This is a genomic window from Pseudomonas putida (genome assembly GCF_001636055.1).
GTDB lineage: Bacteria > Pseudomonadota > Gammaproteobacteria > Pseudomonadales > Pseudomonadaceae > Aquipseudomonas > Aquipseudomonas machongensis.
Genome location: NZ_CP011789.1, coordinates 2,568,677 through 2,684,019, shown reverse-complemented (window position 1 = coordinate 2,684,019; position 115,343 = coordinate 2,568,677). Strand labels below are relative to the sequence as shown.

Annotated in this window: 80 protein-coding genes, 1 tRNA gene and 2 pseudogenes (2 of these 83 running past the window's edge); 56 read left to right on the top strand and 27 right to left on the bottom strand. The window is 62.6% G+C overall.

Features of this window, described 5'->3' with window-relative positions; translation table 11 throughout:
• A protein-coding gene (locus tag AB688_RS12030; RefSeq protein WP_063544299.1) for a PLP-dependent aminotransferase family protein crosses the window boundary here: on the top strand, positions 1-798 show its 3' portion. The gene continues 615 nt to the left of window position 1, outside the view; 798 of the gene's 1,413 nt are visible here — the last part of the coding sequence; the start codon falls outside the window, past its left edge; the stop codon is at positions 796-798.
• 115 nt (positions 799-913) lie between these two features.
• Complete coding sequence (locus AB688_RS27155) at positions 914-1,150, top strand: hypothetical protein (RefSeq protein WP_081255224.1); 237 nt, start codon at positions 914-916, stop codon at positions 1,148-1,150.
• Positions 1,151-1,773: 623 nt separating this feature from the next.
• On the opposite strand, the gene AB688_RS12025 is transcribed toward AB688_RS27155, so the two are convergent.
• Positions 1,774-2,715 carry a helix-turn-helix domain-containing protein gene (locus AB688_RS12025; RefSeq protein WP_063544297.1) on the bottom strand — a complete coding sequence of 314 codons (942 nt, stop codon included), beginning with the start codon at positions 2,713-2,715 and terminating at the stop codon, positions 1,774-1,776.
• A 339-nt stretch (positions 2,716-3,054) separates the two neighbouring features.
• Here AB688_RS12025 and AB688_RS12020 point away from each other — a divergent pair, with 339 nt between their 5' ends.
• From AB688_RS12020 to AB688_RS27505, 10 genes and pseudogenes are all read left to right on the top strand, one after another.
• Positions 3,055-3,237: a hypothetical protein gene (locus AB688_RS12020; RefSeq protein ID WP_063544295.1), complete on the top strand. Its 183-nt coding sequence runs from the start codon at positions 3,055-3,057 to the stop codon at positions 3,235-3,237.
• Positions 3,237-4,295, top strand: a complete 1,059-nt coding sequence (locus AB688_RS12015) for a phenylacetaldoxime dehydratase family protein (RefSeq protein ID WP_063544293.1) — start codon at positions 3,237-3,239, stop codon at positions 4,293-4,295. Before AB688_RS12020 ends, AB688_RS12015 begins: the two co-directional genes overlap by 1 nt.
• A 92-nt stretch (positions 4,296-4,387) precedes the next feature.
• Positions 4,388-5,254, top strand: coding sequence for a transporter (locus tag AB688_RS12010; RefSeq protein WP_063544291.1), 867 nt, complete (start codon positions 4,388-4,390; stop codon positions 5,252-5,254).
• 36 nt (positions 5,255-5,290) lie between these two features.
• Positions 5,291-5,815 (top strand): group I truncated hemoglobin, encoded by a 525-nt coding sequence (locus AB688_RS12005; protein ID WP_063544289.1) that lies wholly within the window; start codon positions 5,291-5,293, stop codon positions 5,813-5,815.
• 189 nt (positions 5,816-6,004) lie between these two features.
• Complete coding sequence (locus AB688_RS12000) at positions 6,005-7,519, top strand: amidase (protein ID WP_063544287.1); 1,515 nt, start codon at positions 6,005-6,007, stop codon at positions 7,517-7,519.
• 87 nt (positions 7,520-7,606) lie between these two features.
• Complete coding sequence (gene nthA, locus AB688_RS11995; RefSeq protein WP_063544285.1) at positions 7,607-8,188, top strand: nitrile hydratase subunit alpha; 582 nt, start codon at positions 7,607-7,609, stop codon at positions 8,186-8,188.
• A 39-nt stretch (positions 8,189-8,227) separates the two neighbouring features.
• On the top strand, positions 8,228-8,890 hold the full coding sequence (gene nthB, locus AB688_RS11990; protein ID WP_063544283.1) for a nitrile hydratase subunit beta: 663 nt from the start codon (positions 8,228-8,230) through the stop codon (positions 8,888-8,890).
• Positions 8,887-10,143: a GTP-binding protein gene (locus tag AB688_RS11985; RefSeq protein ID WP_063544281.1), complete on the top strand. Its 1,257-nt coding sequence runs from the start codon at positions 8,887-8,889 to the stop codon at positions 10,141-10,143. The genes nthB and AB688_RS11985 overlap by 4 nt, the downstream gene beginning before the upstream one ends.
• 14 nt (positions 10,144-10,157) lie before the next feature.
• A pseudogene (locus AB688_RS27330) lies at positions 10,158-11,123 on the top strand (PAS domain-containing protein); the annotation flags it as partial.
• Positions 11,124-11,219: 96 nt separating this feature from the next.
• Positions 11,220-11,441: pseudogene (locus AB688_RS27505) on the top strand (methyl-accepting chemotaxis protein); the annotation flags it as partial.
• Positions 11,442-11,933: 492 nt separating this feature from the next.
• On the opposite strand, the gene AB688_RS11975 reads toward AB688_RS27505, so the two are convergent.
• A tRNA-Ser gene (locus AB688_RS11975) sits at positions 11,934-12,021 on the bottom strand.
• Between the two features lie 124 nt (positions 12,022-12,145).
• Here AB688_RS11975 and AB688_RS11970 point away from each other — a divergent pair.
• From AB688_RS11970 to AB688_RS11935, 8 genes are all read left to right on the top strand, one after another.
• On the top strand, positions 12,146-12,817 hold the full coding sequence (locus AB688_RS11970) for a Bax inhibitor-1/YccA family protein (RefSeq protein ID WP_063544277.1): 672 nt from the start codon (positions 12,146-12,148) through the stop codon (positions 12,815-12,817).
• A 184-nt stretch (positions 12,818-13,001) separates the two neighbouring features.
• Positions 13,002-14,381, top strand: coding sequence for a nucleobase:cation symporter-2 family protein (locus tag AB688_RS11965; RefSeq protein WP_063544275.1), 1,380 nt, complete (start codon positions 13,002-13,004; stop codon positions 14,379-14,381).
• An 86-nt stretch (positions 14,382-14,467) separates the two neighbouring features.
• Positions 14,468-14,860 carry a sulfurtransferase complex subunit TusD gene (gene tusD, locus AB688_RS11960; RefSeq protein ID WP_054892318.1) on the top strand — a complete coding sequence of 131 codons (393 nt, stop codon included), beginning with the start codon at positions 14,468-14,470 and terminating at the stop codon, positions 14,858-14,860.
• Position 14,861: 1 nt separating this feature from the next.
• Positions 14,862-15,221: a sulfurtransferase complex subunit TusC gene (gene tusC / locus AB688_RS11955; RefSeq protein WP_063544273.1), complete on the top strand. Its 360-nt coding sequence runs from the start codon at positions 14,862-14,864 to the stop codon at positions 15,219-15,221.
• The gene (tusB, locus tag AB688_RS11950; RefSeq protein WP_063544271.1) at positions 15,221-15,517 is read left to right on the top strand and encodes a sulfurtransferase complex subunit TusB; all 297 of its coding nucleotides are present in this window, start codon (positions 15,221-15,223) and stop codon (positions 15,515-15,517) included. Before tusC ends, tusB begins: the two co-directional genes overlap by 1 nt.
• Positions 15,514-15,849, top strand: a complete 336-nt coding sequence (locus AB688_RS11945; RefSeq protein WP_054892321.1) for a TusE/DsrC/DsvC family sulfur relay protein — start codon at positions 15,514-15,516, stop codon at positions 15,847-15,849. The genes tusB and AB688_RS11945 overlap by 4 nt, the downstream gene beginning before the upstream one ends.
• An 8-nt stretch (positions 15,850-15,857) precedes the next feature.
• On the top strand, positions 15,858-16,856 hold the full coding sequence (locus AB688_RS11940; protein WP_063544270.1) for a glycosyl transferase family protein: 999 nt from the start codon (positions 15,858-15,860) through the stop codon (positions 16,854-16,856).
• Between the two features lie 98 nt (positions 16,857-16,954).
• Positions 16,955-17,914 (top strand): glutathione S-transferase family protein, encoded by a 960-nt coding sequence (locus tag AB688_RS11935; RefSeq protein ID WP_063544269.1) that lies wholly within the window; start codon positions 16,955-16,957, stop codon positions 17,912-17,914.
• Between the two features lie 119 nt (positions 17,915-18,033).
• On the opposite strand, the gene cysG is transcribed toward AB688_RS11935, so the two are convergent.
• From cysG to ftsK, 6 genes are all read right to left on the bottom strand, one after another.
• Positions 18,034-19,425, bottom strand: a complete 1,392-nt coding sequence (gene cysG / locus AB688_RS11930) for a siroheme synthase CysG (RefSeq protein ID WP_063544267.1) — start codon at positions 19,423-19,425, stop codon at positions 18,034-18,036.
• On the bottom strand, positions 19,426-20,706 hold the full coding sequence (gene serS, locus AB688_RS11925) for a serine--tRNA ligase (protein WP_063544265.1): 1,281 nt from the start codon (positions 20,704-20,706) through the stop codon (positions 19,426-19,428).
• 30 nt (positions 20,707-20,736) lie between these two features.
• Positions 20,737-21,111, bottom strand: coding sequence for a fluoride efflux transporter CrcB (gene crcB / locus AB688_RS11920; protein WP_054892326.1), 375 nt, complete (start codon positions 21,109-21,111; stop codon positions 20,737-20,739).
• Entirely contained in the window at positions 21,108-22,433 is a 1,326-nt protein-coding gene (locus AB688_RS11915; protein ID WP_054892327.1) for a replication-associated recombination protein A, read from the bottom strand. Before AB688_RS11915 ends, crcB begins: the two co-directional genes overlap by 4 nt.
• Positions 22,434-22,444: 11 nt before the next feature.
• Positions 22,445-23,068, bottom strand: a complete 624-nt coding sequence (lolA, locus tag AB688_RS11910; protein ID WP_054892328.1) for an outer membrane lipoprotein chaperone LolA — start codon at positions 23,066-23,068, stop codon at positions 22,445-22,447.
• 62 nt (positions 23,069-23,130) lie between these two features.
• The gene (gene ftsK, locus AB688_RS11905) at positions 23,131-25,548 is read right to left on the bottom strand and encodes a DNA translocase FtsK (protein ID WP_063544263.1); all 2,418 of its coding nucleotides are present in this window, start codon (positions 25,546-25,548) and stop codon (positions 23,131-23,133) included.
• A 407-nt stretch (positions 25,549-25,955) separates the two neighbouring features.
• On the opposite strand from ftsK, the gene aat reads away from it, so the two are divergent.
• The 3 genes from aat (at position 25,956) to infA (ending at position 27,721) form a co-directional block, all read left to right on the top strand.
• On the top strand, positions 25,956-26,636 hold the full coding sequence (gene aat, locus AB688_RS11900; protein WP_063544261.1) for a leucyl/phenylalanyl-tRNA--protein transferase: 681 nt from the start codon (positions 25,956-25,958) through the stop codon (positions 26,634-26,636).
• Positions 26,637-26,691: 55 nt separating this feature from the next.
• Positions 26,692-27,399, top strand: a complete 708-nt coding sequence (locus AB688_RS11895) for an arginyltransferase (RefSeq protein WP_054892331.1) — start codon at positions 26,692-26,694, stop codon at positions 27,397-27,399.
• Positions 27,400-27,502: 103 nt separating this feature from the next.
• Positions 27,503-27,721 carry a translation initiation factor IF-1 gene (gene infA, locus AB688_RS11890; protein ID WP_002553999.1) on the top strand — a complete coding sequence of 73 codons (219 nt, stop codon included), beginning with the start codon at positions 27,503-27,505 and terminating at the stop codon, positions 27,719-27,721.
• Positions 27,722-27,842: 121 nt separating this feature from the next.
• On the opposite strand, the gene clpA is transcribed toward infA, so the two are convergent.
• Together clpA and clpS are read right to left on the bottom strand one after the other, a co-directional pair.
• Entirely contained in the window at positions 27,843-30,113 is a 2,271-nt protein-coding gene (gene clpA, locus AB688_RS11885; protein ID WP_054892332.1) for an ATP-dependent Clp protease ATP-binding subunit ClpA, read from the bottom strand.
• A 30-nt stretch (positions 30,114-30,143) separates the two neighbouring features.
• Positions 30,144-30,506 carry an ATP-dependent Clp protease adapter ClpS gene (gene clpS, locus AB688_RS11880; RefSeq protein ID WP_054892333.1) on the bottom strand — a complete coding sequence of 121 codons (363 nt, stop codon included), beginning with the start codon at positions 30,504-30,506 and terminating at the stop codon, positions 30,144-30,146.
• A 228-nt stretch (positions 30,507-30,734) separates the two neighbouring features.
• Between clpS and cspD the strand changes: the two genes are divergently transcribed.
• A complete protein-coding gene (gene cspD / locus AB688_RS11875) occupies positions 30,735-30,983 on the top strand; it encodes a cold shock domain-containing protein CspD (RefSeq protein WP_063544259.1) in 249 nt (82 codons plus the stop codon).
• Between the two features lie 73 nt (positions 30,984-31,056).
• Here cspD and icd read toward each other — a convergent pair whose 3' ends face one another.
• A complete protein-coding gene (gene icd, locus AB688_RS11870) occupies positions 31,057-32,313 on the bottom strand; it encodes an NADP-dependent isocitrate dehydrogenase (RefSeq protein WP_063544257.1) in 1,257 nt (418 codons plus the stop codon).
• 430 nt (positions 32,314-32,743) lie between these two features.
• On the opposite strand from icd, the gene AB688_RS11865 reads away from it, so the two are divergent.
• The 7 genes from AB688_RS11865 (at position 32,744) to AB688_RS11835 (ending at position 40,654) form a co-directional block, all read left to right on the top strand.
• A complete protein-coding gene (locus AB688_RS11865) occupies positions 32,744-34,969 on the top strand; it encodes an NADP-dependent isocitrate dehydrogenase (protein ID WP_063544255.1) in 2,226 nt (741 codons plus the stop codon).
• Positions 34,970-35,175: 206 nt separating this feature from the next.
• Positions 35,176-35,616: an NUDIX hydrolase gene (locus tag AB688_RS11860; RefSeq protein WP_054892337.1), complete on the top strand. Its 441-nt coding sequence runs from the start codon at positions 35,176-35,178 to the stop codon at positions 35,614-35,616.
• A 58-nt stretch (positions 35,617-35,674) separates the two neighbouring features.
• Complete coding sequence (gene mnmA, locus AB688_RS11855; protein ID WP_054892338.1) at positions 35,675-36,799, top strand: tRNA 2-thiouridine(34) synthase MnmA; 1,125 nt, start codon at positions 35,675-35,677, stop codon at positions 36,797-36,799.
• On the top strand, positions 36,796-37,422 hold the full coding sequence (gene hflD / locus AB688_RS11850; RefSeq protein WP_054892339.1) for a high frequency lysogenization protein HflD: 627 nt from the start codon (positions 36,796-36,798) through the stop codon (positions 37,420-37,422). Before mnmA ends, hflD begins: the two co-directional genes overlap by 4 nt.
• Before the next feature lie 186 nt (positions 37,423-37,608).
• Complete coding sequence (purB, locus tag AB688_RS11845) at positions 37,609-38,979, top strand: adenylosuccinate lyase (RefSeq protein ID WP_063544253.1); 1,371 nt, start codon at positions 37,609-37,611, stop codon at positions 38,977-38,979.
• A gap of 81 nt (positions 38,980-39,060) precedes the next feature.
• A complete protein-coding gene (locus tag AB688_RS11840) occupies positions 39,061-40,227 on the top strand; it encodes a cupin domain-containing protein (RefSeq protein ID WP_063544251.1) in 1,167 nt (388 codons plus the stop codon).
• Complete coding sequence (locus AB688_RS11835; RefSeq protein WP_054892342.1) at positions 40,220-40,654, top strand: GNAT family N-acetyltransferase; 435 nt, start codon at positions 40,220-40,222, stop codon at positions 40,652-40,654. The genes AB688_RS11840 and AB688_RS11835 overlap by 8 nt, the downstream gene beginning before the upstream one ends.
• Positions 40,655-40,689: 35 nt before the next feature.
• Here the strand turns inward: AB688_RS11835 and AB688_RS11830 are convergent, their stop codons facing one another.
• Entirely contained in the window at positions 40,690-42,540 is a 1,851-nt protein-coding gene (locus AB688_RS11830) for a polyurethanase (protein ID WP_063544249.1), read from the bottom strand.
• A 249-nt stretch (positions 42,541-42,789) separates the two neighbouring features.
• Between AB688_RS11830 and AB688_RS11825 the strand changes: the two genes are divergently transcribed.
• Positions 42,790-44,763 (top strand): DNA topoisomerase III, encoded by a 1,974-nt coding sequence (locus AB688_RS11825; protein ID WP_063546699.1) that lies wholly within the window; start codon positions 42,790-42,792, stop codon positions 44,761-44,763.
• A 115-nt stretch (positions 44,764-44,878) separates the two neighbouring features.
• Entirely contained in the window at positions 44,879-45,799 is a 921-nt protein-coding gene (glsB, locus tag AB688_RS11820; protein ID WP_054892344.1) for a glutaminase B, read from the top strand.
• 105 nt (positions 45,800-45,904) lie between these two features.
• On the opposite strand, the gene AB688_RS11815 is transcribed toward glsB, so the two are convergent.
• The gene (locus AB688_RS11815) at positions 45,905-47,239 is read right to left on the bottom strand and encodes an OprD family porin (protein WP_063544244.1); all 1,335 of its coding nucleotides are present in this window, start codon (positions 47,237-47,239) and stop codon (positions 45,905-45,907) included.
• A 266-nt stretch (positions 47,240-47,505) separates the two neighbouring features.
• Here AB688_RS11815 and AB688_RS11810 point away from each other — a divergent pair, with 266 nt between their 5' ends.
• From AB688_RS11810 to AB688_RS11800, 3 genes are all read left to right on the top strand, one after another.
• On the top strand, positions 47,506-48,132 hold the full coding sequence (locus tag AB688_RS11810) for a glutathione S-transferase family protein (RefSeq protein WP_063544242.1): 627 nt from the start codon (positions 47,506-47,508) through the stop codon (positions 48,130-48,132).
• 177 nt (positions 48,133-48,309) lie between these two features.
• Positions 48,310-49,374 carry an LLM class flavin-dependent oxidoreductase gene (locus AB688_RS11805; RefSeq protein WP_112899554.1) on the top strand — a complete coding sequence of 355 codons (1,065 nt, stop codon included), beginning with the start codon at positions 48,310-48,312 and terminating at the stop codon, positions 49,372-49,374.
• Between the two features lie 9 nt (positions 49,375-49,383).
• Positions 49,384-50,337 carry an ABC transporter substrate-binding protein gene (locus AB688_RS11800; protein ID WP_063544238.1) on the top strand — a complete coding sequence of 318 codons (954 nt, stop codon included), beginning with the start codon at positions 49,384-49,386 and terminating at the stop codon, positions 50,335-50,337.
• A 20-nt stretch (positions 50,338-50,357) separates the two neighbouring features.
• Here AB688_RS11800 and AB688_RS11795 read toward each other — a convergent pair whose 3' ends face one another.
• Positions 50,358-51,503: a GGDEF domain-containing protein gene (locus tag AB688_RS11795; protein ID WP_063544236.1), complete on the bottom strand. Its 1,146-nt coding sequence runs from the start codon at positions 51,501-51,503 to the stop codon at positions 50,358-50,360.
• A gap of 224 nt (positions 51,504-51,727) precedes the next feature.
• Between AB688_RS11795 and AB688_RS11790 the strand changes: the two genes are divergently transcribed.
• On the top strand, positions 51,728-51,907 hold the full coding sequence (locus AB688_RS11790; RefSeq protein ID WP_054892350.1) for a hypothetical protein: 180 nt from the start codon (positions 51,728-51,730) through the stop codon (positions 51,905-51,907).
• Positions 51,908-51,982: 75 nt separating this feature from the next.
• Positions 51,983-52,360 (top strand): glycine zipper domain-containing protein, encoded by a 378-nt coding sequence (locus tag AB688_RS11785; RefSeq protein ID WP_054892351.1) that lies wholly within the window; start codon positions 51,983-51,985, stop codon positions 52,358-52,360.
• A gap of 126 nt (positions 52,361-52,486) precedes the next feature.
• Here AB688_RS11785 and zwf read toward each other — a convergent pair whose 3' ends face one another.
• Together zwf and gnd are read right to left on the bottom strand one after the other, a co-directional pair.
• On the bottom strand, positions 52,487-53,992 hold the full coding sequence (zwf, locus tag AB688_RS11780; RefSeq protein ID WP_063544234.1) for a glucose-6-phosphate dehydrogenase: 1,506 nt from the start codon (positions 53,990-53,992) through the stop codon (positions 52,487-52,489).
• Positions 53,989-55,017, bottom strand: coding sequence for a phosphogluconate dehydrogenase (NAD(+)-dependent, decarboxylating) (gene gnd / locus AB688_RS11775; protein WP_269204109.1), 1,029 nt, complete (start codon positions 55,015-55,017; stop codon positions 53,989-53,991). The genes zwf and gnd overlap by 4 nt, the downstream gene beginning before the upstream one ends.
• 160 nt (positions 55,018-55,177) lie before the next feature.
• Here gnd and AB688_RS27010 point away from each other — a divergent pair, with 160 nt between their 5' ends.
• From AB688_RS27010 to glgX, 7 genes are all read left to right on the top strand, one after another.
• Entirely contained in the window at positions 55,178-55,345 is a 168-nt protein-coding gene (locus tag AB688_RS27010) for a DUF6026 family protein (RefSeq protein ID WP_226938273.1), read from the top strand.
• A 536-nt stretch (positions 55,346-55,881) separates the two neighbouring features.
• Entirely contained in the window at positions 55,882-57,441 is a 1,560-nt protein-coding gene (gene glgA / locus AB688_RS11770; RefSeq protein WP_063544230.1) for a glycogen synthase GlgA, read from the top strand.
• Positions 57,442-57,456: 15 nt separating this feature from the next.
• On the top strand, positions 57,457-59,199 hold the full coding sequence (gene treZ / locus AB688_RS11765; protein WP_063544228.1) for a malto-oligosyltrehalose trehalohydrolase: 1,743 nt from the start codon (positions 57,457-57,459) through the stop codon (positions 59,197-59,199).
• A complete protein-coding gene (gene malQ, locus AB688_RS11760) occupies positions 59,196-61,265 on the top strand; it encodes a 4-alpha-glucanotransferase (RefSeq protein WP_063544226.1) in 2,070 nt (689 codons plus the stop codon). The genes treZ and malQ overlap by 4 nt, the downstream gene beginning before the upstream one ends.
• Positions 61,262-64,036 carry a malto-oligosyltrehalose synthase gene (locus AB688_RS11755; RefSeq protein ID WP_063544224.1) on the top strand — a complete coding sequence of 925 codons (2,775 nt, stop codon included), beginning with the start codon at positions 61,262-61,264 and terminating at the stop codon, positions 64,034-64,036. Before malQ ends, AB688_RS11755 begins: the two co-directional genes overlap by 4 nt.
• A gap of 17 nt (positions 64,037-64,053) precedes the next feature.
• Positions 64,054-64,317 carry a DUF2934 domain-containing protein gene (locus AB688_RS11750; RefSeq protein ID WP_063544221.1) on the top strand — a complete coding sequence of 88 codons (264 nt, stop codon included), beginning with the start codon at positions 64,054-64,056 and terminating at the stop codon, positions 64,315-64,317.
• A gap of 254 nt (positions 64,318-64,571) precedes the next feature.
• Positions 64,572-66,725 (top strand): glycogen debranching protein GlgX, encoded by a 2,154-nt coding sequence (gene glgX, locus AB688_RS11745; protein WP_054892359.1) that lies wholly within the window; start codon positions 64,572-64,574, stop codon positions 66,723-66,725.
• 105 nt (positions 66,726-66,830) lie between these two features.
• Here the strand turns inward: glgX and AB688_RS11740 are convergent, their stop codons facing one another.
• From AB688_RS11740 to AB688_RS11720, 5 genes are all read right to left on the bottom strand, one after another.
• On the bottom strand, positions 66,831-70,415 hold the full coding sequence (locus AB688_RS11740) for a toxin TcdB middle/C-terminal domain-containing protein (RefSeq protein ID WP_063544219.1): 3,585 nt from the start codon (positions 70,413-70,415) through the stop codon (positions 66,831-66,833).
• On the bottom strand, positions 70,416-71,981 hold the full coding sequence (locus tag AB688_RS11735; RefSeq protein WP_081255223.1) for a SpvB/TcaC N-terminal domain-containing protein: 1,566 nt from the start codon (positions 71,979-71,981) through the stop codon (positions 70,416-70,418).
• Between the two features lie 220 nt (positions 71,982-72,201).
• Positions 72,202-75,804: a hypothetical protein gene (locus AB688_RS11730; RefSeq protein WP_063544215.1), complete on the bottom strand. Its 3,603-nt coding sequence runs from the start codon at positions 75,802-75,804 to the stop codon at positions 72,202-72,204.
• Positions 75,794-80,380 (bottom strand): neuraminidase-like domain-containing protein, encoded by a 4,587-nt coding sequence (locus AB688_RS11725; RefSeq protein WP_063544213.1) that lies wholly within the window; start codon positions 80,378-80,380, stop codon positions 75,794-75,796. The genes AB688_RS11730 and AB688_RS11725 overlap by 11 nt, the downstream gene beginning before the upstream one ends.
• Before the next feature lie 42 nt (positions 80,381-80,422).
• Entirely contained in the window at positions 80,423-85,054 is a 4,632-nt protein-coding gene (locus tag AB688_RS11720; RefSeq protein ID WP_063544211.1) for an Ig-like domain-containing protein, read from the bottom strand.
• A gap of 489 nt (positions 85,055-85,543) precedes the next feature.
• Here AB688_RS11720 and AB688_RS11715 point away from each other — a divergent pair, with 489 nt between their 5' ends.
• Positions 85,544-86,620 (top strand): autotransporter outer membrane beta-barrel domain-containing protein, encoded by a 1,077-nt coding sequence (locus AB688_RS11715; RefSeq protein ID WP_063544209.1) that lies wholly within the window; start codon positions 85,544-85,546, stop codon positions 86,618-86,620.
• 45 nt (positions 86,621-86,665) lie between these two features.
• Here the strand turns inward: AB688_RS11715 and glgB are convergent, their stop codons facing one another.
• The 3 genes from glgB to AB688_RS11700 all read right to left on the bottom strand — a co-directional run bounded on the left by glgB (position 86,666) and on the right by AB688_RS11700 (position 94,513).
• Positions 86,666-88,876, bottom strand: a complete 2,211-nt coding sequence (gene glgB / locus AB688_RS11710) for a 1,4-alpha-glucan branching protein GlgB (RefSeq protein WP_063544207.1) — start codon at positions 88,874-88,876, stop codon at positions 86,666-86,668.
• A gap of 181 nt (positions 88,877-89,057) precedes the next feature.
• Positions 89,058-92,369: a maltose alpha-D-glucosyltransferase gene (treS, locus tag AB688_RS11705; RefSeq protein WP_063544205.1), complete on the bottom strand. Its 3,312-nt coding sequence runs from the start codon at positions 92,367-92,369 to the stop codon at positions 89,058-89,060.
• Between the two features lie 110 nt (positions 92,370-92,479).
• A complete protein-coding gene (locus tag AB688_RS11700) occupies positions 92,480-94,513 on the bottom strand; it encodes an alpha-1,4-glucan--maltose-1-phosphate maltosyltransferase (protein WP_063544203.1) in 2,034 nt (677 codons plus the stop codon).
• A gap of 139 nt (positions 94,514-94,652) precedes the next feature.
• Between AB688_RS11700 and AB688_RS27005 the strand changes: the two genes are divergently transcribed.
• The 3 genes from AB688_RS27005 to AB688_RS11690 all read left to right on the top strand — a co-directional run bounded on the left by AB688_RS27005 (position 94,653) and on the right by AB688_RS11690 (position 104,164).
• Positions 94,653-94,814, top strand: a complete 162-nt coding sequence (locus tag AB688_RS27005) for a hypothetical protein (RefSeq protein ID WP_172964780.1) — start codon at positions 94,653-94,655, stop codon at positions 94,812-94,814.
• Positions 94,815-95,142: 328 nt separating this feature from the next.
• Complete coding sequence (locus AB688_RS11695) at positions 95,143-103,767, top strand: neuraminidase-like domain-containing protein (protein ID WP_063544201.1); 8,625 nt, start codon at positions 95,143-95,145, stop codon at positions 103,765-103,767.
• Positions 103,768-103,954: 187 nt separating this feature from the next.
• Complete coding sequence (locus tag AB688_RS11690) at positions 103,955-104,164, top strand: hypothetical protein (protein ID WP_063544199.1); 210 nt, start codon at positions 103,955-103,957, stop codon at positions 104,162-104,164.
• Positions 104,165-104,204: 40 nt separating this feature from the next.
• On the opposite strand, the gene AB688_RS11685 is transcribed toward AB688_RS11690, so the two are convergent.
• A complete protein-coding gene (locus AB688_RS11685; RefSeq protein WP_063544197.1) occupies positions 104,205-105,869 on the bottom strand; it encodes an AMP-binding protein in 1,665 nt (554 codons plus the stop codon).
• Positions 105,870-106,148: 279 nt separating this feature from the next.
• Here AB688_RS11685 and AB688_RS11680 point away from each other — a divergent pair, with 279 nt between their 5' ends.
• The 4 genes from AB688_RS11680 to AB688_RS11665 are packed head-to-tail and all read left to right on the top strand — an operon-like array spanning position 106,149 to position 111,707.
• A complete protein-coding gene (locus AB688_RS11680) occupies positions 106,149-107,312 on the top strand; it encodes an isovaleryl-CoA dehydrogenase (protein ID WP_063544195.1) in 1,164 nt (387 codons plus the stop codon).
• Positions 107,313-107,331: 19 nt separating this feature from the next.
• Entirely contained in the window at positions 107,332-108,939 is a 1,608-nt protein-coding gene (locus AB688_RS11675) for a carboxyl transferase domain-containing protein (protein WP_063544193.1), read from the top strand.
• Positions 108,940-108,942: 3 nt separating this feature from the next.
• Positions 108,943-109,755, top strand: coding sequence for a gamma-carboxygeranoyl-CoA hydratase (locus tag AB688_RS11670; RefSeq protein ID WP_063544191.1), 813 nt, complete (start codon positions 108,943-108,945; stop codon positions 109,753-109,755).
• A complete protein-coding gene (locus AB688_RS11665; RefSeq protein WP_063544189.1) occupies positions 109,752-111,707 on the top strand; it encodes an acetyl/propionyl/methylcrotonyl-CoA carboxylase subunit alpha in 1,956 nt (651 codons plus the stop codon). Before AB688_RS11670 ends, AB688_RS11665 begins: the two co-directional genes overlap by 4 nt.
• Positions 111,708-111,959: 252 nt before the next feature.
• Here AB688_RS11665 and AB688_RS11660 read toward each other — a convergent pair whose 3' ends face one another.
• Positions 111,960-112,619: a S24 family peptidase gene (locus AB688_RS11660; protein WP_063544187.1), complete on the bottom strand. Its 660-nt coding sequence runs from the start codon at positions 112,617-112,619 to the stop codon at positions 111,960-111,962.
• Positions 112,620-112,749: 130 nt separating this feature from the next.
• Between AB688_RS11660 and AB688_RS11655 the strand changes: the two genes are divergently transcribed.
• From AB688_RS11655 to AB688_RS11645, 3 genes are all read left to right on the top strand, one after another.
• Positions 112,750-113,058: a DUF6124 family protein gene (locus AB688_RS11655; protein ID WP_054894738.1), complete on the top strand. Its 309-nt coding sequence runs from the start codon at positions 112,750-112,752 to the stop codon at positions 113,056-113,058.
• A 441-nt stretch (positions 113,059-113,499) separates the two neighbouring features.
• Entirely contained in the window at positions 113,500-114,015 is a 516-nt protein-coding gene (locus AB688_RS11650; protein ID WP_063544185.1) for a DUF4880 domain-containing protein, read from the top strand.
• A 106-nt stretch (positions 114,016-114,121) separates the two neighbouring features.
• Positions 114,122-115,270: a M14 family metallopeptidase gene (locus tag AB688_RS11645; RefSeq protein ID WP_063544183.1), complete on the top strand. Its 1,149-nt coding sequence runs from the start codon at positions 114,122-114,124 to the stop codon at positions 115,268-115,270.
• Between the two features lie 35 nt (positions 115,271-115,305).
• On the opposite strand, the gene AB688_RS11640 is transcribed toward AB688_RS11645, so the two are convergent.
• Positions 115,306-115,343, bottom strand: the 3' end of a protein-coding gene (locus tag AB688_RS11640) for a spore coat U domain-containing protein (protein WP_063544181.1). 934 nt of this gene lie beyond the right edge of the window; the window shows 38 of its 972 coding nt (coding positions 935-972); its start codon lies beyond the right edge, outside the window; it ends in the stop codon at positions 115,306-115,308.

Sequence of the window (115,343 nt, the reverse complement as noted above, 5' to 3'; positions counted from 1 at the left end):
CCGTTCTCCCGAAAAGGCCTGGAGCTCGCCGGGCTGGTGCCGGTTCCCGTCCCGGTGGACGCATCGGGGATGGACGTCGAACAAGGCCGACGCCTGGCGCCGGATGCCGCCGTCGCCCTGGTCACCCCCGGACAGCACGCTCCACTGGGCGTCACGATGTCCCTGCCCAGACGCCTGAACCTGCTCGACTGGGCCGCGCAGAACAACGCCTGGATCATCGAAGACGACTACCTCAGCGAGCTGCAACTGGAGTCCAGGGCAGCACCCGCCCTCGCCTCCCTGGACCGCAATGGCCGTGTGGTGCACATCGGCTCCTTCAGCAAGACCATCAGCCCCGCGCTGCGCCTGGGCTTCCTCATCGCCCCACCGGCACTGGCCCCCAGGCTCGGCGAAGTCGCCGCCTGCCTGAGCCCCGCGCCAGGTCCCGCCGTGCAACTGGCCACCGCGGAATTCATGCAGCAGGGGCATTACCTGCGCCATCTTCGCCGGGCGAAACGCCTATACCGCAGCCAGCGTGACGAACTGCTCAGCGCCTTGAAAGAAAGGCCACTGGGCGCCGACATTTGCACCGCCGGGCTGGCGGTACTGCTGCGACTGCCGGCTGAGACGCCGGATGTGAGTATTGTCAGAGAAGCGTCGATGTTCGGCATGTCGCCTGGGGCATTGTCGCCGTGGTATCTGGACCAGGCGCGGGCCAGCAGCGGGATTCTGCTTGGTATTGCGACCAGCTCGGGGCGAGAGCTGGAGCGGTGCTGTGATCGGCTGGATGAGATTGTTGGGCGGTTTGTGGAGGGGTGATGGGGGGTGGGCTATTGACCCTGGCCCTGGCCATCAGCCGTCTACACTGGCAAGATCAACTGCAGCGTTCACGAAGGGCCTTGGCGTTGTCACACGGCCACTTCAAGGAGAAGTCATGACCCTACGCAGCTTGGCAAAAAATCTTCCACCCGATCCTCACAACGAGGGCTGGGTGCTTGGCTGGGGAGTGCTGAGGGATCGACATCCCTGGCACTTTGTCGACGTCTTCGCCGACAGAAATACCGCCAGGATGGAGGCGCAACGTCGGGGAGATGGCTACGTCGTGGAGTATGGAGCGCACCGTCTAGGATCGGATGACTTCATATGTGGTGTGAGCTTGCCTGAAGGGTAGAAATGCACTGACTGACCGCGAGGCTCCGGCGCAGCGGCTCTCGCGTAGCCACTCCAAGCTTCGCCACGTGTATAAATTTACTGATCAGCCGCAGCTTCGGACATCCATCGATCTGGAACATGCAACTGCTGCTGGGGCAAACCAAAGAACAGATAACGTGCTGGGGGCGCCACCTAGCGGGCTCTTGGTGAAACCTGCCGAACAAGTAACGTGTCGGAAGCGCGTCGGAAAGTTTTTTCTACCCCAGAAACGCAAAAAGCCCTGAATAATCAGGGCTTTGAATATAGCGGAAGTGTAGTCATTAGAAGTGTATTTCCACTCCCGACCACCGGCATCCAAAACCCGACACCCGGCCGCTTTATAGCAGCCTATTCGGGGTAGTTTGAATATTGCCACAGTCTTCTAGATTCCGCCCAGTTCCGCCTGTTTCCAGGCTGCGAGTGGGGGACCAACTGGGGGACCGGAGTTAGTAGACCGCTACAGATCACCTATAGGGAACCATGCGCAAACTCAGCGACGCCTACATACGCACTGCGACTGAACCTTGCAAATACACAGGGAGTGAAGCGCCCGACCTGTACAAAAAAAAGCCATCGACGTCTCGCCTCTCACATCTGCAATCCTCAAACCCCACTCCCCCGCAACAAGGTATGTGGCGCCACCCCAAATGCCTTCCGGAACGCATGACTGAAATGTGAAAAATCGGAGAAGCCAAACTCCAGCGCCGCCTGGGAAACACTCCTTACCTGGCCACACTCAATCGCCGTCCGGCTAGCGTTCAGCCGCTCCTTCCAGATCTCGGCGACCGGTGACTTCTGGTGCCGGGCAAACGCCCGTGTCACCGTCCGTGTCGACACGTGATGCGCCACAGCAATCGACTCAAGCGACAGTTCAGGCTCCGTCAAATGTCGCTGAATGTAATTCATGATCCGCCCATAAAGATCAAGCTCTTGATGAATAGTCTTCAGGTCCTGTAGCTCCAGGCTAAGCACCAGTAGATCAGTGATGGTGTTGCAATAGCGCCGGGAGATCCCTTCATCCTGTAACAGCGCTACTGAACTGACCGCCTGGCCGATCATCTGCCGCAGCGGGATAACGCCGGGGCGGGCTTCGTCCAGCACCAACGCGGTAAAGTCGCCAATGCGGGGCAGGCGTTGGGCAAGCAGTGAGCGGGGGATGCGGATCAGATGGTTTTCGGTACCACCGAGGCTGAAGCGGAACGGTTGGGTTGCGTCGTAAAGAAACAAATTGCCAGCGCTGAGGCCAGCTTTGCGGGTGTCTTGTTCAATTTCGCCGTGGCCGTTGAGGGTGAAACCGAGCCATATATCGTCGGCCGGGTCGCTGCGCAAATGCTTCTCGGAGCGCACCCAGTGGTGCAGCGGCGACGACAGGGTGGTGATGTCCAGAGGGCCAATTCCGTTGACCTGTAGCACACCTTCGAAATCGCTCTGCGACGAGGGTTTACTGTCTGCCGACAGGCAATGGCGGCAGACCACTTCTCGCCAGTAATCAAAGCGGCGAGCGGGCGAAACGGCAAGGGTGGAATAATGGTTGGTCTCAGCCATGATGGCGCTCACCTTGATGCAACAACGGGGGAAAACGGTGATTGTTACCGTGGGTGATACAGGCAATAAATACGCCAGCGGCTGGCGTTGGCGCGAAAGTGTCTACCGCGGGATTGCGCAAACGTATGGCTGTCGACAGCATCAACTCCCCTCCCCATTTCAGGGCAAAAGTCCGGTTTTGCGTAGTGCGCCGCACCCTCTTGGTTCGTGCTCCGACGGGTGTTTTGGCGCTGTCTTTTCCAACCAAACGGTTGTCCTTGCGAACAAAGCGGGGCTGGTCAGTCGTGCCTAACTTTGACCTTACGGCAACTCAGCAACCCATGCCGATGAGGTGAGCCCATGCAATTCAAACAACAGCAAGTGGCCGATGAGTTCAGGTGGCTGCACATGCGTGACCTGGCGCCCGAGGAGTTCTTGTCGTGGCTGCTCGAATGGGGGGCCTGTGCAGTGCGGGCCCGGCTGGCGAATGCCTGCTTTGAAACTGAGCGTGTGCCTGAACCTAGAACAACAAGGAGCCTGTGATGGAGTCTGCAATCGACAAACACCTCAAGTGCCCGCGCACGTTATCGCGCCGGGTGCCTGATGACTACCAGCCGCCCTTTCCGATGTGGGTGGGCCGTGCTGATGAGCAGTTGACTCAGGTGGTGATGGCTTACCTGGGCGTGCAATACAAAGGTGACGGCCAGCGCGAGCAAGCCTTGCAGGCGATGCGTGACATCGTTGCCAGCTTCAGCCTGGCCGACGGCCCGCTGACTCACGACCTGACCCACCACACCGACAACAGCGGCTACGACAACCTGATGATCGTCGGCTACTGGAAGGACGCCGGCGCCTATTGCCGCTGGGTGCGCTCGGCCGGGGTGGAGGGCTGGTGGAGTTCGCCGCAGCGTTTGAATGATGGGCTGGGTTATTACCGCGAGATCTCTGCACCGCGGGCGGAGCAGTTCGAGACGTTGTATGCGTTTCAAAGCGACTTGCCGGGCGTTGGCGCGGTCATGGACAAGACCAGTGGCGAGATCGAAGAGCACGGTTACTGGGGCTCGATGCGCGACCGTTTTCCGGTGTCGCAAACCGACTGGATGAGCCCTGACGGCGAACTGCGGGTGGTGTCTGGCGACCCGGCCAAGGGCGGCCGGGTGGTGGTGGTTGGCCACGACAATATCGCCTTGATTCGTTCGGGCCAGGATTGGGCCGCGGCGGAGGCGGCGGAGCGTTCGTTGTACCTGGATGAGATCTTGCCGACCTTGCAGGACGGCATGGACTTCTTGCGCGACAACGGCCAGCCGTTGGGCTGTTACAGCAATCGCTTCGTGCGCAATATCGATGCCGACGGCAACTTTCTCGACATGAGTTATAACATCGGCCACTGGCGCTCGGTGGAAAAACTCGAACGCTGGGCGGAATCACACCCGACTCATTTGCGCATCTTCGTCACGTTCTTCCGAGTGGCGGCGGGGCTGCAGAAGTTACGCCTGTACCACGAGGTGTCGGTGTCCGATGCAAGCAGCCAGGTGTTCGAGTACATCAACTGCCACCCGCACACGGGCATGTTGCGTGACGCGCAAGTAAGCACCAACTAACAAAAGACTCCACGTTTAGCCCTGCACCTGCCGTTACTACGGCAGCGGGGCTCTTTTTGCCCGCGTTTGGGCTCACGATAAGGACTTGGTCCATGAAACAGCTCCGTTACCTGATGCTCGCAGCGGCCGCGCCGTGCCTGTCTGTGCAGGCAGTTGAAGTTTCGCCGGGGGATTACGAAGTGCTGCCGGCGGATAAAACCATCGGAGTGGTGTATTACCAGCACTCCACTACCGACAGTGCCTACGCCCAGGGCCACAAGGCCAGTTCGGACTTCAACCTGACCTCCGACGTTGGCATCCTGCGTTTGCTCCACGTTTATAAACTGACCGACCGGCTGACCATCGAGCCGCAGTTTTTACTGCCGTTCGGCCACGTTTCCAGCGGCGGTGACGCCTCGGCGCTGGGCAGCACCAGCGGTATCGGCGACCTCATCCTGACCGCGCCGCTCAAGTACCGCTTGAATGAGGCCAACGACACCGTTGGCGCCACAGTTTATTTGATCGCCCCGACCGGTAACTACGACCGCAAAGACGCGCTCAACCTGGGCGAAAACCGCTGGAAGGTCGACTTGCAGGCAGCGTACATCAAGCACTTCGACGAGAAGTGGGCGGTCGACGTGGTCGGTGATGCGATCTGGTACGGCGACAACGACGACTTCGGTGCCAACTCGGTTCGCCGTGAACAGGACATGTCCTACGCAGCGCAGTTGATGGGGCGCTACATCATCGACCCGGGCACGTCCCTTGCCCTTGGTTTTGGCCACACCTGGGGTGGTGAAAACAAAATTGATGGCATTTCCCAGGATGACCGCGGCGAGACCACCAACTTCCGCGTCACCGCCACCAAGTTCTTTACCGCTCAGGACCAGCTGCAGATGCAACTGGGGCGTGACCTCGCGGTAGAAAATGGACCGAAAGAGAACTTCCGTCTGAACCTCAGGTATGTCCGGGTCTTTTAACCGCCTACATAACCTCGGCCGAAATGGAGCATTCACATGACTGACCAAAACGCATCCACCGAACAACAACCTTCGCTGTACACCCGCCTGGGCGGCTACGACGTGATCTACCAGTTTGCCGGTGCGGTATTGCGCAAGACCATGGCCCACCCGGCGATTGGGCATATCTGGGCGCATATGTCCGAGTCGACCTTTCAGAAAGAGCACATCAACTTTGTCGACTTCCTCTCCCAGCACTGGGGCGGCAGCGCCAAGTACCGCGGCCGCGACATGGTCACCGCCCACCGTGGCATGGGCCTGACCGAGGTGCACTGGCAAGCCACGCTGGACTGCCTGGAGGAATGCTACAACGACTACAACCTGGCGCCGGAGCTGCGCAAAGAGGTCAACGACTTTTTGGTCAAGTTCAAGCCGGCGGTGATCGGCAGCCCGTCCTACCGCGACGTGGTGCTGGCCAACCCTGAAATGGACCCGGCCAAGGGCATGAAGAGCGTTGGCGTGGTCTGGCCCGCGCGCGATGAAGCGGCAGCACAGGCAGCGGTACCCAGGCTTGAGTCGTAACACCGCTCGGCCACTTAGATGGGGCCCAGCACCTGGCGCAAGGTAGTCCTTCTCAACCAAGCGACTGTCCTGCTCAACCAAGTGTCGCCCGCATGCTGGCGCTAGCTTAGTAGCAAGCCCAGCCACGGCGGGCCTTTCGCATAGCCATTTGCCAGGCCCTGAGGCCTGGCATCGGAAACAGGACACACCATGGCCATCACCCGCCCGACGCTCGAACAACTGCAGGCCCTCGCCACTCGCCTGCATCTGCAACTGACCCCCGAGCAAGCCAGCGAATACCTGGCGCTTATGCAGCCCAGCCTGGACGCCTACGACCTGGTCGACGAGCTGCCCGACTTCACCCCGCTGGTGCGCTACGAGCGCACCTCCGGTTATCGCCCGTCCAGCCTCGAAAACCCTCTGAACGCCTGGTACTACCGCACCGAGGTGATGGGCGCCAGCTCTGGGAAGCTGCTCGGTAAAACCGTTGCCCTGAAAGACAACATCTCCCTGGCCGGTGTGCCAATGATGAATGGCGCCGCGCCGCTGGCTGGCCATTTGCCAGCGTTCGATGCCACCGTGGTGACCCGTTTGCTCGACGCCGGGGTGACCATCCTCGGCAAGGCCACCTGCGAGCACTACTGCCTGTCTGGCGCGAGCCATACTTCAGACCCGGCCCCGGTGCACAACCCACTGCGTCCGGGCTTCAGCACCGGTGGCTCGTCGTCGGGCAGTGCGGCGCTGGTGGCGGCTGGCGAAGTCGACCTGGCAGTGGGCGGCGATCAAGGCGGCTCGGCGCGTATTCCTGCGGCGTGGTGCGGCATTTATGGCCTGAAGCCGACCTTCGGCCTGGTGCCGTATACCGGGGTGATGGCGGTCGAGGCGACCTTCGACCATCTCGGCCCGATGACCAACAACGTGCGCGACAACGCTCTGATGCTGGAAGTGATGGCTGGCGCCGATGGGCTCGATCCACGCCAGGGCGCGCCTGAAATCGACGCTTACAGCCACTACCTTGATCGTGGCGTGGATGGCCTGCGTATCGGCATCCTTCAGCAAGGCTTCGAGCTGGCCAACCTCGACCCGCGGGTTGCCAAGTCGGTGCGCAGCGCCATCACTCAGTTTGAAGCGTTGGGTGCGCTGGTCGAGGAAGTCTCGGTGCCCGAGCACGCCCTGGCCGGCGCGTTGTGGGGCCCGATCGGCTGCGAAGGCCTGACCATGCAGATGATGCACGGCAACGGTGCAGGCTTTAACTGGAAGGGCCTGTACGACGTCGGCCTGCTCGACAAACAAGTCAGCTGGCGCACCCAGGCCGACGCCCTCTCGCCTTCGCTCAAGTTATGCATGCTGGTCGGCCAGTTTGGCCTCGACCACTACCACGGCCGTTACTACGCCAAGGCGCAGAACATCGCCCGCTTCGCCCGCGCCGGTTACGACAAGGCGCTGGAGCAATACGACCTGCTGGTGATGCCGACCGTGCCGATCATCGCCCAGCCGCTGCCGAAGGCAGATTGCTCGATCACCGATAACGTCTCGCGGGCATTGGAAATGCTAGGTAATACCGCCGCCCAGGACATCACCGGCCACCCGGCCATGTCCATCCCCTGCGGTTTGGTCGACGGCTTGCCCGTTGGGCTGATGCTGGTCGGCAAGCATTACGCCGAGGGCACCATTTACCAAGCGGCTGCGGCATTCGAAGGTGCGGTGGACTGGCGCACGCTGTAAGCAAGCGCCAGCCGCTACGCCCCGGCAACACAACAACTAGAACAGCAACATCATTCAACAACCGCGCTGAACGAGAGGAGTAATCCCATGACGGCAACATCAACCCCGGGTGAGCGGGCGCGGGCACTGTACGCAGTGCTCAAGAACAAGGACCTGATCCCCGAAGGCTATATCGAGCAGCTCACCCAGCTGATGGAACACGGCTGGAGCCCGGACAACGGCGCGCGCATTGTCGCCAAGGCCTGGGTCGATCCGGCCTTCCGCGAGCTGCTGCTCAAGGACGGCACCGCCGCCTGCGCGCAGTTCGGTTTCACTGGGCCGCAGGGCGAATACATCGTTGCCCTGGAAGACACCCCAACGCTGAAAAACGTGATCGTCTGCAGCCTGTGTTCGTGCACCAACTGGCCGGTGCTGGGCCTGCCGCCCGAGTGGTACAAGGGCTTCGAATTCCGCGCGCGGCTGGTACGGGAGGGGCGCACGGTATTGCGCGAGCTGGGCACCGAGTTGCCGGAACACGTGGTGATCAAGGTCTGGGACACCAGCGCTGAAAGCCGTTACCTGGTGCTGCCACTGCGGCCAGCGGGCTCCGAGCACATGAGCGAAGAGCAGCTACGCCAACTGGTCACCAAGGACGTGCTGATCGGCGTCGCCCTGCCGTGTGTTGGCTGAGCAACACGCCCAACCCCTTACCCTTGCGGAGTGTTCAAAATGGATGGCTTTCACGATCTCGGCGGTTTCCAGGGCTTTGGCAAAGTGCCCCACCGCATCAACAGCCTCAGCTACAAGCAGGTGTTCAAGCAGGACTGGGAGCACCTGGCCTATAGCCTGATGTTCATTGGCGCCGACCACATGGGCAAGTTCAGCGTCGACGAAATCCGTCATGCCGTGGAGCGTATCGATGTGCGCCAGCATGTCGGCACCGAGTATTACGAGCGCTATGTCATCGCGACCGCCACCCTGCTGGTCGAGACCGGCGTCATCACCCAGGGCGAACTGGATGAGGCCCTCGGCTCGCACTTCAAGCTGGCCAACCCGGCCCATGCCCAAGGTCGTGAGGCGATCACCGGGCGCCCGCCATTTGAAGTCGGCGACCGGGTCATCGTGCGTGATGAATACGTGGCCGGGCATGTGCGCATGCCGGCCTATGTGCGCGGCAAGCAAGGCGTGGTGCTGCACCGCACCACTGCGCAGTGGCCGTTCCCGGATGCGATTGGCCACGGCGACCGCAGCGCAGCGCATCAACCGACTTACCACGTCGAGTTCCGGGTAAAAGACCTGTGGGGCGATGCCGCCGACGATGGCCTGGTGGTGGTCGACCTGTTCGAGAGCTATCTGGACAAGGTCGACAGCCCGCAAGCGGTGCACGCATGACTGCCGGCGCCCAGGCAGGCCGACTGCCGGTGACGGTCCTTTCCGGCTTCCTCGGCGCGGGCAAGACTACCCTGCTCAACCATATCCTGCGCAATCGCCAGGGTTTGAAAGTGGCGGTGATCGTCAACGACATGAGCGAGGTCAACATCGACGCCGCCGAGGTGCAGCGTGATGTAACGCTGCACCGTGGCCAGGACGAGTTGATCGAGATGAGCAACGGCTGCATCTGCTGCACCCTGCGCGCCGACCTGCTCGAGCAGGTAAGCGCGCTGGCGCGCCAGCAGCGTTTTGATTATCTGCTGATCGAGTGCACCGGGATCTCCGAGCCGATGCCGGTGGCCGAGACCTTTGCCTTTCTCGACACCGAAGGTTTCAGCCTCAGCGAACTGGCGCGGCTGGACACCTTGGTCACCGTGGTTGATGCCAGCCAGTTTCAGGCGTTGCTCGACTCGCCGGAAACCGTCGAGCGCGCCGACGCCGCGGCGCCGCGGCGCCCGTTGGCTGACCTGCTGATCGAGCAGGTCGAGTACGCCAACGTTATTCTGGTGAACAAGTGTGACCTGATAGAGGACGCGCAATACCAGACGCTGCGAGCGGTGCTGGCCGGGCTCAATCCCCGGGCACAGATTCTGCCGGTGGTGGCTGGCAATGTGGAACTGTCAAGCATCCTCGGCACCCAGCTGTTCGACCTGCCCAGCCTGGCGGTCGCGCCCGGTTGGATGAAGCAGATGGACGCCGACGACACTCCGACCGCCGAGTCGGACACCTACGGCGTGACCTCGTGGGTCTATCGCGAGCGCGCCCCGTTTCACCCGCAACGCCTGCTCGAATTTCTCTCCCGCCCGTGGAGCAACGGCCGCCTGCTGCGCAGCAAAGGCTACTTCTGGCTCGCCAGCCGCCACCGTGAAATCGGCCTGCTGGTGCAAAGCGGCAAGCAGTTCCAGTGGGACTACGTCGGCCATTGGTGGCACTTCATCGACCCGTCGCAGTGGCCGCAGGACAAGTACCGCCTGCAGGGGATCATGGCCAAGTGGGACAGCGTCGTCGGCGATTGCCGGCAAGAGTTGGTGTTCATTGGCCAGGACCTAGATACCGCAACGTTACAACGCGAGCTCGATCACTGCCTGTTGAGCGCAGACGAAATCGCTACCGGGCCATCGGCCTGGCCAGCACTGCCTTGGGCGAGCAGCTTTGACAGCCTCGCCTTGTCGACCAGCCAGGCGCAGGTATTACCGGCTGCTGCCGCTATCTAGTTGGAGATGTAGCCATGCTGTTTTTTAATCGCACCAGTCGCTGGATACTGACCCCCCTCGCCGACCGCCTCGACCAGCCCGACCAGCCGAGTACGCCGCTGTCGTCGCGCAACCCGCTGCTGCGGCGCATCCTCACCGGCGTCGAGCAGCTGCTGCAGGAGCGGCGCACGCTCAAAGAGCAAGCTCGCGAACTCGCCGCGCAGGTGAGCCAACTGCAACAGCACCTGGCTGACCGCGACGAATGTGCGCAGCAGTCGCAAGCGCGCTGGACGCTGGTCACCAAAGGTGCGGATGCGTTGTTCTGGCAACTGCATCTGACTGCCACAGGCACGCCTGCGCCAACGTGCGCGATGCACTGGACGGGCTCCGCCTCGATCCATGCACCGCATCTGCCCGAGCTGGGTCAGTGGCACGACCAGCTGCATCCGGCTGATCGCCACGCCCATCAGCAAGCACTGGCCCGGCACCTCGCCGACCGCAGCGGCCGCACACGGTTTGAGCTGGACCTGCGCATGAAATTCACCGCCGGCGGCGATTATCGCTGGTGCCGGGTCAGCGGCAATTCGCTGCGTGACGGCAACGGCGTTGCCATCGCCACAGCGGGTACGCTGCGGGACATCCATGAGCAACAGCTGCACATTCAGGAGCTGGAGCTGGCCGCCGAGCGTTTTGACATTTCCCGCGAGATGCTCCACGACGGCCTGTGGGACATCGAAGTCGTCGCCGGGGACCCGGCTAACCCGAGCAACACCATCTGGTGGTCGTCGCAGATGCGCCGGCTGCTCGGCTGCACCACCGTCGAAGAATTCCCCAACACCCTGGAAAGCTGGACCTCACGCCTGCACCCCGACGACAGTGCCCGCGCCATCGCGGCGTTTGTCGCCCATGTCGACGATCGCAGCGGCAACACCCCGTTCGATGTCGAGTACCGGCTTCGTCACCAAAACGGCGCCTACCGGTGGTTCCGCGGTCGCGGGCAAACCCGCAGGGCTGCGGACGGCGCGCCGTTGCGGGTAGTCGGGGCTATAACTGATATTCATGCTCGGCATGAGGAAAGCACCATCCGCGAGGCACAAGCGCAACAGCATCAGGTGATGCAGGAAACCTTAGGCAAATTGACCCACATCGTCGCCACCATCCAGGGCATCGCCAGCCAGACCAACCTGCTGGCCTTGAACGCCGCCATCGAAGCCGCCCGTGCAGGCGAAGCCGGGCGCGGTTTTGCGGTGGTAGCCGACGAGGTGCGCAAACTCGCAACCCGTACAAGTCAGGCAACTCAGCAAGCCGCGCAGATGATCGACAGCTGACCCGCGCAAGCGCCGCGTTACATGTTCAGCCAGGAAGCGCTCGGGTGGAAGGCCACCAATGCACCTTTTCAGAGGCAAGTGTAATGGCTCGACACCTACGCTGATGCTGTGTTCAGCACCAACAGTGTGAAAGCTGTGAGAAAGTCTGGAAAAGGTGGGATTCAGGGTCGTAATGCTCAGGAATGTCACCAGACTCCAGACCTACGCCACCAACTTTTGGGGCCGCGCTTGTCGGCGACGGGACGCGAAGCGGCCCCAATGTTTAGGCGCCAGGTCGATAGCTGCTAGCAATAGCCAAGCATATCTCCCACCTACGCTGCCTTCGATAGATCGCCCCTTCCTAACGTGAGTCATTAGGCAGCACGTCCATCACAATCCACAGTAAACCAGTGAAAGCGACGCTAATAATGGGGACCAGATGGGGGACCAAAAACGCTTAGGCACAAAAAAGCCCCGAAAAATCAGGGCTTTAATGAGAATTAGTGGCGGAAGCGTAGAGATTCGAACTCTAGGATAGTTGCCCATCGACGGTTTTCAAGACCGTTGCCTTAAACCACTCGGCCACGCTTCCAGCTTGTTTTGCGGCGGCAATCATACCGTAATGAAACACGCTGTCAAACTCTCTCTGTCGCCCGTTGCAGAGGCTCTGTTATGATCTTTGCATCTGAACGTTTCAAACCCACAGGAGTGTCGCCATGCGCGAACAGGATTACGCCGTACAACACGGCCAGCAGGTCGAGCAGCAGGAGGTCAGCAAGGTCCTGCGCAACACGTACAGCCTGCTGGCGCTCACGCTTGCCTTCAGCGGCGTGATGGCTTTCGTCGCTCAACAGATGCGCGTCGGTTACCCGAACATCTTCGTGGTGCTGATCGGCTTCTACGGGCTGTTCTTCCTCACCGCCAAGCTGCGTGATTCGGTCTGGGGCCTGGTTTCTACCTTCGCCCTCACCGGCTTCATGGGCTTCATCCTCGGCCCGATCCTCAACCGCTACCTCGGCATGGCCGGTGGCGCTGAAGTGGTCAGCTCGGCCTTCGCCATGACCGCACTGGTATTCGGTGGCCTGTCGGCCTACGTGCTGATCACCCGCCGCGACATGAGCTTCCTCAGCGGCTTCATCACCGCGGGCTTCTTCGTGTTGCTGGGTGCCGTGGTCGCGAGCTTCTTCTTCCAGATCAGCGGCCTGCAACTGGCGATCAGCGCTGGCTTGGTGCTGTTCTCGTCGGTCTGCATCCTGTTCCAGACCAGCGCCATCATCCACGGCGGCGAGCGCAACTACATCATGGCGACCATCAGCCTGTATGTCTCGATCTACAACCTGTTCGTCAGCCTGCTGCAACTGTTCGGCATCATGGGTCGTGACGACTGATCGCTAGCGATTGGACGATTCAGGAAAGCCCGCTTCGGCGGGCTTTTTTGTGGGCGGATGCTTTTAGGGTTGCACGCCCTCCCGGCCACAAAGAAACAAAGAGCAGCCCAGCCAGAACGTACCTCTACCCCTTCGCCGTCGGGCCCCGTAGAATGCGCTCCTTTTTTCTTCGGGGCGGTTTCCCATGAGTTCACTCGAACACGAGCCGGGCGCGACGGCGCCTGCCAACGAACTGGTCCTTGGCCTCGAGGACAAGCCGCGGCCACTGATCGGCCTGTTGGCGGCACTGCAGCACTTGTTGGCGATCATCGTGCCGATCGTCACGCCTGGCCTGCTGATCTGCCAGGCGCTGGGTGTTTCGCCGCGGGACACCAACCTGATCGTGTCGATGTCGTTGGTGATCTCGGGCATCGCCACCTTCGTCCAGTGCAAGCGCTTCGGGCCATTCGGCGCGGGATTGCTGATCGTCCAGGGCACCAGCTTCAACTTCGTCGGGCCGCTGATTGCCGGTGGCGCGCTGATGGTCAAGCAGGGCACACCAGTCGAAGGCGTGATGGCGGCGATCTTCGGGGTCGTGATCGCCGGCTCGTTCGTGGAGATGGGCGTTTCGCGCATCCTGCCATTCATCAAGCGACTGATCACCCCGCTGGTGACAGGCATCGTGGTGCTGATGATCGGCCTCACCCTGATCAAGGTTGGCCTGATCAGCATGGGCGGTGGCTTCGCGGCCATGGGCAACGGCACCTTCGCCAATGGCGAGAACCTGCTGCTGTCGGGCGTGGTGCTGGCGATCATCGTGGTCCTCAACCGGATTCCGGTGGTTTGGATGCGCAGTTGCGCCATCGTCATCGCGCTGGCGGTGGGCTATGCGCTGGCAGGCTACCTGGGGCGCCTGGACTTCACTGGCATGCACGAGGCCGCGCTGTTCCAGGTGCCGGTCCCGCTGCACTTCGGCCTGGGCTTCTCCTGGGCGCTGTTCATTCCGATGCTGGTGATCTACCTGGTGACCTCGCTGGAAGCCATCGGCGATGTGACAGCCACCAGCAAAGTGTCGCGCCAGCCGGTCGAGGGGCCAGTGTGGATGCAACGGATCAAGGGCGGGGTGCTGGTCAATGGTGCCAACTCGCTGCTGGCGGGCCTGTTCAACACCTTCCCCAGCTCGATCTTTGCGCAGAACAATGGGGTGATCCAGCTGACGGGCATCGCCAGCCGTCATATCGGTGTCTGGATCGCGCTCATGCTGGTACTGCTGGGGCTTTTCCCGAGCGTAGCCGGGGTGATCCAGGCCGTGCCGGAGCCTGTACTGGGTGGCGCTGCGATGGTGATGTTCGGTGCGGTAGCGGCATCAGGGATCAATATCCTGGCCAGCACCCGCCTGGACCGTCGGGCGCTGCTGATCATCGCCGTGTCGCTGGCCCTGGGGCTGGGCGTGGCGCAGGTGCCGGAGTTCCTGGCGCACATGCCGGCGGCGCTGCGTAACGTACTGGAGTCGGGCGTTGCCACCGGCGGCATCTGCGCCCTGGTGCTGAACTGGTTCCTGCCAGAGAGCCAGGAACGCGCCTGACCACCGTTGCAGGCAGACAAAAGCCCGCGCCTACAGGTGCGGGCTTTTTGCTTTATCATGACGGCATTTCTTTGCACGAGCCTTCCATGAAATTCGCCATCGCGGTGTTTTCTCCGGCCCATGCGCCCTCCTCGCGCCGCGCGCTGCGCTTCGCCGAGGCGGCCCTGGCCGGCGGACACGAGATTACCCGACTGTTCTTCTATCAGGATGGGGTGCACAGCGCCTCGGCCAACGTCGTCGCGCCGCAGGATGAACAGGATGTGGCGGCGCAATGGCGCAGCTTCATCAGCGACCATCAGCTCGATGCCGTGGTCTGTATCGCCGCAGCATTGCGCCGGGGCGTGCTCGACGAGGCCGAAGCCAACCGTTACCAGCGCCCTGCCGTGAACCTGCCCAAACCCTGGGAACTGTCCGGCCTTGGGCAACTGCACGAAGCTGCGCAAACAGCAGACCGCCTGGTCTGCTTCGGAGGCGATTGAAATGGCCAGATCCTTGTTGATCATCAGCCGTCAGGCGCCTTGGAATGGGCCATCCGCCCGCGAAGCGCTGGATATCGCGCTTGCCGGTGGCGCCTTCGACCTGCCGCTGGGCATGCTGTTTCTCGACGACGGTGTCTTCCAGCTCGCCAACGACCAGCAACCGGTGCTGCTGCAGCAGAAGAACCTTGCCGCCAACCTGCAGGCGCTCCCGATGTTCGGGGTCGAGGAACTGTTCGCCTGCGCGCATAGCCTCCAGCAACGCGGGCTGGATAGCAGCACGCTGGAACTGCCGGTGCAGGTTCTCGACGATGCAGCGCTGCGCGCACTGATCGCCCGTTTCGACCAGGTGGTGACCCTCTGATGACGACCCTGCATGTAATCAGCCATTCGCCCTTCGGCGACGACCGCCTGGCCAGTTGCCTGCGTTTGCTGGGCACCCAGGACGCGCTGCTGCTGTGCGGCGATGCAACCTACGCCCTCAAGCCTGGCAGCGAACCTTACCGGGTGTTGCAGGCTGCTGGCCTGGAGCAACGCCTGTTCGCCCTCGAAGAAGACCTACTGGCCCGCGCAATCCCCAGCGAGTTGGCAAAGGCCGTGGACTATCCCGCCTTCGTCGAGCTCTCGCTGCACTACGACAAGGTCAACACCTGGCTATGAGCAACCTGACTGTCGGCGATCGCTCGATCGCCCTAGACAAGGACGGCTTCCTGGTCGACTTGCAGGACTGGTCCCACGAGGTCGCCCAAGCCCTGGCCGCCCGTGAAGCGATCGCCTTGACCCCGGACCACTGGGAAGTCCTCGAACTGCTGCGTCAGTTCTACGACGAATATCAACTTTCGCCAGCGACTCGTCCGCTGATCAAGTACACCGCCCTGAAGCTGGGCCCGGACAAGGGCAACAGCCCGCACCTGAATCGTCTGTTCAACGGCACCCCCGCCAAACTGGCCGCCAAGCTGGCGGGCCTGCCCAAGCCGACCAACTGCATATGACCGAGCCAATGACCGACAGCCCAAGCCCCCTGACGCTGGAAACCCCGGCCGAACACCCCTTCGCCGAATTCGTGCGCATTCTTGGCAAGGGCAAGCGAGGGGCACGGGGCTTGACCCGCGAGGAAGCGCGCGCGGCGATGACACTGCTGCTCGAAGGGAAAGTCGAAGACACCCAACTGGGCGCCTTCCTGATGCTGCTGCGGCACAAGGAGGAAAGTGCCGAGGAACTGGCTGGTTTCACCGAAGCCCTGCGCAGCCACCTGCAAGCACCATCGATCGCCGTGGATATCGACTGGCCAAGCTATGCCGGCAAGAAGCGCCACCTGCCCTGGTACCTGCTGGCCGCCAAGTGCCTGGCTGGCAACGGCGTGCGCATTCTCATGCATGGCGGCGGCGCCCACACGGCCGGGCGCCTGTACACCGAACAATTGCTCACCCTGTTGGATATCCCCCTGTGCCGTGACTGGCAAGCGGTCGCCAGCAGCCTGGATCAGCAGCAACTGGCCTTCTTCCCGTTGCAGGACTGGGCGCCGCAGTTGCAGCGGATGATCGATCTGCGCAACACCTTGGGCCTGCGCTCGCCGATCCACTCCCTGGCCCGCGTGCTCAACCCGCTCGGCGCCCGCTGCGGCCTGCAAAGCATCTTCCACCCCGGCTACCAGGCCGTGCACCGCGAAGCCAGCCGCCTGCTCGGCGATCACGCCCTGGTGATCAAAGGTGATGGCGGCGAGATCGAGGTGAACCCCGATGTCGTCAATCACTTGTACGGCACTACCGGCAGCGAGGCCTGGGACGAAGAATGGCCCGCGCTGAGCGCACAACGCCACGTCAAGCCGGCAACGCTTGAGCCTGAGCATCTGTTGGCGGTATGGCGCGGCGCGGCGCAGGACAGCTATGGCGAGCTGGCAGTAGTCGCGACCATGGCCCTGGCGCTGCGCGGTCTGGGCCAGGATCGCGAACTGGCGTTCAGCACCGCGCGTACGTTCTGGTCAAACCGAAACATCTAATCACTCGATCAATGGCTGGCGATATTTGCGCTATTTATTCGAACGGTATGCCCTAGACTGAGCTCCAACGACAAACGACTTGGTAATTGGAGCTCCACATGGGCCTTTTGATCGACGGCCGCTGGCATGACCAGTGGTACCAGAACAGCAAGGATGGCGCCTTCCGCCGCGAAAACGCCCAGCGCCGAAATGCGCTACCTGCGGCCGAAGCAGGCCGTTACCACCTGTATGTTTCGCTGGCCTGCCCATGGGCGCACCGCACCCTGATCCTCCGCGCACTCAAGGGCCTGGAGCCACTGATCGACGTATCTGTAGTGAGCTGGCTGATGGGCGAGCATGGTTGGACCTTCGACACCGCACAAGGCTCGACCGGCGATCATCTCGACGCCCTCCAGTACCTGCATCAACGCTATACCTTGGATGATCCGCACTACACTGGCCGGGTGACGGTACCGGTGCTGTGGGACAAGCAAGAGAAGCGCATCGTCAACAACGAATCAGCGGAAATCATCCGCATCCTCAACAGCGCGTTCGATGAGTTGACCGGCAACCGCCTGGACCTCTATCCCGAACCACTGCGCGCGACTATCGATGCACTCAACGAACGCATTTACCCGGCGGTGAACAACGGCGTTTATCGCGCAGGCTTCGCCACCACCCAGGAGGCGTACGAGGCAGCGTTCGATGAGGTGTTCAATGAGCTGGATCACCTGGAGGCGCTGCTCGACACCCAGCGCTACCTGGCCGGCGAATACCTGACCGAGGCGGATGTAAGGCTGTTCACCACGCTGGTGCGCTTCGATGCTGTGTATCACGGGCATTTCAAGTGCAACCTGCGACGACTGGCGGACTACCCGAACCTCTCCAACTGGCTACGCGAGCTTTATCAGTGGCCGGGGGTGGCGCAGACGGTGAATATGGAGCATATCCAGAAGCACTACTACATGAGCCACAAGACCATCAACCCGAACGGCATCGTGCCCAAGGGGCCGTTGCAGGACTTCACGCTGCCCCATGACCGTGAGCGGTTGGCGGGCAAGGGAATATGGCAGGGTTGAAATCGCTGGGGCTGCTTCGCAGCCCATTCGCGGGCAAGCCCGCTCCCACAGGTTTAAAGCGGCGCCGTACCTGTGGGAGCGGGCTTGCCCGCGAATGGATCACAAAGTGGTGCCAGTGATCAGCTGTTCTGCGCCCCTTCGAACCAGGCCAGCTTGTCACGCAACTGCACCACTTCCCCAACGATCACCAGGGTCGGCGCATGCACTTCATGCCGGGCGACCAGGTCCGGCAGGTCTGCCAGGGTCCCGGTGAACACGCGCTGATTGCGGGTAGTGCCCTGCTGCACCAGCGCTGCCGGCGTGCTTGCCGCACGACCATGACGGATCAACTCGGCGCAGATGGTCGGCAAGCCAACCAGGCCCATGTAGAACACCAGGGTCTGGGCTGGCGCCACCAGGTCATTCCAGGGCAGGTTGCTGGTGCCGTCCTTGAGGTGACCCGTGACGAAGCGCACCGACTGGGCGTAGTCGCGGTGAGTCAGCGGAATACCGCCGTAGGCCGAACAGCCGCTGGCCGCCGTGATACCCGGCACCACCTGGAAGGGGATGCCCTCATCGGCCAGTTCCTCGATCTCCTCGCCGCCACGGCCGAAGATGAATGGATCGCCGCCCTTCAGGCGCAACACACGCTTCCCTTGGCGGGCCAGATCGACCAACAGGCGGTTGATCTGGTCCTGGGGCACGGCATGGTCAGCGCGACGCTTGCCGACATAGATGCGCTCGGCATCACGCCGGCACATCTCGATGATGGCCGGAGCCACCAGACGGTCGTAAAGCACCACGTCAGCCTGCTGCATCAGGCGCAAGGCACGGAAGGTCAACAAGTCGGGATCACCAGGGCCGGCACCGACCAGATAGACCTCACCGCCCTGTTGCACAGGCGCGCCATCGACCATGGCCTGCAACAGGCGCTCGGCTTCGGCGCCCTGCCCGGCCAACTGGCGCTCGGCGATCGGCCCCTGGAACACTGTCTCCCAGAAGCCGCGCCGCTGGTTGACGTCCGGGTACAGCGACTTGACCTTGTCACGAAAACGCGCGGCCAGGCCTGCCAGCTCGCCATAGGTGGACGGAATCCAGGCCTCGAGCTTGGCCCGGATCAAGCGTGCCAGCACGGGCGCATCGCCGCCACTGGATACCGCCACCACCAAGGGCGAGCGATCGACGATGGCAGGGAAGATCACCGTGCACAGGGCCGGTGCATCCACCACGTTGACCGGCAGGCTGCGCGCTTGTGCGTCTTCCGACACCTGCGCGTTGAGCGCCGGGTCATCGGTGGCAGCGATCACCAGACGGCACCCCTCCAGGTCAGCGACCTGATAGCCACGCACCAGCACCTCTCCGCTGCCTTCCCTGGCCAGTGCGGCCAACTGGCCGTCGACTTCCGGCGCGACCACCCGTAGCACACCCCCGGCATCCGCCAGCAGGCGCGCCTTGCGCAGGGCGATCTCACCGCCGCCGACGACCAGAACCCGGCCGCCCTGCAGCTTATGGAACAGCGGCAGGTACTTCATTTAGCGGATAACCTCGACGCCGCCCATGTAAGGCTTGAGCACCTCAGGTACGCGAATCGAACCATCGGCCTGCTGGTAGTTCTCCAGCACCGCAACCAGCGTACGGCCCACGGCCAGGCCCGAGCCGTTGAGCGTGTGTACCAGCTCCGGCTTGCCGGTTTCCGGATTGCGCCAGCGCGCCTGCATGCGGCGGGCCTGGAAGTCGCCGCAGTTGGAGCAGGAGCTGATTTCGCGGAACTTGCCCTGGCTCGGCACCCACACTTCCAGGTCGTAGGTCTTCACTGCGCCGAAGCCCATGTCGCCGGTGCACAGGGCCAGCACGCGGTATGGGAGTTCCAGCAACTGCAGCACGCGCTCGGCGTTGGCGGTCAGGCCTTCCAGGGCTTCCATCGACTTGGACGGCTCCACCACCTGGACCATCTCGACCTTGTCGAACTGGTGCTGGCGGATCATGCCGCGAGTGTCACGGCCCGATGCACCGGCTTCGCTGCGGAAGCACGGGGTGTGGGCGACCAGTTTCAGCGGCAGTTGCTTGGCGTCGAGGATCTCGCCCGCCACCAGGTTGGTCAGCGACACTTCGGCGGTCGGGATCAGGTAGAAGTCGGCCTCGCCTTCGCGGGTGATCTTGAACAGGTCTTCCTCGAACTTCGGCAACTGGCCGGTGCCCTGCAGGGCCGGGGCCTGTACCAGGTACGGGGTATAGTGCTCCTCGTAGCCGTGCTCGCCGGTGTGCAGGTTGATCATGAACTGCGCCAGGGCGCGGTGCAGGCGGGCGATCGGCCCACGCAGCACGGCAAAGCGCGCGCCGGACAGCTTGGCCGCGGCCTCGAAGTCCAGGCCACCGCTGACTTCACCCAGGGCAACGTGGTCCTTGATCTCGAAGTCGAAGACCTGCGGCGTGCCCCAGCGGCGCACTTCGACATTGTCTTCTTCGCTGGCGCCGACCGGCACGCTGGCGTCCGGCAGGTTGGGGATGGTCAGCAGGATGCCGTCGAGCTCGGCCTGGATCTCGTCCAGCTCGGCCTTGCCGGCCGCCAGCTCGTTGGCCATGCGCTCGACGTCCGCCATCAGCGGGGCGATGTCTTCGCCCTTGGCCTTGGCCTGGCCGATGGATTTGGAACGGGCATTACGCTCGGCCTGCAGCTGCTCGGTGCGGGTCTGCACCGACTTGCGGCGCTCTTCCAGTGATTCGATGCGCGCGACATCCAGGCTGAAGCCACGGGAGGCCAGGCGTTCCGCCACTTCCTGAAGTTGGCCGCGTAACAGTTTGGAATCGAGCATATCGTTCTCTCGTTGTGTTTAGGTGTTGGTTCAGATTCGGGTCAGGGCCAGGCCAGCCCAGGTGGCGAGCAGCCCGCCCAGCACGCTGGCGGCGGCATAGCCGAAGGCCAGGGGCGCCTGTCCGCTTTCGAGCAGGCGCACGGTATCCAGTGAAAAGGATGAAAAGGTGGTCAACCCGCCGACGAAGCCGACGATCAGCCCCGCACGTACCTCGATCGGCACGCCGGGCTTGTTGAGAAACAGGCCGTACAGCACACCAATGATCAGGCAGCCCACCAGATTGACCGCAAGCGTAGCGAGATAGAAGTGCCGTGGCCAGTGGGCATTGACCCAGTTGCCCGCCGCAAAGCGAAGCAAGGTGCCAGCAATACCTGCGGCGCTCACCGAAGCGATCAGGGCAATCACGTTTTTCTCCGTTGACGGGGGCTGTTGCGGTCCAGTTCGGCAAGGTGGCGCAGTTTCTCGCCAATCTTCAACTCCAGGCCACGTGGCACTGGCTGATAATAGGGGCGTGGCTCGAGTTCGTCGGGGAAGTAATCTTCGCCTGCTGCGTAGGCATCCGGCTCGTCGTGGGCGTAGCGGTACTCATCGCCATAGCCCAGTTGCTTCATCAGCTTGGTCGGTGCGTTGCGCAAGTGCAGTGGCACTTCGAGCGAGCCATGCTCGGCAGCCTCGCGCAAGGCGGTCTTGAAGCCCATGTAGACGGCGTTGCTCTTGGGTGCGCAGGCAAGGTAAGTGATGGCCTGGGCCACCGCCAGCTCGCCCTCGGGGCTGCCCAGGCGCTCCTGGACATCCCAGGCTGCCAGGCACAGGCTCAGTGCACGGGGGTCGGCGTTACCGATGTCCTCGCTGGCCATGCGCACCACGCGACGGGCGATGTACAAGGGATCGCAACCGCCATCGAGCATGCGCGCGAACCAGTACAGCGCACCGTCAGGATTGGAGCCGCGCACCGACTTGTGCAGCGCTGATATCTGGTCATAGAACGCCTCGCCACCCTTGTCGAAGCGGCGGCGGCTGTCGCCAAGCAGGCTTTGCAGCATCTGCACGTCGATTTCGCTGCCATCCTCGGCAAGGTCGGAAGCGTTCTCGAGGAAGTTGAGCATGCGCCGACCATCGCCATCGGCGGCAGCCATGAGCATTTTGAACGCCTCATCGCCGACCCGCAGGTTGCGCTTGCCCAGCCCACGTTCTTCGGTCAGCGCACGGTTGACCAACTTGCGCAGGGCCGCTTCGTCCAGGCTCTTGAGCACATAGACCCGGGCCCGCGACAGCAAGGCGTTGTTCAGTTCGAACGAAGGGTTTTCGGTGGTGGCGCCGATGAACAGCAAGGTGCCGTCTTCGACGTAGGGTAGAAAGGCATCCTGCTGGGACTTGTTGAAGCGGTGCACTTCATCGACGAACAGGATGGTACGCCGACCATACTGGCCGGCCTGCTGCTTGGCCACCTCGACGGCCTGGCGGATTTCCTTGACCCCCGCCAGCACCGCCGAGACCGTCTCGAAATGTGCATCGCAAAACTGCGCAAGCAGCCGGGCCAGCGTCGTTTTGCCAACCCCCGGCGGCCCCCAGAAGATCATCGAGTGCAGCGCACCCTGCTCCAGCGCTTCACGCAGCGGCTTGCCGCGCGCCAGCAGGTGCTCCTGGCCCACGTACTCGTCCAGGTTGGACGGACGCAGGCGAGCAGCCAGGGGCTGGGCAACGGGTTCGCTTCGAAACAGGTCCATGATGCCTCGCGTTACTCCTGGATGACGTCGGCGCCTTCCGGGATCTTGAACTGGAACGTGCTCGCCGGGACAGCCTGGTTGGCCTTGACCCCGTTGAACAGGATGTTGGTGCGCTGACCGACGCTGTCGATCAGTTGCATGTCATTGATCAGCCCTTTGCGGAACGAGATGCGCAGGGAGTCGAACAGCGTGTCCTTGGTCTTGGGCTTGAGGGTGAAGTCCATGACCTCGCCCTGCTCCTTCGACGCGATGTCGAAGCTCTGGCTGATTTTGGAGACATCGCCGGACAGCAGCAGCGCCGGGGTCTGGCTCAAACGCACGTCAAGCTTCTTGACCGTGGCCTGTTCCAGGTCCGGGTCCCACAGGGTGACTTTTTGCCCATCGGACACCACCACCTGCTCCTGCGGAGCATCGGTGTGCCAGTAGAACAGCCCCGGACGCTTGACCGTCATCTTGCCGGTCGTTTCCTGCAAGCTGGTGCCGCTGGCATCCAGGGTCAGCTGGGAGAAGTTGGCCTCGATGGTCTGGGACTTTTCCAGCAATTGGGTCAGGCGCTGTACGTCTTGCTCACCGGCATGAGCCGTAACCGAGCCCAGGGTCAGGGCAGAAACCAACAGCATGCGAATCGCGCGCATGGGAATCCTCATTGAGCAGTGAATAGGCCGAACGCCGTCGTTGGCGCCCGGCAAAGTGATCATCAATCGCGCGGGCCACCCGGGGCAATCACTTCCCGCGAGCCGTTGCTGTTCATCGGGGTGACTACGCCGGCCATCTCCATCGCCTCGATCATCCGCGCGGCACGGTTGTAGCCGATCTTGAGCTTGCGCTGTACCGCGGAGATCGACGCCCGGCGGCTCTCGAGTACGAACTGCACCGCTTCGTCGTACAGGGCGTCGGTTTCCGCATCGTCACCATCGCCACCACCGCCGCCACCTTCGAAGCCGCTGCCGGCCTCTTCGACACCGTTGAGGATGTCGTCGTTGTAGTCCGGTGCGCCACGCAGCTTCCACGCCTCGACCACGCGATGCACTTCATCGTCGGACACGAAGGCACCATGAACACGGATCGGTAGACTGGTACCCGGCGGCATGTAGAGCATGTCACCATGACCGAGCAGCTGCTCGGCACCGCCCTGGTCGATGATGGTCCGCGAGTCGATCTTGCTCGACACCTGGAACGCCATGCGGGTCGGGATGTTGGCCTTGATCAGGCCGGTGATGACATCGACCGACGGACGCTGGGTGGCGAGGATCAGGTGGATACCGGCCGCCCGCGCCTTCTGGGCGATCCGCGCGATCAGCTCTTCGACCTTCTTGCCGACGATCATCATCATGTCGGCGAATTCATCGACAACCACCACGATGGTCGGCAGGGTCTTGAGCGTCGGCGGCTCGTCTTCCATGCTCTCGCGACGGTACAGCGGATCGTGGATGACCTCACCCGCTTCCTGGGCGTCCTTGATCTTGCGGTTGAAGCCCGCCAGGTTACGCACGCCCATGGCAGCCATCAGCTTGTAGCGGCGCTCCATCTCGGCGACGCTCCAGCGCAGGGCGTTGGCGGCGTCCTTCATGTCGGTGACCACCGGGCACAGCAGGTGCGGAATGCCTTCGTAGATCGACAGTTCGAGCATCTTCGGGTCGATCATGATCAGCCGCGCATCTTCAGGGCCGGACTTGAACAGGATCGAAAGGATCATCGCGTTCACACCCACCGATTTACCGGAACCGGTGGTACCGGCCACCAGCAGGTGCGGCATCTTGGCAAGGTCGGTGATCACTGGCTTGCCGCCGATGTCATGCCCCAGCGCGAGGGTGACCGGCGACTTCTGCTCGTCGTACTGCGGGGTCGACAGCACTTCGGAGAAGCGCACCATCTGACGGTTCTCGTTGGGGATTTCGATACCCACGGTAGTCTTGCCGGGGATCACCTCGACCACCCGCACGCTGGTCACTGCCAGCGAACGCGCCAGGTCCTTCGCCAGGTTGGCGATGCGGCTGACCTTGACACCTGCAGCCGGCTGGATTTCGTAACGGGTAATCACCGGGCCCGGATGGATGGAGTCCACCGACACCTCGACACCGAATTCCTTCAGCTTGATTTCCAGCAGGTGACCGACGCCAGCCAGCGACTCGGGCGAATACTCGATCTTCTTCTGCTCGGCCGGGTCGAGAATGGAGATCGACGGCAGCGTGCCTTCGACGGCGCTGTCGACGAACAGCGGCGCCTGCTTCTCCTTCATCACCCGCTTGCTCGGTTCGGCAGCCTTGGGCGGCGGCGCGGGGATGTTGATCACCGGGGCCGGCTGTTGCTCGCGCTGGGCCACGTGCTTGGTGAGTGCCTCGTCGCGCTCGATGATGCGCTCGCGGGCCTTGATCTGCTCGCGTTTGTCCGCGACCACAGGAGCAACCACCTCATCGACCTGGTCATCTACCTCGCGCAGTTGCGCCACCAGGCGCTTGCGCTCGTTGCGCGCCTCCCACCAGCGAGTGGCTGCGCCCTGCACCAGTTCGAACAGATCGAGGGTGATCTTGCCGGTGACATCCATCACCTTGAACCAGGACAGATCGGTGAACACGGTCAGGCCGAACAGGAACAGGGCGATGAACATCAGCGTGCTGCCCTGCACGTTCAGCAGGTTGCGCGCCAGGTCACCCAGGCTTTCACCCAGGGCACCGCCTGCGGAGAACGGCATGCTCGCAGTGGGGTGGAAATGGATATGCGCCAGCGCCGCGCCCGACAGCACCAGGAACACCAGGCCGATCAAGCGCCAGGAGAATAGCCAGCCGCTCCATTGCCAGGGCTGATGGCGCTCGCGGAAGATCTGCCAGGTCTTGATTGCCAGCAGCAACGGGAAAATGTAGGCGAAATAGCCGAGCACCATGAACAGGATGTCGGCGAAGAAGGCTCCGGCGCGCCCGGCAGCATTCTGCACCTGGTCGACGTTGCTGGTGTGGCTGAAGCTCGGATCGGACGTGTCGTAGGTCAGCAGCGCCATCCACAGGTACAGGCACAGGGCACCGACGGCGATCAGCGCGCCTTCCTTCAGGCGATAATGCAACTGCTGGCGCCACAATGGCACGGGCAAAGGGGTCGGGGTTGCGGTGGATTTCTTCAAAACGCGTCTATTCCTGCGCTCGCTGCGCGTTAAATAGTGATCGAGCCGATGACTGGCCGACGAACCACTACTTTTATCATTACTGCCCGCCTGCCGCCATGGCGGCACGCCGCATGGCGCATGAACGGAGGGCCGATTTCCATGGGTGCAATTTGAGCATGCATTTTGTTCTGTGACAAAGGCTTATGCTGTATTTTTGCACAGGTATGACAGCAAATGTCCGGGTTGGTGCCGGATGGCTCATTAATGCGTAGGAAAGCGCCGTATACGCTGTGCCAAAACCACCAATGGCGGGCAGGAACCAATCCCATTCGCTGGCAGCCCCTCGGGCAGCACAAGGCCAGACGTTGACCACGTTTCTTTCAGCCGCCATGCTGCCCTCTCCCCTCCCCTACCGCCGAAAGACCATGCTCACCTGGCTGACCCGCGACTCGCTGACCTTCCCGCCCCTGGAAAAAGCCCTGAACGAGCCCAACGGCCTGCTCGCCGCCGGTGGCGACCTGACGCCGGAGCGCCTGATCCAGGCCTATCGTCATGGCTGCTTTCCCTGGTACCAGGACGGCCAACCCATCCTCTGGTGGTCACCGGACCCGCGCACCGTACTCTTCCCGGACGAGTTGCACGTTTCGCGCTCACTGGCCAAGCTCCTGCGCCAGGGCCGCTACCAGGTGAGCTTCGACAGCGACTTCGAACGGGTCATCGCCGCTTGCGCCGCACCGCGCGACTACGCCGACGGTACCTGGATCACCGACAGCATGCAGGCCGCGTACTGTGAACTGCATCGACGCGGCATCGCCCATTCGGTGGAGGTGCGCCAGGATGGCGAGCTGGTCGGTGGCCTGTATGGCTTGGCCATGGGCCAGCTGTTCTTCGGAGAGTCCATGTTCAGCCGTGCCGACAACGCTTCGAAGGTGGGCTTCGCGACCCTGGTCGAGCACCTGCGCCAGGCCGGCTTTGCCCTGATCGACTGCCAGATGCCGACCAATCATTTGCACAGCCTCGGTGCTCGCGCCATCAGCCGCGCCGAGTTCGCCGGTTATCTCGCGCACCACCTCGACGAGCCCAGCAAGGCAACCTGGGTTCGCTAGGCGAGTTCCCATTGCTGGCATACACTTAAGACAACGTCTTGCCGAGGGGTCGATCATGACAGAGTTGGCGCGGTTGAAGTTCTATGCCACTCAACCTCACTCCTGCAGCTATCTGCCGGAGGAGCAGGCGACCACGCTGTTCCTGGACCCCAGCCAGCCGATGGACGTCCATGTGTACGCCGACCTTTCTGAAATGGGTTTTCGTCGCAGCGGCGATCATCTCTATCGCCCGCACTGCCAGAATTGCAATGCCTGCGTGCCGGCACGCATCCCCGCGGCACGCTTCATCCCCAACCGCCAGCAGCGGCGCATCCTCAAACGCAACGCCGACGTCACCGTCACCGCTGCGCGCCCAGCCTTCAAGGAAGAGTACTTCGACCTGTATCGACGCTACATCGAACAGCGCCATTCGGACGGCGACATGTATCCGCCCAGCCGCGACCAGTTCTCCACCTTCCTGGTACGCGACCTGCCGTTCTGCTGGTTCTACGAGTTCCGCCTCGAAGGCCGCCTGCTGGCGATCGCCGTTTGCGACCTGCTGCCCAACGGCCTTTCGGCGGTCTACACCTTCTACGAGCCTGATGAAGAACGTCGCAGCCTGGGGCGCTTTGCCATTCTCTGGCAGATCACCGAAGCGCTGCGGCAGAATCTCGAGGCTGTCTACCTGGGTTACTGGATCAAGAACTGCAAGAAGATGAACTACAAGACCCAGTATCGCCCCATCGAACTGCTGATCAACCAGCGCTGGGTCAGCCTCAACTGAAAGCATTGGCTTGAAACACAGTTTTCGGGCATAATCCACGCCACTTTTTTTGCCCGGTGCAGTCGTGCGTCGGGCCATCACTGGATACCGAGGGCTTTACTGCATGTCGAAAGAAGACAGCTTCGAAATGGAAGGCACTGTCGTCGACACCCTGCCCAACACCATGTTCCGCGTGGAGTTGGAAAACGGGCACGTCGTTACCGCGCACATCTCCGGCAAGATGCGCAAGAACTACATCCGTATTCTCACTGGCGACAAGGTTCGCGTCGAACTGACGCCATACGACCTGAGCAAGGGCCGCATCACCTACCGCGCCCGCTAAGCTCCAGCCATGACAAAGCCCGGCCTATGTGCCGGGCTTTTTTGTATCTGCTTGAATGTAGACCGGCCGTGCCTGTGATCGCGACCAAAGCCGCTCCCACAGGCACAGCGCGACACCGCTGTTACGCAACCTCGGCCGTGGTCTCGAAATCGAAGACCAGCTCACCGTCACGCAACTCGACATGCACCACGCCACCGTGCTCGGACAGCTCGCCGAACAGGATCTCCTCGGCCAGCGGCCGCTTGATCTTGTCCTGGATGAGTCGTGCCATCGGGCGTGCGCCCATCTGCACGTCGTAGCCCTTGACTGCCAGCCAGCCGCGCGCCTCGTCGCTGACCTCCAGCAACACGCGCTTGTCTTCCAACTGGGCCTGCAGCTCGATGAGGAACTTGTCGACGATACTCTTGATCGTCTCGTGACTCAGGCGGCCGAACTGGATGATGGTGTCCAGGCGGTTGCGGAACTCCGGCGTGAAGCTCTTGCGGATGACTTCCATGGCATCGGACGTGTGATCCTGCTGGGTGAAGCCGATCGAGGCACGCGCCGCGGTTTCGGCACCCGCGTTGGTGGTCATGATCAGGATCACGTTGCGGAAGTCTGCCTTGCGTCCGTTGTTATCGGTCAGCGTCCCGTGGTCCATCACCTGCAGCAGCAGGTTGAAGACTTCAGGATGGGCCTTCTCGATCTCATCGAGCAGCAGCACACAATGCGGTTGCTTGGTGATCGCCTCGGTCAGCAGACCGCCCTGGTCGAAACCGACATAGCCGGGCGGCGCACCGATCAGGCGCGACACGGTATGCCGCTCCATGTACTCGGACATGTCGAAGCGCACCAGCTCCACCCCAAGCGCCTTGGCCAGCTGACGTGCAGCCTCGGTCTTGCCGACACCGGTCGGGCCTGCGAACAGGAACGAACCGACCGGCTTGTCCGGCGCCTTCAGGCCTGCACGCGACAGCTTGATGGCGGTGGACAGCGAGTCGATCGCCGCATCCTGACCGAACACGGTCAGCTTGAGGTCACGCTCCAGGTTACGCAGCAGCTCCTTGTCGGAACTGGTGACGTGCTTCGGCGGAATCCGCGCGATCTTGGCGACGATGTCCTCGACCTGCGGCACCTCGATGCGCTTGACCCGGCTGGCTTCCGGCTGCAGGCGCTGGTAAGCACCCGCTTCATCGATCACGTCGATGGCCTTGTCCGGCATGTGGCGGTCATTGATGTAGCGAGCAGCCAGTTCTGCAGCCGCGCGCAGCGCCTCATCGCTGTACTCGATGTTGTGGTGGCTTTCGAAACGACCCTTCAGGCCACGCAGGATACCAACGGTATCTTCCACCGACGGCTCGCTGACATCGACCTTCTGGAAACGCCGCGCCAGGGCACGGTCCTTCTCGAAGATGCCACGGAATTCCTGGAAGGTGGTCGAACCGATGCAGCGGATATCGCCGGAGGACAGCAATGGCTTGAGCAGGTTGGACGCATCCATCACCCCACCGGATGCCGCACCGGCACCAATGATGGTGTGAATCTCGTCGATGAACAGGATTGCCTGCGGACGCTTGCGCAGCTCACCCAGCAGCGCCTTGAAGCGCTTCTCGAAATCGCCGCGGTATTTGGTGCCGGCCAGCAGTGCACCCAGGTCGAGCGAGTAGACCACGCTCTGCGCCAACAGGTCCGGCACCTGGCCATCGACGATGCGCTTGGCCAGGCCTTCGGCGATGGCAGTCTTGCCGACGCCCGCCTCCCCGACCAGCAGCGGGTTGTTCTTGCGGCGACGGGCCAGGATCTGCGCGACGCGCTCGACCTCCTGCTCACGCCCCACCAGCGGATCGATACGACCGGCACGGGCCAGTTCGTTGAGGTTGCTGGCATAGGCGTCCAGCGGGTTGCTTGACGAAGACGCCTCGCCTCCCTCCTCATCCTGCATTTCCTGGTCGCTGTCGGCATGCGGACCGTGCCCCGGCACTTTGGAGATGCCATGGGCGATGTAGTTGACCACATCGATGCGCGCCACGCTCTGCTGCTTGAGCAGGAACACGGCCTGGCTTTCCTGTTCGCTGAAGATCGCTACCAGCACATTGGCACCGGTCACTTCACGCTTGCCAGAGCTTTGCACGTGGAAAACGGCGCGCTGCAGCACACGCTGGAAACCAAGCGTAGGCTGGGTTTCGCGGTCCTCGTCGTGGACGGGAATCAGTGGCGTGGTCGAATCGATGAACTCCTGCAGGTCATGCTTGAGCTTGTCGAGATTGGCGCCACAGGCGCGCAGAACGGTCGCGGCGGCCTCATTGTCAAGGAGTGCCAGCAACAGGTGTTCGACGGTCATGAATTCATGACGCTTCGAACGGGCCTCCTTGAAGGCCAGATTGAGGGTGACTTCGAGCTCGCGGTTTAACATAGCTTCACCTCATACCCAAGTGGTCGGCGATTAACCGTCCTTCTCGATTTCACAGAGTAGCGGATGCTGGCTTTCTCTTGCGTATTGATTGACCTGCATGGCCTTGGTCTCGGCGATGTCGCGGGTAAACAATCCGCACACTGCCCGCCCCTCGGTATGGACGGTCAGCATGATCTTGGTCGCCAGCTCGCGGTTCAGACTGAAGAACGTCTCGAGCACTTCGACGACGAAATCCATCGGCGTGTAGTCATCATTGAACAAAACCACCTTGTACATCGGTGGCGCCTGCAGGATCGGCTTGGCTTCCTGCACTGCCAGACCTGCACCGTCGTCCTCATCGGACTTCGGATGATCCTGATTGAATGTTAGTCGAATCTGCCTGAGTGCATGCATGGAAAGAATTTCATCATATCGACAGGTTAGGGTAATGGATTGACCGCGCAGTCACCGCAGGAGCGGCCGCCGCATGACCTTGACTATCGGCAAAACGGTGTTACAACCAATAAGAACCCACCGTGGTCTATAAAGATCCGCGCAGTCAACCAGATTTTTCGCACGGTTCGTATGCGGATGAAGTGGATGATACTCCAGTGATGGAGTCCTTTGCAGAGGGACATAGGGATGGCAAGCGGTAAAGTCAAGTGGTTCAACAATGCCAAGGGCTATGGGTTCATCAACGAAGAGGGCAAGACAGACGACCTGTTCGCCCACTATTCGGCGATCCAGATGGACGGCTACAAGACATTGAAGGCCGGCCAGACCGTCTCCTTCGACATCGTCCAAGGCCCCAAGGGACTGCACGCGGTCAATATCTCCAGCCCCAGCACCACGGTAGGCACCTCGCAAGCGAACACGGCTGCCGAGGCCTGACTCCAACTCCTGTCCTATACGAAAAAACCGGCCGCCTCTTTAATATGAAGAGACGGCCGGTTTTTTTGTTACCTCACATGTGCTTGATCATCTCATCGCCGAAGCCCGAGCTGCTCACCAGCCTGGCGCCGTCCATCAGGCGCTCGAAGTCGTAGGTCACGGTCTTGGCGGCAATCGCCCCGTTGGTACCCTTGATGATCAGGTCGGCCGCTTCGGTCCAGCCCATGTGCCGCAACATCATTTCGGCAGACAGGATCACCGACCCCGGATTGACCTTGTCCTGCCCGGCATACTTGGGCGCAGTGCCATGGGTCGCCTCGAACATGGCCACGGTATCGGAAAGGTTGGCACCCGGCGCAATACCGATACCGCCCACCTCCGCCGCCAGCGCGTCGGACAGGTAGTCACCATTGAGGTTGAGCGTGGCAATCACGTCATACTCGGCCGGACGCAGCAGGATCTGCTGGAGCATGGCGTCGGCAATGGCGTCCTTGACGATGACTTCGCGGCCCGATTTCGGATTGCGGAATTTCATCCACGGGCCGCCATCGAGCAGCTCGGCGCCGAATTCGTCTTTCGCCACTTCGTAACCCCAGTCCTTGAAAGCACCCTCGGTGAATTTCATGATGTTGCCCTTGTGCACCAGGGTCAGCGACTCGCGATCGTTGTCCACCACGTACTGCAGGGCCTTGCGCACCAGGCGCTTGGTGCCCTCGCGCGAGACCGGCTTGACCCCGATGCCGCAGTCCTGGTCGAACCGGATCTTGGTGACGCCCATTTCCTCCTTCAGGAACTTGATCACCTTGTTCGCCTCGGGCGAGCCAGCCTTCCACTCGATACCGGCGTAGATATCCTCGGAGTTCTCGCGGAAGATCACCATGTCGACATCACCAGGCTTCTTCACCGGGCTGGGCACGCCCTGGAACCACAACACCGGGCGCAGGCAGACGTACAGGTCCAGCTGCTGGCGCAGGGCGACGTTCAGCGAGCGGATACCGCCCCCCACCGGCGTGGTGAGCGGGCCCTTGATCGACACCACGTAGTCGCGCACCGCATCGAGGGTCTCCTGGGGCAGCCAGGTATCCTGATCATAGACCTGAGTGGCCTTCTCGCCGGCGTACACCTCCATCCAGGCAATCTTGCGCTTGCCGCCATAGGCCTTCTGCACGGCGGCATCCACCACCTTGATCATGACCGGAGAGACATCGACACCAATGCCATCGCCCTCGATGTAGGGGATGATCGGTTTGTCGGGAACGTTGAGCGAATGGTCTGCATTGACGGTGATCTTGGCGCCATCCGTCGGAACCTTGATTTTCTGGTATCCCATGCTTGCACTACTCCGCTGTCGGGTGTGGTTGGACATCATGCGATCCAATGAGCCTAAACCACATCCGCCGACCTGCAAGCCGGACAACCCCGGCACCCTGCGGCATCACGCCACATTGCCCGTACATCTTTGGTCTTATAAAGGCGTCGATATCACTTCGCCTTGCTGATTAGGCCAAAGGGTTTGATATACTCCGGCCCTGACCGCAGGGTCATCGGGGCGAACCCTTGGAAAATGCGGCTCGCCCTCGGCCAGGAAAGGCCAGAAAGCCTGGGCTGTTACCGCATCCCAGCATTTGACGCTCGACTGATGCATCCACCATCACCGCTCGCAGCCTCTCGACCATCCGCTCATGGCGTCGCCAGGGCGAAGCGCCTACCCTGCGCACCTCGAGACTCGAGTACGCTCAGCACATAGAGAGTTAACCCGCATGCCCACCCGTTCCAAGATCATCTACACCTTCACCGACGAAGCCCCCGCCCTCGCCACCTACTCGCTGCTGCCGATCATCGAAGCCTTCACCGCTTCGGCTGACATCGCCGTCGAAACCCGCGACATTTCCCTGGCTGGCCGTATCCTCGCGGCGTTCCCGGAACAACTGGGCGCAGAGAAGCAGGTAGGCGATCACCTGGCGGAACTGGGCCAGCTGGCCACCACCCCTGAAGCCAACATCATCAAGCTGCCGAACATCTCCGCTTCGGTTCCACAGCTGAAGGCGGCGATCAAGGAACTTCAGGCCAAGGGCTTCAACATCCCCGACTACGCCGACGAGCCGGCCAGCGCCGAAGAGAAAGAGTCCCGCGCGCGCTACGACCGCATCAAGGGCAGCGCCGTGAACCCGGTACTGCGCGAAGGCAACTCCGACCGTCGTGCACCGCTGTCGGTCAAGAACTACGCCCGCAAGCACCCGCACAAGATGGGTGCCTGGGCCGCCGACTCCAAGTCGCACGTTGCCCACATGACCCAGGGCGACTTCTACGGCAGCGAGAAAGCCGCGCTGATCGAGGCTGACGACAGCCTGCGCATCGAACTGGTCGGCAAGGACGGTTCCACCACCGTCCTGAAAGAGAAAACCGCCGTCAAGGCCGCCGAAGTCATCGACTGCGCCACCCTGAGCCGCAAGGCCCTGAAAGCCTTCATCGCCGAGCAGATCGCCGATGCCAAGGCTTCTGGCGTACTGCTCTCGGTGCACCTGAAAGCCACCATGATGAAGGTCTCCGACCCGATCATGTTCGGCGTCATCGTCGAGGAGTTCTACGGCGAAGTCCTGGCCAAGCACGCGGCCGCCCTGGCTGAAGTAGGCTTCAACGCCAACAACGGCATCGGCGACCTGTACGCCCGCATCAAGGACCTGCCAGCCGACAAGCAGGCCGAGATCGAAGCCGACATCCAGGCCCTGTACACCGTTCGCCCGGCCCTGGCCATGGTCAACTCCGACAAGGGCATCACCAACCTGCACGTACCGAGCGACGTCATCGTCGACGCTTCGATGCCAGCGATGATCCGCGACTCGGGCAAGATGTGGAACGCCGCAGGCGAGCTGCAAGACGCCAAGGCGATCATTCCGGACCGCTGCTACGCCGGCATCTACCAGGCCACCATCGAAGACTGCAAGAAAAACGGCGCCTTCGATCCGACTACCATGGGCAGCGTACCGAACGTTGGCCTGATGGCGCAGAAGGCCGAAGAGTACGGTTCCCACGACAAGACCTTCCAGATCAAGACCGACGGTGTCGTGCGCGTGGTCGATGGCAAGGGCAACGTCGTTCTGGAGCAGAACGTCGAAGCCGGTGACATCTTCCGCATGTGCCAGACCAAGGACGCACCGATCCAGGATTGGGTGAAACTGGCTGTCAACCGCGCCCGCCTGAGCAACACCCCGGCGGTGTTCTGGCTGGACCCGGCTCGCGCCCACGACGGCGTGATGATCGAGAAGGTACAGAAGTACCTGAAGGATCACGACACCACTGGCCTGGACATCCGCGTCCTGGCGCCGGTCGACGCCATCAAGTTCTCCCTGGCTCGCATCCGCGAAGGCAAGGACACCATCTCGGTGACCGGCAACGTGCTGCGCGACTACCTGACCGACCTGTTCCCGATCATGGAACTGGGCACCAGCGCCAAGATGCTGTCGATCGTGCCGCTGATGAACGGTGGCGGCCTGTTCGAGACCGGCGCCGGCGGTTCGGCACCCAAGCACGTGCAGCAGCTGGTCGAAGAGAACTTCCTGCGTTGGGATTCGCTGGGTGAATTCCTGGCCCTGGCTGCCTCCCTCGAGCACCTGGGCAACACCTACGACAACCCACGTGCCAAAGTACTGGCCAACACCCTGGACCAGGCCACCGGCAAGTTCCTCGACACCAACAAGTCGCCTTCGCGCAAGGTCGGCGGTATCGACAACCGCGGCAGCCACTTCTACCTGACCCTGTACTGGGCCCAGGCCCTGGCTGCCCAGAGCGACGACGCTGCCCTGCAGGCACGCTTCGCCCCACTGGCCAAGAACCTGACCGAGAACGAAGCGACCATCGTCGCCGAGCTCAACGCCGTCCAGGGCAAGCCGGCCGACATCGGTGGCTACTACGCGCCTGATGCCGAGCTGACCGCCAAGGTGATGCGTCCAAGCCAGACCCTGAACAGCGCCATCGCCGCCCTGTAAGGTTCGCTTGAAGTAACAGCACAGACCCCGGCCACGCACCGGGGTTTGTGCTTTCTGGATAAAAGATGTCTAGCGGCCTACGCGAACCCTGTGGGCGCGGGTTTACCCGCGAATGCGATACTGGATCCACTGACGCATTCGCGGCGGTTCGACGCCTCGATAAACCCGCTCCTACAAGGTCCGTACCAGCCCTTATGGAGCTGTTCATGACCTGGCAACCTCACATCACCGTCGCCACCATCGTCGAACACGAGGGCAAATTCCTCTTCGTCGAAGAGTTCAAGGCTGGCAAGCACGTCTTCAACCAACCCGCCGGTCACCTGGAGGCCAACGAAACCCTGCCCCAGGCCGCCCTGCGTGAAACCCTCGAGGAAACCGCCTGGGAGGTCGAATTGACCGGCGTGGTCGGCATCTACCTCTACACCGCGCCAAGTAACGGCGTGACCTACCAGCGCATCTGCTTCGCCGCCCGTCCGCTGCGCCACCACCCAGAGCGCGCCCTGGACAGCGACATCGTCCGCGCCGTGTGGCTGACTCGCGAGCAGTTGCTCGCAGAACCCGAGCGCTGGCGCAGCGAGTTGGTGCCACGCTGCCTCGACGACTACCTCGCAGGCCCGCTGCACAGCCTCTCGCTGCTGCGCGACTGACGCGGATGCGCCGTCCTGATAGAATCGGAATTTTTCCCCCAGATACACATCGGTAGCCATGACCAGCCCAACACCCAAAGACCCTTCCAGGACCCGCGTCATCGTCGGCATGTCCGGCGGCGTGGACTCTTCCGTCTCCGCCCTTCTGCTCATGGAGCAGGGCTACCAGGTGGAAGGTCTGTTCATGAAAAACTGGGAGGAGGATGACGGCACCGAGTACTGCACCGCCCGCGAAGACCTCGCCGACGCCCAGGCCGTGTGCGATCGCATCGGCATCAAGCTGCACACCGCCAACTTCGCCGCCGAATACTGGGACAACGTGTTCGAGCACTTTCTCGAAGAGTACAAGGCCGGCCGTACACCCAACCCGGACATCCTCTGCAACCGCGAAATCAAGTTCAAGGCCTTCCTCGACTACGCCCTGTCGCTGGGTGCCGACCTGATTGCCACCGGCCACTACGTGCGCCGCCGCGATACCGGCGAGCTGACCGAACTGCTCAAGGGCCTGGACCCGAACAAGGACCAGAGCTACTTCCTGCATGCCGTGGGCGGCGCGGAAATCGCCCGCACCCTGTTCCCCGTTGGCGAGCTGGAAAAGCCCGAAGTACGTGCCATCGCCGAGAAACACGGCCTGGCCACGGCGAAGAAAAAAGACTCCACCGGCATCTGCTTCATCGGCGAGCGTCGCTTCAGCGACTTCCTCAAGCAGTACCTGCCCGCCCAGCCTGGCGAGATCCAGACCACCGACGGCGAAGTGATCGGCCAGCACCACGGCCTGATGTACCACACCATCGGACAGCGCCAGGGCCTGGGCATTGGTGGCCTGAAAGACGCCGGCGACGAGCCCTGGTACGTGCTGGAAAAAGACCTGGCGCGCAACGTGCTGGTGGTGGGCCAGGGCAACGAACACCCGTGGCTGTTCTCCCGCGCCCTGCTCGCCTCGGACATCTTCTGGGTCAACCCGCTCGACCTGAGCAGCCCACGTCGACTCACTGCCAAGGTGCGCTACCGCCAGAGCGACCAGCACTGCACCCTGGAACGCACCGCAAACGGCTACCGCGCGGTGTTCGACGAACCGCAACGCGCCGTGACGCCAGGTCAATCGGTGGTGTTCTATGATGGCGAGGTATGCCTGGGCGGCGGCGTGATCGAGAGCGCCGAGCCTTGGAGCCCACGCGCATGAGCAATCTGCAGGAGCAACTGATCGCCCTTGGCGGCGTGTTCCAGGCCGCAGTGCTGGTCGATCGCATCGCCCGCACCGGGCAGGCCAGCGAAGCCAATATCGGCTGCATGCTCGGCAGCCTGCTGGTACGCGACCCGAACAGCACCCTGGAAGTGTTCGGCGGAGACGACCTGAACCTGCGTGACGGCTACCGCGCACTGGTCGGCGCCCTGGAGCGCGACCCCAGCAGCTTGCAACGCGAGCCGCTGCGCTACGCCCTTTCGATGCTGGGCCTTGAGCGCCAACTGGCCAAGCGTGGCGACCTGCTCGACACCATCGGCAACCGTCTGCCGCAGATCCAGTCGCAAGCCGATCATTTCGGCCTGGTTCACGAAAACGTCATCGCTTCCAGCGGAGCCTTGTATCAGGACACCCTGAGCACCCTGCGTCAGCGCATCCAGGTGCACGGCGACATGCGCTTCCTGCAGCAGGCCAGCAACGCCTCGAAGATCCGCGCCCTGCTGCTGGCGGGCATCCGCGCCGCACGCCTGTGGCGCCAGCTGGGCGGGCATCGCTGGCAGTTGGTGTTCAGCCGACGCAAGTTGCTCAATGAACTGTACGACATGATGCGCGCGCCTTCCTGACCTGTGGGAGCGGGTTCACCCGCGAATGCGATGCCGGACTTACCGCCGCATTCGCGGGCAAGCCCGCTCCCACAGGAACCGCGACACGCGTTTCGACGGCCGACCTTTGGTCAGCCACCCGACCCAGGCGCAATTTTCATGTATGATATGCGCCCTTCCAAAAGCCTGACTGTCCGAGAACACCCCATGCAGCTCTCTTCGCTCACTGCGGTTTCCCCTGTAGACGGCCGTTACGCCGGCAAAACCCAGGCCTTGCGCCCCATCTTCAGCGAATTCGGCCTGATCCGTTTCCGCGCCCTGGTCGAAGTACGCTGGCTGCAGCGTCTGGCCGCCCACCCGCAGATCGGCGAAGTGCCGGCGTTCTCCGCCGAAGCCAACGCTCTGCTGGACAGCCTGGCGACCGACTTCAAGCTCGAGCACGCCGAGCGTGTGAAAGAAATCGAGCGCACCACCAACCACGACGTCAAGGCGATCGAATACCTCCTCAAAGAGCAGGCCGCCAAGCTGCCTGAACTGGCCAAGGTCAGCGAGTTCATCCACTTCGCCTGCACCAGCGAAGACATCAACAACCTGTCCCACGCCCTGATGCTGCGCGCCGGTCGTGACGAGGTGCTGCTGCCGCTGATGCGCCAGATCGCCGAGGCCATCCGCGCCCTGGCCCACCAGCACGCCGACGTGCCGATGCTGTCGCGCACCCACGGCCAGCCGGCCTCGCCGACCACCCTGGGCAAAGAGCTGGCCAACGTCGTCTACCGCCTGGAGCGTCAGATCGCCCAGGTCGCCGCCGTGCCGCTGCTGGGCAAGATCAACGGCGCCGTGGGCAACTACAACGCCCACCTGTCGGCCTACTCGCAGATCGACTGGGAGCAGAACGCCCGCGCCTTCATCGAAGACGAACTGGGTCTGCAGTTCAACCCGTACACCACCCAGATCGAGCCGCACGACTACATCGCCGAGCTGTTCGATGCCATCGCTCGCTTCAACACCATCCTCATCGACTTCGACCGCGACGTCTGGGGCTACATCTCGCTGGGCTACTTCAAGCAGAAGACCGTCGCCGGCGAAATCGGCTCCTCGACCATGCCGCACAAGGTCAACCCGATCGACTTCGAAAACTCCGAAGGCAACCTCGGTATCGCCAACGCGCTGTTCCAGCACCTGGCCAGCAAGCTGCCGATCTCGCGCTGGCAGCGCGACCTGACCGACTCCACCGTGCTGCGCAACCTGGGCGTGGGCTTTGCCCATAGCGTCATCGCCTATGAAGCCAGCCTGAAGGGCATCGGCAAGCTGGAGGTCAACGAAGCGCGCATCGCCGCCGACCTCGACGCTTGCTGGGAAGTACTGGCCGAGCCGATCCAGACCGTCATGCGCCGCTTCAACATCGAGAACCCCTACGAGAAGCTCAAGGAGCTGACCCGTGGCAAGGGCATCACCCCTGAAGCGCTTCAGACCTTCATCGATGGGCTGGACATGCCGGCCGACGCCAAGGCCGAGCTCAAGCTGCTCACCCCGGCCACCTACATCGGCAACGCGGCCGCCCAGGCCAAACGCATCTGACCTGCGCCCTGCGTACAACGCCCGGCTCAGCCGGGCGTTTTTATTCCCGGACGAAAATTACGTTTTTTCAATAGGTTGAACATGAATCCTGATACTCCACTGCAGCTGCTTGGCGGCCTCACCGCTCGTGAATTCCTGCGCGACTACTGGCAGAAGAAGCCCCTGCTGGTGCGCCAGGCCTTCACCGACTTCGAAAGCCCGATCGATCCGGACGAGCTGGCCGGCCTGGCCCTTGAGGAAGAGGTCGAATCGCGCCTGGTGCTGGAGCACGGCGAACGCCCTTGGGAGCTGCGCCGCGGCCCGTTCGAGGAAGACACCTTCGCCACCCTGCCCGAGCGTGACTGGACCCTGCTGGTCCAAGCCGTGGACCAGTTCGTTCCGGAAGTGGCCGAGCTGCTGGAGAACTTCCGCTTCCTGCCCAGCTGGCGTATCGACGATGTGATGATCAGCTTTGCCGCCCCCGGTGGCAGCGTCGGTCCGCACTTCGACAACTACGACGTATTCCTGCTGCAGGGCCACGGCAAGCGCAACTGGAAAATCGGCCAGATGTGCAACAGCGAGAGCCCGCTGATCGAGCACGCCGACCTGCGCATCCTCGCCGATTTCGAGCAGAGCGACGAATGGACCCTTGAGCCGGGCGACATGCTCTACCTGCCGCCGCGCCTGGCCCACTACGGTGTGGCCGTGGACGACTGCCTGACCTACTCGGTCGGTTTCCGCGCCCCAAGCGCTGCCGAAGTGCTGACCCACTTCACCGACTTCCTCAGCCAGTTCCTGCCTGACGAAGAGCGCTACAGCGACGCCGACGCCCAACCTGTCAGCGACCCACACCAGATCCAGCACGACGCCCTCGACCGCCTCAAGGCCCTGCTGGCCGAGCACATGGGTGACGAGCGCCTGCTGCTGACCTGGTTCGGCCAGTTCATGACCGAGCCGCGCTACCCCGAGCAGGTGGCAGGCGAGGCGCTGAGCGAAGAAGAGCTGATCAATTATCTCGAACAGGGCGCGATCCTGGTGCGCAACCCGAGCGCACGCCTGGCCTGGTCGGAAGTCGACGACAACCTGCTGCTGTTCGCCAGCGGCCAGAGCCGCCTGCTGTCCGGTCATCTGCGTGCTCTTTTGCAACTGATTTGTTCAGCCGACGCCCTGCACAGCGAAAACCTTGTAGAGTGGCTGGAAGACGAAGAAGGCCTCACGCTTGTCTGCCAGTTGGTTCAACAAGGAAGCCTGGGATTTGCCAATGAATAAGATCCGCGTTCGCCTCGCCGACTGGCATAAAGACAACGCCGATATCCATCGTATCCGCAGCGCGGTATTCGTCGCCGAGCAGCACGTGCCGCCAGAGCTGGAGTTCGATGCCGAAGATCCGACCGCGGTCCATTTCCTGGCCATGGAAGGTGACTACCCGATCGGCACTGCACGCCTGTTGCCAGACGGCACCATCGGTCGAGTATCGGTGCTCAAGGACTGGCGTGGTCTGAAAGTCGGTGACGCGTTGATGAATGCGGTCATCATCGAAGCGCAGAACCGTGACCTCAAGCAGCAGATGCTCAGCGCCCAGGTACATGCCACACCCTTCTATGAGCGCCTGGGTTTCAAGGTGGTCAGCGAAGAGTTCCTCGAGGCCGGCATCCCGCACGTGGACATGGTCCGCGATTCACGCGAGATCGCCTGATCGGAAGGGGCCGGCGCTGCCGGCCCCTCCGTTGCTCAGGCAATCACGATCTGCCCATCGCCAAGCCCCTGCCCCGCAATCCCCACCAACGTCACGCTATCGCGCCCGAACGACAGCACCAGGTCATCCCCCACCCGACTCAGGTGGTCACGCCAATCCGGCGCTGCCGTCCCGCCTTCTACGCCCATGAACACCAACCGGTCCTGCCCGGTGAAGTCCAGCACCCGGTCCTGCCCGAAGTGCCCGCTGAACAGAAAGGTGTCTCGTCCACCGCCGCCACTGAGCACATCATTCCCGGCACCGCCCACCAGCACATCGTCGCCTGCCCCACCCACCAGACGATCATCGCCACCCAGGCCGAACAGCCACTGGCCCTGGTTGCCGGCCACCAACTGATCATTGCCTTGTCCGCCGCTGACCGACAGGGCGTAGGGATCCAGCTTGCCGCTGCTGAGCAGCCCATTGACGGTCACTGCGTGACTGACGTCCTTGCTGAGGAACACCAGGCTGCTTTCCTTGCTCACCAGCGACTCGACATTGCGCACCTGGCTGATCCCACCCTCGGCATCACGCACATACAGCGTGCCCTCGCCATCCCGGGCTATCGAGAAGCGCGCCAGCGCATCCCCCAGATGCAGGGTGTCATGTCCGGCGCCGCCGTCTATCAGGTTGAAACCGCCGTCGTCGCGGAAGGTGTCATTGCCTGCGCCGCCATACAGGTAGTCGTTGCCGCGCCCGCCCCGGATCAGGTCGTCCTGGGCCGAACCGACAATGAAGGTACTGCCAGAGTGCGGCTCGGCGTTGCGATTGAGGTCCTCTACCCAGGTCGAGCCACGGGTGGCGTCGGACAGGTTGCTGACCACCACGGTCGAGTCCCGGCTGGTCCAGGGGTAGAACGGCGAATCCACTACCCGACCCAGGCCATCGGCGTAGGCTGCCGGCAGGTGCGAGAGCCAGGTGGCGATATTGCCGATGGAAAACGGCAGCAGGTTCCACGCGTCGGAGGCGTAGTGGTCATTGAAATTGACGATGTTGTCAGTGGTCGAAGGCTTGGCGGCATCGTGCACGCCCAGGGTCGCCCAGGTCAGCGCCGTGCCGTCGAGCACACGGAACACAGGATCGTTCTCGTAACCGATATTGAGCACCTTGTCGGGGTCGGCAGCCTGCGTGGGCGAGGCGAAGGCAACATAGCGGGCATCCTGGTAGAAGCCGCCCCAGCGCGAAGCACTGAGGTCTGCCAGGCTATTGACAGCCAGCCCGCCAAGGCTGTGGCCGCTGACGGTGATATCGGCACCTGACAAGCCGTGGGCCCTGGCGAACGTCGCGACATCGCCCAGCAGGCGGTCGAAGGCATTGCCGGCGTAGTTGCGTGCGTAGTCGGCTGGCCCCAGCGCTGCCAGCAGGTCGTTGATGGCATCGCCGAGGGTGTCGCCAAGCAGATTCTCCCGCGGGCCGCTGGTGCCACGAAAGGCGATACCGAGGCCAATGAGCTGGCCATCGCCGGCATAACGGCCGAGCACCTCGACCTGCGCCGAGGTGTAGCCCGGTGCCTCGCCATGGAAGGTGCCACGCGCATCGGTCTTGCCTTGGTAACCCAACTGTGCGGCGCTGATTGGCGTCCAGCCAGCCGCCTTGAGCTGCGCCAGGGCCTTGGCCTCGGAGTCGGGATTCCAGGGGATGCCGGGAATCACGCCCTGGCTGTCGGTGCCGCCGATCAGAGCCTTGACCAGGGTTGCCGGCAACCCGAGGCCGAAGCCGTGCTTCTGGTAGCCAGCAGAGAAACCGTCGTCGATACCATGATAGGCATAGATCGCCAGGGCCATGGCATCCTTGTAGAGCGCGTAGGAGGCAGCACCGTCGAGCTGACGGTAATCGAACAAAGGCATGATCCGACTTCCTTGTTGTGATTGGAGTGAAGGCCCACAAGCGACATCGTCCATTGACACATCTGGCAGGCGAGCGACAACGCTGGCACGGTACCGGCCGGTCATCCAAGCCCGATGCCGGGGCATTCATGCCAAACCTACGGACATATTTCCTGGCAATAACCTGTACATGCATACAGATAAATCTTGCCTGCACGCCCTGTCTTGCGCATCCTAGTCGCCATCAACCTCGATGAAGCGTTCACGGCCATGCGCCTTTTTCTCTGTGAAAAGCCCTCTCAGGCAAAAGACATCGCCAAGGTACTGGGTGCCAACCGCAAGGCCGACGGCTGCTGGCAAGGCACCGATGTCTGCGTCACCTGGTGTATCGGCCACCTGCTCGAAACCGCACCGCCCGACAGTTATGACGCACGCTACAAGCGCTGGTCGCTCGATGATCTGCCGATCATTCCGGAAAAATGGAAAATGCTGGTCAAGCCCAAGACCGCCAGCCAGTTCAAGGCGGTCAAGCGTCTGCTCGGCGAGGCCCGGGAGCTGGTGATCGCCACCGATGCCGACCGTGAAGGCGAGATGATCGCTCGCGAACTGGTCGAGCATTGCCGCTACCGCGGGCCGATCCAGCGGCTGTGGCTCTCCGCGCTCGATGACGCCTCGATCCGCAAGGCGCTGGCCCGCCTGCTCCCCGGCAGCGAAACCTTCAGCCTCTATCACTCGGCCCTTGGTCGCTCGCGGGCCGACTGGTTGATCGGCATGAACATGAGCCGCCTGTTCACCCTGCTTGGTCGCCAGTCCGGTTATCAAGGCGTGCTGCCGGTAGGAAGGGTACAGACACCGACACTGCGCCTGGTGGTCGACCGCGACCGCAGCATCGCCGACTTCGTACCAGTTCCCTACTGGGCGATCGAGGTGCAGCTGGCGCATTCGGACCAGGTCTTCAACGCCCAATGGCGTGCACCACAAGACACCTGCGACGACCAGGGCCGCTGCGTCAACCAGGCACTCGCCCAGCAGGCCGCCACCCAGATGCAGGCCGCAGGCAGCGCACAGGTGCTCAAGGTACAGACCGAGCGTGTGCGCGAGGCCGCACCCTTGCCTTTCGACCTCGGTACCCTGCAGGAGCTGTGCTCCAAGAAATTCGGCCTTGGCGCCCAGGAAACCCTCGACATCGCCCAAGCGCTCTACGAAACCCACAAGCTGATCACCTACCCGCGCAGCGACTGTGGTTACCTGCCGCTCAGCCAGCACGCCGAGGCGCCCGCCGTGCTCGCCGCCCTGCAACGCGCCGACACGAGCCTCGCCCCCTTGCAGGCGCATCTGGAGCCACACCGCCGCTCTCGCGCCTGGAACGACGCCAAGGTCAGCGCCCACCACGGCATCATCCCCACCGCCGCCGCCAGCGATCCTGCGCGCCTGCCACCCAAGTACAAAGCGGTCTATACCCTGATCCGGGCGCGCTACCTGGCGCAGTTCCTGCCCAATCACGAGTACGACCGCACCCAGGCCGAACTGGACTGTGCCGGACACGCCCTGCGTGCAGTGGGCAAGCAGATCGTCGAACCCGGTTGGCGCCGCGCCCTGCCCGAGGCACTGACCCCAACCAAGGGACGCGAAGCGCCACCCGCGCAAGTCTTGCCGCAACTGCGCGAAGGCGACGACTGCAGGGTCCAGGACCTGCAGCTGAAAGACCTGTGGACCCAGCCGCCGAAGCCGTTCACCGAGGGCGATCTGATCAAGGCGATGAAGAACGTCGCCAAGCTGGTGGACGACCCGCAGCTCAAGCAGAAACTCAAGGAAACCACCGGCATCGGCACCGAAGCGACCCGGGCCAGCATCATCCAGGGCCTGCTCGACCGCGGCTACCTGGTCAAGAACGGCAAGGCGCTGTCCGCCACCCCGGCGGCCTTCAGCCTGATCGACGCCGTGCCACGGGCCATCGCCGACCCCGGCACCACTGCGATCTGGGAACAGGCACTGGACATGGTTCAAAGCGGCGAAATGAGCCTGGAAGAGTTCGTCACCCGGCAGTCGGCCTGGATGGGCAAGCTGGTGCAACGCTGCGCGGGAATGCGCCTGACCATCAGCGGCCCGCCCCTCGCTGCCGGCGGCAAAGGTGCACCCTGGAAGAAAAAACGCCGCAGCAGCGGTAAAGGCAAAACCGCCGGCAGCAAAGCAGCGCCCCGTGCAAGCAAATCCACACGACGCCCTTCGGGCAAATCTACCTGACGATCGGCAGTGGCGACATGACGATCACATCCTGACGTGTGTCGCCGCCTCGTCAACGCTCGTCTTGTACAGCAGACAACCCCTGAGCCCCATCACCCGCTCCGCGCAGGCCCCCATGCAAGCATTACTGCAAGAAATCCTCGACCAGGTCCGCCCGCTGCTCAGCCAGGGCCAGGTCGCCCAGTACATCCCCGCCCTCGCCCAGGTCGACCCGCAACAACTCGGCATCGCCGTGCAGAGCCTGGACGGCCAGCTGCATTGCGCAGGCGATGCCCATACGCCCTTCTCGATCCAGAGCATCTCCAAGGTCTTCAGCCTGGTCCAGGCGATCAACCACAGTGGCGAGGATATCTGGACGCGCCTGGGCTACGAGCCCTCCGGGCAGGCGTTCAACTCGCTGGTTCAGCTGGAGGTGGAGAAAGGTCGCCCACGCAATCCTTTCATCAATGCCGGTGCGCTGGTGATCTGCGACATCAACCAGTCGCGCTATGCCACCCCGCCCTTGTCGATGCGCGACTTCGTCCGTCGCCTGGCAGCCAACCCACGTATCGTCAGTGACCCGGTCGTAGCCGACTCCGAGTACCAGCACCGCGCCCGCAACGCCGCCATGGCCTACCTGATGCAGGCGTTCGGCAACTTCCACAACGATGTCGATGCGGTGCTGCGCAGCTACTTCCATCATTGTGCGCTGTCGATGAATTGCGTCGATGTCGCCCGTGGCTTTGCCTTCCTGGCCAACAGCGGCTACTGCCCACACAGCGGCGAGCACGTGCTCAGCCCGCGCCAGGCGCAACAGGTGAATGCGATCATGGCCACCAGTGGGCTGTACGACGAGGCGGGTAACTTCGCCTATCGCGTAGGCCTGCCGGGCAAAAGCGGTGTGGGCGGCGGCATTGTCGCGGTAGTGCCGGGGCGCTACAGCATCTGCGTGTGGTCGCCTGCACTGAACGCCTCAGGTAACTCGCTGGCGGGGCTGCGGGCACTGGAGCTGCTCAGCGAGCGGATCACCGGCTCGGTGTTTTCCGCGGTGCTGTAGGCCTGACGCTTCAATCGCAGCGCACCTTGAAAAACAAACCCCACCAGGGAGGTCCCGGGTGGGGTTTGTTTTACTACAACGACCCGTAGCCGGGCTGACCTGATGTCAGAAGAAGTTGTAGGTGTAGCTCACGATCAGGCGGTTTTCGTCCTGGTCACGCTGGCCCGATACGTCGGTACGCAGCGCAGCGTTACGCCACTGCAGGCCCAGGCCCTTGAAGGTGCCTTCCTGAACGACGTAGGCCAGGCTGAAGTCACGCTCCCACTCCGAACGGTCCGAGCCCGCCGAGTTGACGTTGGTGCCCTTCAGGTAGATGGCGTTGGCGGTCAGGCCTGGTACGCCGAGAGCGGCGAAGTCGTAGGCGTACTGCGCCAGCCAGGTGCGCTCGCCGGCACGCAGGAACTTGCCGATCTGCACGTCGGTGATCAGGTAGGCACTTGCACCGTCGCCCTGGTTCAGGAACGGGAAGTCGCTGGTGCCGTTGACACGCTGGTAACCGGCGCTCAGTGCGTGGCTGCCCAGCGAGTAGGTGAACTTGGCGCTCCAGGTGCGGTTGTCCACTTCACCGTTGTTCTGGTAGCCCGATGCGCGATAGCCAGCCAGGCGGCCTTCGGTGCTGGCGTTCTTGCCATCGGAATCGCTGTAGAAGTAACGCAGGTCGGACTTCAACGAACCCACTGGCAGTGCCAGGTTGTGGGTCAGGCCCAGGAAGTGCTGTTTGTAGAAGTCGTCCAGGTTGCCGTAGTAGTACTGCAGCAGCAGGTCCTTGCTCAGCTTGTAGTCGGCACCGGCGTAGTAGAAGGCGTTGCTGCGACGGTTGGAGGTGGCGGTGGCCGGGTTGCCGTTGGAGCCAGCAATGGTCAGCGACTCCATGTTGGTACTGTTACGGCCCTTGGCATGCTCGAGCTTGCCGCCGATCAGGGTCAGGTTGTCGATCTCGTTGGAGGTGATCTGGCCACCCTCAAACGTTTGCGGCAACAGACGACCGTCGTTGTAGGTGACTACTGGCAGCTTGGGCTGCAGTACACCGAGCTTGGCTTCGGTCTTGGAGATCTTGACCTTGCCGGTTACGCCCAGGCTGCTGAAGTCGTCAACGGCGCGGCCATCGGAATCGGTCGGGAACACAGTACCGCCCTTGGCGGTGCTGGTCGGGTTGTAGTGGGTACCCTTGCCCGAATCCAGACGGAAGCCGGTCAGGCCGATGGCGTCTACACCAAAGCCAACGGTGCCCTGGGTGTAGCCGGAAGTGAAGTTGAAGATGAAGCCTTGGCCCCACTCTTCCTGCTTCGACGGGTTGGCAGTGCCATTGCGGTTGTCGGAATTGATGTAGAAGTTGCGCGCAGTGACCGAAGCCTTGCTGTCTTCCACGAAACCTGCCGCCTGCGCCCCCAGCGACAGGCTGGCCAGTGCAACGGCCACTGGCAGTGTGCATTTGTACATGTGTGCTCCTTTCTAGCTTTTCTTATAGGCCTCTCGCTGAACGCGAGGGCCGAGTTTCGATACGTTTGAACGTCACGCGTTATTACTTTAACAACAATCGAAAAAGATTTTTATTCGATTGTGCTATAGGAACCGAATGCTAGCAAAAAACCACTATCGGCAGGGAGAAAGGTTTCAGTTCCATGACCTCAGGCAGGGCTTTTACAGATACGCTTGGACGCTACAGCACACCGCTGTTTCGGCTGCTTAGCAAAAAGGATGATGACATGCTGCGAATATTGGGTAAGGCGAGTTCCATCAACGTGCGCAAGGTGCTGTGGACTTGCGCCGAAATCGACCTTCCATTCCACCGCGAAGACTGGGGTTCAGGTTTCCAGCCCACCCAAACCGCTGAATTCCTGGTCCTGAACCCCAATGCCATGGTCCCGGTAATCCAGGACGGCGGCCTTACGCTATGGGAGTCCAATACCATCATCCGCTATCTCGCCAACCGCTATGGGCAAGCGGCAGGGATATACCCGGCCGACGCAGTGGCCAGAGCGCTTGTCGATCAATGGATCGACTGGCAGGCCAGCGATCTCAATCGCTCCTGGAGCTACGCCTTCATGGCGCTGGTCAGGCAGTCAGCTGCGCATCAGGATGAACAGGCGCTCAATGCCAGCCTCGGCGAATGGTCGCGACATATGCAGATCCTCGACCAACAGTTGGCAAAGACTGGCGCCTATGTTGCCGGCAAGGCGTTCTCCCTGGCAGACATTCCAATCGGGTTGTCGGTAAACCGCTGGTTCGAGACACCGTTCGAGCACCCGCACCTGCCTGCAGTGGCTGACTACTACGCGCGCCTGAGCGAGCGGGAAGGCTATCGACTGCACGGCAGAAACGGAACGCCCTGAGCGAGCAATAAAATTATTTTGCATATTAGAATATGCAAAAAATGAATTTCCATCATTTACAGCTGGCCGTTAGATTCTAAGAAGAAGCCCGGCCAGCTCGTTTTCTTCTAAACCGCTCAACGCCAGGCAACCTTGTCCCAGCAAAGGAACCCAGCAATGAGCGTCGAAATCCTCGGCATGATCACCGCCTCGCCCGGCTCGGAGGTCGACCAGCCCACGGGAGATGCGGTCGATCCGGACTACGTGCGTCGCTTCGCCCAAGCCCATGAGGCGGCCGGTTTCGACCGCATCCTGGTCGGCTATTTCTCCAACGGGCCGGAAGGCGCAGTGGTCAGTTCGTTCGCCGTCGCTGCCACCGAACGCCTGGGTATCCTGCTCGCGTACCGCCCAGGGGTGATCAGCCCGCCCCTGGCAGCGCGGCAACTGGCGACCCTCGACCAGTTCAGCAAGGGCCGTCTGGCGCTGAACGTGGTCAGCGGTGGCAATGACCAGGACCTGCAGCGCGATGGCGATTTTCTCGACCACGATCACCGCTATGCGCGCACCGGCGAATACCTCGATGCCCTGAAGGCAATCTGGACCGCCGAACAACCGGTGGACTTCGCCGGCGACTTCTACCGTTTCAACGCTGCCTCGCCCGCCGTACGGACCGTGCAGCGCCCGCATATCCCGATCTACTTCAGTGGTTCATCGGATGCCGCGGTGCGGGTCGCAGCGCAACATGCCGACACCTACATGCTCTGGGGCGAACCCCTGGCCGCCGTCGCCGAGCATATCGCCAAGGTCCGCCAGGCCGCCGCTGTGCAACAGCGCGCCCCGCGCTTCTCGGTGTCGTTCCGCCCCATCGTCGCCGATACCGAGGAGGCCGCCTGGCAGCGCGCCGCCGAGATCCTCGAGCAGGTCCGCGATGCACGCCAGAAACTCGGTTTGCCGCTGCACGACCACCAGCCCGAGAACGTCGGGTCGCAGCGCCTGCTGGCCGCTGCGCAACAGGGCGAAGTGCTCGATCAACGCCTGTGGATGGGCGTTGCCCGTCTGACTGGTGCGCGCTGGAACTCCACCGCGCTGGTCGGCACCCCCGAGCAGGTCGCCCAGGCGTTGGGCGAGTACTACAAGCTCGGCGTGTCGACTTTCCTGATCCGCGGCTTCGACCCATTGAACGACACCATCGAATACGGCAAGACCCTGATCCCCGCCATCCATCACCAGATCGAACGCCTGGATACGCGCCAGGCCAGCTGAGGAAACCCCATGAAACTGTCCCACCTGATCCGAGTCACCCTCGCCGGCCTGTTCCTTGGTACCCCGCTGGCGCAGGCCATCGCCGCCGAGCAGGTCACCCTGCGCATCGGCGACCAGAACTACTACAACGTGCGCGCATCGCTGGAAGCCTCCGGGGCCCTCAAGGATGCGCCCTACAAGGTCGAGTTCAAGCACTTCCAGTCGGCCGCACCGGTGGCCGAAGGGCTGGAGGCCGGTGGCCTGGACATCGGCTTTCTCGGCGACTCGGGCTTTCTGTTCCTGGCTGCCAAAGGGGCGCCCGTCAAGCTGATCGGCGTCTCACGGCAGAACCTCGACACCATCGCCCTGCTGGTGCCCAAGGACTCCCCCGCCAAGACCATTGCCGACCTCAAGGGCAAGAAGGTCGCCTACTGGCCCGGCGCCTGGAGCCAGCAGTTGACCTTGCGCGCACTGGACAAGGCCGGCCTGCCGCATGACTACGTCGAGTTCGTCAAACTGATGCCAATCGATGCCGCCGCCGCGCTGCCGCAGGGCAGCATCGATGCCTTCCCGGTATGGGAACCCTACATCTCGCAACAGATCGTGTTCTCCGGCGCGCGCAAGCTGGTCACCGCCCAGGGCCTGATGCCTGGCCTGAGCAGCATCGCGGCGCGCAACGATTCGATCGACAGCAAGCACGCCGCCATCGAGGACTTCCTGGGCCGCCTGCAAAAAGCCCGGGCCTGGGTCGGTGAGCACAAGGAAGCCTATGCCGACCTCTGGGCCAAGAAAGCCAACCTCGACCAGAGCGTCTCGCGTCACTGGATCGGCCAGGCCGACATGAGCGTGGGCCCGGTCGATGCGCAGGCGGCGAAGGACTACCAGGATACTGCCGACTTCCTTGTGCAGACCGGCACGCTGCCCAAGCCCCTGGACACTCGCGCGATCATCGACACGTCGTTCGAAGGCGCGTTCAGCCAGTAAGCTGCCGGGCGCATGAAAGATCAAGCCGCCAGCCGCACCGCATTGCGCCCGCCAGCCTTGGCCAGGTACAAGGCGGCGTCGGCCTTGGCGATCAGCCGTGCCGGGGTGTCATCCTCCCCCGGCACACCGCACCAGAGCCCGACGCTGAAGCACAGCTCGATCTCCAGCCCGGCGAAGCGCGCCGGGTTCCTCGCCATGGCTTCGCGCAGACCGTTCAACGCCGCCAGGGCGCCCTCGCCCTCAGTTCGCGGCAACAACAGCAGGAATTCCTCGCCGCCGTAGCGCCCCAGGCTGTCGCCTTCGCGCAGCCGCTGCTGCAACTGGCGCACGCAGTGGCAAAGAACCTCGTCCCCCGCCAGATGGCCGTGCACATCGTTGATACGCTTGAAATGGTCAATATCGATCATCGCCACAGCCAAGCTGTACTGCGCCGCGCGCGCCTGCTCCAGCTCGAACTCGAAACGTTCGAGGATGGCGCGCCGGTTACCCGTGCCGGTCAGCACATCGTGTCCGGCAAGGTGCTGCAAGCGCGATTCGCTGCGCTCCTTGGCCATCAACACCAGGCCAATGGAATACATCATCACCGTGGCCGTACCGATCGCTACGGACACCGTCTGCTTGAGGTTGCTGGTGTCGTAGCGCATCTCCTGCGCCGTGCCTGCCAGCACGGCAACCACCCGCATGCCCAGCCCCACCAGGCTGATGCCGGCACCGATCACCAGCAGCAGGTGTGCCCGGCCCTTGTGCAGGGCCCGTTGACGGGCCCAGTAGAGAATCAACACGCATTGCAACATCAGCACCAGGGCCGCCAGCAGCATGCGCGGCTCCACCGTCTCGAGCAGCGAGATCAAGCCCAGCAGCATCAACAGCGGAATGGCGAAGATCGGCCGCCACGGCACGGGGCGCTCGCGCACCCGGAACAGGCTCGCCGAATAGAACGCCAACGCCAATGACAGCAGGCTGTTGGCCAAGACATAGCTCACCCACAGAGGCGCATGGCCGAACAACGTGTAACAGACATAGGCCAAGGCATGGGCCAACAGTCCACAGCCGGTCAGCAGCAGGTTGTCGCCTCGATTGAACTGCCCGACCAGCAACAGACAGAAAGCCAGGATCGTCGCCACCAGCGCGACCGCAGCGAACAGCGTAGGAGTATGGGCGATCATCATGATTCACCGTGTGGCAGATGGCCGTCTTGATCGCGGCCTGCCTGACAGTCTAGGAGCCGTGCAGGCCCGCGACCATGACCCAACGGGACAGAACAGCAGCCCGCAGACACGCCGCCTATCCCTGGCGCGGTAATATTTGGTGCCACTTTGAAACCAAATGAATCCTCACCGGTCTCAGCAGTTGTCCCGTAAACCGTTGCGGATCAAGGATTTCCATCGCCATGCCACGCCTTGCCAGTTTTTCGCTGATCGCCGCTGTCGTGCTGCTCGCCGGTTGCCACAGCCATCGTCACCATGATGACGATGGCTGGCGTGACGGCGACCGCGATCGTCACCGTCATCATCACCGCGATGATCGCGATGACGACGATCGCCGCTACCGTGACCGTTATTACCGCTGAAGCGTCTCTCCAATCCCTGTCCGCCGCACGCCTGCGGCATCCAATCCTGATGATTCCTTCGAGGTTCATGAAATCATGCGTCTGACTCTGCCTTCCCTCGCCCTGGGCCTGCTGCTGTGCCAGGGAGCGTTCGCCGGTGACGGTACCGCAGCCATTGGTGGCGGCCTGGGTGGCGCCTTGGGCAACGTCGTCGGCAAGCAGATCGGCGGCAGCACGGGCGCCGCCATCGGCGCAGGCCTGGGTGGCGCAGCCGGCAGCGCCGTTGGCGCACGCAAGGGCAACCGCACCGAAGCGGCCATCGGCGGTGGCCTGGGTTCGGCCGGCGGCTCGCTGGTGGGCGCCAAACTGGGCGGCAGCAATGGCTCGACCATCGGCGCAGGGCTTGGCGGCGCGGCTGGTGGTGCGATCGGCAACCACCTGGGCGACAAGAACAAGAAGCACCGTCGCCACTGATTGACGCACGCCTGCAGGAGCAACTGCCCTGCAGGAGCGACTGTCTTGTTCAAAATCTAAAGGCCAGCCCGCTCCCACAGGGATTGGGCTGGTCTCTAGATTGTGAACAAGACGCTCAGCCGTCTTTCAGCCCAGACGGTGCCACTCGCGCTTGTCCCGGCTCAGCAATTCATTGCCGGCCTCGGGCCCATCCTCCCCCGCCTCGTACTCGTGCACTTCGCCACCACTGGCCCAGGCGTCGAGGAAAGGCTGTACCGCACGCCAACCATTCTCGATATTGTCGGCCCGCTGGAACAACGTCTGGTCACCGGTCAGGCAGTCGTAGATCAAGGTTTCGTAACCGGTCGCCGGGGTCATCTTGAAGAAGTCCTTGTAGGCAAAACCCAGCTCGACGTTCTCCATCACCAGTTCAGGCCCGGGGCGTTTGGCCTGTAGATCGAACCACATGCCTTCATTGGGCTGAATCTGAATCTTCAGGTAGTTGGGCTTGGGCCGCTCCAGCTCCGACTCGCGAAACTGCGCGTAAGGTGCAGGCTTGAAGCAGATGGCGATTTCGGTGTCGCGCACGCTCATGCGCTTGCCGGTGCGCAGGTAGAACGGCACGCCCGCCCAGCGCCAGTTGTCGATCATCACCTTCAGCGCGACGTAGGTTTCGGTGCTGCTGTGCGGGTCGACATTGGGCTCCTGGCGATAACCGGCCAGCCGCTTGCGGCCCTGCTTGCCCGCCACGTACTGCCCCCGCACCGAGTTCTTCAGCGCCATTTTCTGCGACCATGGGCGGATGGCACCGATCACCTTGGCTTTCTCGCCCCTGACAGCGTCAGCGCCGAAGGCCGCCGGTGGCTCCATGGCGACCATCGCCAGCAACTGGAACAGGTGGTTGGGCACCATGTCACGCAAGGCACCGGTATTGTCGTAGAACGCGCCACGCGTCTCGACCCCGACGGTCTCGGCGGCGGTGATCTGCACGTGATCGATGTAGTGGTTGTTCCAGAACGATTCGAACAGGCCATTGGAGAAGCGGCTGACCAGAATGTTCTGCACCGTTTCCTTGCCCAGGTAATGGTCGATGCGATAGATCTGCCGCTCGCTCATCACTTTGAGCAGGCAAGCGTTGAGCGCCTCGGCGCTGGCAAGATCGGTACCGAATGGCTTTTCCACCACCACCCGGCGAAAGCCGCCCGCAGACTCGTCGAGCAGGCCGGCCTCGCCCAGGCGCTGGGCCACCTCAGGAAAGAAACGCGGCGAAGTGGCCAGGTAGAAGATGGCGTTGCCGTGACGGGTCTTGGCGATGCGCTTGCCGATCTCGGCATAGGTCGCAGGGTCCAGGAAGTCGCCGGTCTGGTAGTCCAGACGCTTGGCCAGGCGCGACCACAGCCCTTCGTCCAGGCACTTGCCTGCGCCCTCGCCGCCCTTGTCGCGCTCGATCATGAAGTCGTGCAGGCGCTCGGCGAACTGCTCGGCACTGGCCTGGTTATGATCGACCCCGACAATCCGCAGGTTGCGGTCCAGCAAACCGTCACGGCTGAGGTTGTACAGCGCCGGCATCAGCAGACGCTTGACCAGGTCGCCATTGGCGCCGAACAGGAACAGCGTGCAAGGCGGCGCGGCGGGAATCGTCTGTTTGCTCATGAACCCTTCTTCTCGACATGGCCACCGAAGCCCAGGCGCATGGCAGACAACACCTTGTCGCCGAAGGTGCCTTGCTGCTGGCGTGAGCGGAAACGGGCAAACAACGCGCTGGACAACACCGGCACCGGTACCGCCTGCTCGACTGCAGCATCGATGGTCCAGCGCCCTTCACCACTGTCGGACACCGAACCGCTGAACTGGGCCAGTTGCGGATCAGCGACCAGCGCATCGGCGGTGAGGTCGAGCAGCCACGAAGTGACCACACTGCCGCGCCGCCAGACTTCGGCGATCTCCGCCACGTTCAGGTCGAAACGCTGGTCCTCGGGCAACTCGGTGCCGCCCTTGCTGCGCAGCAGGTCGAAACCTTCGGCATAAGCCTGCATCAAGCCGTACTCGATACCGTTGTGCACCATCTTCACATAGTGCCCGGCACCGGGCGGGCCGGCGTGAATGTAGCCATGCTCGGCACGCCCATGCTCACCCGTGCGGCCCTGGGTGCGCGCAATGTCACCCACGCCCGGCGCCAGCGCCTTGAACAGCGGTTCCAGCCGTTCGAACACGTCCTTTTCGCCGCCGATCATCATGCAATAGCCCCGCTCCAGGCCCCAGACCCCACCGGACGTGCCTACGTCCAGATAATGCAGACCACGCGTTGACAGCTGGGCGGCGCGGCGCATGTCATCCTTGTAGAAGGTGTTGCCGCCATCGATGATCGCATCGCCTGGCTCGAGCAGCTCGGCGAGCTGGGTGATGGTCTGCTCGGTAGGCTCGCCCGCCGGCAGCATGATCCACACCGCCCGTGGCGCCTTGAGTTTCTGTACCAGCGCGCCGAGGTCATGGGCGCCCAGGGCGCCCTCGCTGCTCAGAGCGCTGACGGCATCACGGTTGCGATCGTGTACCACGGTCTGGTGGCCTGCGCGCATCAGCCGTCTTGCGATATTGCCGCCCATGCGGCCCAGCCCGACGATTCCCAGTTGCATGTGCCGATGCTCCCCTTGCGAAAATGGATGACGAACGCGATTCAGGTGTTCAGGTTAGTCCAGCGTACCGCACGAGGGTTCACCGACGAACGGCGTGACCACCATAAACAAAAAAGTTCCCAAGGACAGGGAAAGAATTCAGAATGCGCGCCGCACGAAGCGTCTACGCTTGTTATTGTCACCAGCCAAACTGCGAGGTGTTCTCTTGGGTACCTACATGCCTGCCACTCCCCCCCAGACCCTCTATGTCACTGTGCGACGCGACGAATTGCGCCAACTGAAGGACGAGCGCGATCAACTGCGCCAGCAGGTAGCCGAGCTGAACCTGTTGCTCGAACAGGCCCGCCTGGGCAGCAAGGCTGCCGGCCTCTGACCTTTCGCCGCGCCGCGCTCTGCGTGCGCGGCGCCCTGCCGCCCCCCTCATCACGAAAAATGCCTTCAATGGAAGTCGCCTCTCTATAAGGTCTGTCTCAGGCCACCTGGATCGCGAGCTCCCCCCCAAAGCCGGCAAACGCGCCGTTGCCGCAGCTCCAGTGCGCCAACGTTTGCGCGGATCAACGGTCATGCAAATTGTGACCAGCGGGTCATCCTTCCTACCTTTCGTCCCCTACACTGCGGATTCGGCCCGTGTTTTGCTCCGCAACCAGTGACGCAATCAAGTCGAACTTTCCAAAACACGGGTAGGTCAGGAAGTAAGTAGGCCACGCAAAGGGACTTCCTCACGCGTCAGCCCGCCCACCCCACACTTTCCAGGCGCCTGTTCGGCCGGAATGCCGCTCGCGCTGTGCCTGCGCGCACGACCATGGGGCAAGGACTGCACTACGAAGATGCTGAAAGCCAAAGCGAGAACAGATACGAGATAAACGTAACGGGTGCCACCACCCGCATGAACAAGGGACGGAGAGAAGTATGATCAGTGCCGCTGTCGAGCCTCACGCAGAATCATTCAACCTGGAAAATCGCGAGCCTGTTGCACCTGGCTTCGCCACGGCAGGCAAGGCACCCGCTACCACGCGCCGCAATAATCCGCACAAGCGCAAGGTGCTGTTCGTCACCTCCGAAATCGCCGACCTGGTCAAGACCGGCGGCCTGGGCGATGTCTCCGCAGCCCTGCCCAGGGCGCTGTCACACCTGCACGATGTGCGGGTCTTGATTCCGGGTTATCCGCAGGTGGTCGACAGCGACAACCCCATTCACATCGTCGGCGAAATCGGTGGCCATGCTGCGCTTCCGCCATGCAAGATCGGGCGCATGGACCTGCCGGATGGCCTGGTCATCTACGTGCTGATCTGCCCCGAGTTGTACGAGCGCGAAGGCACCCCATACGGTGCCAACAATGGCCGTGACTGGCCCGACAACCATATCCGTTTCGCCCGCCTGGGCCTGGCCGCCGCAGAGATCGCCGCAGGCGACGCAATGGCGCACTGGCGCCCCGATCTGGTGCACGCCCATGACTGGCCAGCCGGTCTGGCACCTGCCTACATGCACTGGCGCGGTCTGAATACGCCGACCTTGTTCACCATCCACAACCTCGCGTACCAGGGTGTCTACAGCCGAGGCTGCAGCCCGGAGCTGGCCATTCCCGACCATGCCATGCAGCAGGAAGGCATGGAATTCTACGGCAAGCTGTCATTCCTCAAGGCCGGGCTTGCCTACTCGAGCCACATCACCACGGTCAGTGCCACCTACGCCCGGGAGATCACCACGCCCGAGTTCGGCTGCGGCCTCGACGGTTTTCTTGCAAGCAAGGCCCAGCAAGGCCTGCTGGGCGGCATCCCCAATGGCATCGACGAGAGCTGGGATTCGGCCACCGACTCGCACCTGGTGCACAACTTCAGCATCAACGACTGGGAAGGCAAGGCACGCAATGCCGAGCAGGTCCGCGAGCTGTTCGGCCTGGAGCCGTCCGAAGGGCCCCTGTTCGCCGTGGTCTCGCGCCTGGTCTATCAGAAAGGCCTGGACCTGACGCTGAGCGTGGCCGACGACATCGTCCGCCAGGGCGGGCAAATCGCGATCATCGGCCGTGGCGAGCCGGAGGAAGAACAGGCCATGCGCGATCTGGCCCTGCGCCATCCGGGCCGCATCGGCGTGCGCATCGGCTTCAATGAAACCGATGCGCGGCGCATGTTCGCCGGCAGCGATTTTCTGCTGATGCCCTCGCGCTACGAGCCGTGCGGCTTGAGCCAGATGTACGCACAGCGTTTCGGCTCACTGCCGGTGGCGCGCAACACCGGCGGTCTGGCCGACACCATCGAAGATGGCGTCACGGGTTTCCTGTTCAACGAATCGAGCCCCGAGAGCTACCGCGAAGCCCTGAACCGCGCCTTCTACGTACACGGCAAGAAAGATCTGCTCAACGCCATGCGGTGCCTGTCGATGACTCAACCTTTCAACTGGTGCCAGGCGGTCGAACCCTACGCGCGCCTTTATGAGGAACTGGTCTGCCAGGCACATGGCCGCCACTACTGAACGAGGGCTACGAAGATGCACAGGCATGGCGCACAGCAACTGGACGCCACGTCGACGCGCTTCGCCCTCTGGGCGCCGGATGCGCGCAACGTGAGCGTGGAAATCGAGCGGCAGCCGTCTGTCGAGCTGCTGCCCGAAGAGGATGGCTGGTTTATCGGCATCGCCCCCTGCCAGGCGGGTGATCGCTACCATTTCAGGATCGACGGCCACCTGCAGGTGGCCGACCCGGCGTCGCGCTACCAGCCTGACGGCGTGCACGGCCCCAGTGAAGTCGTCGATCCCCAGCGTTACGGCTGGAAGCACCCCTGGCGAGGCCGCCCATGGCACGAGGCGGTGATCCAGGAACTGCACGTGGGCCTGCTAGGTGGCTACGTCGGCGTTTCCCAGCACCTGCCACGCCTGGCGGAACTGGGCATCACCGCCATCGAGCTGATGCCGATCAACCAGTTCCCGGGCGAGCGTAACTGGGGCTACGACGGTGCCCTGCCCTTCGCTCCACACAATGTCTACGGCAGCCCGGAGCAATTGTGCGCACTCATCGACCAGGCCCATGGCCACGGGCTGATGGTGATGCTCGATGTGGTCTACAACCACTTTGGCCCTGACGGCAATTACCTGCCGCAGTACGCCAGCCGGTTCTTCCGCGCAGACCGTCAGACGCCCTGGGGCGCCGCCATCGACTTTCGCCGTGCAGAAGTGCGCGAGTTCTTCATCCAGAACGCCCTGATGTGGCTGTGCGACTACCGCTTCGATGGCCTGCGCCTGGACGCCGTGCACGCCATCGACCAACCGGACTTTCTCGTCGAACTGGCCCGCCGCGTACGCGCCGCTGTCGAGCCGGGCCGCGAAGTGTGGCTGGTGCTGGAGAACGAACACAACCAAGCGGCGCTGCTCGAGCAAGGCTTCGACGCGCAGTGGAACGATGACGGCCACAACGCCCTGCACGTGCTGCTCACGGGCGAGACCGAAGGCTACTACGCCGACTACAAGCACCGTCCGATCGAACAACTGGCCCGCTGCCTGAGCGAAGGCTTCGTGTTTCAGGGCGAGCCCAACCGCCATGGCACACCCCGTGGCGAGCCCAGCGCTCACCTGCCACCGAGTGCCTTCGTACTGTTCTTGCAGAACCACGACCAGATCGGCAACCGCGCCCTGGGCGAGCGTCTCGGTCGGCTGTGTCCGCCCCAGGCGTTGCGGGCCGCCACCGGCCTGCTGCTGTTGGCGCCAATGATCCCGCTACTGTTCATGGGTGACGAAGAAGGCAGTTGCCAGCCGTTCCTGTTCTTCACCGATTTCCACGATGAACTGGCCGACGCCGTGCGCGAAGGTCGGCGCGGCGAGTTCGCTCACTTCGCAGCCTTCGCCGACCCCGAGAAGCGCGCGCACATACCTGACCCCAACGCCCTGCAGACCTTCGAAGCCTCACGCCCGGTCAACACACACGTGCTCGCTGGCTGGCACGGCCTTTATCACCAACTGCTGCACATCCGCCATCGCGAGATCGTCCCGCGCCTGGTGGGCAGCCGCGCACTGGGCGTCGAAGTGCTCGGCGACAAAGCCCTCAGCGCCCGCTGGCGACTGGGCGACGGCTGCGAGTTGCGCATCGATTTGAACCTTGGCGCATCTGCGCAGCCCATTACTTTGCCAGGCATGGATACACGCCTGTTCGACAGCAGTGACAACGCCCATCCGGACTCCACCCTGGCCGCGTACAGCTGCGTGGTCAGCCTGCTTCCCTCTCGCCTGGAGACGCCATGAGCGAAATGCCCCTGCACCGTCTCGCCGCCCGCGCGGGCCTTTCCCGCGACTGGATAGACGCCAACGATCGTCCCCAGCAGGTATCTGACGAGGCTCTGCGCCGGGTCCTGCAAGGGCTTGGCCATCCGGCCGAGGATGACGCTGCCGTCGCGCGCAGCCTGGCCGCCCTGGAGCAGCTCGACGACAGCGAGCACCTGCCGCCACTGCTCACTGCCGACCTCGGCCAGCCGCTGGCCCTGGCACGCTGGTTCAGCCCAAACAGCCAGGTACGTTGCACCCAGGAAGACGGCAGCGTGCACGCGCTGACCCTCGACCCACTGGCACAGCTGCCCGGCGAACTCCCTATCGGCTACCACCGCCTGGAAATCGACGATCGACAGGTCACCATCGCCGTCGCGCCGCCGCGTTGCCACAGCCTGCAGGACATAAGCGAGCAATCCCCGCCACGTCGCTGGGGCCTGGCCGTGCAACTCTACAGCCTGCGCCGCCCCGGCGACGGTGGCTATGGCGACTGCCTGGCCCTGGAGCAACTGGCGCGCAGTGCGGCAGAACGAGGCGCCGATGCGCTGGCGATCAGCCCGATCCATGCGTTGTCGATGTACGACCAACAGCACTTCAGCCCCTACTCACCGTCCAGCCGCCTGTTGCTCAACACGCTCTACGCCAGCCCCTCGGTACTGCTCGGCGAGCGCGAGGTGCGCATGGCGGCCGAGGCTGCGGGCCTGACCCAGAGCCTCGAAGACCTGGAGCAGACGTCGCTGGTCGACTGGCCGCGCGCGGCCGATGTGCGGCACAAGCTGCTCAAGGCGCTGTATGCAGATTTCAGCCAGAGCGAACATCCCCTGCGCCCGGACTTCGACAGCTTTCGCCTCGCCGCTGGCCAAGCCCTGGAGCACCATTGCCATTTCGAAGTGCTGCAGGCCGAAGCCGTGGAGCAAGGCCTGGGGGCCGACTGGCGCGCCTGGCCAGACGCCTGGCGCAGCCCCGAAGAGCCGGAAGTGCAGGCCATGGCGGCGGCCTATCCGGCGCGGGTGGAGTTTCATGCCTTCTGCCAATGGCTCACCGAGCGCAGCCTGCAACGCGCCCAGGAGGCCGCGCGCAGCAACGGCATGGGCATCGGCTTGATCGCTGACCTGGCGGTGGGTGCCGACGGTGCCGGCAGCCAGGCCTGGAGCCGCCAGGACGAACTGCTGGCCGAACTCAAGGTCGGCGCGCCGCCCGACATCCTCAACCGCTCCGGCCAGGACTGGGGCATCTGCGCCTTCTCGCCCGAGGGCCTCAAGCGCAACGGCTACCGTGCCTTCATCGAAATGCTGCGGGCCAACCTCGCCCACGCCGGCGGCCTGCGCATCGATCACGTGATGGGGCTGCGCCGCCTGTGGCTGATCCCGCGCGGTGCCAAGCCGAGCGAAGGCGCGTACCTGAACTACCCCGTCGAAGACCTGCTGCGCCTGCTGGCACTCGAGTCGGCACGTCATCAGGCCGTGATCCTCGGCGAAGACCTCGGCACCGTACCGCCCGGGCTGCGTGAGCAACTGGCAGACAAGGGTGTGCTGGGGATGCGCGTGCTGCCGTTCGAGCAGACCTCGCCCGGCCACTTCAAGCCGATCCTCGACTGGCCCGATACCGCCCTGGCCACCACCGGCACCCACGACCTCGCCCCGCTGGCCGGTTGGCTGCGAGCACGCGACATCGACTGGAACCACCGCCTGCAACTGATCGACGCCGCCACCGAACTGCACTGGCGGCATGAGCGCGAACAGGAGATTCACGGCCTGCGCCGCAGCCTGGAAGCGAACTATGGCCCTTTGAAGGATAACGACGCCTTGATCGACACCGCCATCCGTTATATCGGCCACACCCGCGCACCGCTCGTGCTGGTCCCGCTCGAAGACCTGCTCGGCAGCGACGAACAACCCAACCTGCCCGGCACCACCGACGGCCACCCCAACTGGCGCCGACGCTTCGCCCTGCCGGTTGCCGAACTGCTCGACGACGAAGATGCCGCACGCCGCCTGGAACTGCTGGCGCAGGCGCGCGAACAAGCCTGGGAGCGCGACCGATGAAACCCTTGACCGCCACCCAGCGCCTGCAATTTCACAGCGACTTCACCCTCGACGATGCCGTGCCACTGGTGCCCTACTTCGCCCGGTTGGGCATCAGCCACCTGTACGCGTCGCCCATACTCAAGGCCCGCGCCGGTTCCCGGCACGGCTACGACGTGGTCGATCCGACTCAGGTCAATCCCGAGCTGGGCGGCGAAGCGGCGCTGCAGCGGCTGGTGGCCGCGCTGCGCCAGCACGGCATGGGGCTGATCCTCGACACCGTGTCCAACCACATGGCCGTGGGCGGTGCCGACAACCCCTGGTGGCAGAGCCTGCTGGCCTGGGGACGGCGCAGCCCCTACGCCGAATTCTTCGATATCCAGTGGCACTCCAGCGACCCGCTGCTGGCCGGCCAGTTGCTGCTGCCGTTCCTGGGCAACGACTACGGTATCGCCCTGCAGAATGGCGAGATTCCGCTGACCTTCGACGCTGAGCAAGGGTTGCTGCAGATCGAGCACTACGAGCACCGTTTCCCGATCTGTCCGCTGGATTACGGACGGATTCTCGACCACAGCGAGGATCCTTCATTGCAGGCGCTGGCCACGCGTTTCAGTGCCCTGAGCGACTGCACCGACCCACTTTCCGAGGCCCTGCCGTTGCAGGCGGAACTGGCCCGCCTGGTACGCACCGGCGCCCACCTTGAACAGGCCCTGGCCGCCTTCGACAGCCGCAGCGAGCCTGGTTTCAAGCGCCTGCATCTGCTGCTCGAACGCCAGACCTACCGCCTGGCCAGTTGGCGCACCGCTGCCGACGACATCAACTGGCGGCGCTTTTTCGATATCAACGAGCTGGGCGGCCTGCGCGTGGAACGGGCCACGGTGTTCGAAGCGACCCACGCCAAGCTGTTCGAGCTGATCGCGCGCGGCCTGGTCGATGGCCTGCGCATCGACCATATCGACGGCCTGGCCGACCCTCGCCGCTACTGCCGCAACCTGCGCCGCCGTGTCGATCACTTGCTGGCCCTGCGTCCGCCAGAAGCGGCACTCGAACATTTCCCGATCTACGTGGAAAAGATCCTCGGTACCGACGAGCACCTGCACCAGGACTGGCTCACCGACGGCACCACCGGCTACGAGTTCATGAACCAGGTCTCGCTGCTGCAACACGACCCGGCCGGCGAAGTACCGTTGACCGAGCTCTGGCACAACGTCAGCGAACGACCGGCGTTCGACGAGGAAGTGCGCATCGCAAGACGCCTGGTGCTCAATGCCAGCCTGGCCGGTGACTGCGAGTCGGTGGCCCAGGCGCTGTTGCAGGTCGCCCGCGACGACCTGATGACCCGGGACCTCACCCTCGGCGCAATCCGCCGTGCCCTGCAGGCGCTGGTCGAGCACTATTCGGTGTACCGCACCTACATCAATGCCTGTGGCCGCCCTGAGCAGGATGAGGCGTTCTTCCAGCGCGCCCTGGAAGGCGCCCGGCAGTCGCTCAGCGAAGCCGACTGGCCATTGCTCGACCACCTCGAACGCTGGCTCGGCGGACAGCCCTGGCGCCAGTTGCCTGTCGGGCGCGCGCGCAAGCACCTGCGCCACGCGTGCGTACGCTTCCAGCAACTGACCGCACCCAGCGCCGCCAAGGCGGTCGAGGACACGGCATTCTACCGCAGCGCACGCCTGCTCTCGCGCAACGACGTGGGCTTCGAGGCCGAGCGGTTCAGCACCACACCTGCGCAGTTCCACAACGAAGCGCAGCGCCGCCTGCGCGACTTCCCGGATAACCTGCTGGCCACTGCCACCCACGACCACAAGCGCGGCGAAGACTGTCGCGCGCGCCTGGCGGTGCTCAGTGAACACAGCCAGTGGCTCGCCAGCCGCGTCGAGCACTGGCGCGAACTGGCCGAGCCGCTGCGTGAAACCCTCGAAGACGGCCTGGCACCGAGCCCCGGCGACGAGTTGCTGCTGTTCCAGACCCTGCTCGCCAGTTGGCCGCTGGAGCTGAGCCGTGATGACCCGCAGGGCCTGGAGCACTTTGCCGAACGTGTACGCCAGTGGCAGCAGAAAGCCCTGCGCGAAGCCAAGCTGCGCAGCAGCTGGGCCGCCCCCAACGAGCGCTACGAACAGGTCTGCGCCCGCTACCTCGATGGCCTCCTGCTCGACAGCGAAAACCAGCAACTGCGTCACTCGCTCGCCGACGCCGTGGCCCGCATCGCCTGCCCGGGCGCCCTCAACGGCCTGGTCCAGTGCCTGCTGCGCATGACCACACCCGGTGTGCCCGACCTGTACCAGGGCAACGAATACTGGGACTTGAGCCTGGTCGACCCGGACAACCGCCGCCCAGTGGACTACCCGGCAAGACGTGCCAGCCTCGACGCCAGCCTGCCCGAGGCCGAACTGCTCGAACACTGGCGCGACGGGCGCATCAAGCAGGCCTTGATCGCCCGCGTGCTGGACCTGCGCCGAGCGCATCCCGAGCTGTTCCTGCGCGGTGCCTACCTGCCGCTCAACGCCCAGGGTCGCCACGCTGACAAGGTGCTGGCCTTCGCCCGACTCGGTGAGGGCGAGCGTGCCATCGTCATCGTGCCGCGGCTGGCCAGCGCCTTGCTGGGCGCAGCCCCGATACCCCTTATCCCGGCACAGAACTGGGACGATACCCGGCTTGTTTTGCCGTTTGCCTTGTCGCCTGCCACTTGCAAGGGACTTTTCGCACACACCGCTGTCAGCACTTCTAGGGAGCTGATGCTGAGCGATGTGCTGTCGGATTTTCCGCTCAACCTGTTGATTGAACATGCATGAATTTCAGGAGCGTCGAAATGAGTGTCGATGAAAAACGGATCCGCGAATTCGCCTACCAGATCTGGGAGTCGGAGGGTAAACCGGTAGGCGAGGAAGAGCGCCACTGGGAGATGGCCCGCAAGCTGGCCGAAGCCGAAGCCCTGGCGCCCAAGGCTGCACCACGCAAGAAGGCCGCAGCCAAGCCCAAGGCACCTGCCGAACCCAAGGCTGCCGCGCTGCCGGCGGGCAAGCCTGTGGTCGAGAAAAAACCACGGGCGCCGCGCAAGCCCGCCGCCGGCTGATACCCGCCTGCGGTTCAACCCAAGACCTGTGGAGCAGCTGCCTTGTTCAAAAGCCAAAGGCCAGCCCCTCCCTTTGAGAACAGCTGTCCTGTAAAAAATCCAAAGGCAAGCCTGTCCCTGTGGGAGCGGGCTTGCCCGCGAACACGGGCGTAGCCCGTGCCAGGCAGCGCGGTGTTTTTTTCGCGGGCAAGTCGCAGCGGCGAACCGCCGCTCCCGCAGCCGAATTCAATTCACCTGGCCAGACGAGGACTGTCATGACCCCACGCACCCCGAAGAAAACCCGTTCCGTCGCGCCAACCCGGATTCGCGAAGGCCTGCCCTTCCCGCTCGGTGCAACCTGGGACGGGCTGGGCGTGAATTTCGCGCTGTTCTCCGCCAACGCTACCAAGGTCGAGCTGTGCATCTTCGACGCGACCGGCGAAAACGAGCTCGAGCGCATCGAGTTGCCCGAATACACCGACGAGATCTACCACGGTTACCTGCCCGACGCGCATCCAGGGCTGGTCTATGGTTATCGCGTGCACGGCCCCTACGAGCCGCAGAACGGTCACCGTTTCAATGCCAACAAGCTGCTGATCGACCCCTACGCCAAGCAACTGGTGGGCGAGCTGAAATGGTCCGAGGCGCTGTTCGGCTACACCCTGGGGCACCCCGACGACGACCTGTCGTTCGATGAACGCGACAGCGCCCCCTTCGTGCCCAAGTGCAAGGTGGTCGACCCGGCCTTTACCTGGGGTCGCGACCAGCGGGTGCAGATTCCCTGGGAGCAGACCGTCATCTACGAAGCCCACGCCCGTGGCATCAGCATGCGCCACCCGGCTGTCCCCGAGCATCTGCGCGGCACCTTCGCAGGGCTTGCCAACGACGAGCTGCTGGGGCACATCAAGGATCTGGGCGTTTCCAGCATCGAGCTGCTGCCCATCCACGCCTTCGTCAACGATCAGCACCTGCTGGACAAGGGCCTGAACAACTACTGGGGCTACAACACCCTGGCCTTCTTCGCCCCCCATCCCAAATACCTGGCCAGTGGCAAGATCGCCGAGTTCAAGGAGATGGTCGCGCACGTCCACGAGAAGGGTCTGGAAGTGATCCTCGATGTGGTCTACAACCACACCGCCGAGGGCAACGAGCGTGGGCCGACCCTGTCGATGCGCGGCATCGACAACGCCTCTTACTACCGCCTGATGCCCGACGACAAGCGCTTCTACATCAACGATTCGGGCACCGGCAACACCCTGGACCTGAGCCACCCGTGCGTGCTGCAACTGGTCACCGACTCACTGCGCTATTGGGCGGGCGAGATGCATGTGGACGGCTTCCGCTTCGACCTGGCGACCATACTGGGCCGCTACCACGACGGTTACAGCGAGCGTCACAGCTTCCTCGTCGCCTGCCGCCAGGACCCGCTGCTGCGCAGCGTCAAGCTGATCGCCGAGCCGTGGGACTGCGGCCCCGGCGGCTACCAGGTGGGCAATTTCGCCCCCGGCTGGGCGGAATGGAACGACCGTTTCCGCGATACGGCACGGGCGTTCTGGAAAGGTGACGAAGGCCAGCTAGCCGATTTCGCTGCCCGCCTGACAGGCTCAGGCGACATGTTCAACAACCGTGGCCGGCGCCCCTACGCCTCGGTCAATTTCATCACCGCCCATGACGGCTTCACCCTGCGCGACCTGGTCTCGTACAACGAGAAGCACAACGAGGACAACGACGAGAACAACCAGGACGGCACCAGCAACAACCTATCCTGGAACTGCGGCGTCGAAGGCCCGACCGACGACCCCGAGATCAAGGCCCTGCGCCTGCGCCAGATGCGCAATTTCTTCGCCACCCTGCTGCTGTCGCAGGGTACGCCGATGATCGTCGCCGGTGACGAGTTCAGCCGCACCCAGCATGGCAACAACAACGCGTACTGCCAGGACAGCGAGATCGGCTGGGTCAATTGGGACCTGGACGACGAAGGCCAGGCGCTGCTGAAGTTCGTCAAGCGCCTTACCCAGCTCAGGTTGCAATACCCGGTGCTGCGCCGCTCGAGCTTCCTGGTCGGCGACTACAACGAAGCGATCGGGGTCAAGGACGTTACCTGGCTCGCCCCTGACGGCAGCGAAATGAGCGTCGAGCAGTGGGAAGACCCCCACGGCCGTTGCCTGGGCATGCTCATCGACGGCCGTGCGCAGGTCAGCGGCATCGCCCGGCCAGGGTCGGAAGCAACGGTGTTGCTGATCGTCAACGCGCACCACGACGTGGTGCCGTTCAAGCTGCCGAGCGTACCGGAGGGCGAGCATTGGAGCTGCCTGATCGATACCGATCGGCCGCAGTTGCGCAAGGCGCAGCACCTGGCGTTCGACAGCCTGTTCGAGGTGCAGGGCCGCTCGATGCTGTTGATGGTGCTGCAACGCGACGAGGAATGATCAGCCGACGATACCCGCCCTCGCCCGCGTGGCAATTGCCGATGGACTGCCCGGCAGCCCATCGGCACGTTGCTCGAGTCACATCGACGGACCGGGGCCAGCACCTCAATGCACGGTACTGCGTGCCTTGAGCCGCGCCCGCTCGATGACCTCCTGCCAGGTATCGTTTTCGTCCTCCGATACCGTGAACCAGGGGTATACCTGCACGCGCTGCTCGTAGTTCGCCCACTCGCCGTCGACATCCTCGCCATTGGCGCGCACGATCCTGCATTCGCGGCCCAACGCATCGTAGAAATGCGTGTCGGCATAGATCCCTTCACGCGCACTGTCGTCGCTGACCCAGCGCCAGTCGTCGAGGTAGAACGGCAACCACTTTCGAACCGCCTGCCCCTTGTTGTCGAACTCGGTCTTGCCGGTAACCGCCCAGCGCACCTCGGTGTGGGCCAACACGGCGTGCCCGTCCTGATCCTGGGCAAGCCCTCCTTCCTCGGTGCGCACGAACGCCTCGCCGCCCGGATTGAGGATGGCGGCCTGCAACAACTGCGAGCCGCCTGTCAGCGACACCTGCACGCGCACCTGTTGCTCGGGGTCGTTGTCATAACGGTCGGGCTGGATCTGGATCACATGGGGTGGCGTACGTCCGGCCATGAACAGGTCGCCAGACACCTCGATGCCATCCCGACGCAAACGCTGCACATCCCGCTGCCAGGCCAATGCACCGCAACGGCGGGTGCCCGCGATACGACCATCGGCCTGCAGCGCCAATGGCATCCAGCTGTCGACCACGTTGGTGAATGCCATGGCCACCGGCACCCCCTTGCTCTCGTTCAGGGCCACGGCTTGCTCGACCGTGCGAGGGGGCGTGAAGGCAGCATCGGGGGAGAAGCCGCTCATGACAGCTTCATCGCTGCCCGCCGGGGTTTCGGTGCCATAGAAGCGGGTATGTATCACCCGTCCCAATGCATCGAGGCTGCTGGTGTGGGTGTTGTCATTGGCGTCCTTGATCTGCGCTGGCTGCATGAAGCGCCAGTCATACACCTCGACAGTGGAGGTCAGACCGGCAGCATCGGTCACCCGGCACACGGCAATGTCATGGGCGGTGTACTGCAGTTGGCGGGGCCCAATAACCGTACTTTCCTGGACGGTGTCGGGCGTCCAGAAATGCTCGGCGCCGCGATACCCTGAAATGCCGTGATGGCCGCAGTACGCCTCTTCGACTGGCGGCGCCCACGGGATCGACGGCGCGCCTGCGCCGGAGGGATCGTGCGGCTCGGCCAGCTCTTCGGCGTCCTCCGCTCGGCTCATGGCGACATAGCCGCCACGCTTGAGCAGCTCGGTCAGGGATTCGGCCTGCACCCGGGTGTCCAGCAAGTGCCGGACGTCTTCCAACCATGCCTGGATCTGGAGAGGCTGGGATGAATCAGTGCCGCGCGTGGCAAGGTTGGCCAGCACGACTCGCCAGAACACGCTGTCAGCACCGGTCACGGCCAGTCCGTCCGCCACTGCGGCATGCAGTTGCTGCAGATCCGCGCTGCCTTGCGCCTGTTCGGCGAACCATGCAACCACCGCTGGCAGAGCCGCATCGGCCACACGGCTCTGCTTGCGCAACGCCGCCTGCAAGCCCTCCGGCAACGCCGCAGCGTCGGCCTGGTACAGCCGCTCGCGCAAGGCGTCCACCGAGATCACCGTCTTGAGCGCCGCGCGCAGAAGCCCGAGCGCCTGCGCGTCGTGGGGCGAGCACTGCAGATAAGCCATCAGCAGCGGGTACGAGGTCGCAACCGCCTTCACTTCCGGCAAGCGCTCGCGCACCCGGCGCAACACTGCCGGGTCGGCATTCGGGTTGGCCAGCGCCTGCTCCACCAGATTGCCCAAGGTCTGCTCGAAGGTCGGACGCAGGACGTCCAGTGAAGCCTTGTCGAGCATCGCCGTGCGGATATAGGCCAGCAGTGCCTGACGCGAAGGGACCTTCGCGGCGCCTGTACCATCGGCTTGTCGCCAGACCGCCTTCTCGTAGCCGACCAGCGTCGTCCTCTGCGGATCGGCCACCAGCAGCTCCTCCACTGCCAGGTTCTCCACGCTGAAACCGTCTTTGGGCACGTCGCTGGCCGTCAGCTTGATCACATCCCGACGCGTGCCATCGGCCAGACCGATGACAAAGTCATCGCCACGAAGCAGGTTGTGCACGCGAGCGCGGGTCAGGTTGATCCAACAGTCGTACTGCTGCTCATCGCAACTTGCCTCGATCAAGCCCGCCGGCAAGCTGTCGGGATAGATCTGACGCTCCCCCTCCTCCTTGACCAGGTCCGCCTCGCTCAACTGACGCGGATAGTTGACGGCTGCACTTTGCAGCACGTTGCCATACAGGTCCTGCGCGAGAACAAGCGTCTGGGCGACCACCGGGTCCTCCGGTACCCGCTCGCAACTGAATGCCAGATGCTGGATCGGCGTCACCAGCGCACTCGGTCGCTGTGGATCGGCACTGGCCATGGCCCGGATCTGCAGACGCGAGCGCTCGAGCCTGTAGGGGTTTCCTGCACGCGGATGGCCATCTTCTCCATACACCTCGATGCGCATGACCTGGCCACGGACCGCGCGGTACAGCCAGGCGCGCAGCGCACCCGTCACCTCGAGCGCCTCCTCTGCGTCGTCGCGCCACTGGGTGAAACGTGGTGGAGCCTGAGGGAATCGGGCATCCATGTCGACAAAAGCACCGTCAGCCGCCGCATCGAGCGCCTCCACCCCGGTGTAGAACCAGGTGCAGGTACGCGAGGGCGGCGACAGATGTGCCGCCATCGACCGGGCCACTTCATGGGTGTCGGTCTGGATCAGGCGCCTGAACCCGGCAAATTCACGCTCGCGACCATCCCATACGCCGCCGAGATAGGTGGTCTCGCGGCCCATGCACACGCCGGTGATTTCATTGAGCGTCGTGACCCGGCTCACGGTATGAACCGGGAACGGCAAGTAGCTGACCGGGGTCTGGCCGCGGGCCAGCTGTTCGGCCTTTTCATCGAGCCAGGCCTGGGCCGAGCTGCGGTACTGCAACTCGGTACGGTTGCCGATGTTGTCGACGATGGTCGACAGCAACCACGGCCGATGGTCGTTGAAGCGGAACAGCCAACTGCGGCGTGTTTTTGCAGGGCCATGATCCGGCGCCGTCACCAGCAAGTCGGCAGTCCCCTGACCACGGATGTCGGCGACCTGCAGCTGGGTTTCACTGTCCAGCGTCACCCCCAGCGGCATCTCGATCGCAGGCCCCTCGACGAAACGGTTGCCGCACTGGCTGATGAACACACGGATACGGTCGGGTTCCAGGTAAAGGATATCGGTGGTGCCTGTACCGTCGGTATCGGCGAGGAACACCCGCGAGGCGTTGAAATCGTCCACCTTGAAACCCGGGATACTGATGGCCTCGTCGAACCGGCCATAGCCCACGGACGGCCATAGCGTCACGTCGTCGCCAGTGATGCGCAGCAGGTGCGACTGACCACTGCCGGCAGGATCGGCGAAGGCGACCAGTTGACGGTCGGCCTTATCCAGTAAGGGTAGCGCTTCGCGCCCTGCGTACTGTGCGGTAACCGCAGCCAGCCAGCCGTCGGCGCCTGCGCTGGGGTATAGTCGCACGCTCCGTGGACCGAGGGCGTGCAGCATGACCACATCGGAGCGGCCATCGCCGGTGAGATCAGTCATCTACGCAGCCGGATGACCATACTCGCTGGGCAAGCTCAACAGGGGTTTCCACGACCCCCAGATACCGTCGGGCGCCAGCGTGAAACTGCCACGCATTCCCTCCTCGGTGATCAACCACTCGGGGCGACCATCGCCATCCAGGTCGGTCAGGCTGCCAGTGCTATCGGCCGGACGCTTGGGCAAGGGCCACGGCGCCCCCCAGGTGATCGCATCCTGCTCCGCGCCTGGGGTCTTGCCCGGCCGCATCGGCGGCCGGTAATGCCAGGCGTCCTGATCTCGGTACAACAGGCCTGGCACGCCTTCGCCCAGCAAGTCGGCCATCTGCCATGCAGGGGCCCAGAATCCGTCGAGCGCTGGCACCGCTTCCCAACCGGGCGTAGCCCTGCCCGGTCGGGTCAGCTCGAACTCCATCGGCGGCAAGCGACAGTCGGGTACGCTCGACAGTTGTTGCGCCGACACCAGAATGCTGCTGACCGGGCTGCTGTCGTACTGCAGGTGTAGCCGTGCCACCAGCTCTGGCGTGTCGTCGGCCTCGCCGTTCATGCGTGCGGTGCGGTGCCAGAGCAGCACATCGCGGCACAGCCGGCGGATGCGCACGTTGAACCCATAGCGCCAGAACGAATGGCAGTCGTCACGCACCGGCCAGTCCTGCTCCGGCGCAAGCCCAGGCACGCGCTCGGGATCGGCGCCGCGCTCGCCATAGTCGAATTGGGTGAAGGTGAGAAAGTCCGTCTCGTCGAAGCCGTCTTGTGGAATCAGCAGCGCCTGCGAAGGCGTGGCGTTCATGGCGTAGACAGCATCGGCATAGAGGTTGACGACGTGTGGGTGGGCCTTGAGCTCCTGGTCGCTGCAGCCCTTTTCGTCTTCGGCGCGATAACGGTACACCAGATGCTCGCCACGGGCCGAAACCCGCTCTTCCAGGTACCAGCCCGCCACACGTTCAGGGGCTGCGGGATCGTGCAGACGAGCAGAGGCCGACCAGCCGAACAACGAAAGGCTGCCATCGGGCTGCCAGTGCAGCCAGAAACCAGGGTCAGCCACAGCGCCTTTGACCACCCAGTGCTCAAGACGCTGCGAGGGCGCACCGCTGCGCAGGCACCAAGGGGTAACGCTGTAGCGCTCATCGTCAGAGGTCTCGGCGAACGGCAAGCCTGTGCGGTCATGGGGTGCACCCGCCTTGAGGACTTCCTCCCCGGACGGACCGACCATTCGGTCGTTGCCGTCGTATTTAGGGAAACCGAAGCGGGTCATGCAGAAAATCGCCGGCAAATCGCAATCCCAGCCGGCGCCAAAGGCGCTGTTGCCGCCGCCGGAGGAGTAGTGCAATGCCAGTTCCGCCGACAGCGCACGACCCGCCGGCGATGGCAGGGGCATTTGCCAACCAGCCGCACCATCCGGGCCACCCGCCGAAAGCATGCCGCCACCGACCGAGACCGTGCCACCGCCCTTGGGGAGGGCTGGGGGAGTGTAGAAGGAGGCGTCTCCCTCTCCCGTCGCGGGAGCGGGGGCCTGGCCCGAAGCAGCAGTCTGCTTTTCGTGTGAATACCCATCCAATGAGTCGGGCATGAACCCCTCCTGTGACCCGTTCCAATCTACCTGTGTATGACGCGCAGCATTGATCCGCGCAGTCACTTCAGATCACCCGACCGCTCTTGATCAAACGGCGAGCTGTTTGGCAATGCAGACAAAGCATCTCGTAACGAGGGTAAATGCACGGCTCCGACGCTCGTCATTTATCAAAAGGCCAAGAGCCGCTTTTTTTGCAAAGCCCTCTTCAAACGCACCGTTAGCTCGACAAGCCATAGGGAATGGAAACCGGGCACGGAAAGTCGCTTCCTCCAACTGTCAGTGTCGAGGCTGTCCTCGGAAAAGGGCCCAGGTTCCACAGCAGACCTGAGTAGCCTCTCAACTCCCTAGGTTTATTGAAGGGTGGATCCGGCACGAACCCTGGATCTGGCTTGTTACTCGACAAGGATAATAAATAAACCTTATCGGCAATTGGACTGCCCCTAACGGGGAACGCCTCAAGTAGTGTATCCGGGCCGTAGCCCACCAATCTAACCTGTAACTCGTTAGCACCGGTCTTGGACAGCATCACATTCGGCACGAGCGTTATCGGCGTATCGAAGCCGTCGACATGAACTGTCAAGTTGAAGTAGCCACTGGCCTCGCGACCTCGCGTATTCCAACGCAACCCCGCCTGTGGAAGTCTTACTTTTCCGCCGAACATGGGTACTGACTCCATGTCGTCCTGTCCCAGCGTCTGCGAACTGAATTCCATCCAGGTCAAGAGGCCGGCAGCGACTAACGGGCTTCCCGGCCTGGCCTTCAATGTGAATACCAGATACTCCTCGCGGTAGAATATCGCGGGATCAGGCGGGAAATGGGGTGTATGGGTCACCTCTGCTTCATCCGCCAATTTGCTGGATAACAGTAAACATGTCGGCAGTGTCCGAACGGTCGAAAAACCGGCGACATGAAAAACCAAGGCGAATTGTCCACTGAGGTCGGCTCCCGTCACCTCCCACTCCAGCCCATCGGAAGACATCACTCTTCGCACACCAAAATTGGGAGAGGCCGATACATCCCCTTCCTTCACACTGCCTGGGGAGAGTGTCATCCATGCCTGTTGCTTCAGGTCTGCCAGGGGGCTACCAGGCTTCGGAACGAGCACAATGGTCTTGCCCACCGAACGCCGAAACACCAACAGACCGTCGACAACGCGCCCTCCTACCTTCACCTCCACTTCATCACTCAGGTCTTGCGACAAAGCAAAGCCCGAGGCCACCTTCAGTGGTGCTGGAAACGCGCCTGTATGAAGGGTCAACCCGAATGTGCCAGAAGCCCTGGCGGTCAACTTCCAGCCCAGGCCTGCAGTGGATATCGGTCGTCTGTCGTTGTAAGTCGGAACCGTAATCAACTGCGCCTGGGGCAAACTTCCGTCGACGTACTCGATCCATGCTTCGCTCAGGAATTCTCGCTCTAGCGGACTGCCCATTTTCGGCACGATACTCAACGTGTGCTCTGCTCTGGATTGAATAACCAGCGGCTCGACCAGAGGCCCCCCATCTATCACCACGTCGAACTCATCCTCCATGCGCAGCGACAGCAGCAAGCAATTGCCCGTCACCAGGGGCTTCGAGAAACCCGCCACATGAAGGGCCAACCCGAACACACCACTTGCCTGTTTGCCCAGCATCTCCCATTGCAGCTCACCGCCCGTGAACCCCTGCTCGGCCTCGTAGTCCGGATAGGCCTCCATCTGCTCCGGCGCCAGGTCATCTTCCACAAACGTCAACTTGGCCTTCAAACCGCTTTCAGCCAACGGGCTACCGGTTTTTGGCTTGACCCCGACGTAGGACGGCACCATGCGCCGGAATATCCAGGTCGATTCGTCAGTGCCACGCTCATCGTCATAGATCAGCTCGGCTTCGTCCGCCAAAGCCCGGGACATCAGCAAGCAAGTGTCGACGACCAACGGTTTGTCAAAGCCTTGCATGTGAACCTGCACGCCAAAGGTGCCACTCACCTGCGCACCGGTCAGGGTCCAGCTCAACCCGTCCTCCAACATCGCCCGCCGCTCACCGTAATTGGGCGCGGCAACGACACTGGTCGGTTTCAGGCTGCCGTCGGTGAAGGTCAGCCAGGCTTCTGATTTCATCTTCGCCAGCGGGCTGCCGGGCTTCAGGTTGATCTTCAGCGTCTGCGCCTCCTCCCGCCAGAACAGCGCCAGGTTTGCCGGCACAGCGTCTGCAAGGGTCAGCTCGATCTCGTCCTCGAGGTTGGGCGATAGACGCAGGCCTTTGAGGGACAGGGGCAAAGTCAGCGTCGGCGTGATGACTTCGAGCGTGAAATGATCCCGCTCTACACCCGGCATGATGGTCCAACTGACACCAGCAGCCGTCATTTCCTGCGGCTCGCTCGGGCTGAAGGTGATGTCCAGCTGTGGTGTGCCGCCTGGCCAACCCAAGGCGACCTGTTCGCCTATGAAAAAGTTGTCCGCAGATTTGGGCTTCAAGGTCAACCTATGCTCGCCGCCACTCCCCAGCACCAGGTTGACGTCATCGAAATCAGTGATTGGCCTGTCGTCGAACAACACATCGAACTGGGCCGACCACGGTGAGCGGGAGTACACAGGGATAGCTTGCAGCTTGTCGCTTTCTGCGCCGAGGCCATCAGTGCACCGGGCACTGAGCTCTGCGGTGTAGAAGTCGACACCCTCCTTTTGCTCAGGGATGAATTCAAGTGTCGACTTGCCCTGCTCATCCGTTGAGACAGTCTTGTAGAGCACATCGTCGAGGTACCAATCCACATGTTGACCAACGATCGTTCGCGCTGATGCGACAAGGTTGCCCAGCGTTGCGGTCAACCGGGTACGGCTACCCCACTCCAGCACCGGCACCACGCCATCCCAGGCCACCTCACTCACTTCATAGCGAAAATCCCCCAACTGCGCCTGGAGCTCATGCTTTTCGGCCCGCCAGTAACTACCCAGGCCCAGCGGTAGCGCGCCGGATAACACCTCCTTGGCCGCACTCGCATCCAAGCTCCAGGTACTGGTGCCGGCCTCCGGTTGCGGATAGCGGCTTTCCTCGTCGCTGTCGTCGATATTCAGCGACGGATTCGTTGTCAGCCCGTACGCCGTGGGTGGCGTATCGGCATTCCCCGGCCACAGCACGCTCAGCTTCTGCCCCTGCCAGGCATCGCTGACCTGCAGGCTGTACGTGGCGCCATGGCACAGTTTGAACGGTGGCTGGGTTTGCGGAGCCAGCGATGACTGATCAGGTCCAGGCGACAGCAACACCTTCCCTTCGAAGGGTGCCAGGTGCACTTCGGAAATGATGTTGCGCAGGCTGAGTTCCGTCGCCCTCGTGCCGGCGGGGGTTTCGAACGCCACACGAATTCTCGATACACCCGCAGGTATATCGATGGGCTTGGGCGTCAACGTATGCCAGGTAGGTTCGGCTTCGGGCCTGGGATCTTGTTCGTCGGCCTGCTCGGTGGTCTCCGGGTTCTTGAGCGCTTGCTCATGAATAATCTGGCCTTGCGAAGCGCCCGAGAGTGCGTAGACCCTGAGCCAGCAACTGTCGGTGAAGTACAGGACATTGTACTGGCAGCCCAAGGCATATCCCTGTGCAACCCCCTCGAGCAAACTGAAGTCCTGGTAGAGCCGACCCTTCTGGAAAAGCGAAAGGTACGTGCCGTCCCTGGCATCGTTTTCACGAAGCTCATAGCTGTCTTTCTCTTCGTAGCTCCACACACCTTCGAGGCCAGCGCTTTCCATTGGCCTCTGGATGAAAGGATCCTGAAGAAAGTCATGCCCTTTGGTAAGGCTTTGCGCACGCGTCGAAATCGACCGGATACCCTGCACCTCATCACTATTGCGCATGATCCTTCCCCTCCCATTGGACGACACGTGCAAAACTCCCGGCCGCGTCTTCCGGCAACAACGCCTCGACTTGTTGCTCGAACAGTGCACCGCCATACCGTGCGTGGTAGCGCACCTCCATGACGATATCGCTCAGCCCTTGGAGCAGTTCGGTTTGCCGTGCAACTCGCGGGAACTTCAGGTTCCAGTCGGAGACGGCGCCGGTGCCTTCGAACGGCAAGTAACGGTCATCGCTCTCGGGGGGCGTGACCAACCCGATGTCCTGCGTGGCTGACGACAGGCAGACCTGTTGGCTGGGTCGCAAACTTCGCATGACGTAGCGCCCATCCCCTTCACCCTGGTCCAGTTGCGGCGACAGGTACTTCACCCCTTCGATATCGGCCTTGATCAACAACCGGCTCTGCGTCTGGGTCAGGGTGGCGCGGATGTTCTGGTAAGGCCCCAGCAAGGCAGGCAGCGACAGCGCCACACTGTGCAGGCGCCGCAGGTAATGCCCGGGGTAATCCTGGTTGAACAGCGTTTCGCCAAGGCTGAAATCCAGTTCGCCGTTCTCGGCCAGCGCCTCGAGCAGCGCCGGCCAGTCACCAAGCGCAGCCCCATTCTTGTCGAAGACCAGGCCCTCTTCGATCAGTGCACGCAGCGACACGGTCTTGCGCAGTTCCAGATGACGTTCGTTGCGCAACAAAGCTTCGGCCTCCAGGCGATGCAGGTCCAGCCGCAGTTCGCCTGCGGCATTGAGGCCATGCCGATCGGCCTGCCAGACCGAGGTACGGACGATGCGTTTGTCATAGTTACCCGTCTCGTACTGCCAGCAGGCTTCGGCACTGTTGCACAAGCCCACCGCGACATCGAACAACGTCGCATGCCAGGCGGTCACCTGCGAACGCAGCCAGCGATAGAGCGGTACGTTGGTCGATTTGCTCTGGTAGAAGGCGTACATCTGCTGGGCCTGCTCCAACACCTTGCGGCTGTGATCGAGCGAGTTCCTCGCGGCCTGGGTTGCGCAGGCCTGGGCCTTGCCCTGCTCGGCGATCACATCGATGTCCTTGCGTGCCAAGGTTGCCTGCAGCTCCCAATCCTGTCGGCGACGCTTGTAGACCGACGTCTCGCGCATGATGTCACCGGAGATCTGCAACGCACTCCCTGCCATGAACGAAAGCTGAGCACCGCTCATGATAGGGGCGGTCACATCTCCCGTGTCCTGCGCCATGCCGAAGATTTTGGGCGCCATCTGTGTCGCGTAGTAGGCGCTCATCGCGCTGGTACCAAAGGCATTGATTGACCCGCCTGAGTTATGGACAACCATTGTCTCGATTTCCAGAGCAGAGATGTCCTCTTCGACCAGCTTGGTGTAGTGGGCTTGCCGAGCCTCGGCACAGAGCGCCTGCTTGAGCAATACCCCTTCCTGCTGTTGCTGCTGCTCGAGCAACTGTTCCTGGATGGCAATGGTGTATCCGGCGATCTCGGCGGCGTGTTGGTATTGCAATGCTTCAAGCCCGGTGCGCTCCTCCTGCTCCATGAAGACACGCAATTGCTCGGCGAACTGGGTCAGAGTCGCCACCACCTCATGAGCCTTGGCGATCAGGGTACGGAAACGATACGGCGGCACCACCGTGCGCTGGCCCATCAGGTGCGACAGGTTGGTACCGCCCCCCATGCGTGCCATCAGCAAATCGAACGGGTTCGCAGGTGGTGCATACAGTGGCAGCACCATGGGGCGTCCATCGAGGGTCAGGAAGTGCCGCAAGTTGTAGAAGCGCTCCGCCAGCAATCGCCAGATGTCCAGCAACTGCTGATTGACGGGCAAACGGAAAGCCGGATGTGCCGCCACCCCAGCCCAGAAGAAGGTGGACAGCTGCTTGGGCAGATTGGCGGGGACGATGTCCTGGCCACTAGCGGCCAACGGCATGTCGGCCGGCCCGACAGCGAGCACGTCGCGGACCGTTTTGGGTTGCCAGGTATTGATCGCCCGCGCATCCGGCACCTCTCCCATGAGGTCCGCGGCCATGCGGTACAACAGCCAGGCGTGCGCCAGGCCGTCACGGGTCTGGTAGCGATAGTGCTGGTCGGCTTCGCCGATCAGCATGTTCACGTACTGCACGAACACCGCCTTGCGATAATGGGACGGCGCGCGCAGCGCGATGACATGAGGCTCGATCAATTCGTGTTCGAGCCCTGCCGCCTCGGTGTCGTCCTGAAGCAACCAGGCGCAGTTCCAGTAGTCAGGGCCCGGGGTCGCCCTGGGCGGCTGCTTCTGGTACGGGTTGAAGATCAGCCCCAGCCAGCGCCGGGCATCAGCGAAGCGCTCCTCCTCCTGCAGACGTGATGCGATCAGGTGAGGGACATGGAAGAACAGCTCACGCAAGTAGCTGCCATAGGCATCGAACATGTGCAGCAACGGGTCCGCCGCACTGGGATGCCAACCCTGATACACCGTGCCGGCCAGCTCCTTGCGGTATGCCGGCTCCTGCCGGTGCTGCGCATCCCAGGCGAACACAGCCTCGGGCGAGGCTTCGGCGCGATTGATCAGATCGGTAACATGCTGGGAGTTCAGCCGCACGGCCAAGGGGGCGTTCTTGCCACCAATGGCATCGAAGACGAGGAAGTCGCTACCGTCGGACTGTTGGTGAATATACGGAATCGTTGTATCGGCCAGACTCGAGATGGCGCCCCAGGTCACCGTGAAGGTGGCGGTTGCTTCACCCGCGGCGGTAACTTCGAAGGTTGCCGAGCCCGTCGCAGCAACGTTCTCCAGACGGCTCCAGGGGCTGACGGCATGCTTATTGAGAACCCAGAGCCCCGACCAACAGGTTGTCGATTCTTCGCCTTGCTTATGTACGAGTTTCACTTCCGGCAAACGGACGTTCTCGCTGACAAGAACGGCTCGGTTGTCCATCACCTCCAGCGCCACGTCCGCCATGTCGTCGACAATGACCGTGAAACCCATGCCTTCGCGGATGTACTCCTTGGTAAATGGACGCGAAAACTCCGGCAAATCGACCGGTACCTCAGCATTGAAAAGGGTGGCGAAAAAGCTGCTGGAAAAGTCGGACCGTTTCAATGCAGCCACGGTTTTTCCATGATGCTGGAGTGTAACGGACTCGAAGTTCGGAGCCCCAACCGTAACGACAGTGTAAGAAAGATGAGTTTTACCTTGTGATTCATAGGCGTGTAGTTGGAAATGCACGAGAACGCCGTTGTAGACAAAAGCAAAGCGGTCAATCGACAAGATCACGACCTGAGTCACCGTGCGCAACTCGCTGGAGCGCGCACGTACGCGTAGCGAACGCCCCGACAGGCCCTGCTCGAACTCAGCATCGAGTGCAATGTAAGGATTGCCACTCCCCTTGATGCTTTTCACCTCAGCATCAACCGCTGCAATCCGCTGCGAAAAGGGCAAGCGGCCCGCGCTGCCTGTGAATCGCCGAGACAGGGCTTCGCTGGCATCAGCGTCGATAGCGCGCTCGGTCCGACGTTTCAAGACATCCCGTTGAAGGACGAACTTCTCCGCCCAGGCTTCATCGTTCGAGGTCTGGTGAACAGAAACGAACAGTTGATCGTCATCGCCGTTCACGCGCCCCGCCGCAACCGCCATCACTCTGAATTGCTCCACCTCAGACAGTATCTGCGACGGGGTCTCAGGACCGGTAACTTCGACGTCGTACTGCCACAGTTGCTCCGGTGTAGTCCACTGGTTATCGAGACCAAGATGAATGATATCCAGGGTCAGTGCATACGAACGCTTGTCGGTTGCCTCACCCTTTTCACCGAGGACCTTTGTCGGTGCGGTGAAGTACCACCAGACCACATGCAACCGACCACCGAACAACACCGGGCACATCTGCAACACTGTCGTGCCCGGCGGAATGTTCACCGGTTTCCATTCCGTCCACGCATCGGGCTGGATATACGTGGAGGCCTCGTCCAGACGGACCTTGACCTTGCGCCAGTAATAGGCGCAAGGCGTCGCATTGTCCTTGCCCAGCAAGTAGTAATCAGCGTTGGCGTAGGCATACCCCGGGAACCGCCCCTCATCGCGGTGCCCATCGCGATAGTCGATGTAGCCGGCCTGGACCCGGATGTTGTTCAGGAACTCATAACGTTTCAGGTAGTTCAGCAGCGCCTTCTGAACACCCGCATCATCGATCCGACCCTGCGCCAGGTCGTTCTCCAGGTTCTTGAACAGCTCCGTCTTATCCAGGCGCAAGTCAGCACGGATATAGTTTTCCGGGTAGTCTTCCATCATCTGGTAGGCCGCCCATAACGAGTAGGTCGACATGGCCTGCTGCCAGAAAAGGGTCAACTCGGGGGCGAAATCCTTGCCGTAGCCCTGTTCGATATTGTTGAGGATCGCATTGACGTAGGTCTGGACACACGCGATTGCCTCGGCCAACGCGGACGTGGTGACCTCGGCGCTGACCTGGGTGTCGGTCATCAGGTAACGGTCCAGGTGATCGGCCGTCATCATGCCCAGGCTACCGGCTTGCAGCTTGTCCGGCAGTACGTGGTGAATGGCATACGCACTCAGCGCGTCGCGCCATTGTTCCGCGAGTCGGTGGCTCAATTCAGTCTTCATGTGGGCCTCGCTGCAAAAGCTCGAAAGTCGATGGCGCTGCAGTCATTTCCGTATTCCCTTGATCACGACATCGGTCAGGTTCGACGGATAAGCGGTGTCATAGGAGAACCCGAACTTCAGCCCTACATCCGTCTTCAGGGCCACGGGCCGACTGGTGATGGTCCAGGTCACGCCGTCGTTGCCCAGTTCGTTGTCGGCACCTGGCGCAGGCGAGATCACCAAGCCCAACGAAGCTGCCGAGTTGCGACCACTGACGTGAAGAGACATCGGCTGGCCGATCAGCGAATGGCCGGCAGTTACGCGATAGGTCAAGGTGTGCGTCGTTTCCCCTTCGGAAGGCGGCGTAATGACGATCTCCCCCTCCAACGGTTTGCCGTCGAATTCGATCATCAACCCGAGGGGCTCGAGGAAGGTCACCTGATCGAAGGCATGGGACTGCTCCTTGCCCCAGCTTGCGGTTACAGTACGCTGGCCAGTCGTGGTGCTTTTGAGATCGAAGCGGGCAACACCATCGCTGCCTGTCAAACTGACAGCGGGCTCGGCCACACGAGTGCCACCTTCACTGACGCTCCAGGTGATGGGGTAGCGCGCCACGGGGATGCCATCGGTGGTGGCGATATGAATTTCATACTCCACCGTGCTGATGCCATCGGCCAACGGCCAGCTCCCGATCTTCCTGTGCTGCCGTATCGTCGCATCGGCAAGCACGTCGAACTCGAGATCCTTGCTGTGATAGGCCTCTGCGGTTTCGCCGGCGGTACTGAGGGTCACGGTCACCTTCACCCGCCCAGCCGTACCGACCTGCAGTACGGCTGTACCCAGCCCGGCTGCATCAGAGGTTTGGTCGGCACTGACCAGTTCGCCCCCTTCACACGACCAGGACATCGCCTGACCAGCGACCGGCTCACCATCGAGCCCCAGGACTCTGGCCTGAACCGTGATCGGCTCGTCCACCACCAACGCAGATTGCAGTACGAGCGAATTGACGTAGGGCCTGTCGGCGAAGCCAACCTGCACCACTGTGACGTCATCGGGCTTGCCGGCGTACCAGGCACGGATCACGCCCGAGCCTGGCTCCCGGCTTCTCAGCGCAATCCGGCTGTAGCCAGTGTGATCAGTCAGGGTTTCACCTGTGTTGTCCACAAAGTAGCCGATGGTGGTAGACCAATTGACCAGACGATCCACCCCATCATTGTCATAACGGTCTACGAGCAGGGCAGCCAAGCGATAAATGCCTTGTCCGCCTGCGAGTTCCAGAGGCGTCGTGTTACCCGGTCGCCCTTCGATTCTGAGCACTCGCACCGTCTCTTCGTCACAGTCGATCACCACCGGCGGCGCGAACGCCTTGCCATCGAGCAGGTAGCTGGCCTGCACATGGGCACTGCCCATCTCAGTACCTGCCTGCAGTCGCACTTTGGCCACGCCCTCTTCGTCGGTGTAGCTGGAATGGGACTGCAAAATCCCGAGATCGGTGGACCAGGTGATGCGAATATCTGAAACCGGCTCGTTGTTCATATCGAGCAGTTTCAAGGCCACCGTGGTTTCCTGATCAGGCGCGCGTGCGATCAGGCGTGTTTCACTCACGGTGCAGCGCGAGGCCAGGCTCTGACGCAGCTCTGCCTCGTTCCCGCGCTCCGCGCTGTCGCTCTCAAGGCTGCTGAGCATCTCTTGTGCGGCATCGCGATAGTCCTGCGTGCCCGAATAGGCGGTCAGCCTGCTGAGTTTCAACAGTGATTCAGCACTCAGCCCCGTAGTGTCGCTCAGCAGCTTGGTGTCGACCACGATGCGCAACTGAGCCAGATCGCGAATGATGCCATCCGGCGAGACCCGGGCCGCCACGTCCAGCACCTCACGGATCCCCCAGTCCAACCAGGCCGCGATACGCTGGGCCGCCGCGTCCCTGAGCAGGCGCTGTTCATTCGCGCTCAGATCCTTCAATTCCTCGATTGCCGAGAAATAGCCCAGCAGCTGTGCTTCCGATTGCTTGGCCAGACGCAAGCCACGGGCGTAGCGTTCCAGATGGTAGAGCGTGTGCAAGGACAACTCGAAGGCGTCGATGCCGAACCGTGCGCGATGCGCGCGTATCAGCAGGCTGGAGAACAACGTGGGCGTCAACTCGAAACGTGTCGCGATTTGTGCGCAGCGCTGCATCCGCTGCACCAGCCCCAGCATGGCCTTCATGGCATTGGACTGGGATTGCTGCGGGTCGAAGGCCACCGCGCTCTCCAGCAGTTGGTGCACTGTGCCCTCGGCCCAGTAGACCATCGGGATCGCCATGTCGGCATTGACCCTCAGAAGCTGTGAAAGACTCTGCTGAACGACGCCCCACTGCTGCGAACGAATGCGCAGGACCACGCCGAGAATAATGCCGGTCAGGCGCTCCTTTTCAGCGCTGTCCATATCGACCAACGGGCTTTGGCCGGCGCTGGCCAACTGATCGACCGCCGTCTTGATTTCCCGCTCGGCAAATTGCTCGTACTGCTCAGGGTCGAAGTCCTGTTCAGGGTCGCCAGTGTCCGCCAACAGGCCGTTCTCATCGACGACCTGCCCCAAGGCTTTGAGCCACTCACCTGCGGGCAGGGTCAGAACACCGGCATCCAGCAACGCCTGCTCGAAGGCCTGGAAAGGTAGCAACTGAGTCTTGAGTTCACCGAACAGTGCAGAGATTTCCTGGGGCACCACATCGGGCGTCTCGACCGGCAGCAACTGCTGCACCAGCCAGCTGATCGGCAGGTCCTGCTCCTGACACCAGAGCACGCAGTGGCTGATGGCATGGATGACGCTAAGGGTGTCGGTCTGGGCAAAGCTGCGGTACATGGCATTCTGCGATGCTCCCCCCAGTTGCAAGGCATAAAGCCCCTCGGGGCTCAGGGTTTCCAACAGTGCCAGCAGCTCGATGGTGGTGATCGAAAGCAGACGGGCCAGCATCGTCACACGATAGAAGGCACTGACCACGCGCACAGAGCGCTGCAATTTGTCGCCCCCTTGCCCCTGCATCACCAGACGCGACAGGTAACGGAACGTCTGCACGTTGATGCCCAGCCCGCGGCATAACTGGTCGACGGTACGTTTGCTCGCGACATCGTCTCCCGAGAGGCTGAAGTCGCTGCCGTCGAGCACCAGACGCGAAGTAGGGTCGCTGTTGAATACTCGGTCGAAATGGCTCGCAGTCGCGCCAATGCCGTGAACGGCCATATCCGAGAGCAGAACGGAAAAGTCTTCAGCGCTGCAGGCAAAGCGCTCTCGCAAGAACTGGAACACACCCAAGGCCCGATGGGTGTTGACCGTCATCCATAGCGGCGAGTCATCGGACTTGATGCGCCTGACTTCGGCGACAGCGCGCTTTTCCGCATCGATTGCCGCACACACCACCTGGTCGGCCTGGGCATAGGTCAGCTTCAACGCGGTAGCCACGCGCACCAGGCGTTGGATGCGGTCAAAACGCATGTCGGACAAATTTTCGAAGGTGTGCCGCTGTGGGTCCTGCGCATCGCTGACAACCCCCACCGGCGCGGCCCCGCCGCTGTTGATGAAGCGCGCGACGAACAGGGCCGGCGATACCTCCTCGGCCAGCACATTGCGGGTCACGTTGTCCGAACGCGTGGGGGCATAGGCCGCCAGACCGAACAGCGACTCCATCTCGTCCTGACTGATCTGCAGCACCTGACAGAAGCTCACCACCTTATGCAGGTGCATGGCATTCGGCACTCCGAAGTTGTCCTCGTAGAACGCCTTGTACCGCTCTCCGGGCTCATCGGCCTGTGTCTTCGGCCCAGGACTCTGCGCATTGCCGCCCTGCGACGCCGCGGTGCCGAAGTAGGGAACCTCGATCAGCAGGGCACGCAGCACCGGGCCAAGCGTAGCTTCCTGCTGCAGCGCGGCATCGGACCAGGGTGAATGCGCACCGGCCTGGATGAAGTAAGGACTGTCGATATCCGACAGGCGTGCCACATCGCCCATCAGCAGCGAGTTATGCGACAGCACCGTGTGGATCTGCTCCCAATACGCTTCATAGGGGAACTGTTTGATGGGATAGCGAACCTTGAGCAGCTTGTCTTCAGTCGCTGTGCGGTCACCGTCCGCTTGCTGGCGATGCTCTTCGATCAGCTGTTCCAGGACATGGACGATCACCTCGACCTGCGGCAGTTCACGGTTCATGAACGCCTCATCGATCAGGCGCTCGAACAGATCAGGGCGCCGAGTTTTCAGCGTCAGGATCATATCGGCATCGCCCTGGGCCTCGACGTGCTCCTGAATGAACGTCAGTAGATCGATGAGGTAGGCCACTGGCGAGGTGGTGGCATCCACGGCTTGCGGATGTGCGTTATTGCCCCAACTGGGCAAGAACTGATTTTCGAAGGTGGGGCCTCTGGACAAGTCCAGAGGGCCTCTCAGCTCATCCGAGGGGCGGCGCGCCGAGGCACTCAGGCGCTTTTCCCGGAAAGCACGCATCATCGCCGCTGCTGCAACATTCAGACGCCCCTTGAGTCGCCGGGCTTCGTCGCTGTGCAAGCCCGGATAATGCGCCATCAGCGCATCGGTCGTCTTGCACTGCAGGTCGATGATCGAGTCTTGTTCCAGGGTCGCTGGGGCGATTTTGACTTTGATTCCCGGCTCGGTGTCCAGCAGTCTCTCAAGCAGACCAACTTGTTTGCGGCTCTGGCGTTTAGCCATGGCGTCCCCCGGGCGGTGCTTAGCGTGAGCGAACGAAGCAGGCCTGTGTATACGTTGGCCCTTTCGTGGATGTCACTGGATGCTAGATACAAATACGCCCGCACGAAACTGACAGAAATAACAGGTAGCCAGCCGGGAAAAGAACCGCCGATACAGCAAAAACTCGGCTAGCAATGTTTCGGCATAACCAAACCCAGGCAAAGAACCCACATTGCTAAACGAACAATAATCACGTTTTCATTCAGCAAGTTATCTGTCACAACACAATTTTCTCATCCCGCCAACATTTTCTTGACGCAATGCCTCCGCTCTCCTTAGCTGAACATAACGCCCACTGCGAAAACTTCGCGCCGAGCTCTCTGGCCCGCGTCTTTACGCGCGCCAGCAGACTTCCGCGTGCTGGTTTGTGTCGCCCCCTGTTTCGTGTCGTACAGCTCGTGACAACAGGCCAGGCCTTGGCTGTTACCCACAAGAAACAGGAGATCCGCCATGAAACGAGCATCGAACCCTTTGCGTTTCGACCGGCTGTTCTGCGCGGTTTCCACATCGCTGCTTCTGGCAACCCCGGTGGAAACCTTTGCGCTTGGTCTTGACGAAGACACCCCTTTCGCCAACCTGATGCAGCCACCGGCGGTACCGCTGCTGTCGCTCAATCCGGTGAGCGCCAGTGGTCTGGGGATGGGCACGCTGCAGGCGTTCTCCGAGCGCATGAGCGCGCGCCACGGGAACGTGCCGATGGATCTGGTCGCCAGCCAATGGGCGCAATTCTTCCCCGGCGCTGCGCGACCGGCCTCCGCGCCACCGGCCCGACTGGAGGCGCCCAGCCAGCAATTGATGATCGGCCCGGACCTGTTCGTACGCGAGACCGCCAGCGGTAACGTGCACCGCGCCGGGGTGTTCGTCGGCCACAACACTCTGCAGAGCAGCTTCAACGGCATGCGTCCGCTGCTCGGTGACAAGCAGCGCAACGCCGTCAACCTCAGCGGCGAGAGCCTGGGCGTTTACTGGAGCATGACTCACGACCAGGGCTGGCATGTGGATGCGGTGGCCATGGGCACGCGCATCGACGTCAACGGCCGCAGCCAGAGCGGCCAGCGCCTGGACGACAGCGGCCATGCGATGACCTTCTCGGTCGAGGGTGGTTTCCCCATCGGCCTGGGCAACCACTGGGTGATCGAGCCGCAGGCGCAGTTGATCAACCAGCAGTTCTTCCCCGGTAACCAGGCACAGGCCGAGACCCTGCAAGCATTCGACAGCCAGCCGAGCTGGAGTGGCCGGGTGGGGGCGAAACTGTCGGGGCGCTACGAAGTGCGCGGCATGCCGATCGAACCCTACGTGCGGACCAACGTCTGGTACGACTTCAACGACAGCGACGCGGTGAAACTGGATCAGGTCGACAAGATCTCCAGCTCGCGCAGTGCAGCGACCGTGGAACTGGGCCTGGGCTTGGTGGCGCGGGTCACGCCGACGGTGGCGCTGTTCGTCAGTGCCGACTACAGCAGTGATGTGGATGACAATGACCTCAATGGGCTGATCGGAAGCCTTGGGGTACGGATGCGCTGGTGATCAACCAGTACGGCGCATCCCCCTCCAGGAGGATGCGCCGCGACATCAGGCGGGCTTCATGACCAGAACCCCTAAAGGCGGCAGGTTCAACGCCAGCGACAGCGGCTGCCCATGGCTTGCCACCGCCTCGCCGGCCACCGCCCCGAGATTGCCGACATTGCTCCCGGCATACAGCTCTGCGTCGCTGTTGAGCAACTCGACCCAGCGCTCGCCGAACGGCACACCGATGCGATAGCCCTCACGCGGCACCGGGGTGAAGTTGGCCACCACCAGCAGCGGCTCGCCGGCACTGCTCCAGCGCAGCCAGGCGTATACGCTGTTGGCAGCGTCGTCGCCGATCAGCCACTGGAAGCCCTGGGGCTGGCAATCCTGCTCGTGCAGGGCCGGCAGCTCACGGTAGAGCCGGTTCAGATCGCCCACCAGCTTCTGCACGCCCTGGTGCTCGGAATACTGCAACAGGTACCAATCCAGTTGCTGGTCGTGGTTCCACTCGCGCCACTGGCCGAACTCGCAGCCCATGAACAGCAGTTTCTTGCCCGGGTGCATCCACATGAACGTCAGGTAGGCGCGCAGGTTGGCGAATTTCTGCCAGCGATCGCCGGGCATCTTGTCGATCAGCGAATGCTTGCCATGTACCACTTCATCGTGGGAGATGGGCAGGATGAAATGCTCGGAGTAGGCGTAGATCAGGCCGAAGCTCATCTCGTTGTGGTGATGGGCGCGGTGCACGGGATCGTTCTGGATGTAGTGCAAGGTGTCGTGCATCCAGCCCATGTTCCACTTGTAGGCGAAGCCCAGGCCGCCCTGCTGCGTGGGTTGGCTGACACCTGGCCAGGCAGTGGACTCTTCGGCAATGATCAGCGCACCGGGCGCCTCGTGCAGCGCGATGTCGTTGAGCTGACGAATGAAGTCGATCGCCTCGAGGTTCTCACGCCCCCCATAGCGATTGGGCACCCACTCGCCGGCCTTGCGCGAGTAGTCGCGGTACAGCATCGAGGCCACGGCATCGACGCGCAGGCCGTCGATGTGGAAGTGCTTGAGCCAGTGCAACGCCGAGGCGAGCATGAAGCCTCGCACCTCGTTGCGCCCGAGGTTGTAGATCAGCGTGTTCCAGTCCTGGTGAAACCCTTCGAGCGGGTTGTCGTACTCGTACAGTGCGGTGCCGTCGAAGCGCGCCAGGCCGTGCTCGTCGGTGGGGAAATGCGCTGGCACCCAGTCGAGGATCACGCCGATGCCGCCCTGGTGGCAGGCATCGATGAAGGCAGCAAAATCTTCCGCACTGCCGTAGCGGGAGGTGGGTGCGAACAGCGACAGCGGCTGGTAGCCCCAGGAGCCACCGAAGGGATGCTCCATGATCGGCAGCAGCTCGATATGGGTGAAACCCAGTTCTTGCACATAGGGCACCAGGCGCTCGGCCAGCTCGCGCCAGTTGTAGAAGCGCGCGACCTCACCGGCTTCGTCCAGCTCGCAGCGCCAGGAGCCAGCGTGCAGTTCGTAAATGGACAACGGTGCGCTATAAGCATGGCGTTGGGCACGTTGCTCCATCCACTGCTGGTCGCGCCAGTCGTGGCTGAGCGCACCTGCGACCTTCGAGGCCGTGCTGGGCGGCAGTTCGGTGGCGCGGGCCAGCGGGTCGGCCTTCAGCGGCAGTACGCCGTGCGCCCCCAGCACTTCGAACTTGTAGGTTTCGCCCACGGCCAGGCGCGGGATGAACAGCTCCCACACCCCGGCATCGTGGCGCAGGCGCATGGGATGGCGACGGCCGTCCCAGTTGTTGAAGTCGCCCACTACCGAGACGCGCCGGGCGTTGGGCGCCCAGACCGAGAAGCACACGCCGTCGATGCCGTCGACCTGGATGGGCTGGGCACCGAAGCGCCCGGACAGGTCACGATGATTGCCCTCGGCGAACAGGTACAGGTCCATGTCGCCAAGCTGCGGACCGAAGCTGTAGGGATCCTCGGTGACCTGCTCGCCTCCGGCCCAGCCGATCTGCAGCAGGTAGGGCTGGCGCTCGTCCAGGTACGCGCTGAACAGGCCCGGCAGGCTGCCCTGCTCCATCTCGGCGAGAATGCGCCCGTCGTGACGCGCCAACACCCGGGCGTTCAAGGCGCCTGGCAGGAAGGCGCGGATGACTTCGTCGCCCGCCCCGTCGACGTGCGGGCCAAGCACCGCGAACGGATCTGCGTGTGCGGCGCTGGCCAGGGCGTCGAGATCGCGTTGGCGAAGGCCGCCGTTGCTACGCATTGATGCATTCATCTCACTGCCCCTTTCCATATTCCATATATTTTTCAAAGTAACGCAGTGCCGGGCACGGGCTGCGCCCATGATCGCGGGACGAGCCCGCTCCCACCCCTGCACAACAGTACCTGTTGGAGCGGGCTCGTCCCGCGATCACCGGCGCAGCCGGTGCCAGGCAACACTGCCTTCCCTACAGGGTTCATGCTTCGCCCCAAGTACTGATCAACCCATGCAGACCATGCAAAGGCACGGCCAGCCAGCCGGGTCGGTTATCGGCTTCATAAGTGATTTCGTAGGCCGCCTTCTCCAGGCAGAACAGCTCCAGCGCCGCACGCTCGCCCTCGGCGTGCTGCCAGGCATGGGCAATGGCGGCGGTGGCCAGGCCGTAGGCTTCGACGAAGGCATGACGCGACTGATGCAGGTACTGCCGGGCAACCCGTTGACGAGCCTGGCGCGCAGCGTCGGAGAGGTCTACCGCCGAGGCGCTGCGCAAGATCATCGCTGCAGCATAGTCGAACGAGCGCAGCACGCCGCTGACATCCTTGTACGGGCTGTGCTTGGCCCGGCGCTCGTCCAACGGCCGTGCTGGCTCGCCTTCGAAATCGATCAGGTAGGCATCGCCTTGCACCACCAGTACCTGACCCAGATGCAGGTCGCCATGCACGCGCATCAGCAGGCCGCCCTGGGCCTGGCGTGCGAGCATCTCGATGTGCTGGGCAAGGCCCTCGCGTTGCTGTTGCAGGTCATCGACCAACGCCTGGCTTTCGCTGTCCAGTTGCTCACGATGCTGGGCCAGCAGCTCGAGGGCGCGGCTGAGCTCGGCATTGATCTGCAGGCCCCAGCGCTCACTGTCCTGGGTGTCGCTGGGGCGCGGTGCAAAGGCTTGATCGGCGGTAGGCGCGGCCAGCAAAAGGTGCATCTCTCCCAGTCGCTGCCCCAACAAGGTGGCGAAACCCGAGAGTTCCGACAAGGCATCGGTGTGCGCCTCGGCACTGCCCTGCGTGGGCTCCATCTCGTCGCGGATCGCTCGCTCCAGGGTGTTCTGGGTCCATGACCAGGCATCGCCCTGGTTACTCAGGTAACCCTGGGCAATCATCAGCAGGTGGGATTGCGCCTGCTCATCCACACGACTGACCCAGGCCAGCAGCGGCGAGATATTGGCAAAGCCGGCCGCGGTGAGGTAGGCGCTCATTTCCAGCTCCGGGTGAATGCCGGAATTGACCCGTCGGATCAGTTTGAGCACCACGCGCTCACCGATCACCACCGAACTGTTGGACTGCTCGGCACTGAGGTAGCGCACCTCACTGTCCTCACCCAGCGCCAGGCCAGCGAGCTGCTCGGTACACTCGAAGCGCAGCTCGCCGGCGCTCGAGGGCAGGCGGGTGTCATCCTGACAGGCGCGCAACACGGCCCGCACGAACGACTCCTGCACGAAGGCATCGGTGATCAGCCCGACCTGTCGACCTCGGCGCACCCGCGACAACGCCAGCTGCTGGGGCAAGGCGCTGTGGATCTGCTCTTCAGGCAGCAGCCCGAACGGCAGTTGGTAATGGCTGGTCACACCGTCACTGAGCACCTCAAGCTCGCTGAGCAACACCGGGGTGGACGGCGTGCCGAAACGCACGCCATAGCGAATGCGCACCGCGTCGATCGGCCCTTCCTTGCCGGCGAACCAGCGCCGCTTGGGCAGGTACTGCGGCAGGATCGACGCCTGCAAGGTGTCTGCCGACGGGGCTTCGAGCAACTCCTCCAGACGCTTGCGCAGCACCAACGTGGTCAGTTCCGGCAAGCCTTCGGCAGGCTGGATGTGCCAGCTGGGCATGCGGTCGTGGGAGGCCAGCAGGAACCAGTAGAAGGCATACGGTGGCAGGGTCAGCAGGAACGGCAACTGGCCGATGGGCGGGAATGCGCTGCCTCCGAGCATTTCCACCGGCACCCGCTCGGCATATTGCGAGAGGTCCAGTTCGGCGGCCTGCGCCGCGCGCGAGACGTTGGCCACGCACAGGATGGTCTCGCTGTTGCCGTCGGCATCGGTGTACTCGCGCACGTAGGCGAGGATGCGCCGGTTGCTCGGGGTCAGCATCTTCAAGGTGCCGCGACCGAAGGCCTTCTGCTGCTTGCGCACCGCGAGCAGGCGCCGGTTCCAGTTGAGTAGCGAATGCGGGTCGTGGCTCTGGGCTTCGACGTTGACGGTCTGGTAGCCATACAGCGGGTCCATGATTGGCGGCAGCACCAGGCGCTGCGGATCGGCCTTGGAGAAGCCGCCGTTGCGGTCTGGCGACCATTGCATGGGTGTGCGCACCCCATCACGGTCACCGAGGTAGATGTTGTCGCCCATGCCCAGCTCGTCGCCGTAGTACAGCGTCGGAGTGCCGGGCATCGACAGCAGGAGGCTGGTCAGCAGTTCGATGCGCCTGCGGTCGCGCTGCAACAGCGGCGCCAGGCGCCGGCGGATACCCAGGTTGATGCGCGCGCGGCGGTCCTCGGCATAGTAGTTCCACAGATAGTCGCGCTCGCGGTCGGTGACCATCTCCAGGGTGAGCTCATCGTGGTTGCGCAGGAAGATCGCCCACTGGCAGTTGGCGGGAATCTCCGGGGTCTGGCGCAGGATGTCGGTGATCGGAAAGCGGTCCTCCATGGCCAGGGCCATGTACATGCGCGGCATCAACGGGAAATGGAAAGCCATGTGGCATTCGTCGCCATCGCCTTCGCCGAAGTACGGGCGGGTGTCTTCCGGCCACTGATTGGCCTCGGCCAGGAGCATGCGATCAGGGTAGTTGGCGTCGATCTCGGCGCGGATCGCCTTGAGCACGTCATGAGTCTCGGGCAGGTTCTCGTTATTGGTGCCGTCGCGTTCGATCAGGTACGGAATCGCGTCCAGACGCAGACCGTCGACACCCATGTCGAGCCAGAAGCGCATGACCCCGATCACCGCCTTCATCACCTGCGGGTTGTCGAAGTTCAGGTCCGGCTGGTGCGAGTAGAAGCGATGCCAGAAGTACTGGCCGGCGACCGGGTCCCAAGTCCAGTTGGACTTCTCGGTGTCGAGGAAGATTATCCGCGTGCCGTCGTACTTCTGGTCGTCGTCCGACCACACGTAGAAGTCCCGGGCCTTGCTGCCGCGCTTGGCGTGGCGGGCACGCTGGAACCAGGGGTGCTGGTCGGAGGTGTGGTTGATGACCAGCTCGGTGATCACCCGCAGCCCGCGCTTGTGCGCCTCGGCGATGAAGCGCCGGGCGTCGGCCATGCTGCCATAGTCAGGGTGCACAGCCTTGTATTCGCCGATGTCATAGCCGTCGTCACGGCGCGGCGAGGGGTAGAACGGCAGCAGCCAGAGCGTGTTGACACCCAGCTCGGCGATATAGTCGAGCTTGCTGATCAGGCCGGCGAAATCCCCGATACCGTCGTTGTTGGAATCGAAAAACGACTTGATGTGCAACTGGTAGATCACCGCATCCTTGTACCACAGCGGGTCGTCGATGAAGGCTGCCGGGCGGGAACGCTTGGCCATGTGCGACTCCTTTCAATTCTGGGTTCGGCACGCCCCTGTGCAGGAGCGGCCTTGTGAGTGGCGGCAGGCTTGTCGGGTCACGCCCGCAAAAGCCCACCCCGGCAAAGGGATCAGCCGAGCTTGCTGATTCGCCAGATGCCGAACGGCTGGTGCCAAGGCTCGATGCGCATCCACTGGGTCTTGCCATGCCAGGTCCAGCGGTGCCCGGTCATCAGGTCTTCACCTTGCGTATCGGCGCTGTCATCGAGCCCCAGCTCCCACAGCGGCAGTTCGAAATGCGCTTCCTGGGCGTTGTACGGATCGAGGCTGATGGCGATCAGGATGAAGTTGTCGCGCTCGGGCGTGCGCTTGGCGAAATACAGGATCTGGTCGTTCCAGCAGTTGAAGAAGGCCACGCCCAGGTGCGTCTGCAAGGCGCGGTTCTGTCGGCGGATGCGGTTGAGCTGGGCGATCTCGGCGACGATATTGCCGGGCGCGGTGAAGTCGCGCGGGCGGATCTCGTACTTCTCCGAATCCAGGTACTCCTCCTTGCCCGGCAACGGCGTGCCCTCGCACAGCTCGAACCCCGAGTACATGCCCCACAGGCCCGAGCCCATGGTCGCCAGCGCCGCACGGATGAGAAAACCGGCGCGGCCGCTGGTCTGCAGGAAAAAGGGGTTGATGTCGGGGGTGTTGACGAAAAAGTTCGGCCGGTAGCACAGGCTCCACGGCGGCTGGTTGAGCTGTTCGAAGTACTCGCGCAACTCCTGCTTGGTGTTGCGCCAGGTGAAATAGGTGTAGCTCTGCGCGTACCCGACCTTGCCCAGGCGCGCCATCATCGCCGGCCGGGTAAAGGCCTCGGCCAGGAAGATCACATCCGGGTACTGGCTGCGCACATTGGCGATCAGCCATTGCCAGAAAGGCAGCGGCTTGGTGTGCGGGTTGTCGACACGGAAGGTGCGTACGCCCTCCTCGACCCAACCAACCACCACATCGCGCAATGCCAGCCACAACGAGGGGACGGCCTCGGGCGCATAGAAATCGACGTTGACGATGTCCTGGTATTTTTTCGGCGGGTTCTCGGCGTAGCGAATGGTGCCGTCCGGGCGCCAGCTGAACCAGCCCGGGTGTTCGGTAAGCCAGGGATGGTCCTGGGAACACTGGATGGCGAAGTCGAGGGCGATTTCCAGGCCATGCTCGGCGGCGGCGGCGACCAGCCGACGGAAGTCTTCGCGGCTGCCCAGTTGCGGGTGGATGGCGTCGTGGCCGCCGTCTGGGCTGCCGATGGCGTAGGGGCTGCCCGGATCGTCGGGGCCCGCCTGCAAGGCATTGTTGCGCCCCTTGCGGTGCTGCTTGCCGATGGGATGGATGGGCGGGAAGTACAACACGTCGAAGCCCATGTCGCGGATCATCGGCAGGCGCTGGTGCACATCGTCGAACGTGCCGTGGCGCGCCGGATCGTCGGTGACAGAGCGTGGGAAAAGTTCGTACCAGCTGGCGAACAGGGCGCGCTCGCGGTCCACGTCCAGCGGCAGCTCGGGACTGCGGGTCAGGTAACTGCGGTGCTCGGCCTGGCTCATCAGGCTGGCGCTTTCGGGGCTCAGCAGCAACGCCACCTGATCGCCCGGCGCCAGCGTCGGCAAGCGCTGTTGCAACTGCTCGAGCTGCTCGCGCAACGGCCCTTCGCTGCGCTCGATGCCCTTACCCAGCAGCAGCCTGCCCTCCTCCAGCTCCAGCTTGACCTCCACCCCGGCGTGATACTTCTTCTCGAGGTCGTGACAGTACGTGGCGTAGGGATCGATCCAGGCTTCGATGCCGAACAGGTGCAAGCCGAGCTCCACTGGGGTGAACTCGGCAACCCACAGGTCGTTGCCTGCCGAAGTCATCGGCACGCCATGCCAGTGCCGGCTATGGGCCTGGCGCCAGTGCAAGACCACCGACAGGCGGTCATGGCCGTCGCTGTAGACCTTGCTGGTGACCTGCACCGCCTGCCCGCTTACCGCCTTGACCGCGAAGGTGCCGCCGTCGAGCACGGGCGTGGTGTCCTCGATCACGATGCGTGGCGCCAGCAAGGCCTGGGACAGGCTGATGGCCTGGTCGGGATGATCGTTGGCCTTGGGCACTTGCTCGAAAGGCGCTTTTGCGACGGGCTCATTACCGGACATCGAACCTTGCTCCCCTAAGCTGGTGGCGGTAAGGGTTCAGAGCCGTGGGTGCGCAGCGGGTTCAAAAAAATTGAGCGAATGGCTGGCACGGCAGGTCGAAGCCTGCAGAACCTCTTCATCCACCGCGCGAGGTCAGGCCATGAACATTCCCATTCCACCGGAGACGCCCGATCCGAACATCGACGACCCGGCGCTGCCGCCGCCGGTGCCCGAGGAAGATCCGGACGAACTGCCGATCAAGCCGACCGTGCCGCCGACGGTGGGTGATCCGCCGAGCCAGGAGCCGCCGGTGAAGGCCTGAGCATAGACCAGGCCGGGTCACACAGGGGCCCAATGACTCCGCCATATCGCTGGCCTGCCCGGCAGGCGGGCACTGCTTTATTCGACCAACAGCCGGGGCCGTTCAGTGCCCCTTGGCGGTGCAAGCCGCTATCACAACACAGTTCAGGCAAACCACGGCGTGGCCACTTTGAGCGCATGCCTGGCCCTGCATGAGCCTGCGAAACATCGACCTACCTAGTATTTCTGTCAGGTGTGCCCTGCGGCGGACGCGTGTAGTTTGCCGCAGTGGGCCTGGCGCAGATTTACAGCCGCGTCAGCGCAACAGCATCTGCCGAGGACTGTCCGCGATGAATGACGCCACCAACCCTGCCAACCGCCCAGACGCCGCCAACTACATGAAGCTGTTCCCGGAAGACCGCACACGCTGCGCGCCCGGGGCGTTGATGAGCAACGACAGCAGGCTGGCCTACCTGGTGCACCTCAAGGAACTGATTCAAGCGTTCGAAGTACGCGCGGATGTCAACGCACCGATCACCCTGCTGACACGGCGCCCTGACCTGCTGACGTTGAAGCTCGACGACAGAAACGCCCGGCGTACCCTGCCCAAGATCAGGATTACGCTTGAACTGCTGGAAAACCGTGCTCAGCAAGCCCTGGCAAAGAATCAGACGCTACAAGCAGCGGTTGCGCAAGGCTCCGGCCAAGCCAGTGTGCCCTTCCATCGTGCCTGGGAGTCGGTCAAAGCGACACTGGCGGCCAAACAGGTACAGTTGTGGGACCTGCTGAGTGCTACCAGCCTCTGTTATCCACTGTTCACATTCGACCATCTGCCCTCGGCCACCCAGCGGACTGCCACCACACTGGCCAGCGGTTTCTCGCCGCAACTGCGGACCCTGCTGCTCGACGCTACGCCCAGCGAGCTGATGCTCAGTGCAACCGCGTACGATACGACGCGAAAGCTGGCCAAGGCGCTGGCACTGAGCCGTCGTGAACTGCGCCAGTTGCTGGCTGTAGAGGCTGTCGGCAAGGGCGGTACGGCGGTGACCCGCAGCCCCCACGTGCCCACAGCCGCCAAGCCATCCAGCCAGGTATATGGCGCCGTGTTCATCAATAACGGTGCAACGCCGTTGTATCTGCTCGAATCGGCGCCCGCGCAGCCTGCGACAAAAAAAATCGTGCGCATCGAAGGCCTCACCGATGCCCACCTGGACCGCCTCCAACGCATACTGCGCCTGCAGCGGGCCCTGGGCCTGAGCGCAGCCCAGACTGACACGCTGGTCATGGCTGCGCTGCGTGCCGAAGGCCAGACCGGCAACTATCAATTGACGGACAAGACCCTGCGCGCACTCGGGCTGTTCCGTCATCTGCAGCAAAAATACAACGTCAATGCCGAGCAGTATGCTGCGTTGATCGATGCACTCTCACCCTATGCCATTGGGCGGCAGGCTTCGTTCTACGACCAGCTGTTCGCCGCCGGGCATGATGAAGACGGCCAACCTGCACAACCCTCCCTGAAACTGGACGACAAGGCGTTCGATCCTGCGTCCACCACAGGTGCCGACGGCCTGACAGTCAAGCAGCTGGCCCTTGGCCTGAAGGTGGATGACACCTTGCTGCGGGGCATTTTGGATCGGGTGGTCAAAGCACAGAATCTGCAAAAACCGACACGCTCGCTGGCCGTGGTCTCGGCCTGCTACCGGATCGTTGCCCTGGCCCGGGTGTTCGGCACGTCGACCCTGCAGGGCCTGTCCCTGATCGACGTACTGATGAATCAGGACCCTGTCTACTGCCAACAATTGGCCGGCCAGCCAAGCCTTGCAGGCGAGCCCGGCAAAGCCGACATCATCGATGTGATCGCCGGTGTGCTGCAGGCTGCGCAGTGGCTGCAGCACCAGGGCATGGACGCCTTGCAACTGGCCTACCTGCTCAATCCCCGGGCGCCTGGCTTCCACCCGGCGTGGGGAAATGCGTTCAACCCTCAAGGCAGCCAGAACGCCGATGCCCTTCACCTGCAGCTGAAAACGGCACTGGGGCTCGAATCACCAAACCTTGTTGCGCCCCTGCTGCGCTGGGCCGGGGTCGACGCCGAGCTGTTGAGCACCCGGATAGCGGCCATCGCTGCGCAGTGTACTGCAGAGTCAACGACACCAAAGGCGTGCTTCACCGAAAGTGACCTCACGCAGTGGTCAACCCTGCAACGCTACGCCGACGTGACAAAACTGTTCAAACTCAGCGCACACTTGCTGGATCAGCTGACGCTTACCCCAGAGAGGTTCAACCTCAAGGATCCGAAATCGGACAAGTGCCGGCCGCTGGACCTGAGCACCCTCTATCAACTCGGCCGTTACAAGGCAGTACTGGCCAGGCTAGCACTGGGCATGGGTGAACAGGACCTGCTGGTTCACCTGCAAAGGTTCGAGGCGCACGACGAAGCGTCATCTGCAGACAACACGGCAAAAGAACATTGGGCCGCCCTGGAACAGCTGCTCGGCCGCACCAGCGGTTCTCTCTGTGGTTTGATCGACATTGCGCCGCCCGACACCTTGATGGGCATCGATCGCCTGCTGCGCACCCTCGAGCTGGCAGACAAACACCAGCTGGCACTGGACACCTTGTTGCAACTGAGCAAGCTGCCCAGCACCGACAGCTACGCCCCCTTCCAGCAGGCCGCCGTGGCCCTGCGCAAAGGCTGCAGCGCCAAGCAACGCAAGGTGGTCGATGAACAGCACAGCGTTGCCTGGCGCGACGCCCTGATGCACTGGATGATCGCCAAATGGGCGCCGACCGACCCGGCACACAGCTGGATCACCAGCACGCAGACCCTGGCCGACTACCTGCTGATCGACCTGCAGGTGTCTCACGAACCCCTGACCACCCGCACGCTGTCGGCCACCGCCAGCCTGCAACGCTACCTGCACCAGATCCACTCACGCCTGGAAAACGGCTACCGCAGCACCGCGATCAGCGACGCCGAGCGCGACGAATGGGAAAACTTCAGCAGCAGCTACGAGCGCTGGAGGCTGCGCCAGGATGCGCACAACGAGCCCCAGAACTTCATCGACCCCACCCGCCGCCAGCGCAAGACCAGCGCCTTCAAAGACCTGGAGACTCAGCTGGCGCAGGGCAAATGCCAGCCCGAAGACATCCATATGGCCATGCTTGGCTATCTGAGTACTTTCGAAACCCTGAGCAATATCCAGCCGATCTCCGTGTATGCCGACTGCACCTCGCCACTGACCGATACCTACCATTTCATCGGCAAGACCAACGTCGAGCCGACCGAGTTCTACTGGCGCACCCTGGACATGTCGCAGCGTGATCAACAGGGCGTGCCGAGCATGTTGGCGTGGGGCGAGTGGGAGAAGATCAGCCTGGCGGTCAGCGCAACGATCGCGCTGACCCCACTGCCGCCGAAGACGGACGACAACCGTACCCATATCGAGCTGATCCGCCCGGTGATCGTTGCCGGTCGTCGTTATGTGGTGTGGGTCGAGCGTGATACCACCGGGATTCCCATGGGGCCCGACAGCAAGCCCAGCGAGTACTTTGCCTTGCGGGTGTTATTCGCCTTCCAGCAGACCGATGGCAACTGGAGCCCGCCCAATGAGTTCATGACGCTGGACGGGCATGACGAGCAAGGCGTGTTCAAGAGCAGCGAAGTACTGGCGACCAACACAGCAGGGACTGCTGCAAACACCAACGTGTATTTGAAGACCAGGACGTTCATGCCGGGATTGATGGTCATGGTCAACATCCATGGGGATCGGTTGCACGACCCCTGGTTGACCACCGTGGTGTTCGATAGCTCACTGCCAGCGGAGGAAGGAAAAGAGCCGACACGCAACGTTGATTATTTCATCAGCACCAAGGACCTGCTGTTGCTCGAGGACAAAGCGCTCGATCTCGGTAACGTGACGGACCGCCCCATCGAGACAAACATGGTGAAGCGGTGGTTGAGCTTCTTCCGAGACCCGCGGACGGTACAACATCCCTATGTGGGGGCGGTTACCCAGCTGAAGACGGTCGAGGAAGATTCCACAGCGTTCAGCTGGAGCGACCTGGCTTCTAAAGATGAAGTAAAAGATCGCTACGAAATCAGTACGCTCGGGCAGGCCTCTATTGAGGCATCATTGTCTGACGCTTTGGATTGCATCTCAGTCGATGTCACGCTGGATAGCACATGGAGGTTGAAAAAAGAAAACCTAAGCATCTCTGAAACCGTTGTAACACCCAACCGCCCATGGGGATTATCAATAGATATAAAGTCAGTACCTTTCGCATCTCACTACAAAAAACAAACCCTAAGTGACGCCGATCTCGCAACCCTAGACCACACATTAATTTTGGAAGTACAAAAACTAGATATAAAACCAAAGACAGAACAAATACTAAAAATAGTTAGCCTAAATCATGAAATCGACACGCTAGCAGAAGAAATCCACAAAACAAAAGAACACACAACCAAAAATCATAGCAAAGAATTAACAGAACTAGAAAATAAAAAAAACACATTAGAACACAACAGAAAGCAATATCTTGATGAAAACTTTAACGTCATAACATTTACAAGCAAAAGAGCACAACGAACCGCAATCGACGTCAAACATGACATACTGATTGAAATTGTAGCAATTTTCAAAACCGAAGACAGGTTTGAAATCTCCGTACCAATACTCTCCAACTCCAAACATATTTTCGCGCCCAAAACCTGGTCCCTCTCAGGTTGGCTCAGAACGGCGAAAGTAAAAATTCAGTCCAAAAAAGAACCAAAACTCACACTTTATGATAGCGCTTTGTTGCCAATATTTAAAACAAGACCCACCCCGAAACTTGATTTTTCCAAACTCATCATAAAACTCACCAACAAACCTAAAGAAAACTCAATTCCTAGCTGGACACTCTCAGTATTTGAGCAGGCCCGCCTTGAGGAACAACATCTCCAGATACTCAAAACTTTACCCACCGACAACGCTGACGCGTTCAGTAAACTAAAGAATTTCCTGCTCAAGGTACGCTACCTACCTGCAGAACAGTATTGCAAATTGGTTGGCATCACCAACATCGAGCAACCGCGCCAGCCCATCGCACTGCACACCGCCATTGACAACGCCAAAGCGCTGGACAAGGCAGACGCGATCAACACGCTCATCGCCGAAGAGCTCGATGAATTAAAAAAAATCACGCCCGACCTGCCTGACGAATCGCTGCAGGCGATATTACGCCTTCGATACTTCCATCCGGCGGCCTGCCGCAAAATCCTTTTCTATCTTGATCCCAAGCACGAAATGGCGTTCGAGGACACGTTGATCGCCAACGGTAAAGGTGCTGTCAATTTTAGCCTCCCCATCAACAAGGACATTCGTGACTACACTGTCTCGCTAGACTTCTATAACGAACAAGTCAGTACAACCGACCCCATCGCAACGGCTACCTGCGCCTATACCCTGGAAGAGAAAGACGACGACGCGATCCCCAGTGTGCAGATCTGCCGCAATGAAACACAGGCTCTGTACCTGGACTTCAAGGAGGTCAATGACAAAGCTGAAGACCAGACCAATGCCCCCCCTTTCCGTACCCTGCGGCTGAACACCCTGTTTGGCAAGCAACTGGTGGCACTGGCTACTCAATCGGTCGAACAGTCGCTGTCATGGAAAGCCCAACACTTGCCAGAACCGCCCCTGGAACCTGCAAGTTCAGGCACCATCGTCGACCTGCGCAGCGCCAACGGCTTGTACTTCTGGGAGCTTTTCTTCCACGTGCCGTTCCTGGTCACCTGGCTGCAACGCCAGAACCGCGAATACAGCCAAGCCTGGCGCTGGTGCACACGGTTCCTGTTCGACCCCTACCGCACCTGGGTGCCCGAGGGGAACCACCCGCCGCTGTTCTGGCTGACAAGACCTCTGCTGGCCCGTGCAGCCTTCACCGCCAGCGCCCAGACCAACGACCCGGACCTGCTGGCCTACGCCGAACCCGAGCGCTACCGCAAGGCGCTGCACCTGTTAGTGGTGGAAAACTGGCAACGCCAGGGTGATGACCAATACCGCATGCTGACGCTGGATTCGCTGGTCGAGGCCGCGTTGTGCTATGACAAGGCGCTGCGCCTGATCGGCGTGCTCCCCGAAGACCTGTCCAGCGCACCGGCCCAGCCACCGACGCTAGCGGAGGCCAGTTCCACGGCCTTTACCCCGCCGCTGAACAACAAGCTCGTCACGCTGCGCAACCTGCTGCGTGACCGTCTGTTCAACCTGCGCCACGGCCTGACCCTAGATGGCAAGCCCGCTGCGATCATGCTCGACCCCGACACACTCGACCAGATCGCACTGGGCAACAGCGTTGTCGCCCAGGACCGGGGCGAGGCCACGCCGGTTGCGCCCATCGTGCCCCCCTGCCGTTACGAGGAGGCGCGCAAATGCGCCGGAGAAGCGGTGCAGCAACTGATCGCCTTGGGGCAAACCTTGCTGGGCTTCTACAACACCGAAGCCGCCCAGCAACTGGAACTGCTCGGCAAACGCAACCTGATCAGGCTGCTGGACTTCCCTTGTCAGCTGCAGGAGCAAGCGCTGGAACTGGCCAAGCGCGAGCGTGACACCGTGTTGCGCTCCAGAGCCATGATTGAACAACGTCAGGAGTATTACCAGCGGCTGGTGGACGAAGGCGTGATCGAGCTGGAAACGGCTGTGCTTGCACTGGCAACGTCTTCTGTCGCCACCCGCCTGCCATCGGTCCCCAGCTACGCCATGGCAGCGGGCGCCGCAATGGCACCGACCATTTTCGGTATGGCGGTGGGTGGTTTCAGCCCGCAGGAAGCATTTGAGTCGGCGGCCAATGCTTGGGAGGCTGTGGCCGAGACACTCGAAACCATGAGCAATACGATCGACAAGCAAGCGGAATACATTCTGCGTCGCCAGCAATGGCAGCATGAAGCCGACCAGGCCACACATGAACTCGGCATCATCGATGCTCAACTGCGCGAGCGAGACATACAGATCAAGGCCGCCGGCATCGCCGTGCACGAGGCCCGTGCAACCCGCCAGGCGCACCAGGCCGAATACGAGGTCATGCAATCGGTATTCGCCAGCCACACCACTTATCTGTGGTTGATCGGTCGGCTGTCGGAGATCTACAGCACCGCGTACGACGCAACCACTTCCCTTTGCCTGATGGCCGAAAACTGCCTGCGGTACGAACTCGGCGATTTCACCAGTCGCTGGATCAGGACGGACGGCTGGCTCGACAACTGGCGTGGGATGCTTGCGGGCGAAGCGCTTGAGCGCGACCTGATGCAAATGGACGTCGCAGCGATCCGTGACAACCACAGGCCCCTGGATATCCGCAAGGATTTCTCCCTACTGGCACTCACCGGGTGGACCGCCAGCCAATTGCACGAGCAACTGGACAACGATGAAATCCTGTTCGAGCTGCCGGCACGAGTGTTCGACATCGATTTCCCAGGCCATTACCTGCGCCGCCTGGAACGCATCACGCTGGCCTTCGAAATCCCAGGGTCAGGTTCTTCGAAACCGATCTCGGCCATGCTCTACCAGACCTCGAACAAGGTGCTTCTGGAAGCGGACATCGAAGGCGCCCGCCACCTGTATTCGGCCAGCCAAGGCAGCCCCAAGCATGTGCTTCGCGACCTCCGGCCGAACCAGAGCATTGCCCTGTGGTCGGTCAAGGAAGTGTCGCGTAACTTCGATCTGCAGCCGTCGGTACCCGACAAGGCCCGCTATCAACCCTTCGAAGGCACCGGGCTGATCTCGAGCTGGCGGCTGGCGTTCCCAGGCGGCGCCAGGAACAACCCTGAGTTTTACAGGGACAATGAGTGCAGGCTCAAAGACATCACCATCACCGTCAGCTACAGCGCGGTTGATGGTCCTACGGCATTTCGCGACGAAGTCAAGCAGCTGCTGCAGGCCGAAAGTACAACCGGCTCTGCTGATGGGGGCGACAGCGCAGCAGGCGAATCACCAAGCGGCAACGGCAGCAGTCAGCCAGCAAGTTCAGGTAACGCTGACAATGCCATCGTCACTGCACGAGAAGCGGAACAGGCCGCCAATGCGGCACTGGCAACCGCCCAGGCGCAGGCTGACAATCCGGCGCTGAAGGCGCCCGAGGCGGCCAAGCAGCTCAAGCAAGTGACTGAAGCGATCGCCAAAGCCGAGAAAGCTGCCGAAGCGGCCAGCACCGCCCGCAAGAACACCGAAGCCGCTGCAAAGAAAGGCCAGGTGGACAGCGCGCAAGCCAGCGCAGATGAGGCGCAGAAAAACGCCAAGTCGGCCCGGGAGGCCGCCGAGTCGGCTCAGAATGCCTGCAAGGATGCACAGGACGCGGCCAAGGCTCGCGAGGCGGCTGCGCGTGAAGCTGCTGAAAAGGCTGCTCAAGAAGCCGCCGAAAAGGCTGCTCAAGAAGCCGCTGAAAAGGCTGCTCAAGAAGCCGCCGACAAGCTCAAGGCTGAGATCGCCACTGCGGTTGCCTCTGCCAAGGCCGCAGCCGAGGCCGCCGAGGCCTCACAGAAGTCGGCGCAAGCCGACTATCAAGCCACGTCCATGAACATCCCCGAGGCAAGCGCAGAAAAAAAAGAGGCGACGGGTGCAATGGGCAAACTGCAAGCAGCCGTGGACGAGGCAAAAAAGGCGTATCAGGACGCCGAGGCAGCGGCCAGCGAAGGCGAGCTTGCAACCGCACAAGCCAAAGCCCGTTCAGCTCAGGAGGCTGCAAAACGCGCAGACTCCCATGCCAAAACCATTGCCGCCATACGCAAGAAGACCGACACCTTCCAAACGCTCGCTCAATTGCAAGCAGCGGCCAAAGACCTCGTGGGCAAGCAGGTCCAGTACGCCTACAAAACAGGAGAAACGTACACCGCGAAAGTGGTGTCTTGGGCGGAAGACCACGTCAAGTTCGAAGGTTGGGGAGGTGGGCCCGATAGAAAACTGATGTTCTCGTCCATCGCTTACCTGAAAGCTAATTGAGAACCGTATGAAAGCTCCGGGACATACGCTAGCCAGAGTACGGTTCAACGCACCAGGCCGAGGTACCAACGGTTTGATCTTGGCGACCGTTATCGCTACATGACACAGGAGCCTGCCCATGCCCGACCAATGAGACCCTGAACCTCAATACACACTGACGCATGACTCAACCCAAGGATAAATGAACATGGCTACCGAACAGGAACTGAAAAAACTGCTTGCCGAAAAATTCGACAAGAAAGAGGCTGATATCAACGGCGCTACGAAAGTTTCCGACATCGTCAGCAGTACCTCAAAACTGGTTCGATACCTCAATGACGATTTAGGAACCGACCTGGCAGAAAGCGATATCCAAGACGCCGAAACCTTCGACGATTTGTTCAAGGCTGTTAAGTGACATGTCCTATCCGCCTGGCCTTCTCAGGCCAGGCGGCGCTTCAGTGCGGCGCAAGTTCCGCGATGCTGATCTCGCGCATCCGGAATTTCTGCACCTTGCCGGTCACCGTCATCGGAAACTCATCGACGAAGCGGAAATGCCGCGGCACCTTGAAGTGCGCAATGTGCGCCTTGCACCAGGCCTGCAAGTCCTCGACCGTGGCGCTGTGCCCGGGGTGCAGCTTGATCCAGGCGACGATTTCCTCGCCGTAGCGGCTGCACGGAATACCGATCACCTGAGCATCGGCCACCGCCGGGTGGGTGTAGAAGAACTCCTCGAGCTCGCGCGGATAGATGTTTTCGCCCCCGCGAATGATCATGTCCTTGTTGCGCCCGACGATACGCACATAGCCCTGCTCGTCCATCACCGCCAAGTCGCCCGTGCGCATCCAGCGCGCCGGATCGATCGCCTGGTGAGTGGCTTCAGGGTTATTCCAGTAGCCAAGCATCACGCTGTAGCCGCGGGTGCACAATTCGCCGATCTCGCCACGCGGGACGATCACGCCGTGCGCATCCACCAGCTTGGTCTCCAACTGCGGCTGGGTGCGCCCAACCGTCGTCACGCGCAGCTCCAGCTCGTCGCCAGGGCCGGTCTGCAGCGACACGGGGCTGGTCTCGGTCATGCCGTAGGCGATCTGCACCTCACCCATGTGCATCTGCTCGATCACACGGCGCATCACCTCGATCGGGCAGGTAGCGCCGGCCATGATGCCGCTGCGCAGGGTCGAGAGGTCCAGGATACTGCGCGACGGGTGGTCGAGCATGGCGATGAACATGGTCGGCACACCATAGAGGATGCTGGCACGCTCTTCGGCCACAGCCTGGAGCGTCAACTCGGGGTCGAAGGCATCGTTGGGATAGATCATGGTGCTGCCGTGGGTGATGCAGCCCAGGTTGGCCATGACCATGCCAAAGCAGTGGTACAGCGGCACCGGGATTACCATGCGGTCCCGTTCGCTCAGGCCCAGGCTTTCGCCGACCATGAAGCCGTTGTTGAGGATGTTGTAGTGGCTGAGCGTGGCGCCTTTCGGCGCGCCAGTGGTGCCGGAGGTGTACTGGATGTTCACCGCCTGGTCGAACTGCAAGCCCTGCTGCCTCGCCTGCAGCGTCTGGGGATCGACCTGCCCTCCCCGCTCAGCCAGCGCATCCCAGGGCAGAAAACCGCCGGGCGGGGTGGACGACAGGCTGATGACGCCACGCAGGTCCGGCAGGCGCTCACTCGCCAGCGGCTGCGCACCCAGCTCGGGCACCAGTTCCTGGACCATCGCGTGATAGTCGGACGACTTGAAAGCATCGGCGCACACCAGCCAACTGCAGCCGGACTGGCGCAGCACGTACTCCAGCTCGCTCACCCGGTACGCAGGGTTGATGTTGACCAGGATCGCGCCCACCTTCGCCGTGGCGATCTGCAGGATGCACCACTGCGCGCAGTTCGGCGCCCAGATACCGACTCGATCGCCACTGGCCACGCCCAGGGCAATCAGCGCCCGGGCATGCACCTCGACCTGCTCGGCCAGCGCCCGCCAGCTGTAGCGCAGGCCTTGGTGGCGCACCACCAGGGCCTCGCGCTCGGGCCAGCGGGTGACGGTGGCATCGAACGACTGGCCGATGGTCTGGGTCAGCAGGGGCCGGTCCTGGCGGCCTCGGGTGTAGCTTGGTTGACTCATGAGTATCCCTTCTTGTGGTTGTTCTGGGCATGACTGAAGCAAGCGAAGGGTACTTTGGCGCACATTTACGTTTACGTAAAGGTGATGATCCAATTGACAGCCCGAAAAGGCAGGTTTACGTTAACGTCAACCACGAGCACCGACCCTGTGGGAGCGGGCTTGCCCGCGATGAGGCCGGACCAGACAACATCGCTGGCCGTTCTGACGGGCATCGCGGGCAAGCCCGCTCCCACAGGGTCGGTGCAGTACCTCGAATTTCAAGAACAACAAGGTGCCCCCATGCATTACCCCAGCCTGAACTTCGCCCTGGGCGAGACCATCGACATGCTCCGCGACCAGGTGCGCACCTTCGCTGCCGCCGAACTCGCCCCGCGCGCGGCGCAGATCGACCACGACAATCTGTTCCCCGCCGACATGTGGCGCAAGTTCGGCGACATGGGCCTGCTGGGCATCACTGTTTCCGAGGAGTACGGCGGCGCGGGCCTGGGCTACCTGGCCCATGTGGTGTCGATGGAAGAGATCAGCCGTGCCTCGGCCTCGGTGGCACTCTCCTACGGCGCCCATTCCAACCTCTGCGTCAACCAGATCAACCGCAACGGCACCCATGAGCAGAAGCTCAAGTACCTGCCCAAGCTGATCAGCGGTGAGCACATCGGCGCCCTGGCCATGAGCGAGCCCAATGCCGGCTCCGACGTGGTGTCGATGAAACTGCGCGCCGAGAAACGCGGCGACCGCTACGTACTCAACGGCAGCAAGACCTGGATCACCAACGGCCCCGACGCCAACACCTACGTGATCTACGCCAAGACCGACCTGGACAAGGGCCCGCACGGCATCAGCGCATTCATCGTCGAACGTGACTGGAAGGGCTTCTCGCGCAGCAACAAGTTCGACAAGCTGGGCATGCGTGGCTCCAACACCTGCGAGCTGTTCTTCGATGGCGTGGAAGTGCCGGAAGAAAACATCCTCGGCCAGCTCAACGGCGGTGTGCGCGTGCTGATGAGCGGCCTGGACTACGAGCGCGTGGTGCTCTCGGGCGGACCGACCGGCATCATGCAGAGCTGCATGGACCTCGTGGTGCCCTACATCCACGATCGCAAGCAGTTCGGCCAGAGCATCGGCGAGTTCCAGCTGATCCAGGGCAAGATCGCCGACATGTACACCCAGCTCAACGCCAGCCGCGCCTACCTCTATGCCGTAGCCCAGGCCTGCGACCGTGGCGAGACCACGCGCAAGGACGCCGCCGGGGTGATCCTCTACACCGCCGAGCGCGCCACGCAGATGGCCCTGGAAGCGATCCAGATCCTCGGCGGCAACGGCTACATCAACGAGTTCCCGGCCGGGCGCCTGCTGCGCGATGCCAAGCTCTACGAGATCGGTGCCGGCACCAGCGAAATCCGCCGGATGCTGATCGGCCGCGAATTGTTCAACGAAACCCGCTGAGCACAAGGAACTGGCGTCCATGGCTACCTTGCACACCCAGATCAACCCGCGCTCGGCGGAGTTCGCCAGCAACAGCGCGGCCATGCTCGAACAGGTCGATGCCCTGCGCACCCTGCTGGCCCAGGTCAGCCAGGGCGGCGGGCCCAAGGCCCAGCAGCGCCACACTTCGCGTGGCAAGTTGCTGCCGCGCGAGCGCATCGACCGCCTGCTCGACCCGGGCTCGGCGTTTCTCGAGATCGGCCAGCTCGCCGCCCATGAGGTGTATGGCGAAGACGTACCGGCAGCAGGCGTCATCGCCGGCATCGGCCGCGTCGAAGGGGTCGAGTGCATGATCGTGGCCAACGACGCCACGGTCAAAGGCGGCTCCTACTACCCGCTGACCGTGAAGAAACACCTGCGCGCGCAGACCATCGCCCTGCAGAACCGCCTGCCGTGCATCTACCTGGTCGACTCCGGCGGCGCCAACCTGCCGCGCCAGGACGAGGTGTTCCCCGACCGCGAGCACTTCGGGCGGATCTTCTTCAACCAGGCCAACATGAGCGCTCTGGGGATCCCGCAGATCGCCGTGGTGATGGGCTCGTGCACCGCAGGTGGCGCCTATGTGCCGGCCATGGCCGACGAGGCGATCATGGTGCGCCAGCAGGCGACCATCTTCCTCGCCGGCCCGCCGCTGGTGAAAGCCGCCACCGGCGAGGTGGTGAGCGCCGAAGAGCTGGGCGGCGCCGACGTGCATTGCCGCACCAGCGGTGTGGCCGACCACTACGCCGACAACGATGAACACGCCCTGGCTATCGCCCGGCGCAGCGTCGCCAACCTCAACTGGCATAAGCTGGGCAAGCTGCAATGCCAGGCGCCGGTTGCTCCGTTGTATGGCGCAGAAGAGCTGTATGGCGTGGTCCCGGCTGACGCCAAGCAACCGTTCGACGTGCGCGAGGTGATCGCGCGGCTGGTCGACGGTTCGGTGTTCGATGAATTCAAGGCCCTGTTCGGCACCACCCTGGTGTGCGGTTTCGCTCACCTGCACGGCTATCCGGTGGCGATCCTGGCCAACAACGGCATCCTCTTCGCTGAAGCCGCGCAAAAAGGCGCACATTTCATCGAACTGGCCTGCCAGCGCGGCATCCCGCTGTTGTTCCTGCAGAACATCACAGGGTTCATGGTCGGCAAGAAATACGAGGAAGGCGGCATCGCCAAGCACGGCGCCAAGCTGGTGACCGCGGTAGCCTGCGCCCAGGTGCCGAAGTTCACGGTGATCATCGGCGGCAGCTTCGGTGCTGGCAACTACGGCATGTGCGGGCGCGCCTACGATCCGCGCTTCTTGTGGATGTGGCCCAACGCGCGGATCGGCGTGATGGGCGCCGAACAGGCCGCCGGCGTGCTGGCCCAGGTCAAGCGCGAGCAGAGTGAACGCAGTGGCGAAGTGTTCAGCGCCGATGACGAGAAGAAGCTCAAGCAGCCGATCCTCGACCAGTACGAGCGCCAGGGCCACCCCTACTACTCCAGCGCCCGGCTGTGGGATGACGGCGTCATCGACCCGGCGCAAACCCGTGAAGTGCTGGGCCTTGCCTTGTCCGCCGCGCTGAACGCCCCGATCGAACAGAGCCGCTTCGGCATTTTCCGGATGTGACCCATGAGCGATTTTGCCACCCTCGAAGTGATAAAGGATCCTCGCGGCTTCGCCACCCTGTGGCTGAGCCGGGAAGGCAAGAACAACGCCTTCAACGCCCAGATGATTCGCGAACTGATCGTTGCCATTGACCGACTGGGCGAAGACGCCAGCCTGCGCTTCGTCCTCCTGCGTGGCCGTGGCCGGCACTTCAGCGCCGGTGCAGACCTGGCCTGGATGCAGCAGTCGGCCCAGCTGGATTTCAATACCAACCTGGACGACGCCCATGAACTGGGCGAGTTGATGTATGCGTTGCATCGCCTGAAGACGCCGACCCTGGCAGTGGTCCAGGGCGCCGCATTCGGTGGAGCGCTGGGCCTGATCAGTTGCTGCGACATGGCCATCGGCACCGAGGACGCACAGCTGTGTCTTTCGGAGGTACGCATCGGCCTGGCACCGGCGGTGATCAGTCCGTTCGTGGTCAAGGCCATCGGTGAGCGTGCCGCCCGCCGCTATGCCCTGACCGCCGAGCGCTTCAGCGGTGCGCGCGCCCGCGAACTGGGCCTGCTGGCCGAGGTGTACCCCGCCAGCGAACTGGACAGCCAGGTCCAGGCCTGGATCGACAACCTGCTGCTCAACAGCCCGCAGGCCCTGCGTGCCACCAAGGACCTGCTGCGCGAGGTAGACGATGGCGAGCTGAGCCCTGCCCTGCGCCGTTACACCGAGAACGCCATCGCCCGCATTCGCGTCAGCCCCGAAGGCCAGGAGGGCCTGAGCGCCTTCCTGGAAAAACGCCGCCCCGCCTGGCAGCCTGTCGACAAGGAACCTCGCCCATGAGCCACCCCACGCTGACCACCCTGCTGGTCGCCAACCGCGGCGAGATCGCCTGCCGGGTGATGCGTACCGCCAAGGCCATGGGCCTGACCACCGTCGCGGTGCACAGCGCCACCGACCGTGACGCCCGGCACAGCCGCGAGGCCGATATCCGCGTCGACCTGGGCGGCACCAAGGCCGCCGACAGCTACCTGGTGATCGACAAGCTCATCGCTGCAGCCAAGGCCAGTGGTGCACAGGCGATTCATCCCGGCTACGGTTTTCTTTCCGAGAACGCAGGCTTTGCCCGTGCCATCGAGCAGGCCGGGCTGATCTTCCTCGGCCCACCGGCCAGCGCCATCGATGCCATGGGCAGCAAGTCGGCGGCCAAGGCCCTGATGGAAGCTGCCGGGGTGCCGCTGGTGCCCGGCTACCACGGGGACGCCCAGGACCTGGGGACCTTCCATGCCGCTGCCGAGCGCATTGGTTATCCGGTGCTGCTCAAGGCCAGTGCCGGCGGGGGCGGCAAGGGCATGAAGGTGGTCGAGCAAGAGAGCGAGCTGGCCGACGCTCTGGCCTCGGCACAGCGCGAGGCGCAGTCGTCGTTCGGCGATGCACGGATGTTGGTGGAAAAGTACGTGCTCAAGCCTCGGCACGTGGAAATCCAGGTGTTCGCCGACCAACACGGCCACTGCCTGTATCTCAACGAGCGTGACTGCTCTATCCAGCGTCGCCATCAGAAGGTTGTCGAAGAGGCACCGGCTCCAGGCTTGTCGGCGCAACTGCGCCAAGCCATGGGCGAGGCTGCGGTGCGCGCAGCCCAGGCGATCGGTTATGTCGGTGCGGGCACGGTGGAGTTCCTGCTCGATGCCCGCGGCGAGTTCTTCTTCATGGAAATGAACACCCGCCTGCAGGTCGAACACCCGGTCACCGAGGCGATCACCGGGCTGGACCTGGTGGCCTGGCAGATCCGTGTAGCGTGCGGCGAGGCATTGCCGATCACCCAGGAGCAGGTGCCGCTGGTCGGCCATGCCATCGAGGTGCGGCTGTATGCGGAAGATCCGGCCAATGACTTCCTGCCGGCCACCGGCACCCTGGCGCTGTACCGCGAGTCGGCACCAGGCGAAGGGCGTCGGGTCGACAGCGGGGTCAGCGAGGGCGATGTGATCTCGCCGTTCTACGACCCGATGCTGGGCAAGCTGATCGCCTGGGGGCAGGATCGCGAACAGGCGCGTTTGCGCCTGCTGGCGATGCTCGACGAGTTCGCCATCGGCGGCTTGAAAACCAATATCGCCTTCCTGCGGCGCATACTCGCCCATCCGGCCTTCGCCGCCGCCGAGCTGGACACCGGCTTCATTGGTCGTCATCACGAGGTGCTGCTGCCCGCCACAGGCGAGCGCCCGGCGATGTTCTGGCAAGCCGCTGCCGAAGCCTGGCTGCAGAGCGGCTCACCACAGCGGCGCGCAGACGACGGTGACTCGCCCTGGGCCCACAACAATGGCTTGCGCCTGGGCCTGCCAGCTCGCAGCAGCCTGCATCTTTCATGCGACGGTCAGGACCAGGCCGTGGCGCTGCAGAACAGCGCGCCCTCGGCATTCCAACTGCTCGGCGAGCACTTGGTTCAGGATCAGGATGGCCTGCGTCGGCGCTACCTGGCCATTCGTCGCGAAGGGGTGCTGTACCTGCAATGGGCGGGCGAACTGCACGCGGTCACGGCGTTCGATCCGATTGCCGCCGCCGAGGCCAGCCATAGCCATCAGGGCGGTCTGGGCGCGCCAATGAACGGCAGCATCGTGCGCGTGCTGGTCGAAGCGGGCCAGGCGGTGGAAGCCGGAACAGCGCTGGTAGTGCTGGAGGCGATGAAGATGGAGCACAGTATTCGTGCACCGCAGGCGGGGACAGTGAAGGCGCTGTTCTGCCAGGAGGGCGATATGGTCAGCGAAGGGACGGTGCTGGTGGAACTGGAGGAGCGCTGAGGGCCCAACAAGAGCAGCTGTCTTGTTCAAAATCCAAAGGCCAGCCCAATCCACTGTGGGAGCAACTGTCTTGCTCAAAATCTAAAGATCAGCCCAATCCCCTGTGGGAGCGGGCTTGTCCCGCGAACACGGGCGCAGCCCGTGCCAGGCAGCGCGGTGTCTTTTTCGCGGGTAAACCCGCTCCCACAGGAGACTGGCCGATTTTGAACCTTTGTAGGCCGTGTGCCGCCCCTGCAGGAACACCGGGCGGGGTCAATGCCGCCCGTGCGACCTCACCACCACGCCCAGCACTTCGAAATCCTCGCCGCACAGCAGCTTCGGGTAGGTCGGGTTCAACGGTTTGAGGTACCGCTGCCCGCCATCCTCGACCAGTTGCCGGAACATCGCCGAGGTGCCCTTCTGTCTGGCGATCACCAGCTTGCCTGGCGCCGCCGACACGCCCGGATCCACCAGCACCAGCATCTGCTCGGGCACGCTGGGGCCGGTCGCTGCGCTCATCAGGTCGCCTTCGACCGGCAACCAGAAGGCTTTGCCCAGCGCCGCATAGTCGGTCTGCTCATAGACAATGCAACCCTCGGGCCACGGCCCGTCCAGCTCGGTCCAGGCCAGCACGGGGTAGCGGAAGCACATGATGTACTGCTGCAGGTCGTCGTCATCCCCGCCTGCCTCGGCCGCATAGGTGCCATTGCGTTCGGCCAGTTGGTCAATGCGTACCATGCGCAGCGAAACATGCAGGTGCGCCATGCCCAGGGCCTGCAGGACCTGGTTCATCATGCCCACCTTCGGCTGGCGAGTGCCGCGCAGCCAATGGCCAACACCGCCCTGGGTCACCCCAACGCGTTCGGCGAGTTGCTCCTGCGAAAGCCCCAGCTCTCGCATCCTTTGCTTGACCAGCGCGATCCATTTTTCCATCGCCCGCACGATACGGACTGCCCATCAGCGCTCAATACACATATTGTATTATTAATCTGATAGTCATGAGTACTTTTCGTATTAGTATTCGAGTGTACTGATTTCCCTATCACGCTCAACAGGTAACAGGATGAAACCGATGACACATCCAGAAAAGGATTTGGACGGCGAAGCTGCGCGTCGCGCGCTCGACTACTACCTCAACCCAACACCCCCGCACACCAGCATCGACAGCGTGCCCTGGCGGCTGCGCGACGAGGTCTCCCCCGAGCAGGCCAACGCGCACGCTTTGGCCTTGTTACGCTGCGCAGCCGCCACGGCACAGCAAACCGGTAGCCACCAACAGGGCACGACCCGAGAGGTGCTGTTCGCACTGATGCATATGGTGAACATGGCCCGCGCGATGCTGGAGCAACGGCAAGCGCCACAGGGGCTATGAGAGACGGGAGTACGTGATGGCCGGGTAATGAACATTGCCCGGTTGCCGGACAGAGGAAGCGCACAGGAAATTATTTTTCTGAAGGACAGAAAAATCATTTGACTTGCAAATGATAACGATTATTATTGCACTCAGCAGGTCGCGAGACCCGCTGGATAACCTGGAGCCCTCAGGTCGGGCGCTCAGATTATCTCCTCATCAGGCTAATCACGGTTTTTGACCCGGTTTTTTTGCCGGGTCATTTTTTTTGGCTCTTCAGGCTAATGAAGAAGGGTTACCGCATTGAATGGCCGCGATGATAGCAAAGGTGTGTCAATTCGTGAATGCGTGTTGCAGCGTTTTGCGCAAACAGCACTTGAGAATCAATCTCGTTAAGATTAAGCTGCCTGCGCATCAGGGAGGATGCCCCCTCTCCCCCTCTTCTCGCGCAAGGAGCCGTCCATGACCCGTCTGCTGCTGCCCCTCGAGCATGGCCCGCAAGTCGTCCATACGCCTACCGAAGACGCGCTGCTGCATGGCCTCAAGCGCTTGCCGCGCCGGGTTCAGCAGGTGTTTCTGCTCAGCCGCCTCGACCAGCTCGGCATCGCTGACATTGCTGCCCGTCTCGACCTGCCCCTGCTGACCGTCGAACGCCATCTCTTCCAGGCCCTGCAAAGCGCACTACCGCGTAGCGAACCGCTGGCCAGCATTGCCGGGCAATGGTACGTACGCCTGCAAAGCCCGGAAGCGACCACCTGCGAACGCATCGACTTCCGTCGCTGGCTGGACGCCGCACCAGAGCATCTGCAGGCCTTCGAGCAGACCGAATGGTGCTGGCGCAGCCTGCTGGCTCCAGCCCGCCAGTTGGGCCAGGATGGCGGATATCGCAATGGCCGCGCAGCACTCTCGATGGGTGGGTGTGCGATCGCCGTCGGCCTGGGCGTTGCCGCATTGATCGCCTTCGGCCTGCTCGGCTGATACGCCAGCGCTGCGCGCGAGGGCTTGTTGCGTGAGGGGCCAGCACAGACACCCCACCTGTCGTTGAGCTACAGTAGCGTCACAACAAAGCCACAGGAGTCTGGCAATGACCGTGACGCTGTCCCCACTGCAGATCGACTGCGATTTCGATTCCGGCAATATCCAGGTACTGGATGCCAGTGACCCGCGCCTGGTGCGCCTGGCCATCCGTCCCGACACCAATAGCGGCCACTTCCAGTGGTTCCATTTCAAGGTGAGCGGCCTGACGCTGGGGCAGACCCACCGCTTCAGCCTCGACAACGCCCATGAGTCCTCCTACAAGAACGCTTGGGACGGCTACCACGCCGTGGCGTCGTACGACCAGCAGAACTGGTTCCGCGTCCCCAGCAGCTTCGACGGCAAAGCCCTGGCGTTCGATTTCACGGCCGAGCAGCCAGAGGCCTGGTTCGCCTACTTCGAGCCCTATCCGCGCGCACGCCACAACCAGTTGATCGAGCGCGCGCTGAAGATTCCCGGCGTCGAGTTGCTGGCCAGTGGACGTAGCGTCCAGGGCCGCGACATTCCGCTGCTGCGCGCCAGCAAAGGCACAGGCGCAAAGCGCAAGCTGTGGCTGATCGCCCAGCAGCACCCCGGCGAGCACATGGCCGAGTGGTTCATGGAAGGCGTGATCGACCGTCTCGAAGGCAACGACGCGACGCTCCAGCGCCTGCTTGCCGAAGCTGACCTGTACCTGATTCCCAACATGAACCCTGATGGCGCCTTTCTCGGCCACCTGCGCACCAACTTCAAGGGCAAGGACCTCAACCGCGCCTGGCAGGATGCGAGCGTCGAGCTGAGCCCGGAAGTGTTCTTCGCCCAGAGCCAGATGAAACTGCACGGCGTCGATGCCTTCATCGATGTGCACGGCGACGAGGAAATACCCCATGTGTTCACCGCAGCCTGCGAAGGCAACCCCGGCTACACACCGCGCATCGCCAGGCTGGAGGAGCAGTTTCGCAGCACCCTGTGCAGCGTGACCAAGGACTTCCAGACCGTCCATGGCTACACCCGCGACCAGCCTGGCCAAGCGAACATGACGCTGGCCTGCAATGCGGTCGGGCAGACTTACGACTGCTTGTCGCTGACCTTGGAAATGCCGTTCAAGGACCACGACGACAACCCCGATGCCCGCTGCGGCTGGTCTGGCGCACGCTCCAAGGCACTGGCAGGCGCCGTGCTGGAAACGCTGGAAAGGATGGTCAAGGACCTGCGCTGATCACCTGCACCGCGCAGGCTTGCCCGCCGGGCACCTCAGAACTGCACATCGAGAATCACGCTGTCTGTGTAGG

What these genes read in the sequence shown, in the direction of transcription:
- AB688_RS27155 (WP_081255224.1), top strand. Translation starts at nt 914, where the DNA reads ATGACCCTACGCAGCTTGGCAAAAAATCTTCCACCCGATCCTCACAAC.
- AB688_RS12025 (WP_063544297.1), bottom strand. Translation starts at nt 2,715, where the DNA reads ATGGCTGAGACCAACCATTATTCCACCCTTGCCGTTTCGCCCGCTCGC.
- AB688_RS12020 (WP_063544295.1), top strand. Translation starts at nt 3,055, where the DNA reads ATGCAATTCAAACAACAGCAAGTGGCCGATGAGTTCAGGTGGCTGCAC.
- AB688_RS12015 (WP_063544293.1), top strand. Translation starts at nt 3,237, where the DNA reads ATGGAGTCTGCAATCGACAAACACCTCAAGTGCCCGCGCACGTTATCG.
- AB688_RS12010 (WP_063544291.1), top strand. Translation starts at nt 4,388, where the DNA reads ATGAAACAGCTCCGTTACCTGATGCTCGCAGCGGCCGCGCCGTGCCTG.
- AB688_RS12005 (WP_063544289.1), top strand. Translation starts at nt 5,291, where the DNA reads ATGACTGACCAAAACGCATCCACCGAACAACAACCTTCGCTGTACACC.
- AB688_RS12000 (WP_063544287.1), top strand. Translation starts at nt 6,005, where the DNA reads ATGGCCATCACCCGCCCGACGCTCGAACAACTGCAGGCCCTCGCCACT.
- nthA (WP_063544285.1), top strand. Translation starts at nt 7,607, where the DNA reads ATGACGGCAACATCAACCCCGGGTGAGCGGGCGCGGGCACTGTACGCA.
- nthB (WP_063544283.1), top strand. Translation starts at nt 8,228, where the DNA reads ATGGATGGCTTTCACGATCTCGGCGGTTTCCAGGGCTTTGGCAAAGTG.
- AB688_RS11985 (WP_063544281.1), top strand. Translation starts at nt 8,887, where the DNA reads ATGACTGCCGGCGCCCAGGCAGGCCGACTGCCGGTGACGGTCCTTTCC.
- AB688_RS11970 (WP_063544277.1), top strand. Translation starts at nt 12,146, where the DNA reads ATGCGCGAACAGGATTACGCCGTACAACACGGCCAGCAGGTCGAGCAG.
- AB688_RS11965 (WP_063544275.1), top strand. Translation starts at nt 13,002, where the DNA reads ATGAGTTCACTCGAACACGAGCCGGGCGCGACGGCGCCTGCCAACGAA.
- tusD (WP_054892318.1), top strand. Translation starts at nt 14,468, where the DNA reads ATGAAATTCGCCATCGCGGTGTTTTCTCCGGCCCATGCGCCCTCCTCG.
- tusC (WP_063544273.1), top strand. Translation starts at nt 14,862, where the DNA reads ATGGCCAGATCCTTGTTGATCATCAGCCGTCAGGCGCCTTGGAATGGG.
- tusB (WP_063544271.1), top strand. Translation starts at nt 15,221, where the DNA reads ATGACGACCCTGCATGTAATCAGCCATTCGCCCTTCGGCGACGACCGC.
- AB688_RS11945 (WP_054892321.1), top strand. Translation starts at nt 15,514, where the DNA reads ATGAGCAACCTGACTGTCGGCGATCGCTCGATCGCCCTAGACAAGGAC.
- AB688_RS11940 (WP_063544270.1), top strand. Translation starts at nt 15,858, where the DNA reads ATGACCGACAGCCCAAGCCCCCTGACGCTGGAAACCCCGGCCGAACAC.
- AB688_RS11935 (WP_063544269.1), top strand. Translation starts at nt 16,955, where the DNA reads ATGGGCCTTTTGATCGACGGCCGCTGGCATGACCAGTGGTACCAGAAC.
- cysG (WP_063544267.1), bottom strand. Translation starts at nt 19,425, where the DNA reads ATGAAGTACCTGCCGCTGTTCCATAAGCTGCAGGGCGGCCGGGTTCTG.
- serS (WP_063544265.1), bottom strand. Translation starts at nt 20,706, where the DNA reads ATGCTCGATTCCAAACTGTTACGCGGCCAACTTCAGGAAGTGGCGGAA.
- AB688_RS11915 (WP_054892327.1), bottom strand. Translation starts at nt 22,433, where the DNA reads ATGGACCTGTTTCGAAGCGAACCCGTTGCCCAGCCCCTGGCTGCTCGC.
- lolA (WP_054892328.1), bottom strand. Translation starts at nt 23,068, where the DNA reads ATGCGCGCGATTCGCATGCTGTTGGTTTCTGCCCTGACCCTGGGCTCG.
- aat (WP_063544261.1), top strand. Translation starts at nt 25,956, where the DNA reads ATGCTCACCTGGCTGACCCGCGACTCGCTGACCTTCCCGCCCCTGGAA.
- AB688_RS11895 (WP_054892331.1), top strand. Translation starts at nt 26,692, where the DNA reads ATGACAGAGTTGGCGCGGTTGAAGTTCTATGCCACTCAACCTCACTCC.
- infA (WP_002553999.1), top strand. Translation starts at nt 27,503, where the DNA reads ATGTCGAAAGAAGACAGCTTCGAAATGGAAGGCACTGTCGTCGACACC.
- clpA (WP_054892332.1), bottom strand. Translation starts at nt 30,113, where the DNA reads ATGTTAAACCGCGAGCTCGAAGTCACCCTCAATCTGGCCTTCAAGGAG.
- clpS (WP_054892333.1), bottom strand. Translation starts at nt 30,506, where the DNA reads ATGCATGCACTCAGGCAGATTCGACTAACATTCAATCAGGATCATCCG.
- cspD (WP_063544259.1), top strand. Translation starts at nt 30,735, where the DNA reads ATGGCAAGCGGTAAAGTCAAGTGGTTCAACAATGCCAAGGGCTATGGG.
- icd (WP_063544257.1), bottom strand. Translation starts at nt 32,313, where the DNA reads ATGGGATACCAGAAAATCAAGGTTCCGACGGATGGCGCCAAGATCACC.
- AB688_RS11865 (WP_063544255.1), top strand. Translation starts at nt 32,744, where the DNA reads ATGCCCACCCGTTCCAAGATCATCTACACCTTCACCGACGAAGCCCCC.
- AB688_RS11860 (WP_054892337.1), top strand. Translation starts at nt 35,176, where the DNA reads ATGACCTGGCAACCTCACATCACCGTCGCCACCATCGTCGAACACGAG.
- mnmA (WP_054892338.1), top strand. Translation starts at nt 35,675, where the DNA reads ATGACCAGCCCAACACCCAAAGACCCTTCCAGGACCCGCGTCATCGTC.
- hflD (WP_054892339.1), top strand. Translation starts at nt 36,796, where the DNA reads ATGAGCAATCTGCAGGAGCAACTGATCGCCCTTGGCGGCGTGTTCCAG.
- purB (WP_063544253.1), top strand. Translation starts at nt 37,609, where the DNA reads ATGCAGCTCTCTTCGCTCACTGCGGTTTCCCCTGTAGACGGCCGTTAC.
- AB688_RS11840 (WP_063544251.1), top strand. Translation starts at nt 39,061, where the DNA reads ATGAATCCTGATACTCCACTGCAGCTGCTTGGCGGCCTCACCGCTCGT.
- AB688_RS11835 (WP_054892342.1), top strand. Translation starts at nt 40,220, where the DNA reads ATGAATAAGATCCGCGTTCGCCTCGCCGACTGGCATAAAGACAACGCC.
- AB688_RS11830 (WP_063544249.1), bottom strand. Translation starts at nt 42,540, where the DNA reads ATGCCTTTGTTCGATTACCGTCAGCTCGACGGTGCTGCCTCCTACGCG.
- AB688_RS11825 (WP_063546699.1), top strand. Translation starts at nt 42,790, where the DNA reads ATGCGCCTTTTTCTCTGTGAAAAGCCCTCTCAGGCAAAAGACATCGCC.
- glsB (WP_054892344.1), top strand. Translation starts at nt 44,879, where the DNA reads ATGCAAGCATTACTGCAAGAAATCCTCGACCAGGTCCGCCCGCTGCTC.
- AB688_RS11815 (WP_063544244.1), bottom strand. Translation starts at nt 47,239, where the DNA reads ATGTACAAATGCACACTGCCAGTGGCCGTTGCACTGGCCAGCCTGTCG.
- AB688_RS11810 (WP_063544242.1), top strand. Translation starts at nt 47,506, where the DNA reads ATGCTGCGAATATTGGGTAAGGCGAGTTCCATCAACGTGCGCAAGGTG.
- AB688_RS11805 (WP_112899554.1), top strand. Translation starts at nt 48,310, where the DNA reads ATGATCACCGCCTCGCCCGGCTCGGAGGTCGACCAGCCCACGGGAGAT.
- AB688_RS11800 (WP_063544238.1), top strand. Translation starts at nt 49,384, where the DNA reads ATGAAACTGTCCCACCTGATCCGAGTCACCCTCGCCGGCCTGTTCCTT.
- AB688_RS11795 (WP_063544236.1), bottom strand. Translation starts at nt 51,503, where the DNA reads ATGATCGCCCATACTCCTACGCTGTTCGCTGCGGTCGCGCTGGTGGCG.
- AB688_RS11790 (WP_054892350.1), top strand. Translation starts at nt 51,728, where the DNA reads ATGCCACGCCTTGCCAGTTTTTCGCTGATCGCCGCTGTCGTGCTGCTC.
- AB688_RS11785 (WP_054892351.1), top strand. Translation starts at nt 51,983, where the DNA reads ATGCGTCTGACTCTGCCTTCCCTCGCCCTGGGCCTGCTGCTGTGCCAG.
- zwf (WP_063544234.1), bottom strand. Translation starts at nt 53,992, where the DNA reads ATGAGCAAACAGACGATTCCCGCCGCGCCGCCTTGCACGCTGTTCCTG.
- glgA (WP_063544230.1), top strand. Translation starts at nt 55,882, where the DNA reads ATGATCAGTGCCGCTGTCGAGCCTCACGCAGAATCATTCAACCTGGAA.
- treZ (WP_063544228.1), top strand. Translation starts at nt 57,457, where the DNA reads ATGCACAGGCATGGCGCACAGCAACTGGACGCCACGTCGACGCGCTTC.
- malQ (WP_063544226.1), top strand. Translation starts at nt 59,196, where the DNA reads ATGAGCGAAATGCCCCTGCACCGTCTCGCCGCCCGCGCGGGCCTTTCC.
- AB688_RS11755 (WP_063544224.1), top strand. Translation starts at nt 61,262, where the DNA reads ATGAAACCCTTGACCGCCACCCAGCGCCTGCAATTTCACAGCGACTTC.
- AB688_RS11750 (WP_063544221.1), top strand. Translation starts at nt 64,054, where the DNA reads ATGAGTGTCGATGAAAAACGGATCCGCGAATTCGCCTACCAGATCTGG.
- glgX (WP_054892359.1), top strand. Translation starts at nt 64,572, where the DNA reads ATGACCCCACGCACCCCGAAGAAAACCCGTTCCGTCGCGCCAACCCGG.
- AB688_RS11740 (WP_063544219.1), bottom strand. Translation starts at nt 70,415, where the DNA reads ATGACTGATCTCACCGGCGATGGCCGCTCCGATGTGGTCATGCTGCAC.
- AB688_RS11735 (WP_081255223.1), bottom strand. Translation starts at nt 71,981, where the DNA reads ATGCCCGACTCATTGGATGGGTATTCACACGAAAAGCAGACTGCTGCT.
- AB688_RS11730 (WP_063544215.1), bottom strand. Translation starts at nt 75,804, where the DNA reads ATGCGCAATAGTGATGAGGTGCAGGGTATCCGGTCGATTTCGACGCGT.
- AB688_RS11725 (WP_063544213.1), bottom strand. Translation starts at nt 80,380, where the DNA reads ATGAAGACTGAATTGAGCCACCGACTCGCGGAACAATGGCGCGACGCG.
- AB688_RS11720 (WP_063544211.1), bottom strand. Translation starts at nt 85,054, where the DNA reads ATGGCTAAACGCCAGAGCCGCAAACAAGTTGGTCTGCTTGAGAGACTG.
- AB688_RS11715 (WP_063544209.1), top strand. Translation starts at nt 85,544, where the DNA reads ATGAAACGAGCATCGAACCCTTTGCGTTTCGACCGGCTGTTCTGCGCG.
- glgB (WP_063544207.1), bottom strand. Translation starts at nt 88,876, where the DNA reads ATGAATGCATCAATGCGTAGCAACGGCGGCCTTCGCCAACGCGATCTC.
- treS (WP_063544205.1), bottom strand. Translation starts at nt 92,369, where the DNA reads ATGGCCAAGCGTTCCCGCCCGGCAGCCTTCATCGACGACCCGCTGTGG.
- AB688_RS11700 (WP_063544203.1), bottom strand. Translation starts at nt 94,513, where the DNA reads ATGTCCGGTAATGAGCCCGTCGCAAAAGCGCCTTTCGAGCAAGTGCCC.
- AB688_RS27005 (WP_172964780.1), top strand. Translation starts at nt 94,653, where the DNA reads ATGAACATTCCCATTCCACCGGAGACGCCCGATCCGAACATCGACGAC.
- AB688_RS11695 (WP_063544201.1), top strand. Translation starts at nt 95,143, where the DNA reads ATGAATGACGCCACCAACCCTGCCAACCGCCCAGACGCCGCCAACTAC.
- AB688_RS11690 (WP_063544199.1), top strand. Translation starts at nt 103,955, where the DNA reads ATGGCTACCGAACAGGAACTGAAAAAACTGCTTGCCGAAAAATTCGAC.
- AB688_RS11685 (WP_063544197.1), bottom strand. Translation starts at nt 105,869, where the DNA reads ATGAGTCAACCAAGCTACACCCGAGGCCGCCAGGACCGGCCCCTGCTG.
- AB688_RS11680 (WP_063544195.1), top strand. Translation starts at nt 106,149, where the DNA reads ATGCATTACCCCAGCCTGAACTTCGCCCTGGGCGAGACCATCGACATG.
- AB688_RS11675 (WP_063544193.1), top strand. Translation starts at nt 107,332, where the DNA reads ATGGCTACCTTGCACACCCAGATCAACCCGCGCTCGGCGGAGTTCGCC.
- AB688_RS11670 (WP_063544191.1), top strand. Translation starts at nt 108,943, where the DNA reads ATGAGCGATTTTGCCACCCTCGAAGTGATAAAGGATCCTCGCGGCTTC.
- AB688_RS11665 (WP_063544189.1), top strand. Translation starts at nt 109,752, where the DNA reads ATGAGCCACCCCACGCTGACCACCCTGCTGGTCGCCAACCGCGGCGAG.
- AB688_RS11660 (WP_063544187.1), bottom strand. Translation starts at nt 112,619, where the DNA reads ATGGAAAAATGGATCGCGCTGGTCAAGCAAAGGATGCGAGAGCTGGGG.
- AB688_RS11655 (WP_054894738.1), top strand. Translation starts at nt 112,750, where the DNA reads ATGAAACCGATGACACATCCAGAAAAGGATTTGGACGGCGAAGCTGCG.
- AB688_RS11650 (WP_063544185.1), top strand. Translation starts at nt 113,500, where the DNA reads ATGACCCGTCTGCTGCTGCCCCTCGAGCATGGCCCGCAAGTCGTCCAT.
- AB688_RS11645 (WP_063544183.1), top strand. Translation starts at nt 114,122, where the DNA reads ATGACCGTGACGCTGTCCCCACTGCAGATCGACTGCGATTTCGATTCC.